Consider the following 114,161-nt stretch of genomic DNA (forward strand, 5'->3'; position numbering starts at 1 on the left):
GGCCGCTGCTGCCGCGCCAGCACCTGGCTGGTTCGACGCGGCAGCAGCGGCCGGTTCGCTCCCGGGCGGCGCGACCGCCGCTGGCGCCAACGGCGCTGATGCCGTCACGGCAGCGGCGGCAACCGCTGCATCCGGCCCTGCGCCATCCAGCGGGCTCTCCGGCAGCGGCGCTGGTGGCGGCGCGGCCGGTTGCTGGTGCTTTGCCGCCGGCGACACCGGCTTCTTGGCCGACTGCAGCATGGCATGCTCCAGCTCGGACATCCAGCGATCCTGGCGCGCATCGGTCTGCTGACGCTGGCGCACGGACGCCGGCGCCAGCGCGCCGTAACCTTCAATATTCATCGCCATCTGTGCTCCTTACTGTCTGTAATACATTCCATTGATCGTCAGCCTGCTTGAATTCGCTGCTGAGCCGGGCCTTGAAAAAAACTGCGCGCGCCTGGTCCTTGTGCGCCAGGACCGCATCCACCGCGCGCTGCGCCGCGCCGATCTGCGCGATAATCTGTTCGCGCTGCTGCGCCAGTGCATCGCAAGCCTGCGCCAGCGCCGCCGCAGTGCGCTGGCGCTGTTCCAGGTACCCCGCCAGACGGCGCTGGCGGTCGACCTGCAGCAATTGGCCGGGCGCACTCATGGCCAGCCAGTCGGCGCGGCCTTCTGCCAGCTGGGCCAGTACCTGCCCGTGCTCGTCGTGACGCTGGCGCAGCGCGACATTGCATTCGCTGAGTTCAAGCAGCAGCGCATCTAGCGTCCACTGGCGCTGCAGTGCCGCCGGTTCCAGCGCATAACGGAAGCGGGCGGGCGCCATCAGCCACTCCCGTCCAGTGCGGCGCGCAGGCGCTGCAAGGCCACCGCGCGCGGGCTCGACTCCAGCACTGACTGGCGCAGCACTTCGCGCAGCGCCGGCGCCACCGCGATTGCGCGGTCAATGTCGGCATTGCTGCCGGCGCGGTAGGCCCCCATGTCCACCATCTGACGGTTGCGCTCAAACGTGGCCAGCAGGTCGACCACCTCCGCCATGAGCTGCCGCTCGTCCGCACTGGCCAGTTCGGAGGCCAGCCGGCTGGCGCTTTGCAGCACGTCAATGGCCGGAAAGTGGCCGGCATGCGCCAGTTCGCGTGACAGCATGATGTGGCCATCCAGCGTGGCCCGCACAATGTCGGAGATCGGCTCGTTGAAGTCGTCCCCTTCGACCAGCACCGTGTACAGCGCCGTAATGGCGCCGCCGCTGGCGGCCGTGCCGCAGCGCTCGCACAGCGCCGGAAGGTCTGCAAACACCGATGGCGTATAGCCGCGCGCCGTGGGCGGTTCGCCGGCCGCCAGGCCGATCTCGCGGCGCGCCATGGCAAAGCGCGTAATCGAATCCATCATCAGCAACACTTGCCGGCCCTGGTCGCGGAAGTATTCCGCCACCGCCGTGGCCGCATGGGCTGCACGCGTGCGTACCAGCGCCGGCTGGTCGGACGTCGCCACGATCACGACGCTGCGTTTCAGGCCGTCCGCGCCCAGGCTTTTTTCCACAAAATCCCGTACCTCGCGGCCGCGCTCGCCGATCAGGGCGATCACATTGACGTCAGCCTTGACGTCGCGCGCCAGCATGCCGAGCAAGGTGCTTTTGCCAACGCCGCTACCGGCAAAAATGCCCACGCGCTGGCCCTGCCCCAGCGGCAGCAGGGTATCGATGGCGCGCACCCCCGTCTCCAGCACGTGCGCGATGCGCGGCCGCGTCAATGGATTGATCGGCGGCGCGAATAAGCTGCGCTCTTCTGCCGTGAACGGCATGGCGCCGCCGTCCAGCGCCGCCCCAAAGGCGTCGATGACCCGTCCCAGCAGGCCACTGCCGACGCGCATGCCGGGCGGCTGGCCGCTGGCCTGGATATGGTTGCCGGCGCCGATGCCGCGCGTATCGCCGTAGGGCATCAGTATGATCCGGCCGGGCTTGACGCCGACCACCTCGGCCAGCAAGGTGGTGCCGCCCTCCTGCTGCACTTCGCACAGTTCGCCGATGGCGGCGTCCGGCCCCAGTGCTTCGATGCTGTTGCCGGAAATCCCCAGGACCCGGCCAGTGCGGCAGGTCAGCACGGCGTGCTGTACGGCGTTCAGATACGCTTGCATCAAACGGCTGCCTCCCGCTGGCTGCGGGCCAGCACCAGTGCGGCGCGCAGCTGCTGTATTTGCAGCTCCAGGCGCGCATCCAGCGTGCCGCGCGGGCCGTCGATCAGGCAGCCGCCCAGGCCAATGCTGTGGTCCGCTTCGAGCTGCAGGCGCGCATCAAGCTCGCCACGGTCGGCTGCCAGCAGTTGCAGATCCTGCGGATGCAGACGCACCCTGAGCTGCTCCAGCGCCCGCTCGCCTGCAACCAGGCTGCGCACCTGTGACGCCAAGCCGGCCCGGCTGGCCGCCTGCGCGCCGAGGATGCGGCAGATCGCGGCAAAGCTGATCTCGACCAGCATGTCCTCGTGCTGTTCCAGCCACGCCTGGCGTCCGTGCTCCAGGGCCTGTACCAGGGTGTTCAGGCGAACGCGCTGGGCGGCGGCCGCTTCGTGCGCCGCGTCCTCGCCCCGCTGCAAGCCCTGGGCATGACCGCGCTGCTCGGCTTGCTCGCAGATGGCAGCAGACTCGTCCTGCAACTGCTGCTGCGCCGCGTTCAGCTGCTGCGCTTGCTGTGCCAACGCTTGCTGTTGCTGCTGCAGCGCCGTTTCTGCGTGGGCCAGAGCCTGTGCGCGCGCTTCCAGCTGCGCCGCCTGCTCACGCAGGCGGCGGGCGTCCTCTTGCAGTGCCGACGGTGCCGGCAGCAAGGGTTCGGCATCTGCTGGCGCCGCCACAGGACCGGCGACGGGCATGACTGCTGCAGCGGCTGCCACGGGGGTGCCGGGGACGGACGCCGGGCCGGCAGCGGCCACCATGCCGGGGCGCCGCAACTGGCGCCCGGCAGCAGCGACCGTCGGCGCGTGGATTATTGCCGCCATGATTTCACCCAGCGCAGCAGAGGCGTCAGTGGCGTGACGCGGCGTGGCGCCACCGGCGCAGCATCCGCCAGCCGGCTACGCAGTGACTCCAGCAGGAAACGGCGAAGGACTGGGGCAGCCGTCACTTGCACCGCCCCAATCGCTGCGCGGCGGGCTGGCGAGCATAACGCCAACAGCTCATCGCGCCAGCGCCAAGGCTGTGCCGCCAGCACCTGCGCGACCAGCGTGGCTGGCTCGTGTTCGAGCAGACTGTAGATTGCCAATGCCGACGCCGTGGCCAGCTCGGCCGACGGTGCCGGCATGATGGCGGCCAGCGGCGCTGCCTCAAAGCCCAGCGCGCTGAGTTCGTCCAGATAGGAACGCAGTGTCGCCTGGTCCGCAGGCGGCAACTGATCCAAGATCAGGCTGCGGTCGCGCTCGTCCAGACCATGCAGTGCAGCGGCTGCCTGACGGTGGCCGCTCATGCCCGCCGCCCCGGATCGGCGGCGGACGGCGTGGCGATCCACGCGCGTACCTGGCCCAGCATCTGTTCACGTTCGGCGTCGCTCAGGCGCGGCGACGCCGCTGCACGGCGCCGTGTGCCCAGCGCATACGCCAGCGCTGCCAGCAGTACCAGCACCGCGATGCCGCCCAGCACGACCGCAGTGACGCGGCCGTCCGTGACAGTCCTTGCCGCTGGGGCCTGCGCTGCGGCCGTGGGCGTGCCGGTAGCGTCAGCGTCAGCCTCAGGCGTCAAGCCCGGCGTGAGCGGCGGATTTGCCAGTGCCTGCATCGAATACACCACCACCGCGTCGCCACGCTGCGGATTGACGCCGACCGCCAGCCCGACCACTTCCTTGAGCTTGTCCTGCTGTGCTTGGTCCATGCCCTGCTTGACCAGCACGGCCACCGTCATGCGCTTGATGCCGCCGCTCCCCGACACGGTCTGTTCAACGCGGCGGCCAACTTGGTAGTCGAATTCACTGGTGCTACTGGCGGGCGTGCCAGGCTTGCCGGCGCCCGCCAGCGTGTTGCCGGCAGCAGCGGCCTCGTGCGCCGAACTGCGCTCGCGCACCACCACGCCCGTCAGACTGGCCGCAGGATCGGAATTTTTCGCTGGCAGAATTTCCTCGGTGGTCACCTTGCTCTGGTCCAGGTCGAGCGCCACATCGACGCTGGCCACCGCCTGGCCCGCGCCATAGGTGCGCTCCAGTACTTGCGTGACTTTGCGCAGCAAATAGTCTTCCGTGCTGCGCTTGCCATCCAGCTGGTTGATGCCGGCATCGCTGCCATCAGCCGGCGCCAGCCGCGTCAGCGCCACGCCATGCTGGTTAAGTACAGTCACGTCGCCACTGACGATGTCGGGCACCGATGCCGCCACCAGGCGCTGGATGCCAGCGATCTGCTCCGGCGCCAGCGTCTGGCCATTTTTCATGGTCAGCGTCACCGAGGCCTTGGGCTTGGCTTGCGCTTTCTTGAACAAGCCCTGCTCGGGCAGCGCCAGGTGCACGCGCGCCGCCTGTATTTCTTCAATCGCCAGGATGGTGCGGGTCAGCTCGCCCTGAATCGCGCGCTGGTAATTCACTTTCTGCACAAACTCGGTCATGCCGAAGTCGGCATTGTTGAACACCTCGAAGCCCACCGCGCCATGCAGCGGCAGCTCCTTGCCCATGAGTTTGAGGCGTGTCTTGTAGACCAGGTCGCGCGGCACCAGGATGGTGGCGCCGCCATCGGCCAGTTGATATGGCGTTTTCAACTTCTCCAGTTCGGCCGTCATCGCGGCCGCGTCGGCCGGCGCAACCTCCGAGAACAGCACCTGGTAATCGGTGCGGTATGCCCAAAAGCCGAGACCAGCCATCAACGTCACGATCAGTACGGCGCCGGCGATCAGGCCAACCCGGGCCTGTGGCGCCAGGCGTTTCCATGTTTCTCTCATTGCTGCTGCTTCCTATTCCTAAACCTGCATCCGCATGACTTCCTGGTATGCCTCAAGCACGCGATTTCTCACCTGCGCCAGCAACTGGAACGACAGCTTGGCTTCTTCCATGTGTATCATGACTTCGTGCAGATTGCCGGCCTGGCCCAGCGCCAGCTGCTGCACTTCCTGATCCGAGCGCAGCAGATGGGTATTGACCGCCTGCAGTTCGCTGGCAAACCAGTCGCCAAAGCCGGCCGGCGACGCGGCGACGCCCGGCACCTGCGGTTCCATGATGGCCGCCGCCTCGGCCACTGCACCGATGGCCTCGACCGTCATTGCTGGCCTCCAATGTCCAGCGCGCGCGACGCCATGGTGCGGGCCGCGTTCATGGCGGCCACATTGGCTTCATAGGCGCGCAGCGCGGTGTTCAGATTGACCATTTCGGCCGTGTGATTGACGGCCGGATAAGCCACCATGCCCTTGGCGTCCGCATACGGATGGCCCGGCTCATAGACCATGCGCGGCGCAACCGCCTCGGCGTCCACCGCCAGCACCTCGACGCCGGCGCCATACAGCTGGCTGAACTGCGCGCCAAACCCGACCGGGGCCGCCTGGCTGATCACGCGCAGCGGGCGGTAGGCCTGGGCCACGCTGGCAGCGGCGTTGTTCATATTGGCCAGGTTGGCGGCAGTGACATCCAGGCGCAGTTTTTCCACCGCCATGCCACTGGCGCTGATTTGAAAAGCGGCGTTGTAATCCATTAGCGTTTGCCTTCCGCGATGGCAGTGCCGATCAGCGAGAAATGTTTATTGAGCGCCTTCAGCAAGGCCTGGTGATGCAGCGTGTTTTCCGACAGCGCCGCCATTTCCATCTCCAGCGCCACCGGCTCCCCTGCCTCGCCTACCGGCGTCAGCGCGGGGCGGTAGGCGGCCAGGCTGGCCAGCGTGGGGCGCTGGTCCTGCGCCAGCACCTGCTGCAACGCAGCCACCTGTTCTTCAAAACGCACGCCAACCCGCTGGTAACCCGGCGTATTGGCGTTGGCGATGTTGCGGGCGATCGCCTGCTGGCGCAGGCCGGCCGCATCAAGCGCCAGGCTCAGCAAGCTCACCGTACTGCTGTCTATCATCGGAACCACTGCTCTCTCTCCTGAAAAATTACTGCACAACCAGTTCAGCATGCAGTGCACCTGCCGCTTTCACTGCGCGCAAAATCGAAATGATGTCGCGGGTATTGGTCTTCACGCGCGTCAGTGACTGCACCAGGTCGGCCACCGTGTTGCTGCCGGCCGCAACAAAGCCGGTCTCGTCCTGCTCATCGACATCGACCCGGCTGTTGGCCACGCGGACCGAGCGCACGCCGGCTCCCGTCTGACTGACCAGCAGCGGCTGCGACACCGTGTTGTCGGTCACAATGCTGACCTTGAGATCGCCCTGCGACACCGCCACCTTGGAAATCCGTACATCGCCGCCCGCCACCACGGTGCCGGTGCGCTCGTTGATGACCACCTTGGCACGCCGGTCCGGCTCGACATAGACGTTTTCCACCGCCGTTAGGAAGTCGGTGAGCCGCGCGCGGCGTGCTTCAGGAATGCTGATCTCAATCCCGGAGGCGTCCTGCGCCAGCGCCAGGTTGACGCCCAAGGTGCTGTTGATGGCGGCCGCGACGCGGCTGGCCGTGGTGTAATCAGGCTCGGCCAGCACAAAAGTGACGCTCTGGCCGTTGTTGCTGACATCGTTGGCCACGCCCTGCTCCACGGTGGCGCCGCCCGGTATTGCGGCCACCGTCGGATGGTTTTTCTGCACCACGTTGCCATTCATGTCGTATTTGTAGCCGCCCACCGACAGCGGCCCCTGGGCCAGCGCATACACCTGGCCGTTGGCGGCCTTGAGCGGCGCCAGGATCAGTGTGCCGCCCACCAGGCTGCGCGCATCGCCCACCGAGGTGACGGTAACGTCGAGCGCATCGCCGGGCCGTGCAAACGGCGACAAGCTGGCCGTCACCATCACGGCCGCGGCGTTGCGGCTCTGGACGTCGTCCGCCACCACCGTCATGTCAAAGCGCGACAGCATATTGGCGATCGACTGGCGGGTCGCCTTGTTGCGGCTGGAATCGCCCGTGCCGGCCAGGCCGGTCACCAGGCCGTAACCGGTCAGCGCATTTTCGCGCCAGCCGGCGATCTTGCCGATGTCCTTGATGCGGATGGCATCCGCAGCGCCGGCCAGGCCGGCAACGGCCATGCAGGCCCCCAGTAACAGTGCGCGCAGCATGATCACAACCCGAACAAGGTCAGGAAACGCTGCCACCACGCGGGGCGCTGCACTTCGGACAGGTCGCCCTGGCCCGCATAGCTGATGCGGGCGCCGGCGATGCGCGTCGACAGCACCACATTGGCGTCGGAGACGTCCTGCGGACGGATGCGGCCTTCCACATGGATTTGCTGCTTTTCATTGTTCACTTCGAGCAGCTGGTCGCCGGCGATCACCAGGTCGCCCTGCTCCGTGATTTCCTTGATGGCCACGGTGATCTGGGCCAGCACGCGACCTTCGCGCTCGGTGCGGCCGCGGCCATCGAGCTGGTTGTCTGATTTCACGCCCAGGTTGTAGCGCTTGCCCGGTGCGTGCAGGTCGACACCGACGCCGGCATCCCGGCCGGCGCTGGTGCGCGCCGTGCTGCTGGCACTCGAGCTCTCATACACCATCACAGTGATCAGGTCGCCCACGCGGCGCGGCCGCAGGTCGGAGGTCAGTGCCTGGTAGGCACCTGGCTGGTACAAGCTGGTTGCGTGCGCGCCAGCTGCCAGCAGCAGCCAGGCCAGCAGCCCGTAGTTAAGTCTTGTGCGCAACATTATTCCTATCTTCCTTCAATACTGACCAGACCGGATGCAAGCACCCGCGCCTCTACTGTTTCATTACTGCGCTCGGGCCTGACCCGCACGCGCTGCCCCACCACTGCATCGGCCTGCACATACGCGCTGGTCTCGATCGCGATGCCGGCGCTGTTGCTGACCAGGCGCACGCGCTCGCCCCGCAGCACCATGTCATCGCCTGCCATGTCGCGCACCCCGGCCACCTGGCCGGGAGCCAGGCCCTGGCGCACCCGCAGGCCGGCGTCCAGCGCGCCGGCCACCAGCGCCGGGGCTGCCAGTCCGGCCACATCTTCGCGCCGCAGCGCAAAGTCCGCCGCCGTGGCCAGCGTACCGGCCGGCAGCGCGCGCCGCGCCACGTACACTTCGCGGTAGGCCTGCACCGCCAGCGGCACCAGCACCGAACGGTACAGCGTGCCCTGCGCGGTCACATCGATCCACACTGCCATGCGCGCACGCAGGCGCGAAGCGTCCGCAAGCCGGGCCTGGTACTGCAGGTCGCCGGCGGGCGCCAGCAGCGGCACCAGCGGCGCCGCCAGCCGGATCTCCAGCGCCAGGTCCGGCGCGGCAAAGACCTGCCGCACCTGCTGTTGCGCCAGTTCCAGCAACCGCTCGCCCTCCAGCATCTGGCTGGCGCGCTGCAAGCGTACGCTGCTGGCGCCGCGCCAGACGATGGTGTTTCCCGGCGCCAGCGCCTGCGCGTGCAGCACCAGGTCCAGTTCGGCGCGGCCGCGCTGTTCCAGCTGTCCGGCCAATGGCGCCAAGCCCAGCGGCAATTGGCGCCAGGCTTGCTGCTGGGCCGCGTCCGCAGTGCTCACCTCGGCAATGTCGCCCAGCCTCAGCTGCGCCTGCGTCAGCAGTACCTCGGACCGCAGCGTCAGCACAATCTCGCTGGCCTGCGCCGTACCGCCGAGCAAGCAGACCGCCGCTCCCAATGCACGCCAGCTGACTGCCACCGCCGCCCTTATTTGCGCAGGTTGTTACTCATGCCCAGCATTTCATCGGCTGCCTGGATCACCTTGACACTGCTCTCATAGGCACGCTGGGCCGCCATCAAATCCACCATTTCGCTGACCAGGTTGACATTGGACGCTTCCAGGTACCCCTGTGCCAGCGTGCCGGCGCCCTCCTCGCCAGCCTTGCTGTACACGGCGTCGCCCGAGCGCGCCGAAGGCAGGTACAGATTGCTGCCCAACGAGACCAGGCCGGTGGTGTCGTTGAAGTGGCTCAGCTCGATGCGGCCGGCCTCGCTCGCGGCCGACTGGTCCCGGCTTTGCACCAGCACCTGGCCGTCCGCGCGCACCTGCACACTCTTGACATCCAGGCCGACATGAATTGCCGGCTTGAGCTGATGGCCGTCGGCGGTGGCCAGGAACCCGTCGCGGTCCACCATCAGCGCGCCGCCACGGCTATACGCAGCGCTACCGTCAGGCATCAGCACTTCCAGGAAGCCGTCGCCCTGGATGGCGAGATCCAGCGGGCTATCGGTTTTGCGCAATTCGCCCGGGGTGAAGGTTTTAGCCAGCGAAAACATGCCCACCCCGCCGCCGTGCCACAAGCTGCGCGCCGGCTGGCCCTCGTCGGCCGCGCCCGCGCGGTTCAGTTCACGGTACACCAGGTCCTCAAACGTCACCCGCGATTTCTTGAAGCCGGTGGTGCTGAGGTTGGCCAGGTTGTTGGCGATGGTGTCCACACTTTTCTGCTGCATCTGCATGCCGGTGGCGGCAATGTAAAGCGCGTCGTTCATGGTTTAAAACTCTCCCAGCTTGCGTATGGTTTTTTCCAGGCTGTCGTCATAGCCCTGGATCACACGTTGCAGCGCCTCGAAGTGGCGCATGGTGTCGCTCAGGCGCACCATCTCCTGCGACGTGTTGACATTGGAATTTTCCTGGTAGCCGCTGCGCACCGAAGGCGCGACATCCAGCTCGGCCACGCGCGCGCCGCCTTGCGCGTAAGCGCCGCCGCCCAGCGGCAGCAAGGCCTCCGGATTGGCAAAACTCACCAGCTTCAGCCGGGTCAGCACGCGCTCGCCCTGGCGCACGTCGCCATTGGCATCGACGGCAAATGGACCTTTCACAACGATGTCGCCGCCTGCGCCCATCACGGCGGCGCCGGCCGCCGTCACCAGCCGGCCGCGCGCATCCGTGTGCAGACTGCCCTGGCGCGTGTAGGCCGGCCCCTCGGGGGTCGCAATTTCAAAAAAAGCCATGCCGTCGATCGCCAGGTCCTGCGGATTGCCGGTATAGCGCAAGGTGCCGGCGCTGGCGTCAATGCTGAGCTGGGTTGCTGAACCCGGCGCAATGCCGGCGGCCGGCAAGGCAGTCACCGCTGCCAGTCCCTGCTGGACTTGCTGACTGAAATCCTTGCTCATAAGAACTTGGCGTTTATAGCCCGGCGTCAAAACATTGGCCATGTTCTGGCTAATGCTGTCAATTCGCCGTAAATCCTGCTGCATTCCGCTTGCTGCGATCGCTGTCACATCCATGAGTTACTGCCTTGCAAAGTGCAATCAATTGCCAAAAAACTTACATAATAACACCACACAATAATGATTTTCAAGATAAATTTCTAAATAGAAATTGGCTTATATGAATTCATGATTTGAAACACCTCTGACAATAGTGTTAATTTCATTGTCTTTTCGCTACCCCGCTACCATTTCCCAAAAGGAAAATTATCACTTAAAAATTTTTTCTAAAAAGCACTAAACTTTCCTCAAAAACCAAGGATACATTGCTTGATAAGGCAGATAAATTGCCTGTAGATAACACAAACCGATGGCCAGGGTGCCATCGCATTGCAAGGAAAGTCATAAAATGGTCGCGATTGTTGGCGGTAATGGTCTGGGTATTCTGAACACCTCCGGTGCTATCCTTGGACAGCAGGGAACGTTTGGCAACGCAGCCACGGGCAGCAACCAGGAAAAAGCCTATCTGAATATTTTCAATGGCAATCTCTCGCTGCAGGACAGCGATGATTTCCTGGCGGCGCACGGCGTCAACGTCGAGTTGACCCGCATGTACAACTCGCAAGGCAAGATCAGCAACGATTTCGGCGCCAGCAACAACGGCAACAGTGGCGCCAGCTGGAAGTATGGCCTGAACCGCAGCGTGGTCATGCTCAACAACGGCGCCCCGAATGCGGCCGGGACTCAGGTCGCGCGCACCGCCGCGGATGGCAACGTCACCATCTTCACTTACAACCCGACGCTGCAGATGTACCAGTCGACGGATGGCGCCGGCCCCTACCAGCGCATCAGCTATCTGGCCGCGACCAAAGAATGGGTTTACCGCGAAGACAATCCACTGGCGGTCAATTTCTACGAGGTGTATGACAGTACGGCTGGCAACAATGGCCGCTTACTGCGCATTTTTGAACGGGATGCACAGAACAACGAAATCGTGCGCCAACGCTTTGTCTACGATGGCCAGGGCCGCCTGATTCAGGTCACCGACGCCGCCGGCGCGTCCGGCCTGGCCGGCACCTCGACCGCCGATGCGACCGGCGCCAAGAACGCGCAGAACCAGTACACCGGCAACGACCAGACCCACTTTGACTATGATCCGGTCACGGGCGACCTGCAGCAGATCCGCTCGGTGCTATCGGATGGCAGCACGTTCATCCGCACGCACTACACCTATGACAGCGAACACCGCATCAAGAGCGTGCTGGTTGACTTGACGCCGGAAGACGGCACGATTGCTGACGGCAACGTCTACACCACCAACTACGAGTACGATCCTGCCAGCAAAGGCGTATCCAAGATTACCCAGTCCGATGGGAGCGTGCTCAGTTTTTCCTACACGCTGGTCGGTGCGAGCTACCGCGTCGACAGTTTTACCGACGCGCTCAACCACAAGACCAGCATTGACTACACGGTCGCCAACAAGCCGGTGGTAACCGACCCGCTCGGCGTCAAGACCACCTACACCTTTGACGCCAACGGCAACCTGACCCAGGTCGATGTGCGCGCGCCCGGCAGCACGGCGCCGCTCACCACCAAATACATCTACGACCCCAGTGGCAACCTGATCCAAAGCATCGACGTCAACAACCGCAGCATCCTGTACGGGATTGTGGCCGCCACCGGCACCACGCGCCCCGTCATCGACCAGCTCAACAGTCCGCACGAATACGACTACGACACCGATTTCAAGCTCAATACCTACAACAAGAAAATCGTCGAAATGGCCTGGAGCGCACCGGACTCCAACGGTCTGGAGGCGGGCGGCGTCAGCGGCCAGCAGGTCAGCACCCACTGGGTCTACGAAGATTCCGGCCGCCTGCACTACGTGGTGGCGTTTGACGGCGGCCTGACCGAATACCTGTACAACAGCACCGGCGAGCTGGCGGCGGAGCTGCGCTACGCCGCTGGCACGATTACCATTCCGGCAGCCGACCCCAAGAAAATGGTGGAAGCCACCATCGTTGCCGCGCTGGCCACCAAGCCGTTTGATAAAACCAGTGTCAGCCGCACCGACTACCAGTATGACGCGCGCGGCCTGATGGTCAAATCGATCCGCTACGCCCAGACCGATGCCAATGGCAGCGGCGTTCTGGACGGCGCCGAAGGCGTCACAGTCTACAGCTACAGCCCGTCGGGCCAGTTGCTGTTCAAGAAAGACGGCAACGGCAACCAGACCACCTACACCTATGACGGCCTGGGCCGCACGGTGAGCGTCACCGACGCCAAAAACACGGTGCTCAAAACGGTTTACGACAAGGCCAGCGTGACCGTCACCACCACGGCAGCCGGCGCCGACAAGCCGCTCAGCACGGTAACCTCTGTGCGCGATGCAGCGGGTCAGCTGCTGAGCCTGCGACAGCAATCTGGCCAGCAGGACGGCACCACCACCAATGTGTACGACAACGCCGGCCTGCTGCGCATGAGCACCGACGCCGCCGGCTTGCGCACCTTCTGGCTGTATGACAATCTGGGCCGCAAATCGGCGCAGGTCGAACCGAACGGCCTGCTCACCGAATACAGCTACAACAAAGCCGGCCTGCTGACCCGCACGCTGCGCTACGCCACCGCCATCGATACCGCCCAGTTGTACGATGCCCAGGGCAAGCCGGTCGATATCGACCTGGCCACGTTGCGGCCCGATCCGGCCAGTGCCGACCGCACGGCCGACCGCGGCAGTTGGATCGAATATGACGCCATCGGCGAAGTGATTGCCACGATTGACGCCAACGGCTACCTGACGCGCTTTACTTACGACAATCTGCACCGCCTGACGCAGACCATCTACCGTGCCAACCCGGTCGATACCAGCAAGCTCGACGGCCTGACCATTCCAGCCCTGTTTGCCAACGAAGCCAATCCCGCGCAGGACCGCATCGTGCGCAAGATGTACTTTGGCAGTGAACTGATCGGCGAACTCGATGCCCTAGGCTATCTGACCGAATACAAGTACGACAGCAACGGCCGCGTGATCGACACCATCAGCTACGACACCATGAGTCCGGCAGCGGCCTGGGCCAGCTTCGACATGAATGCGCTGCGCACGACGCCGCCCAACGTCGTCAATCCGCGTGACCGCCATGTGCGCAGTTTTTACAATGGCCGCGACCAGCTGGCCGGCGTGATTGACGCCGAAGGCTACCTGACCACCTACAGCTACGACGGCGCCGGCAACCGTAGCGGCAGCCGCAGCTATGCGACCGCCGTCACGGTGCGCGCCATGACGCCGCAAAAGACCTTGAACGACCTGACGCTCAAGTTGTCCGACCTGGTGATCAAGAGCGACGCTACGCAGGACCGCGGCAGTAGCTTGACCTACACCGCACTCAACCAGCTGCGCCAGGAAACCCGCCTGGACGGCAGCTACACGCGTTACACCTACGACGATGGCGGCAACCTCGCCACGGTGGAACGCGGCACGCTGAACGGCGCAGAAATGCTGAGCGCCTCGCGCTACGACAACGCCGGCCATCTGATTGCCCAGCTCAGCGACGTCGGCGCCGGCCTGCTGGCCGCGCTGGGTCCGGCGCCGCGGCCAGCCGACGTCGCGGCACTCTGGGCCAGCTACGGTCTGAGCTACAACTACAACAAGCTGGGCCAGCGTGTCAGCATGACCGATGCGCAGCAGCACACCACCATGTACTTCTATGACCGCCTGGGGCGTCTGAACTACACCATCAGCGCGAGCGGCGAGGTGCAGGAACAGCGCTACAACCTGTTTGGCCAGGTGGTCAAGAGCATCCAGTACGGCAACAAACTGGATGTCGCTTCGACTAACGGCCTGCTCCCCGGCACCCTGACCTGGGGACTGGTCAGCGCGGTACGCAATCTCAGCGATGTCAGCCAGGACCGTCAGGCTAGCTTCTACTACGACGACAACGGCAGGCTTGCATACAGCGTCGATGCGGGCGGCAATGTCAAGAGCACCACTTACAACGCCTTTGACCAGGTCAAGCTCAGCGTGCAGTACGCCGGCCAGCTGGGCGCCGCCGCCCGCGCCGCGCTGACCGGCGGCTCGGCCGACGATGGCGCGCGCGCACTGGACAGCATCCTGGCCCAGAGCGCCAACAGCCAGCGCAATGTGTTCTACTACGACGCCGGTGGCCACCTGATCTACTCGGTGGATACCCAGGGCAATGTCAGCGGCCAGCAATACAATGTTGGCAACAGCCTGAGCGCATCGACCACGACGCAGTACTACAACCAGCTGGCGCCGGACGCGCTGACGGGCGCCCAGACCGAAATCACCTCATTCGGCACGGCCAACGCCAACGTGGCCACTAACCACGTTCAGCAGCTCCAGTACAACCGCCGTGGCCAGGTGGTCGACGTGGCGGACGCCAAGACCGGCGGCAACCACACGCTGACGGCGTACAACGGTTTCGGCGACATCATCCGCAAGACCCAGCTGTCCACCGCAGCCGCCATCACGGCGGCACCAGCGACCGACATCACGCTGCAAACCGTCTACGACAGCAACGGCCGCGTGCGCGCCAGCATTGATGCGATGGGCGCCGTCACCGCCTATCTGTACGACAGCATGGGCAATGTCACGGACCGCTACACGTACGCCAATCTGCTGAGCGGCTATGCCACTTCGAGCAATATTGCCGACACCTTTAACACCGCCCTGGCAACCGGCACGCTCAGCGACCCGACCCGCGACCTGCATACGCGCTATCTGTACGCCAACGGCAAGCTCAGCGCGACGCTGGTAGCGCAGCGCGTGACCGCATCGCTGAACGCGCAGAACCAGGTGGTGTACAACAGCAGCTGGGGCGTCAGCAGCCAGACCTACGATGCCAATGGCCGCCTGCAGGCAAGCACCGCTTATGCCAGCCTCATGAACGCCAGTGCGCTGGTGCCGCAGGACACCGATGTGCGCAACTGGATCGCGGCCGCAGTGGCGCTCAACGCCAGTCAGCCCGAGCATGACAGCATCGCCCACGACAGCAGCGTGCGGATGGTGTACGGCGCCGATGGCCGCCTGCTGGCCACCGCCACCGCCCAGCGCCACAGCAATGGCAGCATCGAATGGGCCATCGTACGCCAGCAATACGATGGCGTCGGCAATGTGGTGAGCCGTACCGCCTATGCCACCGTGCTGCGCGCACTGGAGCCAACCGAAACGGCGATTCTGAACCTGGCGACATCCAACGCCGACGCCGTCACCAGCTACCGCTACGATACGCTGGGCCGCGTGGTCATGACCGCCACCGCCATGGGGCCATCGCCCGAGCAGCCGACGTTGCAGCGCTGGGCCATTGCCAGCCAGAGCTACGACAACGCCGGCAATATCGTGCGCCGCACGCAGTACGCGACGCCATACCTGGGCACCACCTTGCCGGACAAGCTGGCCGGCGCCGTACAGGCCAATCCCGCGCTGGACCGCAGCAGCTACACCGACTACGACGTGCTCAACCGTCCGGTGGTCACGGTCGACGCCTCCGGCGGTGTGAGCAAGGTGGTCTACGACAATTTCGGCAATGTGGTGCAGCGCATCGCCTATGCTGCCCCGGTCGACGATCCCAGCAAGGTGGACCTCAGCTACGCGCCGCCGCTGACAGCGCTGGACCGCGTCAGCCGCACCGTCTACGATGCGCTGAACCGCCCGGTGTACCAGATCGATGCGCTGGGCCAGGTCACCGAAAACCGCTACGACGTGCTTGGCAACCTGATCACCGTGGTGCGTTACGACACGCCAATCAAACCTGCGACCCTGGCCACCATCACGGCCGCCACCACGCCGGTCCAGCTGAAGGCAATGGTCACGCTCAAAGCCGGCGTCGACCGCCTGCAGCGCTATGTGTATGACCAGGACCGCCGTCTGCGCTACACCGTGGATGCCGGCGGCTTTATCAAGGAAACCACCTACAATGCGCTGGGCAAGGTTGCTGCCAGCCGCAACTACCTGCGGCCATCCGCGTTCAGCGAACCGCTGGTGGCGGGCTCGGTGGAAAAAGAGGCGGCCGACCAGCTCAAGGCGGGCCTGGCCAACAGCATCAGCTATAGCTATGACGCTGGCGGCAATCTGGCCGCAGTCACCGACGACCAGCCAGCCACCGAGTACTATGGCTACGATGGCCTCGGCCGCAAGACCAGCTTTACCAACAAGGCCGGCAGTGTCTGGACCTATGCCTACGATGCCGCCGGCCGCATGACACTGGAAACCAGTCCGGCGGTGGCCGCGTTTGGGCCCAATTTCGGCATCGCCATGGGCAACTGGACCGACGGCGACCTGCTGTCCATGCTGACCCGCATGGAATACGATGCGTTCGGCAACCTCACCAAGCGCAGCATCGGCGCCATCGACGGCACGCAGCACGTGACCGAATACCGCTACGACAATCTGGGCCGCCAGATCCAGACCATCCTGGCGTCGATTGCCATCTACGACGACAGTCAGGATCCCAAGCTCAGCGACGGCAGCGCGCCGGCCTATGAGAAGGCCAGCGGCCCGCGCATCACCACGGTCACCTACAATGTGTTTGGCGATGCCGTGGCCAACCAGGACGCCAACCAGCAGCGCAGCTACAAGATTTATGACCAGCTGGGCCAGCTCAGCTACGACATCGATGCGCTGGGCTATGTCACGCGCTATGACCGCGACCGTTTTGGCAACGTCAACACGCTGACCCGCTACAGCAACACTGTCAATGAGCGCCTGAACGGCAAAACCCCGGCCCAGTTCAGCGAAGCCGAATTCGACACCGTGGCCGCCGGCATGGCCGATCCGATGCGCGACCGCGCCATCCGTACCGAATACGACCTGCTGAACCGCAGCACCAAGGTCAGCGAACCGGTGGTCTCGGTCTATGACACCCACAGCCTGGGGGCCGCGCCGGCCATGCTGGCCGGCCGCACCAGCGAGACTTTCTATACCACCTTTGGCGATGTGCGCGAACAGCAGGTGTATGGCGCCGACGCCGGTGGCAAGCGCGTCACCGACGCCGCAACCACGCGCTACTACTACGATGCCCTGAGCCGCAAGGTGCAGCAGCAGTCGCTGCTGAGCGCCACCACCGGCTATGTCACCACCTTCAGCTACGACGTCAACGTCAGCACCAAGACCACCTCGGTCACCCAGACCGACTACTACAATCAGGCCACCATCGGCAACGGCCTGGTGGTGCCTGGCAGTGCCGACCTGCTCGTCAAAAACAACGTTGCCGGCAGCAGCGGCAACGCCGACCGCAAAACCGTCCAGACCTACGATAAATACCAGCAACTGATCAGCGAGACGCGCGTCAATCTCGGCTATGTGCGCGACGGTGTGCAGAAAGTGGGCGACGCGGTGACCAGCTACGGCTACGACGTGTTGGGCCGCCGTAATGCCGTCACTGATGCGCTGGGCGGCACCATCTATACCTACTACGACGCACTGGGCCGCACCACCGGCGTGGCCAAAGTCCAGACCATCGCGTACTTCGAGGCGCCGGACGCCGGTTCGCAGCTGACCGAATTCAAGCTCGATATCTTTGGCAACACGGTGCTGCAAGTGACCTATGCCGCGGGCGCCGATGGCACGCCAACGGCAGCGGGCGCCAAGGCCAAGGACCGCTACAACACCGACAACCGCGTGGTCACCACCCAGTATGACGCCGACGGCCACGCCGTGCTGGTGCGCGATGCCGAGCAGTTCGCCAAGGGCACGCAAATGCTGACCCAGACCTCGTACGACATCTACGGCCGCGCCGCCAAGCAATGGCGCACGGTGACCACTGCCAGCGGCCCGCAAACCGCCTACCAGATCACGCGCTACGATGCGCTGGGCCGTGTCAGCGAAGTGGAGACGCCAGGCAACGCCAACCTGGTCACGCCCGGCGCTGCCGTGCTGCGCAACCACAAGACCAATGTCTACAATGCCTTCGGCGAAGTCACGGAGACCTATTATGTTGCCAGCAACGACAGGCTGAGCGGACCGGTGGTGGGCCAGCGGACCAGCTATACCCGCTACGACCAGTCCGGCCGCGCCTGGCTGACCAACAGCGGCGACGGCATCGACAAGGCCATGTTGTACGACGTGCAGGGCAATCTGACCGCCCAGTTCGTCAGCAACAGCACCAATGATCAGCACCAGCTGGCCAAACTGCAGAACCTCAGCGAGCTCGATGAGATGACCACCTTGCAGCGTACCGACATGCGCTACGACCTGCTGGGCCATATGATCGACAACAGCGGACCGCGCGACATCGTCAAGGGTGCGCTATACGTGCTGCGCCAGACTGCGAACGGCTGGCAGAAATCGCCGCTGGCAGCCGACGAGACGCTGGAGGGCTTGCCTATCCTGCTCGGCAACGCCTCGGAAAGCGTCAATCAGCTGACGATCCAGATCCTGCAGCCAGGCAAAGCGCCGTTGACGCTGCCAGCCGGCGCCGTGCAAACCTATGGCGACTACCTGGGCTTCGTCTTCCCGGCGGATATCGGCCCGTGCGACTACCAGGTGTTTGCCAATCCGCCAGGCGAGCCGTCCTACCAGGTGGCAGCGGGCAAAGTCAGCGCCTCTGGCCTGGCGATGACCAGCATCAACCGCAAGCTGATCCAGCTGTTCCTGATGGTGGCCAACCGCGCCCCGACCTTGAACGAACTCAACGGCCTGGCCGACAAAGTCACGGCGGGCGCCAGCCTGGCGTCGATTGCGCTGGACTTGCTGAACCGCCCGGATGGTGTCGCCGCTTTGCAAAATGGCAGCATGGCCTTCCTGACGCGCCTGCATGACGAAACGCTCAAGCTGTCGCTGGACGGCGCCACCATCGCCGACTGGCAGCGCCAGTTCACGGCCGGGCCGGACGACCAGCGCGGCAACGCCCTGCTGGCGATCCTGCGCAGCGACGGCAACAAGCTGACGCAGCGCGCCAACGCCCTGCTCAACTACCTGACCACCAACGGCGGCAGCAATGCCGCCAGCGCAGCAGCTGTGCTGGCGCACGCCGACAGCAGCCCCGACGGCGCGATCGCGGAAGGCAACTCGCTGGCCAAACTGGAAAAGCAGCAGGCGCAAGTCATCAAGCTGTATGTGGCCATCCTGGGCCGCCTGCCGGAACCGGCCGGCGTCGAGTTCTGGACCAATGCGCTGCGCAACGGCATGTCGCCCGACGATCTGGCCGACAACATCATGAACAGCGAGGAAGGCCAGAGCCTGCTACCGCCGCCGGCGCCGCTGACCGCCGTCGATACCACCATCACGGCCTCGCTGCAGTTATTCCTGGGTACGGTTTACAGCAATATGTTCGGCCGCCCGGCGCCTGATGTCGAAATCAAGCGCGCAAATCTGATGATGTACATGGGCTCGAAAATCAGCCGCGGCGCCTATCTGAACATGCTGCTGGAAGGCGAATCCAATGGCTGGCTGTCGGCCGCGGACGGCCTGGCCATGCGCGACAAGGTTGCCCTGGGCTTTGCCTACATGGCAATGCCGGCCACCGGTGCCGATCCGGCGGCGCGCCAGGAAGCGGAACGCGACATCATTGCGGCCATCAACGTTGCACCTAACCGCAGCGACGCCATCGCCCAGGCGCTGGCCCTGCTGCGCACGCGCGCAGCCACCCCGGCGGCCAACCCCGCGCTGATTGATGGCCGCAGCAGCACCCCGATGGAAGACATGCGCCTGACCGTGACGCGCCTGTACGTGGCACTACTGGGCCGCGCACCGGACAAGATCGGCTTTGACTTCCAGATGGGCATGCTGCTGGCCACGCCGCCCAAGACCATGGAGCAGATTGCCAACGGCGTGCTCAACAGCCCGGAAGCGACCAGCAATCCCGCGCTGTTCCCGCCGGGCCTGTCGAACGAAGCATATCTCCGCCGCGTGTACAGCATTGCCTTTGGCATTGCGCCCGATTCCACGGTGATGAATTACTACTTGCAGGCGCTGGCCAGCAAGAGCCGTGGCCAGGTCGCGCTGGACATGATCAATGCCGTGGTGGTCGGCGCCCACGCGGCCGGCGCTGGCGCGCTGGCGCTGTTCAACAACAAGGTCGCGGTCGGCCTGACGTATGCGCAGATCTTTGGCGCCAACACGGACGGCGCCAAGGTCCTGAGCCTGGTCACGTCCACCGATACCACGGCCGCGATCAACTACGCCATGGGCATGGCCGCCTCGCTGGCATCCGCCAATTCGACGGCGCTCGCAGGCAACCTTGGCGACGCCTACGCGCTGAACAACAATGCCACCACCGCGCAGCAAAGCACGGCCAGCGCGGCCACGGCCGCCACCAATGCCGCCAACGCCAGCAACGCCAGTCCGCTGGCGCAGGCCACCTTGCGCGCAGCGCGCCTGTATGCGGCCGTTCTCAACCACGGCCGCACCGGCAAACCGATGGCGCTGGACATCAATGAAGTGGCCATCATGGCACGCGCCATGGTGGCCGGCACCAGCGACGCCGCCGCAGTCGCCATGCTGCTTGGCACCACCGAGGGTCAGTTGCTGTACCCGGCCGGCGTCGATGCAGCTGCTTTCGTGCGCCGCATGTACCAGCAAGTCCTGGGCACCACACCTACCTCGGCGCAGCTGGCATACTGGAGCGCCCAGGTGGCGCAGGGGCCGCAGAGCGCCGCCACCGCCGCCCTGGTCAACGAATTGTTGAACGGTGCGGTGGACAACGCCGATCAGTCGGCGGCAGATGCGACCTGGAGCGGCCGCGCCGCCTTCGACAAGGACGTCAACACGGCGCTGGGCGCCATGACGGCCGCCGCCGCCGCCGCCATCACCACCGCCACGGCGGCCCAGGCGGCGTACAACAACGCTGGGGTCCCGGCCAAGACCGACACCGCCGCCAAGTCGGCGCTGGCGGTACAAACCGCGCTCAACACAGCCGCCCCCAACACGCTGGCCGTGATCGAAGTCACGCGCCTCTACGTCGGCATCTTGAACCGCGGTCCCGGCGCCGACCAGGGGCCTATGGACATCGGCGGTCTCAACCTGTTTGTGTCCAAGCGCGTACAGGGCATGGACTTGCGCACCATGGCGCAGTTCATGATGCTCTCGCCCGAAGGCAAAGGCCTGTACGGCAGCCTCAAGGACGTCGACTTCATCAACAAGCTGTTCAGCCAGGTCTACGGCCGGGCGCCGCTGGCCTCCGAATCCTCGTGGCTCGAGCGCCTGCGCACCAGCAGCCGCGGCGACGTTGCCGCTGACCTGATCAGCACGCTGACCACCAAGGATTTGCCAACTGCGGCCGACTACACCGCCAAGTCGGCATTCAACCAGAAGGTCGCCACAGCGCTGGCGCCAATGGTCAACCTGGCTGCCACCGCTGCGGCCAACGCGCAGAAGGCCGTCAACGATGCGCAGACCCTCAAGGATCTCGCCGAGACGACACTGCAGCAGAAGAAAGATGCGCTGCAAGCCGCCAGCCAGCTGACGCCGGAAACTGAAGCGGCGGTGCTGGCGGCAGCTGCCGCGCAAAAACCGGCGCTGATCTATAACGGCGCCGCCGCCGATCTGGTCGCCCAGCTCAATGAAATGATGGTCGGCTTCAACCAGCCGACCACGCTGGCCAACTTGAGCGCCCGTCTGGCCAGCCTGCTGGACGGCAGCGCCACGCTGAGCAGTCTGGCAGGCCAATTCATGCAGGTGACGCCGCAGACCCTGAACGATCCAGCCAAGTTTGTCCGCAACCTGTACCTGACCATTCTGCAGCGCGAGCCTGAGCCAGGCGCGGTCGAGTTCTGGGTCGGAAAGATTCCGTCGTTTGGCGACGCCGCCAACTTCGCCAAGCAATTCTTCTTTGCCGGCTGCCATCGCGAGCTGTATGAGCCTTACACCGGCAGCGGTACCGACTATCTGAAACGCGCGCACTTCCCCGACGAGGTCGCCGCAGCAACAGCTGCCACGCTGGCCGAGGTGCAGGCGCTGACCAGCGCCTACACTGCCGCACTGCAAGGCGCCCCGGACCGCATCAGCGCACGCCAGGCGCAAGCGCAGCAGGAACTGGCGAGCGCCCAGACCGACCGCGACAACAAGGCATTCGACCTCGACAACACACGCAGCATCCTGACCGTGGCGCCGCAAACGCCGGCCGCCGTGAGCGCAGCCATCGCCGTGCAGAACAAGGCCGTGATCGCCGACAAGGACCTGTCGACACTGACCGCCGCCAAAGCCACCGCCGCCGCAGCAGCAGCAACGGTCGGCTTGGCCGCCAACGCCGTGGCCAGCGACTATGCGGCCGTGGTGGCCAACGCCACCGCCTTCAAGCCCGCCCTGGCGCTGGAAGTGACGCAATCGGGCGCCCTGGTCAACGTTGAGCTGGCAGCGGCCGCCACTGCGCGCGCCAACGCCGCCTATGCCGCCGCAACCCAGCGCACGCTCAATAGCCTGGGGCTGGCGCAAATGTACATCATGCTGCTGGGCCGCGCCCCGACCCTGATCGAACTGAACCAGGGCCTGGGTATGTTCAATAACGGCCGCGACCTGGCCAACCAGGCCGCCCAGCTGATGGCGGCCAATCCGACGCTGTACCCGGCCGGCATGACCAACGACGCCTTCGTCACCAAGCTCATCACCAACGCCACCGGCCACGCGCCGACCGCGGCCGTGCTGCGCCAGTGGAGCGACCAGCTGACCCAGGCGGGCGCACCAAGCCGTGGCCAGCTGATGGCAGCGTTGATCACCGACATGACGCGCACCAACCTCTCCGCTGACACGCTGATCTTCAACGGCAAAATCAATCTGACCCTGATCAACGCGCGCAACCAGGCCACCGCCGACGCAACCACACCGTCGGTCGCCAACTACCTCAACGCCAATGCCTACGTCGCCCGCGACGGCGCCTTGTTTGTCGACGCCGCCGCAGTGGCCGCACAGACCAGCAACTCGCTGTATGCGAACGAAGTGGTGCAGCTGTACGTGGCCCTGCTGGGCCGGGCGCCGGACACTGCCGCCCTGCTCGACTACATCAAGCAACGTGCGGCCGGCACGCCACTGGCCACCATCGCCCAAACCCTGCTGGGCACGCTGCCTGGCCAGGCGCGTTTCCCGACCGCCCTCAACAACACCGATTTCGTCAAGGTGGTCTACCAGCAGGCACTGGGGCGCCCAGCTGACGCGGCCGAAATTGCTGCCTGGGTGGCCAAGCTCAACGCCAACACCCCGCGTGGCGCGGTGGCTGTGGGCATCATCGCCGAGCTGTACGCCTATGCCGGAACCGACGGCGTCAAGCTGGCCGCACGCGTCAACTTCATGGGCCGCGTGGGCGTGGCGCTAACCCACCCGGACAGCGATAGCCGCGGCGCCGCCAATGCGGTGGGAGTGATGGATCAGTTAGTCAACAGCACGCCAGTCCGCAACTACACCACCAAAGTTTCGGTGGCCAAGTCCACCGGCCTGAGCGGCACCTCGACACCGTTCAGCAGCCCAACGCGCATGACCGTGGACCGCTGGGGCAATCTGCTCAGCATCAGCGACCTGCGTGATCCGAACTGGAAGATCAGCTACACCTACAACGCCAACAACCAGCAACTGAGCCAGACGCTCAACGCGCTGGCCGGCAGCAGCAACGTACCAACCAATCTGCACGACTACGATGTGCTTGGCCGCATGGTGCTTGAAGGCGACTTCGTCAACACCCCGCTGGGCAAACTCAACCGCTACGGCTACGACAGCAATGGCAATGTACGCCTGGAAGTGCATGCCGACGGCGGCAAGGTCACCTCCAACTACAACCTGTTTGGCGAACGGACCAGCGTCAAGCGCTGGGCCACCGACACCACCGGCGTCCAGACCAGCTATGCCTATGACCACCTGGGCCACCTGACCAGCACCAAAACCGAGGCGGTCTATGTTGCCTACGCCGACGATACCGAGCTAGGTATGATCGAGCGCGACAAGACCTTCCATCAGCTGGAAGAGCGCTCTGAATACGACGAGCTGGGCCGTAAGGTGCGCAATATCGACGGCGCCGGTGTCAGCACCTATACCGAGTACGACCTGGACGGCAACATCATCGCCACCATGACGCAAGGAAATCTGTACCGTGCGGTAACCGCTTATGACGCGTTCCACCACCGTACCGCCACCTTGGATGCCAATGATAAAAAAATGCGCTGGGTCGTGGACAACTTCGGCCAGATCAGCAAGTTCACGGACATGAGCAACACCGACACCTACTATGGTTATGATGGTGTCGGTCGCCGTACCATGACCACCCTCAACGGCAAGTGGATCAGCCAGACTTACGAGAATGGCATGCTGGTGCGTGTGGTCAACAACGAAAGCGGCTTGACCACCAACTACACCTATGACGTGGTCGGCAACCGCCTGAGCGAAAAGCAAAGCTATGCGCCCAACACCGCATCGCTACCAACGCGGGTGCAGAACAACACCCTCAAATACGACAAGCAGAACCGTCTGACGGATGTGTACGACGGTGTGTACACGCTGAACTACACCTACGACAACAACGGCAACCGTACCAGTGTCACCACCACGTACACGGGGATGGGATCGTTCACCAAATACAACGCCTACGACGAGATGAACCGCCAGATCATCGTCAATGCCGATACGCCATGGGATGCGGTGCTCAAGAAAGCGGACCTGGGTGACACCGGGCACCAGATCAGCTACGACAAGGCCGGCAACCGTCTCAGCGATACGTACAAGGGCGTGTTCATTAACAAAGACACGTATGCCACCACAGCGGGCGCCTGGACCACCGAAACCTATTCCTACGATGAAGCCGGCCGTCTGCAATATAGCTACCGCGACGGCGTGCTGTACGACACCCGCGTCTACGACGGCGCGGGACGCCTCACCTACGCAGGCGAGCGCGTGAAACCGTCCGATCCATCGCGCAACGCCACCCTGGCTGCAGGCATCCTGTCGCAGCGCCGTACCTACAGCTACGACGTCGGCGGCCACGTCACGCGGCAAGAGCTGTATAACTATGATCTGCCCGACCAGAATATTTATTTCGTCAAAGGTCATGGCAACGATCTGGGTGGTTACGACGCCATGGGCAACCTGACCGGCTATACCGTGGCGGCGACCAATATCGACAACAACGACTTCGGCAGGTACACCATCCAGTACCTGTGGACCGACGGCGCGCACGAGCAATTTACCAAGCAGATCAAGGACCAGACCGCCGTCGAGAGCGTCTACGACACGTTTGGCAACCGGATCCAGGTGATCGATGAGAAAAAACAGGTCAAGCGCCAATTCTGGTACGACGCCGACGGCCACGTGCAAAGCAAGCTCGATGGCGACACCAGGAGCTTCTCGCTGATCGTCAACGGTCAGGTGCTCGGTGACGAGAACTCCAGCAAGACCAACATCCTCGGTTCGCCGTACCAGTCGGCCACCGCTCAGTCGCTGTCGGCACCACCGAGCGTCTACAGTGTGCAAAGCCCGAACGAGACACTGCAAAGCATCGCCCAGGCGATCTGGGGCGACGCCAAGCTGTGGTACCTGATTGCCGACGCCAACGGCCTAGCCGGCGACGCCGCGCTGAAGGTCAACGACATCCTGCGCATTCCCACCCGCATCAACACCGCGCACAACGACTACGCCACCGTCAAGCCATACTACGTTGCCGAAGACATCGGCGACACCGCCCCCGCCATGCCGACGCCAAGCCAGCATCGCGGCGGTTGCGGCCCGCTTGGCAGCGTGATCATGGCGGCAGTGGGCGCAGCCGTGATGTACTTCACCGGCGGACTGGGTGCGCCGCTGGCCGCAGCACTGGGTTCGATCGCCAGCCAGGTAGTGGGCATCGCGATCGGCGCGCAGGATGGCTTCAGCTGGAAAGGCGTGGGACTTGCCGCTCTGAGCGCCGGCGTAGCCCAGGGCGTAGGTTCATTGAGCACGCAAGGAGGCCTGTTAAGTGCAATAAGTGGCGAAGGCTGGCAAGCAGCGGCGGCGCAGGCTGCCGTGTCCAACATCGCGACCCAAGGCATCGCCAACCTGACCGGCCTGCAGCACGGCTTCAGTTGGGCCAGCGTGGCCGGCGCCTCAGTGGGTGCTGCGGTTGGCAGCGCTTTGCGCAAAGACAGCGATTTCACGACATTTATGGGGAGTTATACCAACCTCGCCGCCGCTACTGCTGCAGGTATCAGCGGAGGCCTGACGACGGCAGTGGCGCGTGGTGGTAAAATTCAGGCGGCGTACATTGCTACAGACGCGTTTGGTAATGCGCTGGGCAGCAGCTTGGCTGACAGCATGCGACCGACGGCCAGTTCCACATCTTCTGGCAATGGAGCGGGCAGCAACAGTGGGCCAGGTGACGTCGAAGACTTTGACACGTTCCGTGCAAGGCAAGCTGTCAGCCGCGCCTTTGCAAAACCGGATGCGACATATCTTGCGATGGCCGATGGTCCTGACTATGCAGGTATGCTGCTGTCGTCCGCTAGTGCCGGAGGCAGCGGAACGTCATCGGGATTTGGCGCTGTCTCAAACTATGCCGGCGGCTCTCTGGACACCGGATGGGGTGCATTTAGCACTCAATTCACCTTTAAAGACCAACGTGGAGCGCAGGTCGATTACCTTGGCGTGATCGGTAATTCGGTTGGCAAGAGAATGACGGCTGACCAGGCCCGTGCTTACGATCTCGACCAGTATTACAGCGCTATGCGCAACGGCGACCTTCCTACCGTTCAATCCAACAGTCCCGGCATCGCTCGCAACATTGGCCCTGTCGAAGGCTTCTTCACGTTCAACAGTGTCGGCAGAGTCCTCAAAGGATATGGTGAAGGTGCGTATAACCTCGTCAGCGCACCTTTCGTTGGGACCGCGAACCTCGCCAAGGATGGTTACGGCTTCGCTAAGCAGCGGATATTCGGGCCTGAAGTTGGTGTAATGGGTGACACGCGACCTTACGATCCACAAAGTGGACTAGTGCGCTCACTCATGACGAAAGGCGGACTTGCGACAGCCGGAGACATTCTTCACGGTGCTGTGATGTCTACGCCAATCGGCACGCTCAATGCGCTCTATCATGGAAACCCTGAAGAGATAGGGGCCTCTTTGCCGGGTACATTTATGGCGTTATCAGGGATAGGAGGGGCTGGAGCCACGGAGAGTTTAGCGAGCAGAAATGTGTGGAAGACATTTAATAATCGTGGAGTTGATTTAGGCGGAGGGGCCTATGGACCTAACACTGAAATGGTTGCACAAGTATTGGAATCTGGAAGGGGCCGTTATCAAACGGTGGCAGACGCACTACGCTCAGGCGAATTAGCGTTGGGTTATGGTAACTTGCCAGACGGTGTTAGCGGCAGATATTTCCCCGGGAGCGGTGAATTAACCTTAAATAGAAATATGAACTGGTCTGGCAAGAACGGGCTATATGATGCTGCCGTCACCACTGCACATGAAGGACAGCACTGGTTAGATGATGTGGCAGGAATTGCTAGCCGGGGCATGAAAAATAACGAAATGTATTTCGAAGCTAGAGCCTTCTTGAGTGAGCAAAAATTAGCTAACAGCCTAGGCCGTCCAAGTTTAGGCACATTGGGCCGTCTTGAGGGGCAACTAGGGTCGCGGGCTGCCGCTTGGGAATTCATCAAAGGACAATATGGATATGGAAACTAAACACGTCATAGAGGAAGAACGTTCTCTCATTGAAAATTATTTTCAAGAACCCGCCGAGTTGATTTCTGAACGAGATATCAATTTTGGCAAGCTGATCATTTGGAAGAATTCAAATTCACTTCCTTCTCGACGGGCTTGTACATTTCGGGACGAGAAATGCCACGTAGTGATACCTAACCTCGATGAGAGGACGTTTGGCGCGATGCTGGAAATCATTGTAAGGGACAGTAGTAATGTTGAAGACGTGTGTAATTTGTTGCCTTTGATATCACCGGGGTTACGCAAGGTGATAAAGGAGTTGCGTCCTTACATGAAAGACATCAATGAAATCTGGCGCCCCCCGACTCTTATGCACGAGCGATTTTCTGTGTTTGTAGAAAACCTTACCTTGGGAACCCTTGAGCAGATCGTTATAAATCAGGAGTGTGGAATGAAACTGGAAACCGTTGGCGGAGGAATTCAAATGCATCTGAAGTGATTGCTACAGATGCGTTCGGCAATGCACTGGGTAGCAGCCCGGCCGAACAAGTCAACGACAGTCGAACGGCTGCCCGGATCAACGCCGACCAGATGCGCTCCGGTCAAGAAGAAGCCGCATTTGAGAAAGATGCCTGGTCTGCAAGGAGCGCACAAGACGTACCGACCGCTGGCAATATCATGACCGCCGATGAAGTCAAGCGGCGCGTCATGCTCGACATCTTAGGCGAACAAGCACGGGATGACTCCTTAATCACACCTGAAATGCTGCCAACCGGCGGTCCTGCTCGCGGAGTAGCTCGTTACCGCCCTGGCAGCTTTGAGATGGTTCGCAATAACAACTGGGACAACGCCTTGAATCTGGCGGCGGACCCGTTTGGATGGCTTGGTGAAGTGCCCAGCATCGTTGATGAACTAGGCAGGATGTCGCAGACACAAGCGAAGGTTCAGGTAGATGCCATGCGCGAAGCGATGACCAAGCTCGGCGTAAAAAACGTGCCAACAGACTACGAGTACTACATCAACAACTCAGGCACTGGCATCGACTTCAAAGGAACCGCCGAACACCTAGGAAATGTATATGAGGGCTATGTTCGGGACCAACGCCTGCGCGAAACGTGGGGCGATGGTTATGAGTCGATCCGGGTCGGCAAGTCACAGATGACAGTGTTGGAATTCGAGAAGAAAGTTCTCGACGTCCACCTGCAAGCGACAGATCGAGCCTATGCAAAAGGCGTTGATCTAATTGCCAGCGGCGAATTGGCTGTCAAAGATGGCCAATATGCCCGCACATTGGGCAGTTTTGTCGACGATCAGGTGCGACTCCGTCTTCGTGATATGGCAAAAGCCGAAGATATCAACAACAGCTCGATGTCGAACATATGGGCTATCAACCGCCGCATCAAAAACGATATAGTCGATGGCTATGGCATCTCTGACGGCAGGATCGGCTTTAACATTTTCCACGACACGACGCTGGCGCGGAAGGATGGCTACACACCTCAGTTGAGCAAGTGGAACACCATCCGGCCGGGCAACTTCCTTATCATTCGCTCGACAGAACTGGGCGGACCGTACGTGGTTCCCCGTCAATCGATTCAGCCCTACGCACCGATGCCAAAACTGCCTGGCCGGAAGTTTTAAATTGAAGGATTCATGATGTCTTTGACCGAAAAATTACGTGATTTTGCTGGAGCCTTGGCTGTTGCATCAACGGACGCCCCTGACGACTACCCGGAGTGGGGCTATACGACGTACGAAAGCAACATGACTAATCTCAAGGAACTGTGGACAGAAATCCTCCCCAAGTTGACGAAAGAATTGGAGAAAGCGGAATTCATTGACGGCAAGCTCCAGGAGGCGTTTGCCGCGTTCGAAGCCAAGGAGAAGGATAAGGGACGCAAGGCGATCCTAGCGATCTATAACCTTGATGTGAAAAAGCTGAGTTAGCTATATCCTCTCAGGTTATGTGTAGTGGTCACGACTTGATCTGACAGTTAGGCGGCATAGTGGATCAGCTCCTTGAGGCGGTTGGGACTGGGTGTGGCCGTGTAGACGAACTTGAACTCGACCGGCTCGAACATCGGCAAGAACTCCTGGTACGTCTTGCTGCCGTAGCCGCGCAGCACGCTGACCTCGTCCAGGCCGGACGCCTGCCACTTCGTGACGTCGACCTTGGGCTCGCGCACAGATTCGTAGTTCGTCAGGTAGATCGTTGCCGGGTCGTCAATCTCGGCGTCCGAACGGATGAACCGCAGGTCGACTGCCTGGTCGCCGGTGAAGCGCTTCGCCACCTCGCGCGCGAACTGTACCCTCCTTCACCCACTTGCGTTCGCGGCCCTTTTCGATAACGCGCGCAGTCCAGATGCGCAGCAGCTGCGCCAAGTTGGCTCAGCCGGATTCGAGCAGCTTTTGCTGCGTGCCGTCGGCGTATTTGACGCGAGAGAGCAGCCCACCGATGCCTGCGCTGGCGGTGTCGGCCAGCACGGCGGCGCATAGTGCATCGGTAGCGTGGTGATGCTCGTCGTCGCGCAGGTCAGACGAATTGACGGCGTGAAGGTATCGGTCGGCAAAGCCCATTGTCGTGCTCCAAGGTGTGTGACTGGACGTTAACACAGTAATTTCCTCAGCGCTACTATCGATGTACCAACGTCGCTATCTGGGCCGCCCTGCTTACCGGCGTACGACGCGGAGAACTCTTCCAGATCGAGGCAGCGCACATTGGCAGTGACACGATCACTTTTCCGGCGAGCAATACCAAAACACTACGGATGCGAGTGATTCCGATTATTCCCGCCCTGCGGCCTTGGTTGAAGTACTTCCCATTGAATATGACACTGTACGGCGTTCAGTCGTCATGGCGCCGCGCGCGTGAAGGCTGGTATGCCTCATGTGAACTTCCACGACCTGCGGCATTCTTCCGCGAGCATCATGCTCAGCCTGGGAGTGGATTTATACACCATTAGCAAGATCTTGGGCCACGCCAATGTGCAAACGACGCAGCGCTACGCATATCTCCAGGTTGACACGCAACGCGCCGCGCTGGACAAGTGTGGGGGAGTGACCGTTTTGACACCCGAATCCTGGGCGGCTTTCGGCCACAAACCCAGCAACCACGCGGCCGCCGCGCCAATTTCCTCACTTAACGCATTTTGAAACTTTCTGCTCAGGATTGAGTGGATCGTGCGAACGTTTGCGATTTTTTTGGAACTCTTTCGGTAATTTCTGTGCATTGGCTGGCGATGCGAGTAACACGCCTCATTTGCGCTGGTGCCGCGCTGGATGCCCGACAGCCAGGTCATGCAGGTCGAGCGGACGGCTTCTGTACCGAAACTAACGGCCTCATCCATCAGGCCAATCAAATCATCCAGTAAACTTCTCTCATTAAATGTCTTCATTGCAACTAGTGTTTATTCAAAGTAACGATTGTAACAATTCGGCTATCTTCAAATTCTCACCAATTGTCACACTAGCCGAGCGCGCGCAGTACGACGTCCATAGCATCTTCCTGGCCGTTGGACTTAACCAGGAACTGGTATAGCACCGAGATTACCGCAGGCCGACGCTCAGCGCTTATGGTCGCATTACGCGTGCGCTCCCATTCGTCCACGGCTCTGATTGCTAATTCCAATTTGCGAATGTCTACGTCATTGGAACCACCCGCGACTACGCCTGCAACAGAAGGGGCGTTTTCGGGCGCTGGCTCCGCAGATACGTCTTCTACACCAGTCTGCCACCATTTCACGCTCTTTCCCGATGCGCGCGCCAGTTTCTCCAACGTCCGCTTAATAGGTTGGTAGTCCTCTGCCCCCCTTTGCACTGCTGTTACTAAATCCTTGGGCAACCCCATAGCTGCGGCCCAAGCATACGGACGATCACCCGCCTCGCGTAGAAATCGCTGTCGAAAACTCTCTGGCATTTGGAAACAACCCTCATAGCTAAGTTGCTTCCTCAAAAACGGGAAACAACACAAAGAAACAACCACAAAACAACTCAATAGAATCAATAGCTTAAAGCATTAACGCAAACTTTAGTTGTTTCTTTGGTTGTTTCTCTATTGCAGGAAACAACTTTACAACCTAGAATACACCTACTTACTTACCGCGAAAGGTTAGCAAATGAGTGTAGTCATACGTCCAAAAAAAACCGCTCCGGTCAACTGGCACCGGGCGGACATCATTGCAGCGCTCCACAAAAACGGCTGGTCTATGCGAGGTCTCTCGGTGGCCAATGGCCTCAGCGAACATACCCTTAAGACGGCGATGACCTCGCCATACCCGAAGGCAGAAAAGATCATCGCTGCGGCGATAGGCGTTGAAGCTGAGGCTATCTGGCCGGAGCGTTATGCAAAGCGCAATTTTACGCCTGTTTTAACGCTTGTCACCAATTTTCCCCGCACGTTAGCAACTGAAATGCAACTCGACGCACCAACTAGCAACTAAGCAACCACATGAGCAACTTAGTCCCATTAAAACCGCATTATGACGCTGAAACCTTAGCGTCGATGGCAATTCCAGGTCTCCCGACCACGCGTGCAGCGATGTTCAAGCGCGCGAAGGCGGAAGGATGGAAGTTTGTCGAGGTGCCGGGCAAAGGCGGACCTGGTGGTGTTCGTAAAGAATACGTACCGCCGGCCCATGTAATGGAAATCATTCGCCTGCGTGCCGCCGGTGCATTTCTGGCCGTTCATGAGCAAACTGTACCAGCGACCGTTAAAACGACGGTTCTTCCAGAGGCCGCGACGTTTGCGCAATCCATCGTGGCTGACTCCCGCAAGGGCGTGCTGGCAGCGTTAAACGGTCTGATGTCCCAAGGTTACGCTACGAAAAAAGCCGCCCGCATACTGCTCGAAATGGCAGAGCGTGATGATGCGCCTGCGCACTTGGTGAACATGCTCCGCGCTGCGCGCGATGGACGTGGCCGTCCGAGCGCTACTGGCCTGCCATCGGTCAGCAGTCTACTGCGCTTCGTGGAGTACGACCGCGCCGGGTCGCTGGCACCAAGGTTCCAGCAACGCGACATGAGCGTGCCAGCCTGGGCGCCGCTGTTCATGGAGTGCTACCAAAAGCCCGAAAAGCCAACGGTCAACCACGCCTACGAAGCTTTCTACACGCTCGCAGCATCGCGCGGTATCGACAAACTGCCGAGCATCTGGCAGGTGCGGCGCTTCTTGGACAAGGTGGGCAAGGTCTCCGTTGAAATGGGCCGGATGGGCGACCGCGAGTTGAAGACCATTCGGCCATTTATCCGCCGCAGCTTCAAAGACCTGCTGCCAACGGATGTTTATAGCGCCGACGGCCACACCTTCGACGCGGAGGTTCAGCATCCATTGCACGGCCGGCCATTCCGTCCCGAAATCACCAGCGTGGTTGACATTGCGACTCGTCGCCTGGTTGGCTGGTCGGTTGGTCTCGCCGAAAGCGCTTTCGCGGTGCTTGATGCACTCCGCGACGCGAGCGTTAAATCGGGCATTCCGGCGATCTTCTACGTCGACAACGGATCGGGCTACAAGAATCAGCTTATGACTGACACCGCCACCGGCCTGCTTGGCCGACTTGGAACGGAGATGCATAACAGCATTCCGTACAACTCCCAGGCGCGCGGCGTCATCGAGCGCTTGCATCAGACCATCTGGGTTAAAGCGGCGAAGGAAGTACCGGGCTACATGGGGCGCGACATGGACCGCCAAGCAGCGCAGGTGATCCACAAGCTCTCTCGTCAGGCCATCGCGCGAACCGCATCCGGCGGCGCCGTGGCAATGCCACTGATGGCCTGGGCAAGCTTCCTGGAGTTCTGCGCCAGCAAAGCCGGTGAGTACAACAGCCGGCCCCACCGTTCGCTGCCGAAAATTGCCGATCCGATCAACGGCCGCAAGCGCCACATGACGCCCGACGAAGCCTGGCAACTGGCGGTCGACAAGGGATTCCAGGCATCCGTGGTGACGGACGACGAAGCACGCCCACTGTTCAGACCGCAGCTGCTGCGCACCGTGCGCCGCGCTGAAATCGAACTGTTTGGCAACCGCTATTTCGCGCGCAGCTTAGAAGAGTTCCACGGCGAGCAACTGTCCGTTGGCTACGACATACACGACGGATCGAAAGTGTGGGTCTACGACGCAGATGGACGGTTCATCTGCACCGCAGAGCATAACGCAAACGAACGTGCATACATGCCGGCATCTGCGGTGGACAAAGCGCGTGACAAGCGCGCGGCCGGCCGAGAGCGCCGCCTGGAGACGAAGCTGGAAGAGGTGCAGCTGGAGCGCCGTGGCGCACCAGCGCTGGAGAACATGGAGAGCGTCCACATTCCTGGATTCATAAACATCGACCGCGACCAGCTGGCGCAGCGTGCGCGTGATCTGGTGTTCAGCCCAGCGGCTGTACACGCGGACGTCGAGGTCGTCGAAGTACGGGAAGTATTAGCCGCGCCGGAGTGGTCGGCGCCAACCGAACCTCAGCACCGCTATGCCGAATGGCTGCGCATTTCAAAACTGGAGGAAGGAGAACTATCTGAGCGTCAAAAAAACTGGAGGCAGTCATACACGACCACCTCCGAGTTCCGAGTCTTTAGCAAGAAAACTGCCTAACAATCCGCGCTGCCGCCAGCAGCGCGAATAACAAGAAAGCATGAAATTATGACGAACATCAATCCGATGGTCAATCGCGTAGCACAAATCTCAAATCTCGACCTGGTCGCAATCGCGGCCGACAAGCTGCTAAATCGCGTCGACGGCCTGCCAGGCATGGGCGTGATCTACGGTGAGGCCGGCCGGGGCAAGACCTTCGCTTGCTCTGCCCTGGCCAACCAGGCGCGCGGCTACTACGTCCAGCTGAAGAGTGCATGGAACCGTAAAGCGATGCTCGAAAAGATTCTTTTTGAAATGGGCATCAAGCCGATGTCCACCATCGCCGGCATGCTGGATCAGATTTGCGAGCAGCTGGCCGCCAGCCGGCGTCCGCTGATTATCGACGAATTCGACTTCTGTCTGCGGTCCGACAGCATGGTCGAACTGGTGCGCGACATCTACGAAGGGAGCCAAGGAACGCTGATCCTGGTTGGCGAAGAAATGCTGCCCCACAAGCTCAAGAAGTGGGAGCGTTTTCACAGCCGCGTGATGGCATGGATTCCTGCAATGCCGGTCTCGGTCGACGATGCCGCGAAGCTGGCGCCGATCTACTGCCCTGGTATTGAAATCGCCCATGACTTGCTCACGCATATCGTCGCACAAGCGAATGGCTCGGTCCGCCGAGTCTGCGTGAATTTAACGCTGGTTCACGAGCAAGCAAACCTCAACGCAGATTCCAGTATGACGCTCAAAAGCTGGGGTGATCGGGAACTGTACACCGGCGAGGCGCCTAAACGCCGCGCTGCATAAGGAACTAGAAACAAATGGCAGCAACCTATAAAAAACGCGCACCGGCACACGTAGAGATGACCGGTGGCAAAGGCTCCCGCCAACGAGCATGGGAGCAAGTCCGAAAATTTGGGATCAACAAAGGCTTTACTACCGAGCAGCTGAGCATCAAGACGAACATCGAGGCCGGCACACTGCAAACCTATTTGCACGCTTTGACGATGGGCGGCTTCCTGGAGGCTAAGGACATTTCGACAGGCGCCGTACCGCGCAAGCATGAATGGAAGCTTATTCGCGACAACGGCGTCGAAGCGCCGCGCCTCACCAGAGAGGGCAAGCCGCTGCAGCAAGGCATGGGGACCGAGGCCATGTGGCGCTCCATGCGGATCATTGGCGACTTCAATTACCGGGAGCTGGCTGCCCACGCCAGCACCTCCGGCCAAGAGGTCAAGGATGGCACGGCAAAAGCGTACGTGATCATGCTGTATGCGGCAGGCTACCTCAGCCTGACAAAGCCAGCCAAGAACATGGTCAACGGCGCCGCCCGTTACCGCCTGGCGCCAGGCAAGTACACCGGGCCGCGTCCGCCAATGATCCAGCGTACCAAAAGCGTCTACGACCCGAACCTTAACGAAGTGGTATGGCAGCAGACGGAGAAGAACCATGATGACCTCTGATCCACGCTGGCTTAGGCTGCTGCGCGCCGAAGCAGACAAGACCAGCATCGGCCGCGCCGCGATTCGCGTCGGCTATTCCAGGACCGCTGTTAGCCAAGCCCTCTCTGGAAAGTATCCAGGTGACATGGCCAAGTTGGAGCGCATGGTGTTAAACGCACTCGAACTGCCGATGGCAGTTGCCTGCCCACACCTCTTACTCAACCTGCCGACGACAATGTGCCACGGCTTCTCGTCCAAAGCGGCGCCAACACACAACCCCGTTCAGATGATGCATTGGCGCGCTTGCCAGATCTGTCCGAATAAGAGTGATGCCACATCCAGCAGTCAAGACTAACAGCAGCACGTAGGAAGCACCTGATGAAGATTTGCGAGTACATGAAGGAACCCTGGTTTGCTTCTCTGACGCGAGAAGTCCAGGCCAGCAACAAGACGCGTGTAGCGGATCAAATGGGCGTCAATCGCTCAACGCTGTCCGCAGTATTTAACGGCCTAGGTGAATATGGAAAGGGCAAGGCCAGTACCAAGAAGTTTGAACGCCAGTTCTTAGGCGCATTCAATTTGCTCGTTTGCCCGTACAACAGCGCCAATGTTGGCGATGCGATTTGCCGCGAGCGTGCATTGATCCCGGCACCGATTCACAACCCAGGCGCGATGCGCCATTGGAAGGCGTGCCAGCAGTGTGCCTTCAAGCCACGACCAATCCCAGAACCCGCGCCTGCAGCGCCTAAAGCAGTTTCCTTGCCGCTCGCACCGCGCTTTAACGGCGGAAAGGCCGCCAGCGGAGAGGAAGCATATCAGGAAGGCTGGGACTGCATCGGTGGACCGAACGATAACCCCTACACCGTCGAGGATTCGCGAAGCGACTATTGGGACTTGGGCTATGCGCAACGCCGGGACTTCGACCGCAAGCATCGCGCTCGCCTCAATGCGCCTGCAGCCACAGCCTCACCCGAAAAGCCACAGCAAGCAGGCGTTATCGACAAGGTCACCCTTGCCTTGCCAGAAGTCGGCGCACCGCAAGCGGCGGCGCTCGGTGAAGTCATTACGAAGTTTAAAGAATAGGAGCAGACGTGAAGGTACTCAAGATCATCCAGACGTTACGGATCGCATTCATTAACTGGGAACTCCGTCGGCTGGAGGCACATCGCCGCCGTACGGTCGCTGAATTCATGCTCGCGGTCGACGACGGCCGGCGCGCCGCGCAGGACTTGTACTTCCAGCGCGGCCACTACATCGCGAATCGGAGGGCAGAGTTGGAATCCAAATTACGCGAACTTAAAAAGGAACTGAAAGCATGAGCTGACGTCGCTGGCGTTGTAACGCCAGCATAGACCATATATTTTTTAACGCAAGGGAAAGGCAACACATGAATGCACCAGTAAAAAGTATCGATGTGCCGGAAGGCTTTCGCAAAAACGCACAGGGCCACTTGGTTCCAGTCGATGCCATCAAGCCGATTGACGCGGCGCGTGACGAATTGGTGATGGAATTAATCGACGCTGCCAAGGCGCAGCACGAAGCGCTACGCATCTTCAAGGAGCGTGTATTTTCCGACGTGAAGGCATTCGTCGTGCTCTCTGCTGAGCAGTACGGGGCATCCGTCGGCGGCAAGAAAGGCAACATCACTCTCATGTCCTTTGATGGTCGCTACAAGGTCAACGTGGCGACTGCGGACAACATCACTTTTGACGAACGTCTGCAAGCCGCGAAAGCACTGATCGACGAATGCGTTCTGGACTGGAGTAAAGACAGCAATCCGCAAATCAAGGCACTCGTCCAACAAGCCTTTGACACCGACCGCGAGGGCAAGATTAGCACCGGTCGCGTGTTAGCTCTGCGTCGCCTGGACTTCGATGATCCGCGCTGGCAACGCGCGATGCAAGCCATCGGCGAATCGGTCCAAGTTGTAGGCACCAGCGAGTACGCACGTTTTTACGAACGCGTCGGTAGCTCCGATGAATACAAAGCCATTTCCTTGGATGTGGCAAAGGTATGACCACTCATCTGCAACCACAGGCGGCGTGGTGCTGGGCGTCCGGCGTGATCGAGTTCGGCGCAGAAACCGAAGTGCCGGAGGACAGCATCCTCATCGCCTACGGTCCGAAAGCGCATCTCTTCAATGAGGTATCAATAATGGCACGGCGCGGTCGGGGTGCCAGCGAGGGACTGTTGCTGGTTCCCGGCGTGCCCGAAGCTGCAAACCAGCGTGCGGGTGCAGATGCCTTGGCGAAATGGCTTGAATGGTGCGCAAAGGGGAACGGCCGTGCCAGTCGGCATGGCGTTAAGTTCATGACCGAACGAGCAGCACATCCGGTCTGATCCATGCGAAACCGGCCAACACGGCCGGTCTGCCAGACGTGGTTGTCTGGTACTGATGAGCAGCCAAGAGGAATGAATGAAACTTAGCAAAGAAGAGAAAGAAAAACTCATATCGGAGCTGTCCATGCCATGGGGTAGCGCCGACCTGAAGTGCGACGGTAACTTGATATCGTTGCGGGTGCGTCGCTACACGGAATTGACCTTCCGCGTCATGGCCTACATTAACGGTTACATGAAAGGTTCGTGGGTGAGTGGCCGCACTCCGGTGCCTGAGCAAAAATTCCTTCGCAAGTGCGTCCGCGCGAACGTGAGTGCTGCAAAGAAAGCACAGTTGGTGAAAGAGTTCGGCAAACGCATGATTGCGAAAAGCGAATATGTGAACGGGAGCTTTACCTACTACACAAACGATTGGAGCAGCGGAAAGGCGGTGATTAATCACCTCTTTAAGGTGTGCGATTCGATATCAATCGCGGCCGAGGCGGAGGTCGAGGCAATGCGCGCAGCGACGATTGAGGACGAAGTCAAAGGAGAGAAAGATGAGCGTAGCGTCAGCCTCCAAGCGGCGTCTGTCTGACCTGCGGCTTATTCACATCGCCAAAAAGCAGTTGAATCTGGAGGACGACGAATACCGCGCAATCCTTCAAGACGTGACCGGTAGCCGTAGCGCTGGCGATCTAAACGCGGAGCAGCGTCAAGCTCTACTCGACCGTTTTAAGAAAATCGGATTCAAGGTACAGAGCAAAGGAGCCGGACGCGTTAAACCGAAAGGAGGACAGGATCGGGCGCTGCTCATTTCCAAGATCGAAGCGCAGTTGGCGGAAGCCAAGCGTCCGTGGAGCTATACGGATTCAATGGCAAAGCGAATGTTCAAAATTGACCGCATTGATTTCTGCGAGCCGAAGGATCTGGAGAAAATCATCGCCGCTTTAAGTTATGACGCCAAGCGGAATGGACGAAAGGAGGCGTAGTGAATCATTTACAGCCGGATCAGGTTACGCTTGCCGATCTGCCACAGCAGCTACGACACATTACCGAAGTCGTTGGGCTGGCAGCAGCACTAACGCTGGTTAAACACTTTGGTGGCGTCCGGCTCTACGTACCCCTCGGTATGACGCAAGATCATACCCTGACTAGACTGATCGGGTACGAAGCAGCATGCAAGCTCTCCGCAGAGTTTGGCGGCATGAATCACTTCGATATTCCGCGTGCGGCTAAGGCACTTCGCGTCGTACGAAACCGAGAGATTATCGAGAAGTTCATCAGCGGAAATTCGTTGCGAACCCTTGCCTTCGACTACGTCATGACAGAAAGGCAGATACAAAAAATCTTAACGGAATCAGGAGTAAATAACGAAACGCGGCAAGCCGCACTTTTCTAAATCAGGGCGCCAATGGCGCCCTTTCTTTTTATTCGCAGCGACAATAGCCGCGCTTTCCTCTACCTGATTCGACCAACATGCCCACTATAAATCGCTCGCCACATCTTTGCCGTTCACACGTGAGTGCATCCTTTCAAACTCTGAAATTTCGAGTTTGGCGGCGTTATCATAGCTCGATTTTCCGTAGAAAAGATCAATCGATTGCCCGGTGAGTTTGTCGCTGCCGACAACTATACGGCAGAGTAGCGCCACTTTTGCAATCCGGGCGACCATGTCGGTCATTGTCCCCGAACGGATCGTGCCGGAAGAATCAAACTCAATAAGCAATGCGCCCATCGAATTAGATAGTCCTTTTACCTCGAGCCATAGCTCGACGGGCAGAATGACAGCTCCCTTTTCCTCCGCCTCGCAAAACTGCTTGACGTATTCTGCAATGTCTTCGCGCGCTTGTTCTATGTGCTCTTCAATATCAGACGACAGGATTGTCGCCAACACACGAACTCGCGATTGAAGATTGGCGATCTCCATAACTAACTCTAGCTGCTTTGCGAAGAGCGACTGCCTCAATGGGGCCGTCCTAGCTTTTGCTGTGAAGTAGTGACCAATGCTTCCGACGACTGCTGTTGCTATTATGCCGGTTAAGCCAACTATCAGTGTTACAGTGGCTTGCTCCATACATTCTCCTCATTATTGGATTATGCTACCTTGACTTGACATCCTCGACTCGCCAGCTCTCATCCGGTCAAGTCCAAGCTAGTTTGGCTTGTGCCACATCATATCTGGGAAGCCAAGAACTTAATCATTTTGACGATCGAAGCAGTAAAGGCGACATACCGCCCCGAACCACAATCCGGGGTTGGGTGCATTCTTTGTTCTTGACCAAACGGCAGAGGCAATGTACACATTGCGTTCCTACACTTTGGAGCGGAAAATGGAAGACTCATTTCAACGCAGCCGTGAGCACGCCGAAAAAATCAACGCCGAGGTTCAAAAATCGATAGCAGAACGCGCTTTGCAATCACTCAGAGAAGCGGCCAAAACAGTTGTGACGATTAACGGCGCGGCGGCTGTTGCCATTCTGGGATTCATCGGGGCCGTGGTAGGTAAGCTTTCGTCCACCGTTCCTTTGCAGATTCCTCGCCTTCAGGCCCCCCTGCTAATTTTTTCCTGCGGCGTCGCCTTGGGTGCGATAGCGCTCGTGTTCCAGCATTTGTACGAAGACAAAGACCTGTCGATTTATCAGCTTTCAATGAAGCAGCGCGATTACAAAGCCCGCAATGAATACCGAACCGCCGCGCTCGTGATGATCGGTCTCAGCGTTGTAGCCTTCGTGGCGGGTTGCATCGTCACGGCAATTCGCCTGTAGAATGTGCGGCCTTCGATAGTTGAGAGCGGGTTCCCCCCGAAGTAACTCAGCCTTAATTTGCATCTAGCGCGCGCGTAAGCTGCGAACGTGTTCTGTAAAGAGCCGTTCCACTTATTCAGCGCTAGGAGCATTATGAAATTCCTTCCTTGGTTTTGCCTCTGCCTGACGGTCTGTCTGGCCTGGCACTTCCGCAACCTCGTCGCCGCCGTGCGCGGCTTTATCACCGACCGTCTGCCTCGCATGTTTGAATGGCTGCTCGTCGCCATTTTGACCTGCGCGCTGGCTTTCCTGCTGTCGCCGCAACAGCTGCCAGTCAGCGTGTACAAGATTAGCCTGATCGCCGTCGCTGGCTGCATGGGCTACTGGCTGGACCGCAGCTTGTTCCCCTACGCGCGGCCCGATGCTTTCCTCGGCAGCGAAATCGAGCGCGAGTCCGGTGTCGGTGAACCTCTTTGCTTTGAACTGGACTATGAGCCGCCAAATGACTTGGTGTTCTGCGTCTCCATGCTTCGCCGTGCTGTGATCGTCGCCGCTGCCATGATAGCGGTTGGTCTGGGGGCCTAAGATGCGGCGCTCCCTCCGACGCTATGCCGCTGCACTGGTGACCACTTGTCTGTGTCTGGCTATTGCGCCTGGCGCCGCAGCGGCCGTCGCAGTACCCCGCAGCGCTCATGCCTATCGCGCCGAACTGACCCGGATCGCGCACAGCACTTGGGGCATGGACGCGCCAGTTCCAGTGTTTGCCGCGCAGATCCATCAGGAGAGCGGTTGGAACCCCGACGCCATCTCCAAGGTCGGTGCGCGCGGCATGGGCCAGTTCATGCCGGCGACGGCTTCCTGGTGGTGCAAGCTCGTCGGCCTGGCCGCCGGCGACTGCCAGCCGAGCAATCCCACCTGGGCGATGCGCTCGCTGGTCGGCTATGACCGCTGGCTGTTCGACCGCGTAGGCGGTACGTCGCTGTATGACCGCCTCTGGGCAATGCTGCGAGCCTACAACGGCGGCCTGGGGCATTGGCAGAAGGAAGCCAGTACCTCAGCCAATTTAACGCACAGCGCCGTCGACGCGCAATGTGGCCAGGCGAGTCGCGCGGCGGTGCATTGTGCCGAAAACGTCGGCTATCCACAGCGCATCCTGGAGAAGCTGCAAGCGGCATATGCCGGTTGGGGCACGGTTGTCACGGAGGATGCATGAGCGAAGCCCCCGTCGTCTCCCTCGGAATTCCCGGTCTGATGGGGATCGTAGTAGCCACCGCATTGCTCGTGGGCTGTGTGGTGGGCTACGCCGCCCACACCTGGACCCATGAATCCGTGAAGGACCAGCTGGCGACGCATCAGGTCAATGATGCCCGCGCCGATGCCGCCACCGCCGAAGCCGGCCGCGTTCGCCTGAAAGAAGCCGTCGCCCGCGCAAACAAGCTGGAGAAGGCGCTGGCCGACTCCGAAATCCAATACCGCAAACTCGCACAGGAGCAACGCAATGCCGTTAAACCGCATACCACTGGCCGCGTTTGTCTGGATGCTGGCGCTGTCCGCGTGCTCAACGCCACCGTCGCCACGCCAGGAGACGCATCTCATGGACTGCCCGGCGCCGACGTCGATGCTGCTGCAACCAGTGCCGCCGCTGCCACCGATCCCGACGTCGAAGAGTCGAGCGGCGAAGCCACCGACGACGACGTCGCCGGCTGGGCCATCAACGTCAAAGAGCAATACGGCGTCTGCCGTAGCCGGCTCCAGCGGCTGATCGACTGGTTTGCACCAGTCAATCAAGAACCACCAACAACGAACGCGAATACCCATGACTGATATTTCCGATACTGCCACTGCGCAGGAAGAACACGCGCGCGCCGTCGCCCTGGCCGCTCAACAGGCTCGCGCGAAGCTGGTCGGCAAATCGGCGGCCGACAGTGCCACCGAATGTGAGGATTGCGACGATGCGATCCCTCAAGCCCGCCGCGAGGCCGTCCCTGGCTGCACGCTCTGTGTCGGTTGCCAGACACAACGCGAGAAGTCGTTCTATGAGCGTTGACGTCAGCATCAGCCAGATGCTAACCGGCTGCTTCGGACTCATCTTGCTTTGCCTGGGCTTCTTTGTTCGGCAGTGGATGAGCCGGCTGCAGGCCGACCTGGACAGCGCGAAGAAGGCCCACAGCGAACTGGCGTCGCATTTCCATGACTACCAGCTGCAGTGCGCGCGCGACTTTGCCGCGAAAGCGGACGTCGCCAACGGCCGCCAGGAGATGGTCGAAGCAATGCACGAGGTCAGCCGCAAGGTCGACCGCCTATTTGACAAACTTGATATGAAAGCTGACAAGCAATGAGCGATACCAACATCACCAAGCAGCCAGAGATCAGCGAAGAACTTCAGCTGCTGCGCACTATCGCTAAGAAGGTGGACGGCATCGATGCCAGCATGGACAACATGAAGAAGCAGGCGGCCGCATACGGTGCCGCCGCCGGTGGTGTCTCCGGCGCTATCGCTGCGGTTGGCGTGATGATCGCCAAGGCGAAGCTGGGTTTTTAACGCATGGCGCATCCACCAGAAACCCGCGATAAGGTACGCCGCGCCTACGTCTTCGACCGCCTGTCGCTGGAGGTGGCTGCGATGAAATGCGGCGTCTCCTATGGCACGGCAAGCCGCTGGAAGTCCAATGCGGCACAGAGCGGCGACGACTGGGACAAGGCGCAGGCCGCCCAGCTGATGGCCGGGGGCAGTATTGAGGACATCGGCCGCCAAATGTTGGCCGGCCTGGTTACCCAATATCAGTCGAGCATGGACGAGATCAGCCGCAATACCGACCTCAAGCCGGCCGACAAGGTACACATGCTGTCCAGCCTGGCCGATGCCTTCAACAAGACCGTCTCGGCCTCCAAGCGCATCCTGCCTGAGACGTCGGAGCTGGCAACCGCCATGGAGGTGGTGCAGAAGTTGGCGGCCTTTGTGCAGCAGCGCTACCCGAAACACGCTCAGGCATTTGCGGAGCTGCTGGAACCGTTCGGCGACGAGCTGGCCCGCACTTACGGATAAATATGACTGAACAGCAAATTGTTCTGCTTGCAATTAAAGGCAGCATCGCGGACGTGCCACCGGACGTACAAGACCAAGTCTTTGGAGCATTGGCGGCGATTCGCGGCGCCATCGCTGCCTATCCTGGCGGCGCCGGCCAAATGGCCGTCGCCTTGGTTGCCGCAGAAATCGCCGCGCAATAGACCATGAAAAAGCCGAAACAGAAACTAAGCAAGAAAGACTTCCTGGCCAGCGTAACGGAGCTGGCCAGCGGCCTGCGCATGGCCATCGAAGCCCAATGCGATGGCTTTGATCCTAGCCCGGCAGCGATGCAGGAGCGACGCTTGGGCGCGTTCGCGTCGTTCAGGAAGTTTGCTCAGACTTACTTCCCGCACTACATCAAGCACGATCCGGCTACCCTCCACGATTATCTATTCGACCGCTTCCAGGAAGTCGTCGACAACGAGATCGGCGATCACGAAGCAGTCGCGGCGCCGCGCGGTCACGCCAAGTCCACCATCATCACGCAGATCGGGACGCTCTGGTGCATTTGCACCGGCCGCAAGCGATACCCCCTGATCGTCATGGATGCGCTTGACCAGGCGTTGCCTATGCTGGAGGCGATCAAGGCCGAGCTGGAATTCAATCCACGGCTGCTGCTGGACTTCCCTGACGCCACTGGCCAGGGCCGTGTCTGGCAGGTCGGCGTTATCGTCACGAAGAATGACGTCAAGGTCGAGGTGTTCGGTTCGGGTAAGAAAATCCGTGGCCGGCGCCATGGTCCGTACCGTCCAGACCTGATCATTGGCGACGATCTGGAGAACGATGAGAACGTCCGCAGCCCTGAGCAACGCGATAAGTTGTTGTCCTGGGTGAACAAGAGCTTGCTGTCCTTGGGCGCAGCTGATGACAGCATGGACGTGTTTATCATCGGCACGATCTTGCACTATGACTCAGTGCTGGCGCGCTTGATCGGCAACAGGCTATGGCGCGGCGTTAAGTTCCGCGCCGTTGAGCAGTGGCCGGATCGCATGGACTTGTGGGACACCTGGGCCGAGCTGCTGCTTAACGCAGAGCCAGGCGAAGCAGAAGCGTTCTATGCCGCGAACAAAGCGCTGATGGAACGAGGTGCCAGGATCTGCTGGCCGAGCGGAACGACTTTCTACAAGCTGATGGTCAAGCGTACCCGCGACGGCAAGTCGGCATTCGACTCCGAACAGCAGAATGATCCGGTCAGCGGCGAGGATGCTCCCTTTGCCAACTGCATTCAGTTCTGGGTGAACCGCCTCAATGAATGGGTTTTCTACGGCGCCTGCGATCCGTCCCTGGGCAAGAAAGGCAAGTCGCGCGACCCCTCGGCGCTGCTCATTGGTGGTGGCAATCGGGTGACGGGCGTGCTGGACGTAGTCGAGGCCAAGATCGCCAAGCGCGTGCCCGACAAGATTATTTCCGACATCATCACGCTGCAGCGCGAGTACCACTGCGTCGCGTGGGCCTTTGAGGTTGTCCAGTTCCAGGAGTTCCTGCGCACAGAGCTGGTCAAGCGCAGTGCCGCCCAAGGCATGCCAGTGCCGGCGATTCCTGTCACCCCGCACGAAGACAAGATTCTGCGGATTGAGGCGCTGCAGCCGCACGTGGCGAACGGCTTGATCCGCCTCCACCCTTCGCAGAACACGTTGATGGAGCAGCTAAAGCACTTCCCGATGGCAGACCACGACGACGGTCCTGATGCGCTGCAGATGCTATGGGCGATCTTCCTGGCCCGCATAGGCGGCATGCGCGGCCGCTCCAGCGGCCGGCGCCGCTCGTCGTCGAATACATCGGATTACGTGAACGCCTAAGCCGGCAAACACACCGTTAAAAAATAACAGGACTGACCATGACCCAACCAGACAAAGCGGCGCTGACGACCGTCATCGCCACCAGCCAGCGCGACATTACCATCCCTCAGTTTGCGGGCATTTTGACACCACAAGATGACACGCTGCTGCAGCGAGGTAACGGCAAGGGCTTGAAGATTTACGACGACATCGAGCGTGACGCGAAGGTGTTCTCGTCGCTGCAGAAGCGCAAGCTAGCTGTCATCGGCCGGCCATGGCAAGTGGACCCGGCGTCTAAGAGTGCGCGCGACGTCGCCGCCGCCCAGATGGTGAAGCGCAATCTGATGCGCATCAACTTCGATACCGTTTCGCTCAATAGCCTGGACGCCATTCTTAAAGGCTTCTCGGTGGGTGAAATTGTTTGGGCTGTCGAGGGCAACGAATACATCATTAAGAAAATCCTGCCGCGCAACCAGCGTCGCTTTACCTTCGACATGGAATTCAACCTGCGGATGCTCACCTGGGGCAACATGATGACCGGCGAGGCGCTGCCGGAGCGCAAGTTTATCGTCCACACATACGGCGGCAAAGACGGTAGTCCTTTCGGCCTCGGTTTGGGCACACGCCTGTTCTGGCCGGCCTTCTTCAAGCGCCAGGATATCGCAGCATGGCTTGTGTTCCTGGATAAATTCGCTTCCCCGACCGCAGTTGGTCACCATGCGCAAGGCGCATCGAACAAGGAGATCGACGACCTGCTGGCCTCGCTGGACGCGATTGCTCAGGAAACTTCCATCGCAATCCCTGACAACATGAAGGTGGAGTTTCTGGAGGCGGCGCGATCCGGCGGCAGCGACGCTTACGAGCGCATGGCGCGTTACATGGATGAGCAGATCGAAGAGATTGTCTTGGGTGACAGCGGCGGCAAGAGCGGCGGTGGCGCCCTGGCCGCTGCCGCAATCACCAAGAAGGAAGTCCGTATCGAGCTGGTCAAGGCCGATGCGGATCTGCTGTCCGACAGTCTTAACGCGACGGTCGCGCAGTGGCTAGTCGACCTCAATATGCCAGGCGCGGGAGTGCCGCGCATCTCGCGGATCGTCGAGGAGCCGGCGGACTTGAAGGAACGTTCCGAGCGCGACCTCAATATCTCAAGGGTTGGATACCGGCCGACGTTAAAGTCGATCCATGAGACCTATGGTGGCGAATGGGAAGTTGTTCCTGGTAAGAATGCAGCATCGGCTGGCGCCCCCAGCTCGGCGCCGACTGAAACGGAATTCGCCGAGAGCGACCTCACGCGCCTGGCCGGCCAGATCGCGCTGGAGAAGGCGCTCACCGATACGGTCGACGGCCGCGCACAGAAACTGCAGCCACTGGCCAGCGCCTTGCTGGCGCCCCTGATTGAAGCACTGCGAGGGGCAAGCTCGTTTGAGGATGCATTTAACGCTGTGGCCGAGGCATTCCCGATGATGGACAGTGACCAGCTGCAGCAGCTGCTGGGCCAGGCAGAGTTTGTTTCGCAGCTGGTCGGCCAGGCAGATGTGCCTGGTCAAGACGACTGATGAAGGCCACCGATATCCGGGTGGCGTTCAACTTGCCGCCGGAGCGCGCCATCTCGTTCCTTGGCGCCAAAGGTCTTGTCACCAGCGGCGGATGGCAGGAAGTGTGGCAGGAAGCCCACGCCCGCGCGTTCACGGTTGCCAACTGCACAAAGCTGGACGTGCTGCAGGACATCCATGATGCACTGATGGACGCCCAGAAGAACGGGACCACGTTCTCGACGTTTCAGGACCGCCTCACGCCGCTCCTGCAGAAGAAAGGCTGGTGGGGGAAAGCCATCGATCCGACCACCGGCGAAGTGACCGCCACCTATCCAAACTCGCTGCGGCCAGTGCAATACGGCTCGCCGCGCCGGCTAAAGACGATCTTCGATACGAACATCCGTACGTCTTATATGGCGGGCAAGTTTAACGCTTTCACCGAGTCAGCCGACACGCACCCGTTCTGGATGTATACCGCCATCCTGGACAACCATACCCGCCCCAGGCACCGCGCACTGCACGGTCGCGTGTTCAGCGCCGACGACCCGATCTGGCGCTATATCTGGCCTCCCAACGGGTTTGGTTGCCGCTGCACGGTCATCAATATGCGCAAGTCGACCATGGAAGCCCAAGGCTACAAGCTGTCGGATTCGCGGGAATACACCGAACAGGTCGAGGTTCCAATCTCCAAGCGCGACCCTAGCGCTGGCATGACGACTGTCACTCGGATCAAGCTACCTGGCATGGACAAGTCGTTCCAGACCGATCCGGGCTGGAACGCGAACCAGGCAATGGCGGCGTACCAACCGAAGCTGGATAGCTACAACTACCAGGTAGCGCGGCAGTACATCCGTGGGACGATCAAGGGACCGGACTTCCAGCGCTTCTTCGCCGGCAAGTCTCAGGAGGATTTCCCTGTCGCGGTGCTGAAGCCGAGCGATGTCGCCGCCATCGGCGCGCTGAGCCAGACCGTGTATCTGTCTCAAACGTCATTGGCTGAACACCTGGCTAAGCACCCGGAGATTGGCCTGGAGGACTACCAGAAGATCCCGGAGATCCTGGATCGTGGCGCTGTATATAAGCAGGGGGAAGATCGCCTGGTGGTGCTGCAGCTGGACGGTGTCCTGTACCGCGCCGGCCTCAAGCGAACGAAAAGTGGCCTAAAGAACTACTTTTTAACGCTGTACCGCACCAACGATAAGGCGGCAGAGCGATCAGTAACAAGCAAGTTTGAGCGCCTGCGCTAGAGGGAATGAGGGCCAGTCGCGGGGGCGCAATCCCGCAAGGTCTCATCAACCACACGATCAACTGTGCAGAAGGACTCGGAAGCATTCCGAAGACTGGCAATCCCATTATAGGGCAACTCGATGACCTTTGAAATAAATGTGGACATTGGCGCAGCCGACGCCGTGCTGCGGGAAGCGGCGGCCAAGCTGCAGAGGCCGGCGCCGCTCATGCGAGCCATTGCCACGGAGCTGGCCAGCATCACGGCGCTCAACTTCCTGGCGCAAGGGCGGCCGCACTGGCTGGGCCTGAAACATCCGTCCGCCAGGCGCACGAATGGGATGATCCTGCAAGACACCGGCCGGCTCCGTGACTCCGTCACCCCCTTTCATACCGACGACTCGGCGGGCGTGGGCAGCAACCTGGTGTACGCCGCTATTCAACACCTGGGCGGCCAAACTCGGCCCCACACGATCCTGCCCAAGAACAAGCGCGCGCTGGCATTTAACGGTCGCGTTGTGAAGAAGGTGAATCACCCCGGTTCCAAGCTCCCAGCCCGTCCGTTTTTACCGATGGGTGCGAACGGAGAGTTGCAATTTGAGGCCGAAGTAGAGCTTAGATCGATGGCGCAAGAATACCTCCGCAGCGCTTTGGAGACTTAGCCCCCGGCTGTAGGCGGCTCGATAGGAGCAAGCGGATGTGCTGTTACGTAATCCGTCAAACTGTAATAATCAACCGCTTCAGGCCGGCGATATTTCCGATTCTCCTTGTAGTATTCATAGTCTATGACAAATGGCTCCAGCCACATCAATTGGTTATTCTGTAGGCCCGCCAGCGCGTCACGGACTTTTGTCACGGTGGGCGGCACGTAACCAATGCGGCCTGTAGTTAGTGCTGCCAGCCGTTCCTTTACGACTTCGTTTTTTATGTGGGCGCGGTCCATTGCGTCAGCAATAAATCTTATGTGATCGACATACTGGTAGTTGTAGTAGTCTTTGAATTGATCGTTGATTTCGTCGTCGTCAATCTCTAGCGACTTTGCAAGAGCCTCCAACTGGCTTATTAGCTTGTGTTCCTTTTCCCTACCGATCCCATGCCATCTGCCCGATTGAGCAATGTTCGCGGCATTAGTCAGCAGCAAAGGTCGGGCGAGGTTCTGCAAAGAATGCAGAGTCGCATTGGCTTCATCTAATACGTCACGCATCTTTGCTTCGAACCCTGCTCCTTTGAAGCTTTCCAGTTTATCTATATGGGCAAACGCAAGTGCGATTGCGCAAGCAACGGTCGCAATGGTCATTTCCGTCGGTTTGCCTAAGTATCCGAATACAGCCGGCACGCCGATCAGTGCGGCTGTTAATACAAAATTAGTCACGCCAGCTTTCGGCGACTTCGAACTCATTTTCTTCTCCTAACGTGGCAGGTTCTATCATGGATGGTATATTTGCAACTGAGCTTATCTGAAACGACGGCTGCCGTGCAAAAAAAGATGCGAGGGCTTGCCACGCTACCTAAAATCTTTGGGCGAAGCTCTTAACGGGCATTTAACGGGGCTGGTACGGATTTTTTTCCGGACATCAGACTGCGGTGGACGCAAATTAGTCTGCCTTGTCATCAGACGGTGTATTCCGGTATCCTAAAAAAGTAGATCGCAGCACCTCCCCCCGAACCCCATCCGCCTTAACCGGATGCTGCCGCCAACCCACAATGGCGGCATGAACACTATCCAAATCTTCAAACCCGGCAAGCACGTCGCTGCGAGCGGTGGCTCTTTCAACTTCTCCGAATCCGATGTGACGGCGACGGTCGCGGCGTACGATCCGTCCCTGCACGAAGCCCCAGTCGTCGTCGGCCACCCGCGCCACGACTTGCCTGCCTATGGCTGGATCAAGTCGCTGTCGTTCGCCGAGGGCGTCCTGAGCGCCGAGCCGCAGCAGGTCGACCCGGCATTCGCCGAGCTGGTCGATGCTGGCCGCTACAAGAAGATTTCGGCCAGCTTCTATCACCCGGACTCCCCAAGCAACCCAGTGCCCGGCGTCTACTACCTGCGTCACGTTGGCTTCCTGGGCGCCCAGCCGCCTGCGGTCAAAGGCTTGCGCAATCCCGAATTCAACGAATCGGAGGAGCAGATCGTCGAGGTCGAATTCAGCGAACAGGGCTACGCATGGTCGGCCATCGCCGGCCTGTTCCGGTCGCTGCGCGAATACGTCATCGGCAAGGACGGCGCTGAAAAGGCGGATCAGATGATCCCGAACTGGACGATCGATCAGATCCAACGCACTGCCACGGAGGTACAGGAAGCCGAAGCCAGCGCGGGCGCCCCAGTCCCAGCATTTAACGAACCCACCACCACCCCGAACGAAGGAGAAGTAATGTCCCTGACTCCCCAGCAGGTTGCTGATATGCAGGCCGAGAACGAACGCCTGCGCAATCAAGTTGCCCAGGCGGGCGCCCGCGAACAAAGCCTGGCGGCCCGCGAAGCCGACCAAGTGCGCCGTGAAAACGTCGCTTTCTGCGAATCCTTGGTCGCCAGCGCCCAGCTGCACCCGAACCTCAAAGATAACGCCGCCGCGCTGCTGACTGCGTTGGCCAGCGCGCCGGCCGGCGCCGGCCAGGAGGCCGTAGTCGAGTTTTCCGAAGGCGGCCAGTTGCAACAACTGCCGGTGGCCGGCGCCCTGAAAGCGCTGCTGCAGGCGCAGCCCAAAATCGTGGAGTTCCAGGAAGTAGGCAACGAACGCGGCCGCGTGCCGATTGCTGAAGACCCCAATGCGATTGCCAACGCTGCTGTCCAGTTCCAGGAATCGGAGCGCGTGGCCGGCCGCATTATCACCACCGCGCAGGCGGTCAACCACGTCCTGGGCAAGTAAAAGCGGCCTCGGCCGTTCGCCCCCCCTCATATATATATAGGAGCAACGATGAATCTCCAGTTGGCAAAAAACTACCAGGCGGAGGCGGTGATCCCTCCCTACCGCCTCGTCAAGTTCGGTTCCCTCGATGACCGCGTTGTGCCAGGTGCGGCTGCGACCGACCTGCTGATCGGCGTGACCACCGACATTGGCGCCGCCATCGGTGAGCGCTGCGACGTCCAGTTCGCGGAAATCGCCATGGTGGAAGCCGGCGCGGCTATCACTCGCGGCACCATGATCACCTCGGACGCAGTCGGCCGTGCAGTCGCAGCGGCGCCTGCCGCTGGCGTCAATAACCGCGTCGTCGGCTTTGCGCTGGAAAGTGCCACCGCAGCAGGCGACGTCATCCGCTTCATGCAGTCCATCGGCCAGATCCAGGGCTAATCACGTTGCTGGCGCGCGGGCGCCAGCTTAACTCCACTTCTATATAACAGGAGCATCAATGAGCACCACTGCATTTCCGATTAACCCGGAGTTGACCGCGATTGCAATCGCCTGGCGCAATTCGGCCGACTCCCTGATCGCTGACCGCGTGCTGCCGCGCGTACCAACCGCGATGCGCTTCAAGTACACCAAATACGACATCGCGCAGGCGTTCACGCTGCCAGGCACGAAGGTCGGCCGTAAGTCGGAGCCGAACATGGTCGACTTCGGCGGCACCGACGTTACCGATGAGTGCGTGGACTACGGCCTGGACGATATGATCCCGCACCAGGAACTGGTGGCGTGGGAACAGATGGAAAAGCCAGCGTCGGGCGGTCCAATCGATCCGCGCCAAATCAGCACCATGTTCCTGACCAACCTGGTGCTGCTGGACCGCGAAGTGCGCGCGGCCAATCTGATCTTCAATCCGGCCAACTACAACGCTGCCCTGCAGCAGACGCTGTCGGGCACGTCGCAGTGGAGCGACTACGCAAACAGCAATCCGATCAGCGCCATCCTGTACGCACTGGACCAGCCTATCGTTCGCCCTAACAAAATGACCATCGGGCGCGCCGGCTTCACGGCGCTGCGCCAACACCCGAAAGTTGTGCAGTCGGTCTATAAGTCCGCGCAAAATGCCGGCACGGTGTCGATTGACCAGCTGAAGGATGTGCTGGAGCTCGATGAGATTTGCGTCGGCGGTGCATTCGTCAATACGGCGCGTAAAGGTCAGGCACCGCAGATGCAGCGCACCTGGGGCAAACACTGCTCCTTCACCTACACCGACATTCAGGCAGCGCAGACCGGCCAGCCCACCTTCGGCTTTACCGCGCAGTTCGGCGGCCGTGTCGCAGGCAACATCGCAGCGCCGACTGTGGGCCTGCGCGGATCGGAGCGCATCCGTGCCGGTGAGTCGGTCAAAGAAGTGATCTGCGCGCCAGAAGCTGGCTACTTCTTTGGCAACATCGTCGCCTAAACCATAGCAGCGCGGGTGGTCAGCCGCCACCCGCACGCCATCGACAACTACAGAAAGGAATTGCTACTCATGGCAAAAGCAAAGGCCGGCACCGCGACCTACACCGTTAAATTCATCGTTACCCACGACGATAAAACCTACCCGCCAGGCGAACCGATCACCTTGACTGACGAGCAGGCTGAGCCACTGGTCAAACTGGGTTCCATCGAAGCCGGCGCTCCAGCGGTCGACGCCGAGCAGTAATCGACCATGTTCGCCACCCAAGACGATATGGTGCGCCGGTTCGGCTTGCGGGAGGTGATCCAGATCACCGACCGCGAAATGACCGGCGTCATTGACGCCCAGGTGCTGCAAGGCGGCCTGGCCGACGCGGACGCGGAAATATCTGGCTACCTCGCCAGCCGCTATACGCTGCCGCTGGCCGCCACGCCGCTCCTGCTGGTGGGCTACGCATGCGACATCGCCCGGTATCGTCTGACCGGCACTGACGTTGTGTGCACCCCAGACATCGAGGCGCGCTACAACCAGGCGATCAAGTATCTGGGCCAAGTGGCCAACGGCAGCATTTCCCTGGGAACCGATGCGAATGGCGCTTCTGTCGATGCTGGAGACACCACCAACGCGACTGTCAAGGCTCGCGCGGGCCGGCGCCGGTTTGACGGCCGCTCATTGTCGGGCTACTGATGATCGGCCAGATCGAAGACGCCATGATCGCACGGCTCAAGACGCTGCAGGTCGCCAGGTCGGTCGAAAGCTACGGCGGCCAGTTCGACGATGAAGCGTTCGATGTGGCGCGGGTGCTACCGGCCATCTGGGTGACTTTCGCTGGCGCCGGCAAACCAGAGCAGCGTGCGAGCGGTAAGTTTTTAACGCCCCTGACTTTCGCCGTCATGTGCGCCGCCAGAAGTGTCCGCAGCGAGCGCGCCAGCCGTCACGGTGGCCCAGCTGGGGAGATCGGCGCCTATCAAATGGTGGAAGCACTGATGCCGCTGTTTGCCATGGAAGACCTCGGTCTGCCAATCGACCACTTCCGCCCTGGCGCAATCCGCACGCTCTACAACACAAAGCTGCGCAGCATCGGCCTAGCCGTCTTCGCGCAGGAATGGCACACGAAGTACGAACACGTCAAACAACCTGGCGATGACGGGGAGATCCTGCGGATCAGCCTGGAGTACCGATTGAAGCCCGGCGACGACAAGACCGACGCATCAGACCTGGTGGAGCTGCCGCGTTAAATCAATCAACCTACCTCACCGGAGAAACTATGAGCACCATTGAAGTCATCGCCACGTCGGGCGTTAAAGTCCCGATGGAGGACAAGCCCAACAGCTACATCACCGACGAAGGGCCGGTTACGGTCGAGGATTCGACCTATTACCAGCGCCGCATCGGCGATGGCGATCTGAAGCCCTACAACGCAATTAGCAAAAAGGCCGCTGCCCGCGCTGCGGCCGATAACGCCAACGGAGGCTAAGCATGGCAAGTCCCAACATTTCGTTCAGTGCCATCCCTGCGAGTATTCGCAAGCCTGGCAAATATTTTGAATTTAACACCGCGCTGGCGGTTCGGACGCTGGCCGCGAACAGCCAGAAGGTGCTACTCCTCGGCCAACGTGTCGCCACCGGCCAGGTCAATGCCGGCGTGCTGGTCGATATCTTCACCGATATGGAAGCGGCCAAATACTTCGGCTACGGTTCCCAGCTGCACCTGATGGCCTCGGCCGCAATCAGCACGAACCCCAACATGGCGCTGCAGGCGGTGGCGGTCGACGATGCAGGCGGCGCCACGGCGGCAACCGGCACCATCACCATTGCTGGCGCCGCGACTGCGGCAGGCAGTGTCACGCTGAACGTGGCCAACGACGTCCTGACCGTTGCCGTGGCCTCGGCGGACACTCCGACAGTCATCGCCGCATCCATCGTTGCTGGTGTCACAGCACGTCCTGATCTGCCAGTATCGGCTGCAGCAGCAGGTGGCGTGGTCACACTGACAGCAAAAAACAAGGGTTCCCTGGGCAACCAGATCAAGGTCTCGACGGTGCTGACCGGCGTCACCGGCATCACTTCCACCGTGGTGGCCATGGCCGGCGGCGCGACAGACCCGACAATCGCGTCCACGCTGGCCACCGTGGCCGGCGCCGGCCACACCATCATCGCCACGGCATTTAACGATGCCACCAACCTCGCGGCGCTGCGCAGTCACCTGGACAGCGTCTCGTCGCCGATGGAGCAGCGTGGTGCGATTGGCGCCGCCGGCCACACAGGCACGCTGGCGCAGTCCACCACGCTGGGGACCGGCGTGAACGCCGGTCGTGTGTCGCTCGGCCTGGTGCCAGGCACGCTGTCGCTGCCTTATGAGGTGGCGGCCGCCTACGCCGGCCTGATTGCCTCGGAAGAAGACCCGGCGCGCCCGCTGAACGGCCTCGCGCTGGCCGGTATCGGCGTTATCCCCCTGGCCAACCGCTTGCTGCGCCAGGAGCAAGAAACCGCACTGGCCAACGGTGTGACGCCGTTTGAAGTTGGGCCTGGCGGTCTGGTACAGATTGTGCGCGCTGTGTCGACCTATGTCCTGGACCCGAACGGCATACCGGACATTTCGCTGCTGGACATCACCACGATCCGCACGCTGGACTACGTCCGCAAGACCATGCGGGAACGTATCGCGCTGCGCTTCCCGCGCGACAAGCTGTCGATGCGAACGCCGGACCGCGTCCGCTCCGAGCTGCTGGACGTGATGTACAAGCTGGAGGAGCTGGAGATCATCGAGAACGTCGAGCTGTACAAGCCAGGCTTGATAGTGGAGCGCGACATTCAAGACCCGAACCGCCTGGATGCCAAGATTCCGACCGACGTGGTCAACGGCCTGCATGTGTTCGGTGGCCGCATCGATCTGATCCTGTAATTTCACGGCGCGGCGGTGGCCTGCCGCCGCGTCGGCTAACCTCAATCTGGAGTAAATATGGCACTAACCGAATACGAGGGCGCAATCGTCCTGGAAGTCGACGGCGTGGAAATCGAGTGCGATTCCTTCGAGCCGACCATCAAGACTGGCCGCAAGCCGGTTAAAACTATGAACAGCACCGGCCGCTCCAAGGGCTTCTCGCGCGGCATCGAAGAAATCACCCTGAAGGTTTCGGTGCTGATCCCGCTGACCGGCGACATCAACTGGGAAGATATCGAAGGTGCAAAACTGACCCGCTACCCGCAAGGCGGTGGCGGCAAACGCGTCAGCTTCCTGGACTGCTATACCGTCGAGGTGGGCGAAAAATACAAGGTCGATAACGAAGCCATGCGCGACTTGACCATGAACTCCACCCGCAAGATCGAAGAATAACCCTCACCCTGGGAATTATTGAAAATGGAATTCTCCTCCACCAAAATCCTGCCGATTGGCTTCACGCACAACGGCCAGAAAATTACCCAAGTTACTGCGCGACCGGTCAAGGTGCGTCATAGCATTGAAGCTGTTGAAGAGCTGGGCGCCAACGTCTCCCAGGCGCGCCTGCAAATCGGCATCGAAGCACGCCAAGTACGCTTTGAAGGCGTTCCCGAAGAGGAATACAAAATCGACATGCTGCTCAATCTCGCCGATGCGGATTATGCGGTCGTCGTCGCTGCCATCGACGAGGCTGAAAAAAAGCAGAAGGCGCCGAAGCCCGCCTAAAGTGGTTGCGCCAGGTTCAGATCGTACTCGGACGAGTAGGGTTTGATCCTGGCGCCGTGCTGGGAATGACGCATGCCGAGCTAGTCTCCCACCTCTCCAATCTGGCGCCGAAAGGCCAAGGCCAGACTCCCGAAGGCAGCGGCAAGGTCATCAACCAGGCGCGTCGGCGCCGACAACAAAGACAGCAGGCCGGCTAAGCCGGCCCATCCTCCTAACTTCTAATCCTGCACGATGGCCACGAATTTAGAACTTGCAATGATTCTGCGCTGGCGCGCAGGCGAGGTGCGCACCGGCATCACCGGTCTGCGTACCGACGTCAATCGCCTGGGCGACAGCGGGCGCGCAGCCACAGATCGTCTAATCGACGGAACGCGCCGACTCACCACTTCAACCAGCGTACTCGGCCGCACTCACAGCCAGGTGGCGGGCGCGTCGCTCACCGCAAACGGCCGGTTGCTGACCTGGACGCAGCGGCTGGAAACAGCAAACCGCGCGCTGCAGCGCCAAGCCGCGCAGACGGGCCAGGTCGGCGCTGCAGCAGCTGATCGCATCACCGACCACAACAGGACCGCTGAGCGGGCCACGTCGCTTCTTGGGCGGGCATACGACGCCGTTATGCGCCGGATTTGGGAGCTGGGGCGCCAACGCCCTGGCGACCAGCTTGCGGCCAGCATGCGCGGCGCCCGTACCGAGGCGGAGCGAACCGCCGGAGTGCTGGCCCGGCTGCAGCGCGCTGGTCAGGCCGGTGGGAGTATGCTGGCCGGTGCGGCGGCGGCGAAGTTCATTCTGGCCAAACCCGTCAATGCCACCATGGATTACGGCATGCGCCTGGCTGGCATGGCCAACACCGCGTATAGCGACCGAGACGTAGCGGGCCGCATTGCGGGTAAGACCGAACTTAACACCGCCATCGAAAAGGCGGTGCGGCTGGGTGGCGGTACGCGCGAGAGCGCGGCCACTACGCTGGACACCCTGATTGCCGCCGGCACGCTGAGCGTGGACGATTCCAAAGCTGTTCTGCCAACGCTGACAAAAGCGTCCACGGCATCTGGCGCCGATCCCACCGAGCTGGCAAACATCGCTCTGCGCTCCATGGCCACCTTCAAGATCAAGGCCAGCGAGATTCCCAAAGTCATGGATATGGCGATCACCGCCGGCCAGGCTGGCGGCTTTGAGCTGAAAGATATGGCCAAGTGGTTGCCGCAGCAGATGGCTGCTGCACGGCTGTCTGGTATGTCGGGGATGGGCGGTCTGGCCAAACTGCTGGCCGCAAACCAAGCGTCGGTCATCACCGCCGGTTCCAAGGATGAAGCCGGCAACAACCTGGTGAACTTCCTGGCGAAGATCAACAGCCAGGACACGGCGCAGGACGCTAAGAAGCTGGGCATCGACCTTTCCGGTACGCTGTCGGCGGCCCGCGCAAAAGGGATTGACTCCCTTCAGGCGTTCACCTTGCTCACCGAAAGAACTGTCTCCCAGGACAAGCGCTACACCACCCTCAAGGATAAAGCGGCCAAGACCAAGGACGGCGACGAGAAGAAGGCGACCTACGAGGCGCAGGCGGATATCATCGAAGGTTCGGCCATCGGCAAGCTCATTCAGGACCGCCAAGCGCTGATGTACCTAGTTGCCGCACTCAACAACAAGGACTACCTCAAGGACGTTGAGGCGAAAGTCAACGCGGCGAAAGACACCACGGAGACAAACTACGCCGTTATCGCCAATGAAGCCGGCTTCAAAAAGGAACAGGCAGTTCAGGAAGGCGACATTGCCACCTACAAGGGCATGACCCAGCTGGACGGACCGCTGAAGAAGACCCTTGACCTGATGACCGAGACGGCGCGGGAGTACCCGAATTTAACGGCCGGCGCCAAGCTGTCCGCAACGGCGCTGTCGGCCCTGGCGGCGGCGGCAGGCGCGTCCGGTCTCATGAAGCTCTTGACCGGTGCCGGCGGCGCAGCGGCTAGCGGAGCAGCAGCTGGTGCGGCAGGCACTGCAGCCGGAGCTGCGGCGACCGGAGTCGGTGCGGCCGCCGCTGGCGCCACAGCACCGAGCTTGCTGGCTCGCTTGAGTGGCGCTGTTGGCAGTGGCGCGCGCGGCCTGATGACGACCGGCGCTTTCGCAGCTACGATGCCGGCCGCTAGTTTTGCGGCAGCTGCGCCAGCGGCGACGGCCGGCGCGGTGGTTGCTGCTGGCGCAGCGGGCTATGGTATCGGAAGCGTCATCAATAAGGCAACGGAAGGAACGGCGTTTGACCGTTTTCTGACACGCGCTGTCAACGCCGTATATGACGCTGTCACTGGGGAGAAACAGCACGAAGCTGTGAAACTCGTGCCCCGCGAACCAGTGGAGGTGAATGTCAAAATCACCACCGATAGCCACTTCATCACCGCTGAGGTAAGCCGCGAGCAGCAGCGCCAAGCGACTCGCAAGTAGTATTTCCCTACCGGTTCGGGCATCCCCCCGAACCCCATCCGCCTTATCTGGCCTCTTGCGCGCGCGTAAGCTGCGGGCATGTCTTGGGCCGAAAAACTTTTACCTGCTAGCTTCCGCGATATCGAATTCGACGTACAGTCGTTGAGCGATGAGACGCCACGTTCACTTGCGCGGCATTCTTATCCATATACTGATGGTACCGATATCGAGGATATGGGCCGCGACGAGCGCAAGTTCTCGGTGAAGGCTGTTCTCTGGGGCGATGACTATGAAGAGCGCCTGCAGGCGTTGATAGCCGCGCTGGATACGCGCGGCGCCGGCCGGCTGATCCATCCTATCTATGGCGTTATCGAAAGCGCACAGGTTAGAAACCATCGCGTCCACCACGATGCAGACAATGTCGACTACTGCACCATCGATATCGAGTTTGAAGAGTCCGTCAGTGGCGCGCCATTCTTCACCCGTCAGCTGAGTAGCCAAGCCGCCGACGCCATGGACGATGCGGCAGATGACGCGGAAAACGCAAGCGGCGGCGTTCTGATCGACGAGTGTGAGGAGCTGATCGGCCAGGCCGACCGCAACCTCAGTGTCATGAGTCGCATTAGCGCCATGCGTCAGAAAGCTGTCACGTTCCTGGTGGACGTGAACAATGAGGCGCATGAGATTCTGACCTCCATTACCGACCCGATCCGCAATGCCATGGGCTTCGTGCAGGACGTGACGGCGCTGGCGCAGACGCTCATCAGCCAAGTCCCTAACCAACTGGATGCGCTGCAGCGCCAGGCCGACATCACCCGCAATTCGGTCAACCGGCTCTTGCCGGCTGGATCGTCTACGGCCGTCGCGCCGCAGCCAGTCGCTGCTGGCAGCGACAGCGCCGCAGTGGCCGGCGAAGCATTTGCGCAAATTGACCGACTGTTCTCGTCCGCAGCCGTGCTGTCCACGCCAGTCGGCCAGGATTACGCACCTGGCAGTTATGACGCTTGGGTGGCCGCAGTAGCAGCTAGCGCTCAGACCGCAGCTGCCGGCGTCGTTCCGGCGTCCTCCCTCTATCCAGTCGCCCAGTCTCAGCTGGATGCTGACACCCAGGTGCTGCTTGTGCATATCGCCACGGTTCGCGCCACCACGAAGGCGCGCGTGGCCGCCGACGTCATGGCCGCAGAGAGCATCACGCCACTGTCCGCTCCCAGCCAGATCGAGCAGGTGGTGACGGCCGTCCGCGACTCTATCGAGGAAGCGATTGTCCAGGTGCGCGCGCGCTATGGCATCGAGCAGGCTCGCGCCATTACCGAACCGTTAAAGTCCCTCGCGATGTCCGTCCAAGAGGCAGGTCGCGCCGTGATCAACGCTCGCCCGGCCCTTGTTTCTCGCACGGTGGCGTCGCCGGCACCGCTGCGTCTCCTGGCGCACCGCTGGTATGGCGATCACTCCCGCGCGGTAGAGCTGCAGCGCCTGAACAATCTTCGACTGCCAAACGCCACGAACACAGGAGACAAGCTCAATGCCTATGCAAAATGATTTCTCCGCACAGGACAACGAAGCGCTGTTCCTGCTGGTAGGCGGCCAGGCGCACGCAGCCTGGGAGGCATACACGATTGACTCGGACTTGCTGACGCCGGCCGACGCCTGGCAGTTCGCGGTTTCCGGTCAAGGCAGGACACTGCCGTCCTATGTAATGGCGGGCGCCGATATGCAGGTCCGCGTGGGCAATGACCTGGTACTGACCGGCCGCATTGACCGAGTGCGCCGCGTGCTCAAGAAAGGTGTGCGCACCTATCAGATTTCCGGCAGGGACAATGCCGCGCAACTGGTGGACTGCTCCGCGCCTGTATTCGTCCGCAAGATGAGCACGCTGAAAGAGATCGTGACCAACATCGTTCGACCACTCGGCATCGCCAAGGTACGCATGCAGACGACGACCGAGACCACGCAGCGCGAGAAGATCAACGTTGAGCCAGGTGATACCGCTTGGGAGGTATTGCGCAACGCTGCCGAGGCGGAAGGTTTATGGCCGTGGTTCGACCCGGACGGCACGCTCGTGATCGGCGGCCCGGACTACACGACGCCGCCGGTCGCCGTGCTATCGGCCAATCCAGACGACTGCAACATCGAGAGCTTGGAGATCGATGACGATATCGTCGACCGTTTCTCGGAAATTACCGTGCTGGGCCAGACCCACGCGACCAAGGCCGAGGGCGGCAAACACAACCTCAAGGGTGTGGCGAAGGATACCGGCATCACCTGGTCGCGTCCGAAGATCGTGGTCGACCACGAAACCGACACTACCGAGCTGTGCAAGGACCGCGCCGCCAAGCTGATGGGCGACTCGCGCCTGCGCGCCTTCGAGATGCAGATCACCGTCAAAGGGCATCGGATCAACGCGCCTGGCCAGCCGGGCGACGGCATGCTGTGGCAGCCTGGCCAGCGCGTACGCGTCGTGTCCGATGCTGATGGCATTGACGCCATCTACTTCCTCATGGCCCGCAAGTTTCAACGCAGCCGGGGTTACGGGACCTCAACCGATTTAACGCTGAAGGAAGATGGTGTATGGATAGTTGAAGCTCACCCGCACAAGGGCAAGCACCGCAAAGGCAAAAACGCCCTAACCGGCGAGGTCATCATTCTGGACGACGTGAAATGAGCGTCGATACTGCAATGCGCGCGGTCAACCGCGCCCTGGGCAAGATTCGCCAGGCATTCCGCGCTGTGCTGACCACGGTCGACAGCACCACCCCAATCCAGCTGATTCAGGGCGATGCGTTGGCCGGCGAGCAGTTGCAGGACAACGAGCTGATGCAGCATTACGGCTTCACCTCCGTCCCGCTGCCTGGCACCCAGTTGGCGGTGCTGCCCATTGGCGGCAAGACCGCGCACGGCATTGTCATCGCCTGCGAGCATACCCAATACCGCCTGAAAGGTCTGCAGGGCGGCGAGGTGGCGATTTATGACGACCTCGGCCAGTTCGTGCACCTGACCCGCGAGGGCATCGTGGTCAACGGCGGCGGCCTGAAAGTCACCGTCACCAATACGCCGGAGATCGAACTGGATGCGCCGCTCGTCACCGCCACGAAAGACCTGAAGGTGGCCAGGAACATCAGCGCTGGCGGCAACGTCAATGCGACCGGTGCAATGGGTGCAGGCGGCAGCATCACCGCAGGCGCCGATATCAAGGACAAGGCCGGCACGATGGCCGGCATTCGGGACACCTACAACAGCCACAAACACGGCAATACGCCGACGCCAGACAAGAACATGTAATGGATATTTTCGTCAACCCTACAACCAGCGACTACCAGCTCGTCGACGGCGCTCCCTCACGCGATCCGATGGCCGGCCTGGCAAACGCGGCGTACTTCCGTCTGATGACACCGCTGGGCAGCTACTGGGCCGACCCTACGCTGGGTAGCCGGCTACACGAGCTGGAGCGCCAGAAGGATTTGGGACGTCACTCCGTCCTGGCCAAGCAATACGCGCAGGCCGCGTTAAAGCCGCTGATGGATGACGGTCGCGCATCGAGCATCGATGTCAGCGTCGCGCATGAGAAGGATGGGACCGGCGCTGGCCGCATCTACTTGGCCATTGTCCTGACGGCGGTGTCCGGCGAACAAACAACGTTCCGTCTCCCGTTAAAGGTCATCTAAGGGACTACTAGAAAATGACATTTCCAACACTGTCTTTTGAGCAGATCCGCGACGGGATGCTCCGCGACATTCTCAATCAGAATCCGCAGGCTGCGGTCGGCGCCGACTCCGATTTCCGATTGCGCGCAAACTCGACTGCCGGCGCAATTGAGGGACTTTACCAGGCGCTCGGATGGACCGCGCGCCAAATCTTTCCCGACACGGCAGATGAAGACCAGATGCTGCAGCATGCCGCGAAATACGGCATCTACAAGAAGGCGGCTACTGCGGCCACCGGCACCCTGAAATTCAGCGGCGTACCTGGTAGCACGATCAATGCCGGCGTGGAAGGAAAGGCGCTTGACGGAAACTCGTATGTAACCACGGCGGCCGGCATCATTGGCATCGGCGGCACGCTGGTCCTGGACGCTACCGCAGCCACGCTAGGCTTCGCCGGCAATCAGGCTGGAGGGACCAGTTTAACGCTGACGCAGACGCCGGCCGGTGTTTCGTCCACAGCGACAATCGTTGCAATGGCGTCCGGTACTGATATCGAGTCCAGCAGCGCGATCCTGGCGCGACTACTCGACCGCCTGCGCCATCCACCTGCAGGCGGCAACAAATACGACTACCGGCGCTGGGCGCTTGAGGTGCCCGGCGTGACGTCCGCCTGGTGCTACCCGTTGCGCCGTGGCATGGGCAAGGTCGACGTGGCCATCCTGTCGAACGGCCTGCCGGCCACGCGCGTGCTGCAGAACACCGTGCAGGCTTATCTGGAAACCGTCAACCCGGCCGGCGGCGACTGCCAAGTGTCGACGCCGGCTCTGGTGGTCGTCGACGTCGTGGCGCAGGTGACGCTCGCGGCCGGCGTGAGCCTGGCCGCCGTGATCGAGGCGGTACGCAGCGTCGTCAGCGCCTATATCGCTGGGCTGGCGCCAGGCGCTACGGTATTGCGTGGGCGCATCCTCGCCGCGATCACCGATGTTCCAGGTGTAACGGACGTCACTCTTTTATCGCCTACCGCTAGCGTCGTGACGCGGGTGGATGCGGCGAGCATCGAAATGGCAGCGCTTGGCGTGGTAAATCTTTATGTATAAGCATGCCGACTATCTGAAGCTGCTGCTGCCGGCGGTTTCCTACGATCCAGCTGCGCCGCAATTGTCGGCTGAGCTGGCCGCCGAGGGCCGCCAACTGGATGCTGTGCAGGCCAGTGCTGCCGCGCTGCTGCTGGAAATGGACCCGCGTACCACGGTGGTGCTGCTGGACGATTGGGAGCGCGTCTATGGCCTTCCAGACGAAGGTTTGATGGCTGCGACGACGGTCGAAGAGCGCCAGGCCCGGCTGGTCACGAAGGTGAATCAGACCGGTGGCCTGTCCAAAGCCTACTTCCAGACTCTGCTGGAACAGGCCGGCTATCAAGTAGTGATCGATGAGCCACGCGGGTTTTTCGCTGGTGTGAATGCGTGTGGGGACCGGCTGTACGACCCGACGAAGGTTACTTGGTACTGGCGCGTACGGCTGCGACGCAACGGCCAGGTTGTATCCCAGGCCGACCGCGGCCAGGTAACAGCTTGGCTGGATAGCGTTAAAGCAGCCTATTCATTTGTGGACTTAGAAGATTAAACAATGCAAAGAATCCAATCTCAAGACCAGCGATTCCATAACGGCGATCCGTTTAACGGGGTGCAAGGAACAGCGGTCACCGCAGAATTTCTCAATGCCTTACAAGAAGAAGTGTCGGGAGTAATTGAAAGCGCCGGCATTGCGCTGGACGTGACGAAGACCAACCAACTGCGGCAAGCCATTGCGACCATCGCAGGCGTGTCTACAACGCGTAAGGCTGGCGATTCAACCACCGCTGTCGCCACGGATGAATTTGTTCAGATTGCTACTGGTGGCATCGCCACGGTGGATTTGACCGGTGGTGGAGATGTCTCGCTTCTGCAGGAAGCCTGGGGACAAGCAATCATCGTTTTCACTGGCGTACTGGCCAACAACATCAATGTAATCGTTCCTGCGAAAGCTGATCAATGGGTGATCGTGAACCAGATGACAGGCGCATTTTCTCTTGGCGTTAAAACGTTAGCCGGTGCTCCATTCTACGCACTGCAAGGTCAGTCCTATCATTTGATTTGCGACGGCACCAACATACTTCCGGCCAATTCAGACCCCCGGATCATGCCAGGCTCGAATAGTTCTGCCTACGTCAACTCGCCCATCGTGCTGGTGGCGGGCACCTACGATATCGATACTGCAGCTGGCGCGTTTCCGATTGATCTGCCTCCAAATCCCAAACGCGGCACGTGCATCACATTGGTGGATACGAGCTGCACTTGGGGGACGCAGAGCCCGACGCTGCGCCGCAACGGCAAAACGATTATGAACATAGATGAGGACATGCTTATCAACGTTGAAGACATCACTTTTTCTATCTGGTTTAACGGTTCCACCTGGAGACTTAAATGACGCGTATCGCTGACTTCATGACGAATAACTTGTCCAATGCGGGCAATATTTCGAGTGGTCTTTCTTCGATTTTCACGACCCTGACCGCTGGCGAAGATATCGCGCAGGGAGATTTGGTCAATGTTGGCTCTGATGGCTTGGCCTACTATGCGGTGGACCCATCCGGGACTGCCACTGCAGCTGCGAAGAAGCTGCGGCCGCTCTCTAGCGCAGCCGTTACAAACGGTGTGTTATCGACCACGTATGCCGAGGTGGTACAGCCTGCCGCCGCAAATCAATTTGCGTTCATCCCATTGGCGGTTGGCTTCGCTTTGATCTGGGTACGGCCCACTGCCAGTGGAGGCAATCCGTATTTCGCCATTTACGGCGCCGATGCTGTGAGAACTAAGGCGCCCACCAGCTTGGAGAATGTTGACGCCAGCTATGGTGGTGTCAACCTCCGCGCCGTCAAACTTCAAAATGGGAACATCGTCGTTTGCTACGGGGCAGCGGGGGCCAATCCTCGCTACACAATCTTGGCGCCCAACGGAAACGTTTTAGTCGCTCCAACTGTCATTGAAACCGTGGCCGGCTACGCTGGGGGTAGCCTGACTACACTGGCAGATGGCGGCTTTGCCTTCGCGTATTTTTCAGGCAAGCTGCCGAAGTTCGCCCGTTATAACGCGAGCGGCGTTTTGCAAGGGGCGCTCACGCAGATCGATACCATTACGTCAAACCAAAGTGGCCTGTATGACGCCATTACTATTGCAGGACTGACTGGCGGCGGGTTTGTGGTGGCCTATCCGTTCTACGACGGCTCGACATCAACTTGCAAGTTCGGCCGCTACAACGCGGCTGGCGTGCTGCAAGGCGCCCTTGTGCAGTACGGCACCAGTGTCAATGCCACGGGATTGGCGGGTTTGGTGTGCGCGACAAGCGACGGCGGATTTTTGGTCACGCAGTCTTCCAATTCCACATTCACGCTGCAATATTCGCTGTACAACGCCGCTGGGCAAATACAAGGCGTTGCGACAACGCTCGATGCAAGCTGCGCACCTGGTACAAACAATGGTGTTGCTCTGATGCCGTTGAGCATCGGCGGCGTGATCATTGCCTGGGGAACTGGTTCGTCCGTCAACGTAAAGACTGCCGCAGTCAATTCAAGCGGCAATATCACTGGCACTGTTTCTACTATCGGACCGGGTTCTGGGCCATTGCAGATCACACCTGATGCCACCGGATCGAGTGGCTATCTCACCTACTCGGGTAATACACAGATCGCCAGCGTCGCATCGGTCACCTACGGCGGCGGCGGTGTCCCTTTGTACACAGTCGCAAATAGCAACGGCCTGGTAGGTGGATATTTCGCAGCGTATTCAGATTCGAGCAAGCCGAGCGTGAATTGCTTCCTGTTCGCTCATGCGGGTGCTGGCGCGCTGTACGTGGGATTCGATATCTACTACACGCTGCAGAGTCTCACTCTCACGGGCGTGGCATCAGCGGCCGCAGCAAAAGGCAACGCCGTTACTGTGCAATTTGTCGGCGCGGCTCAGCTCAAAGCGCAATTCAAGTCCCCACTCTTGATCAACGACCAGGCGAAAGCGCCACCAGGCCAAGCGATGTCCATTCTCGGCAACACTGCAATTATGAAAGGTATTTACGCGTGAATTATTTTTTGACGAACGGTAGTGAGCGCATCAACTGCGCCGATGCTGAGCCTTTTTTTGATGCCGAAGCGTCGTGCTGGCGTGCCGGTCACCTGACAATCTACGTGGCGAATATTGATGAGATGCGTGTGGAGCGACAGACGGCGCCAGTCGTTCCACCCGCTGTGACCCCCATCCAGTTCAAGCTGTTGTGGAATAGCGCGGAGCGTGTGGGTATTGCGGTTGTCAGGAAAGACAATATGGCGGTCGACGATTTTATGAATTTGGTCGATCACCCGAAGCTCACGGAGGTGGATATGGCGCTGCAGTCCGTGCAGGACGCGATTGCTTACACCCTCGGCTGCTTGGCTGCAGGCGGCTTCATCTCTCCAGGAGACATCGAGAAGCGCACCGCGCAGATTCTGACTGGAGTGCTGCGGTGAGGCGCGTCATTGCTCTGCTCCTTATCTGGCTGGTCTGCATCATCGCAAGCTGCGTCTCAGCGTTATGGATGCTGGTGGCGATACTCGGCGGCAGCAAGCGAGCTTGGCGCATCGCCATCGCTTTCGACCAACTCGCCAATGCGGCCACCGGCGGCAGCGAAGACGAAACGATCAGCAGTCGGGCGTATCGCGGCTCCGTCGAAAAGCGGCGCGTATGGTGTGTGCTATGTCGTCTGCTGGATCTGATCGAAAAGGATCATTGTAAGAAATCGCAAGGCGTTTGAAATGAACGAAGCGGCCGGCCTGGTGCGGGAACACCTGGCCAGCCATTCGATTGCAGCATGACCTGCGCACAAACCGAGGCTCCGCCACTCTGCAGAGGGCCGGAATCTTAGCACAGGGCGTTAAATGAAAGAAATACGATGTGGCAGCTGCCACAAGAAGCTGGGCCAAGGCGAATACACCTGGCTCAGCATTAAGTGTCCACGATGCGGGACGCTGAATCATCTGAGGACCGAGAGTCCCGAACCAGAGCGCCAACGAGCGCCAACGGTAGATGAACGTAGTGACTAATCCAATTATTCCTTGGCTCGGAGGCAAACGCCGCCTTGCCGATAAACTGATCCCTTTGTTTCCTAAGCATGAGTGCTACGTCGAGGTGTTCTGCGGCGGCGCGGCGCTGTATTTTTTACGGCCATTTCCCGCTCCTACCGAAGTCATCAACGACATCAACGGCGAGCTTGTGAACTTGTACCGCGTTGTGCAGCATCATCTGGAAGAGTTCGTGCGTCAGTTCAAGTGGGCGCTCAGCAGTCGCCAGATATTCAAATGGCAGCAGGATACACCGCCAGAGACGCAAACCGATATCCAGCGTGCAGCACGTTTCTACTACCTTCAGCAGCATGCGTTTGGCGGCAAAGTCACTGGCCAGCATTTCGGCACCGCTACTACCGGCTCCCCGATCAACCTGTGCCGCATTGAAGAAGCCCTAAGCGCTGCGCATCTACGGTTGGCGGGCACGTATGTGGAACACTTGAAATGGCATGAATGCGTCAAGAAATATGATCGGGCGCATACGTTTTTCTACTGCGATCCGCCATATTGGAAGACGGAAGGCTACGGCGTGGATTTCCCGTTTGAGAACTACCTGCAGATGGCTGAATTCATGCGAACGAGTAAGGGGAAGGTTATGGTGTCGATCAACGATCACCCTGACATCCGCGAAGCGTTTAACGGTCTGCACATGCTGGGCCTAGACATCAAGTACTGCGTCGCGAACACCGACGGGCCACAGGATGTCAGCAAGGAACTGGTGATTACAAATTGGGATACGACCGCCACGGGCAGTCTGTTCTAAAACAATGAGTCGGACTGGGGTAAGGGTAACGCCAGCCCTGGTCCATCATTGCGCACATTCCCCACTGCCTTGCTGACCTCGTACCACAAGAATTTGTCGGCCCCCAAGGCCATGGATCGGGCCAACTCGGCGGCCTGTTCTCCAGAGATGTCGGGATCGAGCCATGTGGCTGCGTCCTCTGCAGTAAAGACAACTGGCCGCCTGTCGTGGACGTCGACCATGCCTCCCTCGGCATCCGAAGTAACGATAGCGAAGCCGCGCTCGTGGGCAAACTCACGCGGCGCACCCCACGAAGTGATTCCGGCCATGTACAGCAGCTCACCGTCTGCCCGATGGATGTGCCAAGGCTGTTTGTTAGGCTTTTCTCCGGTCCATTCGTACCAACCGTTTGCAGGCACGATGATGCGCCGGCCGCGCGTTAAACGTCCCCAATAAGGGCCAAGAATTTTATCGAGGCGTGCATTAGGGACCGGTCTTGCAGTCGGCCTGTAATTGCGCGATTTATAGCCCCACCAACGATCGTCCAGCACAAGGTTGCCGTCCTCGATGTATAGGACAGGCCGCGCTGTGCCTGGCGCCACATTGAATTTCCGCTCAGCGCGGTCGCGCCGGACGACGTCCTCAGCCCAACTGAAGTCGTTGAGAAGCCTATCAATGTCGTTTTGGTCGAGTCGTCCACACATTCCAAAAGTTTAACGCATAATTCCCAGATGCTATACTGTATGCACGTACAGTATTATTGTGGGGAAAATGATGTTGGTCTGGCTAGTTAAGCGGCGTAGCATCGGTGCGATTGTTCCGGCGCCGACATACTCCTTCCTAAACGAAGGGGAGCCACAGGCTGTAGAACTCATCGTTAAATCCGGTTCCGAGCAAGGCACCCGCCAGCCGGGAAAGATCGCCCGCGTTTACGCTGCTGGTTCGCAGCGGATACTGGCTGAAATCGATAGCCCCAGGCTCCTGCTCATGCGTAGAACGGGTTTAGTGTTAATGGGAATAGAGCGGCATAGGGACCATCAGGCCCTGGTCGGATGCGTCCAGACGTGGGTATGCACCTTTGCGCCTCCTTTTGATGCCTTGGAACAGCGCGTTTCTCCGCAAATGGCAGTTGGCGTGGCCATCCATCGAAGCCGCGTGCTGGAAACTGGCAATACAGGCTATATCGAGGTCAATCAAATGCATGTGCCAGAGCTACGACGCTACGCCACGGTCGCCTCTTTCATTGCTGATAGTAGCGGCTGTGAGGCTATGCGGCTGTTAGACGCTGATCTCAGCTGGATGGGTAAAGACAGATTTGCCTTGGAAGGCATTTATAGGAAAAGTGCTTATCGTGAGCAGCCCGAGGCGCTATACGAAGGCGGATGGCTAAGCTTCTACCAAGAGAAGCGGGAGGCGATGGATAACCGTCGCTATGCCTCGTCTAAATCGCAGCGCTAGCGTTTCAAAAAGCCTGCAAATCGTTACTTGGGCTAACATTTAGGGAATTTCAAAACCCGCGCAAATGAGTGTCAAAACGCGCGCGCCGCTACAACAAGCTCTCGCAATTGGTGGGGAAAAAGTAAATTACACTGGAAAATTACACTCAACAAAAAAGCCGATCTGTTTAAAGATCGGCTTCGCTTGTAAGTGATTGATTTCACTTAGAATTCTTGGTGGGAAGTGCAAGTTTCGAACTTGCGACCCCTGCAGTGTGAATGCAGTGCTCTACCCCTGAGCTAACCTCCCGTTGAGTGCGAGCATTATAGTGCTTGCGCCCTGGGAGCACAAGTCCGATTACGCGGCAGCGGGCGGATGCATGGAGGCGGTCCAGATGCACTGACCTTTGACCGCCTTGTCCAGACCGGCCAGCGTGTCGGCGTGGGCCGCCAGCTCTTGCTCCGATGCGGGCACGAAGATGATCTCGGCCATGGCCACCGGCTCCAGCGTTTCGCTGGCGCTGACCACCACCTCTTCCACATCCATGCCCAGGCTGTTCTGGCCACGCGTCATCGCCAGGTAGACGTCGGCCAGCAACTCCGCATCCAGCAGCGCGCCATGCAGCTTGCGGTGGGCGTTGGAGATGCCGTAGCGGTCGCATAGCGCATCCAGCGAGTTGCGCTTGCCCGGATGGAGTTCCTTGGCCTGCACCAGCGTATCGATTACACCGCCAATGTGACTGCTGAAATCCGGCAGGCTCAGCAACTTGAATTCGTGGTTCAGGAAGCCCAGGTCAAACGGCGCGTTATGGATGATGACTTCCGCACCCTGGATGTAGCTGCGCAGTTGCTCAACAATCTCATGGAACTTGGGCTTGTCGCGCAGGAATTCGGTGGTCAGGCCGTGGACGTTCAGCGCGCCCTCTTCCGATTCGCGTTCCGGATTGATGTAGAAGTGCAGATTGTTGCCGGTCAGCTTGCGGTTGAACAGCTCCACGCAGCCGATTTCCAGAATGCGGTTGCCCAGCTTGGGGTTGATACCGGTGGTTTCGGTATCGAGTACGATTTGACGCATAGTAATCCGTAATTAGTTCCAGCGCAGAGTATAACTCAGCGGCCGCGCGCGACTTCCACGCCCTTGTTGGCCAGCATGTCGGCGCGCTCGTTGCCCGGATGGCCGTTGTGGCCACGCACCCAGCGCCATTCGACGGTGTGCATGGTCTGCGCCGCATCCAGCGCCTTCCACAGGTCTTCGTTCTTGACCGGTTCCTTGGTCGAGGTTTTCCAGCCGCGTGCCTTCCAGCCGTGTATCCATTCGCTGATGCCTTTTTGCACATACTGGCTATCCGTATGCAGCACCACAAAGCACGGCCGTTTCAATGCGCTCAGCGCTTCGATCACGGCCTGCAACTCCATGCGGTTGTTGGTGGTGTCGCGTGTGCCGCCGAAGATTTCCTTCTCGGCCTCGCCTGCCACCAGCAACGCGCCCCAGCCGCCCAGGCCGGGATTGCCCTTGCATGCGCCGTCGGTAAAAATTTCAACCTTATCCATCCTGCTGCTCTCTTCTTTTGTTTGTTGCCGGCACGGCCGAAGGGGCCGCTGCCGTTTTTCTGCTCCATGCCGGACCAATCAGGCGCATGCCTTTGACGCGCTTGATCGCCTGCACCACGTAGACGCCGCCCAGATACGGCCACCAGCGCGACCCGGCATTATCCATGAAGGCGTAGCGGTGCAGCCATTTTTCTGTGCGGCAGGCTGGCGCATAACAGCCAAAGCGGCTTTGCGTGGCGCCCATATTCAATAATTTTAACCAGTCTTTCATGCGCGGCATAGAGATCAGCTCTTCGGTCCGCGGCAGGAAAGAGGTGCCGCCGACGCGCCGCAGCACGTGGCGCGCGCCCCACAGGCTGGCGGGATTGAAACCGCAGATGATGACCTGCCCTTCCGGAATCAGCACCCGTTCGACCTCGCGCAGCACCTGGTGCGGATCGGTGGAAAATTCCAGCACGTGCGGCAACACCACCAGATCGATGCTTTGCGATGCGAACGGCAGTTCGGTGTAGTCCAGCGTCAGGTTCACCGCGCGCTGCTGCTCGCGCGCCGCGCGCGGCTTGCGGTCGGCCAGCAGTTTGTAAGGCATGCGGCTGGCGGCGAGTGCATCAATTTCAGGCATGCCGATCTGCACCGCGTTGTAGCCGAAGATGTCAGCTGTCAAATTATCGAGACAGCTTTGTTCCCACGCACGCATGTACACACCTGCGGGCGTTTGTAGCCAGCCTTCCAGCGCTATAATGGATTTCTCCGACCCCGCCTTATCCATGCCTGGCCTTTAGCGACTTTTGCGATCCGATGACCATATCTTCTACTCAAGCTTTCAGTGTTTTAACGGTACCTGCGTTCCGCGACAATTATTTGTGGTTGATACATGATGGCACACATGCCGCGGTGGTCGACCCGGGCGATGCCAAACCCATCCTGGCAGCGCTGAAAGCAAACGGACTCAAGCTCACCGCCATTCTACTCACCCATCACCACGCTGACCATATCGGCGGCGTTCCCGAATTATTACAGCATTATCAGGTTCCCGTTTTTGGTCCGCGCAACGAGACCATCGATGCCGTCACGCTGCCGGTCGGTGAAGGCAAGGTCATCGATGTGCCGGGTCTGGCGCTGAAGTTGTCGGTGCTGGATGTGCCGGGCCACACCATGGGCCACATCGCCTACGTGCGCGAGGCCGAAGGTACGGAGCCGAGTTGGCTGTTCTGTGGCGATACGCTGTTTGCCGGCGGTTGCGGCCGTCTGTTTGAAGGCACGCCGGCGCAGATGATCAGCTCGCTCGGCAAGCTTGCTGCACTGCCAGATGACACGCGCGTGTATTGCGCGCATGAATACACGCTGTCCAACCTGCGTTTCGCACGCGTGGTCGAACCGGACAATGTGGCGCTGCAAGAGCGCGTAAAGGTGGAAACCGACAAACGCGAGCACGATGTGCCAACCGTGCCCAGCACCATCGGCCTCGAGAAGGCCACCAATCCCTTCCTGCGCTACCGCGAGCCGGCGATTGCCGAGCAGCTCGTCAAGGCTGGACGTCTCGACCGCATCGATACGCCGCTGGCCACCTTCACCGCGCTGCGGTTATGGAAGAACGACTTCTAAGAAAAACGGCCCTTGCGGGCCGTTTTTGTTTTTAGATCGCTGTTTTTAGATCTCTTCGTACAGCGGCAGCGTCAGGAACTCTTCAAACGCTTCAGAGGTCGACATCTGCTCGAAAATCTGCGCCGCGCGCGGATAGGTCGGGCCGTCGCCGCCCGGGGCGGACGCCTGCACCTTGGCCAGCTCTTCCGGGATCATGGCGCGCACCATGTCGGCGGTGACTTTGCGGCCATCTTCCAGCACGCCCTTGTCGGAACGAATCCACTGCCAGACTTGCGAACGGCTGATCTCGGCGGTGGCCGCATCTTCCATCAGGTTGTGAATTGGCACGCAGCCGTTACCGGTCAGCCAGGCGCCCAGGTAGTGGATGCCGACATTGATGTTGTAGCGCAGGCCGGCTTCAGTGATCGGCGCTTCCGGCTTAAAGTCCAGCAGCTGCTCGGCATGCACTTCCACGTCCAGACGCTGTTTCTCGATCTGGTTCGGCTTATCGCCCAGCACTTTCTTGAACTCGGCCATGGCCAGGTCCACCAGACCCGGGTGGGCTACCCAGCCGCCGTCGTAGCCGTCGGTGGCATCGCGCGCCTTGTCGTTGCGCACGCCGCCCATGGCGACTTCGTTTTTCTCTGGGTCGTTCTTGATTGGAATCAGCGCCGCCATGCCGCCGATTGCTGGCGCATTGCGCTTGTGGCAGGTCTTCAGCAGCAGCAGTGCGTAAGCGCGCATGAACGGCGAGGTCATGGTGACCTTGGCGCGGTCGGCCAGGCAGAATTCCTTGTCCAGCTTGAACTTCTTGATGCACGAGAAAATGTAGTCCCAGCGGCCGGCGTTCAGGCCCGAGCTGTGTTCGCGCAGTTCGTACAGGATCTCGTCCATTTCGAAGGCAGCCAGGACGGTTTCGATCAGCACGGTGGCTTTGATGGTGCCCTGTGGCAGGCCCACTTCCTTCTGTGCCAACACGAAGATGTCGTTCCACAGACGCGCTTCCAGGTGCGATTCCATCTTCGGCAGGTAGAAGAACGGGCCGGCGCCGCGGGCGATCTGCTCTTTGGCGTTGTGGAACAGGAACAGCGCGAAGTCAAAGATGCCGCCCGAGATGCGCTTGCCGTCTACCAGCACGTGCTTCTCGTCCAGGTGCCAGCCGCGTGGACGCACCACCAGCGTGGCCACTTTGTCGTTCAGCTTGTAGGACTTGCCGTTCTGTTCCAGCGAAATGGTGCCGCGGACGGCATCTTTCATATTGATCTGGCCCGTGATCTGGTTGTCCCAGTTTGGCGTGTTGGAATCTTCGAAGTCGGTCATGTAGCTGTCGGCGCCCGAGTTCAGGGCGTTGATGACCATTTTGCGCTCGACCGGACCGGTGATTTCCACGCGGCGGCACTCCAGCGCTTTCGGGATCGGCGCGATGCGCCAGTCACCATTGCGGATGTGCGCGGTATCGGCCAGGAAATCTGGACGCTCGCCCGCATCCAGGCGCTTGGCGCGCTCGACGCGCACGGCCAGCAGTTGCTGGCGACGGGATTCAAACTCGCGGCTCAGCTTGGCCACCAGTGCCAACGCGTCGGGCGTCAGGATTGCTTCGTAACCGGGCTTGATCTCGCCCGTGATTTCCATGCCTGCTGGCAAAGTGAGGGTGGACTGCGTCATGAGGTGATCTCCGTAAAAAAATAACAACGAATCAGGACATTATATGCTTGTTGCACTGCGATGTTTTTAGTGTACAAACTCAGTTACAACATGAATTGTTTTACAGTATATTCACTCGTTAGTTATGCAAACAAGACTAAAAATCATTTCATCTATGCGTTTTTGTACAAAATGACGGGGACAGGCGGGTATGGGGCAATTCAGACAGATTTCCACTTTCGTTGAAGTGGTTGCCAGAGGCAGCCTTTCCGCCGCCGCACGCGCGGAAGGCATTGCGCCCGCCATGATAGGCCGCCGGCTGGACGCGCTGGAGACCCGCCTGGGGGTCAAGCTGCTGCAACGCACCACGCGCAAGCTGGCGCTGACCGATGAAGGCGCGGCGTTCCTGGAGGACTGCCAGCGCATCCTGGCGGAGCTGGAAGAAGCGGAATCCGCCGTTACCGAACGTAGCGCCAATGCCACAGGCCACCTCATGATCTCGGCGCCAGCCGGTTTTGGCCGCCAGCACGTGGCGCCGCTGCTGCCGTCCTTCCTGGCCGAACACCGCGATGTGACGGTGACGCTGAACATGAGCGACCGCGTGGTCGATATCGTGGGCGAAAGCATCGATGTGGCGATCCGCATTGCCAGCCTGTCGGATTCCAGCCTGGTCAGCGTCAAGCTGGCCGATAACGAGCGCGTGGTGGTCGGCGCGCCGGCCTACCTCAAACGCCATGGCGAACCCAAAGCCCTGGCCGATCTCAGCAAACATAATTGCCTGGCCATCAGCAGTGAAGGCAGCCAGCGCGGCTGGACCTTCCGTGAAGGCGGCAAGAACGTGGTATTGAAGGTCAACGGCAATATGGCGTGCAACGACGGCCAGGTGCTGCACGAATGGGCGCTGGCCGGCAAGGGCCTGGCGTGGCGGTCGATGTGGGAAGTGGGCAGTGCGATTGAGGCAGGCAAGCTGCAAACCGTGCTGGACGGCTACTCAGCGCCGGGCAATGACATCTATGCGGTGTTCGCCCAGCGCCGCCATCTGCCGCTGCGGATACGGGCCTTTGTGGACTTCCTGCGCCATACCTACGCGCAGCCGGACTACTGGCGCAAGTCGGGAAAGTAAACCGTACAGATAAAAAAAAATCCTCGGGTACCGAGGATTTCTTGATCGTTAGATCCAGCGTATTACAGCGGCTGAATGTTCGAAGCTTGCTTGCCTTTAGGGCCAGCAGTTACTTCGAAAGAAACGCGTTGGTTCTCTTGCAGCGACTTGAAGCCAGCCGACTGAATCGCCGAGAAGTGAGCGAACAGATCTTCGCCGCCTTCGTCAGGGGTGATAAAGCCGAAACCCTTCGAGTCATTGAACCATTTTACGATACCAGTTGCCATTACAATTCCTATTTCAGTTAATTTGGGCTTGCGCCCGTGATATCGTTTTTGAGGCAAGAAAGACAAACTGTACTACTCTTGAATCTAAACGATGCCGCATTATACCCATTTACGAGAGAAAAGCACGTTTTCACGCAAATAAATGCACAGCGTCGCATTTTTTGGTAGAAAACCCTCGCGTCGGGCCGTAAAAGTCACTATAGACGACTTAATCGTATCGGGTTTGAGCTGCATCAAGCGCACGCTTGATCGCGGATCAAGCGTACTGGCTGGCTTTGGGATCGCGGCCGGCCCAGGCCAGCAGTTTTTCCACCTCCGCCGGCACCGGCGACCAGCCGGTGTGGGTGGTCAGCACGCCACGCACCATCTGTTCAATCCGGCGCGCTTCCGCGCCCAGCGTGGGAAAACCAAAGGTGGCCGCCGATCCAGCCCAGCCGTGCAACAGCTCGTGCAGCTGGTGCAGTGCCGCTTCCGGTGGCGACTCGCCGCCCGCCACGCAGTCCGCCAGCGCGGCGCGGATTTTTTCGATGGTCAGCGGCACGGTGGCGGCGAATTTTTCGTTCAGGGCTGCCAGGCGGGCGCGGAAATCTGGATCGACAGGAGTGGCCATAGGAATTATTTGGTGCCGAAGATACGGTCGCCAGCGTCGCCCAGGCCAGGCACGATGTAAGCGTGGTCGTTCAGGTGCGAGTCCAGCGAGGCGCAGTAGATCTTTACGCCCGGGTGGGATTTCTGGAACACTTCGATGCCTTCCGGTGCGGCGACCAGCGACAGGAAGATGATCTGGTCATCGCTGACGCCGCGCTTCTTCAGCACGTCCACCGCGTGCACCGCAGAATTGCCGGTGGCAACCATCGGGTCGCACAGGATGAAGGTGCGCTCGACCAGATCCGGCAGACGCACCAAGTATTCCACCGGCTGGTGGGTTTCCGGGTCGCGGAACACGCCGATGTGGCCGACGCGGGCCGATGGCACCAGGTCCAGCAGGCCGTCGCTCATGCCGATACCGGCGCGCAGGATAGGAACGATGGCCAGTTTGCGGCCGGCGATGACCGGCGCTTCAATCGTCATCAGCGGCGTTTCGACGGTGCGGGTGGTCAGCGGCAGGTCGCGGGTGATTTCGTAACCCATCAGCAGCGTGATTTCCTTGAGCAGATCGCGGAAGGTACGGGTCGACGTGTCCTTGGCGCGCATGTGGCTCAGCTTGTGCTGGATCAGCGGGTGATCGGTGATGAACAGGTTCGGAAAACGCGGGTCTTGTTTCATTGGATGTGCTCTTGTCTAGGCAGTTGTAAGCCGCATTATACTAGGCCTCCGGGCCTAAAAACATGGCCACCGCCTCGGCCGCGATCTGGTCCAGGCCCGATCCCTGCCCCGGCTTGTACCACAAGACCGTGTAATTAACGGCGCCCATCAGCAGCAGCCGGGCCACCGCGCTATCGCTTTTCAGCAGGCCGGCGGCGGACAATTCATTGACCACATCCTGCCACAGCTGGTCGTAGCGGTCACGCAGCACTTGCACGCGCTCGCGCAGCTCAGGCGTCAGACGGCGCCAGTCGTACAGCAGCACCGGGATGAAGTCATGACCCTCGCCCAGCACGATCTCCAGGTGGGCGCGCACCAGCGCCTGAAACTTGGCGCGCGGCGCCAGCGCGCCCGCCGCAATCGCTTCGGCGGCCGGCAGCCCGGCCACCAGTCCCTCCTCCATCACCGCCGCCAGGATCTCCTGCTTGCTCTTGAAATGATAGAACGGGCTGCCCGAACGCATGCCGACGGCATCGGCGATGTCGCGCGTGGTGGTGCCGTCAAAGCCACGTTCGCGGAACAGGCGTGCGGCCACGCGCACCAGGTCGGCGCGCCGGTTGTCGATCGCAACGGCGACCGTCATTCGACCAGTGCCCGCGCCAGAATCGCCGCGCAATCGACGCCCGGCGGCAAGCGGCCGTAGGCGCCGCCCGGTTCGCGCTTGAGGCGCGAGGCCATGAACGCCGCCGACACATAGCCCGGCGCATGGCGCAGCAGCAGCGCCGCCTGCACTGCCAGCACCACCCGCTCCGCCAGCACACGCGCGGTGAATTCGTCCGGCTGCTGTTGCGTCAGATCGGCCATCAGCGTGGAGCGGTAGGCGACAAAGAAGGTGTCGCCGTTGCCTGCCAGGGCCAGTTCGGCGGCCAGCGCTTCGCGTGCTTCCGGCGACTTGCTCAGGGCACGCAGCAGGTCCAGGCACATGACGTTGCCCGAACCTTCCCAGATCGAGTTGACCGGCAATTCCCGGTACAGCCGCGCCAGCGGACTCTCTTCCACGTAACCGCTGCCGCCAATGACTTCCATCGCTTCCGCGCCGAAGCCGGGACCACGCTTGCAGACCCAGTACTTGCCGGCCGGCGTCAGCACGCGTGCCAGCATGGCCTGGAGCGGATCGCTGATCTCGTCGAAGCAGCGCGCCAGCCGCATCGCAAACACGGTCGCGGCCTCCGACTCCAGCGCCAGGTCGGCCAGCACGTTCTGCATCAGCGGCTGTTCGGCCAGCGAGCGGCCAAACGCCACGCGGCGGCGCGCGTGATGCAGCGCGTGCGTCAACGCGGCACGCATCGCGCCGGCGCTGCCCAGCACGCAATCCAGCCGCGTGTGGCTACCCATCTCCAGAATGGTGGGAATGCCGCGTCCCTGCTTGCCAATCAGCCAGCCGTAGGCGCCAGTGAATTCCACTTCCGACGAGGCGTTGGAGCGGTTACCCACCTTGTCTTTGAGACGCTGCACGCGGATCGCATTGCGCTCGCCGTTCGGCAGATAGCGTGGCAGGAAGAAGCACGACAGCCCCGCACTGCCGTCCGTATCGGTCTGCGCCAGGATCAGGTGCGCGTCGCTTTGCGGCGCCGAAAAGAACCACTTGTGGCCGACGATGCGGAACACGTCTTCGCCCTCCTCGCCAAACAGCGCGCGCGCTTCCGAAGGCAGCACAGGCTCGGCGCGCGTGGTGTTGGCGCGCACGTCGGAACCGCCCTGCTTTTCGGTCATGCCCATGCCGATAATGGCGCCGCGCTTTTGCTCGATCGGCAGCGAGCGTGGATCGTAGTCGTTGGAGAGTATCTTGGGCAGCCACCTGGCGGCGATGCGTGGCGCTTGCCTCAACGCCGGCACCGACGCGTAAGTCATCGTCACCGGGCACTGCGAACCGTTCTCCAGTTGGCCGAACAGCAGATAGCGCGCGGCGCGCGCCACCTGTGCACCGGGGCCGCCCTGCCATGGCGACGAATGCGTGCCGTGGCCGATCAGCAGCGCCATCAAGCCATGCCAGGAGGGATGGAACTCCACCTCGTCAATGCGCTGGCCTTGCCGGTCAAAATTATGCAGCGTGGGCGTGTACAGATTGGCGAGGCGCGCCAGGTCCAGCGTCTCTGCGCGTCCCAGCTCCGCGCCCAGCGCATGCAGCGAGGCGGCGGCATCGGCAGCGCCTTCGCGCAGCAGCGCTTCCCGCAAGGCCGGATCGGCCGCGTACAGGTTGACGTTTTCAAACGGCGCAACAGTATTGCGCACCTCATGGGTATCGAAAGCCTGCATCTTGTCTCCGTTCAAAACGATGGTGTTGGTTTTATTGAACAATGCCCAGACTAGCCCAATCCACGGGACGAAGCAAGCAGTTGCTTTGTTGCATAAACAACCATATGATGAGCGCACAACCGGGACGGAAAGCACATGAGCGACGCTTACATTTATGAGGCCATCCGCACGCCGCGCGGCAGAGGAAAGAAGGACGGCAGCCTGCACAGCGTCAAGCCCATCACGCTGCTGACCGGCCTGCTCAGCGAACTGCAGAGCCGCCATCAGCTGGACACGGCGCTGGTCGACGATGTGGTGCTTGGCTGCGTGACGCCGGTCGGCGAGCAAGGCGCCAACCTCGCCAAGATCGCCGCGCTGGCCGCCGGCTGGGACTGGAAAGTCGCCGGCATGCAGCTGAACCGCTTTTGCGCGTCGGGGCTGGAAGCGGTCAATCTGGCGGCGCAAAAAGTGCGTTCCGGCTGGGAAGACCTGGTGGTAGCGGGCGGCCTCGAGTCGATGTCGCGCGTGCCGATGGGCTCCGATGGCGGCGCCTGGTCGCTGGACCCTGAAACTAGTTTAAAAACCGACTTCGTCCCGCAAGGCATCGGCGCGGATCTGATCGCCACGCTGGACGGCTATCACCGCGAACAGCTGGACGCGTTTGCACTGCGCTCGCAGCAGAAAGCCGCAGCCGCCCGCGCCGACGGCCGCTTCCGCTCCATCGTGCCGGTGTGCGACCAGAACGGCGTGATGATTCTGGCACAAGACGAATGCATCAAACCCAGTACCACCATGGCGATACTTGAAAGCCTGAAGCCTTGCTTTGAAGCGCAGGGCCGCATGGGTTTCGACAGCACCGCCCTGCGCAAGTATCCGCAATTGCAGCGCATCGACCATCAACACACGGCAGGCAATTCCTCCGGCATTGTGGATGGCGCGGCGCTCGCACTGATCGGCAGCCAGGCGGCGGGTGCGCGCATCGGCCTGCAGCCGCGCGCGCGCATCATCGCGGCGGCGCTCAGCGGCAGCGAGCCCACCATCATGCTGACCGGGCCTGCTCCCGCCGCGCGCAAGGCCTTGCAGAAAGTCGGCCTGTCGATCAACGACATCGACCTGTTTGAAATCAACGAAGCCTTTGCTGCCGTGGTCTTGCGTTTCATGCGCGAACTGGACGTCCCCGAAGACAAGGTCAACGTCAATGGCGGCGCCATCGCCCTCGGCCATCCTCTGGGCGCCACCGGCTGCATGCTGCTCGGGACCTTGCTGGATGAACTGGAAGCGCGCCGGCTGTGGCGCGGCATGGTGACCATGTGCGTGGGCGGCGGCATGGGCATCGCCACCATCATCGAACGGGTTTGAGCGGAGCGCGCATGATCACCACGCATCAAACCGGCGCTGCTCTCAACGTGCTGCTGGCCGCGCGCGCGATCAATCCGCTGAGCCGCCTGTTCCAGCGCGAACTGGCGGCGTTGCTGGATCGGCTGGAACAGCGCCGCACGCCGCTCGGCGCCATCATTATCAGTTTTGACGCCGAAGCCAGTGTCAACCACCACGAGCGCGAGCATCTGATGGCGCTGACGCCCGCGCAAGCCGGCGACTGCATGCAAATGCTGAGCACCTACAACGCGCTGCTACGCCGGCTGGAAACGCTGGACGTGGCGGTGGTCGCGGTGCTCAGTGGCGATATCAGCGGCCATGCGTTTGCCTTTGCGCTGGCCTGCCACCACCGCCTCGCCTTGCGTCAAACGCGTTTCAGCCAACCACAAGCCGGACAGGGACTGACGCCGGTCGCTGGCGGCATCGCCCGCACCGTGCGGCTGGCCGGCCTGCAGGCCGCCCTGCCCCTGCTGCTGGAAGGCGCCACACTGAGTGCGGACCAGGCGCAGCGCGCGGGGCTGCTGCATGCGGTGGCCGACAGTCAGGCCCAACTCGCCGCGCTGGCGATCAGTGTCCAGCACAGCATCCGGACCGTCCAGCCATGGGACGCCAAACAGGCGACTTTGCCCCGCGGTGTCCTGGACAGCGCACCGCTACGCCCGCTGCTGCAAACCACGCCAGCCATGCTGCGCGAACGCGCGGGCGGGCCGTCCCCCGCAGCGGAAGCGGCACTGTGCGCGATGGTCGAAGGACTGTTGGTGGACTTTGAAAATGCACTGCTCATCGAGAGCCGATATTTTTGTCAAACCGCCATTACTTCGCCCCTCCGCAAGAGTGGTTTTTCACTCTGAAAAGCGGTTTTTCGAACTATCTCAAGAGATTTCTCAAAAAGTCGCTGTAATGTTGTCTTTTTTCATGCAATTTGACTCTCATCAGTGATACATTTCGTTATGGTTTTGCAAGATTCAAGCAGCCCAATAGTTACACGCATAATTTGAAAGAATAGATCTTCGCGATGCCAACCAGTGTTCTGCCCCAGCTCCGTCATGAATTGGATAACCTCATGGAAGAGGCTGGCGATGTTGTATTCCGTTTGAACCAGCAGGGTCAGCTGTTGTTCGCCAGCCGGCGTGCCATCGCACGCATCGGCAGTGCCACGCCGCTGCTCGGCTGCACGATGGCCACGCTGCTGGCCGATGGCGACCAGGCCCAGCTGGCCGGCGCGCTCATCGATGTCGCCGCATCCCACACCACCCGCCTGCTTGAAGCGCGCCTGAAAACGCTGGACATCGAGCCGTGGCACGAATTCCGCATTTCCGCTTACAACAATGCCGACGGCATCACCGAACTGCTGGTGGTCGGCCGCGACATGACCGTGCAGCACGCCACCGAAGAACGCCTGCGCCACATGGCCACGCACGACGCTTTGACAGAACTGCCAAACCGCCTGCTGCTGTCGGACCGCATGCGCATGGTGATCGCCAACGCGCGCCGCTCCGGCCAAGGCTTCTCGGTCGCCAACATCGGCCTGGACGGCTTCAAGAAAGTCAACGATGGCCTGGGCCATCCGATCGGCGACGCCATGCTGCGCATGGCCGCCCAGCGCCTGCGCAAGACACTGCGCGACAGCGACACCCTGGCCCGCGTCGGCGGCGACGAATTTGTTGCGATCTTGCCGGGTACCGCTACCGAAGCGCAGATCAAGCTGGTCACCGGCCGCCTGATCGCCACGCTGCAGTCGCCGTTTGAAATCGAAGGCCACACCATCTACATCGGCGCCTCGGTGGGCGTCTCGGTCTATCCGCAGCACGCCGAAGATGAGATCCGCCTGCTGGCGCTGGCCGACGCCGCCATGTCGCGCGCCAAGGAAACCGGCAAGGCCCGCGCGCTGGTCTACAGCCCTGCCCTCGCCGGTCCGCCGCAGCACGACATCTCGCTGGAAGCGGCGATGTTCCAGGCAGTGCGCGAAGGCGAATTCCTGCTGTACTACCAGCCCATCGTCGATGCCCACACACGCGAAATCCAGGGCTTTGAAACGCTGATGCGCTGGAAGCATCCAACGCTGGGCATGGTGCCGCCGGCACGCTTCATTCCGATTGCCGAGACCAACGGCCTGATTAATCTGCTCGGCGCCTGGGCCCTGAAAGCCGCCTGCGTGCAGCTCAAGCAGTTTGAAGAGGTGGCCAAGCGCAGCTTGTACATCTCTGTTAATATCAGCCCCCGACAGTTCCGCAACGATAAATTTTTAGATGTGCTGGATGATGCGATCGCCTTCTCCGGCCTACTTGGTGAGCAATTGGTTTTAGAAATCACAGAAGGCACACTGATGATCGATCCAGTGCATGCCGAGTCCATCCTGTCCAAAATGGCCGAGCGCAAAGCCCGCATCGCCATCGACGATTTCGGCACCGGCTACTCCTCGCTGGCCTACCTCAAACGCTTCCCGATCTCGGTACTCAAAATCGACCGCACCTTCATTCGCGACCTGCCAGGTTCGGCCAAGGACGGCGCCATCTGCAATGCAGTGCTGGATCTGGCCAAGCACCTGGACCTGTCGGTGGTCGCAGAAGGCGTGGAAACCGAAGAACAGCTGCAGTACCTGGAAGAACGCGGCTGCCAGTACATCCAGGGCTACCTGACCGGTAAGCCAATGGCCGCCAACGTCGCGCTGGCAGCGCTCAAGGAAAGCATTCACGCCAAACTGGTGCCGGCAGAATTGCGACAGGTGGCGCAATGATCAACAGCTACAAGGCCAGCACGCCCCTGGGCAACAAGACGCTGACCGAGCTGGGAGACTGCACGCGCCGGCGCGGCGACATGCCGGGCTTCGCCAAAGCTATCACCGCCATCCTTGGCGCCATGCGCGGCGAGGATGAACAGGAATTCAACATGACGCGCACGGTGCTGTCCGATCCCGTGCTGACGCAGAAGGTCCTGCGGCTGGCCAACAGCGGCATGTATTCCGCTTTCGGCCAGCACGTCAACACCGTCTCGAAAGCCGTGCTGGTGCTCGGCACGGAAGCCATCGGCCATCTGGCGCTGGGCCTGAAGCTGATTGAAGAACTGGCCGCCACCTCCACCGACACCACGGTCGCCCATATCGAGATGGAAAAAGCGGTGCTGGCCGGGATCGTGGCGCAGCAGATCGCCTACACCGCCGAAAGCCGTCACGGCGAAGAAGCCGTGGTGTGCTCCATGCTGCACACGCTGGGCCGCATGATGCTGACCTTCTACATGCCGGACCGCTGGCACGAGCTGCAACGCCTGGCCGACCAGGACGGCCGCTCGGTGGAAGACGCCGCGCCGGAATTCCTCGGCCTGAGCCTGGAGGAAGTGGGCCATGCAGCCGCGCTGCACTGGGGCCTGCCCGCGTCGCTGGTGAACGGCATGCGTACGGTGATGCCGCCGCCGGAACCGCAAGCGGAAATTTCGGCCGCCGACTGGATCGCCGGCCTGTCCACCATGTCCGCCATGTGTGCGGAATCGCTGTGGCATGACGACGCGGTGGGCGCCGAGAAAGTCAAACAGCTGACCGAAAGCTATGCCGGCATGCTGGGCGTGGAAGCGCCCAATCTGATTCACGCCATCGAGCAGGCCAAAGTCATCGCCGCCAACGACCTCACCATCGCTCCGCTGTCGCGCCCTGCCGAACGCCGCGCCAAGGCGCTGGCCAAGACGCGCCAGCGCGCCGCCGGCAACAAGATCCTGCTCAGCGGCCTGTCCGACATGCGCGACGTGCTGGATACCGCCAGCCCTGGCCAGATGGTGCAGATCGCGCTGGAGACGGTGTACAAGGGTCTGGACTTCTCGCGCGCCGTGGCCTTCGTCCGCAACCGCAAGGACAACACCTATTCGGCCAAGATCAGCTTTGGCGAAGGCACGCGCGAACTGCTGGCCGGGATGACCTTCGACGACGCCTACGAACCCAATGTGTTCCACGCCGCCCTGAACAGCGACCGCGTGATCTTCATTGAAAACGCGCGTGACGCCAAGTTCGCCGCCAAGCTGCCGCTGTGGTGGAAATCATCGTTATCGGAAGCGCGCAGCTTCGTGATCCTGCCACTGTCCGCCAATGGCCAGCCGGCCGGCTTCCTGTATGGCGACTGGGACGATTCCTTCCCGCCGATCTCGCTGAGCCAGACCGAGTTCTCGCTGCTGAATGACATGCGCGCCATGGTCGTGCGTGCGGTCGAACGCCGTCACGGCATCACGCCGGAACCAGTGGTGCGTTAATACCGGTCGCGCTGCTGCCAGCGGAAGGACAGCATGGCAGCCAGCGCGGACAACACCACCAGCACCGACGCCACGTAGTACACCGACTCGGCGCCCGCCCGCTCCCACCACTGCGCCAGGAACAAGCCGCCCAGCGATCCGCCGATGCCGTAAGAGATGCTCATGTACAGCGCCTGCCCGCGCGCCTGCAATGGCCCCGAGAACCAGCGCTGCAGCGACATCACGGAGGACGAGTGATGCAGCGCGAAGGTGGCGGCATGCATCAGCTGCGCCAACACCAGCAGCCACAAGATGTGCGAGCCCAGACCAATCATCAGGAAACGCAGCACCCCGACAGCCAGCGTCAGATACATCATGCGCTGCGCGCCCCAGCGCCTGAACAGCGGCGCCTGGAAGTAGAACAGCAGCACCTCCGCCAGCACCCCGAGCGACCACATGGCGCCTATCACCGTCTTGCTGTAGCCATTGCGCTCCAGGTACAGCGAGTAGAAGGTGTACAGCGAAGTATGCGCCGACACCATCAGCGCGGTTGACGCAAAGAAGGCAATCACCTCGCGCCGGCGCAGCAGCGACAGCAACGGCGGTGGCGGCGTCTTGTGCGTGCGGCGCGGCACGTCGCGCAGGCGGAACGCGGCAAGGATGGTCGCCACCAGCAGCGCCACCGCCACCCACGGCAGCGTAACGATGCCATAGTGCTCGAGCGCGATCGAAGCCAGCGTCACCGACACGATAAAGCCGATCGAGCCCCACATGCGGATACGGCCATAGTAGGTAAGATCGCCCTTCATCTCGGACAGCATCAGCGCTTCGCAGATGGGCGCCTGGCCGCTTGTGAACAGGTTGAGTATCACCATGGCCAGCATGAAGTGGCCAAAGGTGCTGCCGATGAAGAAGCCCGAGAAGCCGACCAGCGCGGCAAAGCCGGCCAGGCGCAGCACCAGCACCCGGCGGTCGTAATGATCGGCGACATAGCCCCAGACGTTGGGGCCGACGATGCGCAACACCTGGATCATCGACATCAGCACGCCGATCTGCGCGACCGTCATGCCTTTATCGGCAAAGAACAGCGTCGCGTAGGTGCTCCAGGTGCCAGCGTGCGCGTAGTAGCAGAAGAGGAATAAGGCGAAACTCAGTGCTTGCGCGGGCACCGCTTACAGCTCGATGTTGGGTGTGGCCACCTTGACGTCGCCGCACTGGGCGCGGTGCATCAGCGCATGGTCGATGAGCACCAGTGCCAGCATGGCTTCCGCAATCGGCGTCGCGCGGATGCCCACGCAGGGATCGTGGCGGCCGAAGGTCTCCACCATCACCGGGTTGCCCGCCTTGTCAATTGACGGACGCGGCGTGCGGATCGAGGACGTCGGCTTGATCGCGATTGACACCGTGATGTCCTGCCCCGTCGACAGGCCACCCAGTACGCCGCCGGCATTGTTGCCCACGAAGCCTTGTGGCGTCAGCGGATCACCGTGCTCGGTGCCCTTCTGCGCAACCGACTTGAAGCCGGCGCCGATTTCCACGCCCTTGACGGCGTTAATCCCCATCATAGCGTACGCGATGTCGGCATCCAGCTTGTCGTAAATCGGCTGGCCCAGGCCGACCGGGATATTCTGCGCAATCACGTCGATGCGCGCGCCGATCGAATCGCCGGCCTTGCGCAGGTCGTCCATATAGGCTTCCATGCGTTCGATCACGGCGCTGTCGCCGGTGGCGGCAAAGAACGGGTTGTCCGGCACGTGTTTCCAGTCCTGGAACGGCACTTCGATTTCGCCCAGTTGGCTCATGCAGCCTTTGAACACGGTGCCGTACTGCTGGTACAGCCACTTCTTGGCAATCGCCGCTGCGCCCACCACCGGCGCGGTCAGGCGTGCCGACGAACGGCCGCCGCCGCGCGGATCGCGAACGCCGTATTTATGCCAGTAGGTGTAGTCTGCGTGGCCAGGGCGGAAGCTGTCGGCGATATTGCCGTAATCCTTGCTGCGCTGGTCTTCGTTGCGGATCAGCAGCGCGATCGGCGTGCCGGTGGTTACGCCCTCGTACACGCCGGACAGAATCTCCACCGTATCCGACTCCTGGCGCTGCGTCACATGGCGCGACGTGCCCGGTTTGCGACGGTCCAGTTCCGGCTGAATGTCAGCTTCCGACAACGGTAATCCGGGTGGGCAGCCATCGATCACACAACCAATCGCGGGACCGTGCGACTCACCAAAGGTAGTAACGGAGAACAATTTGCCAAAAGTATTACCGGACATAGGAAAAGAATCTTCGGGAAAAAGTGGAAAGTTCCTTATTCTACCAGTCCGCGCACTGTGGCGTCCTGTCTGCGAAATAATTTCCACAAAGCAAGTTTCGCTTGGTAAAATTTCATTCTTTTGATACAAGTATGGTGTAACTTGCACATCGGCGCACAAGCTTCCGCTGAAAGCCATGGAAAACTGCATTCTTTTTGACAATTCGCTATATACTTGAACGCAAGAGCACCGAGTAATCCTGGAGAAGCTACACATGCCCCCACCGGTCACACCCCTTGAGCAATCCAAGGATGATCAAGACGATTTGGTATTCTTAGAAGAGCATCCGGCCCCCGTTACGGCGGGTGTCCGCAATGTCTGGCGGGTCATGATTATCGACGACGACGAAGACGTCCACTCGACCACCACCTTTGCGCTGGGTAATCTCGACATGCAGCATCGCCCGCTGGAATTCGTCCATGCGTATTCGGCCGGACAGGCGCGCGAAATGCTCAAGCATGAGCCGGAAATCGCCGTCATTCTGCTGGACGTCGTTATGGAACAGGACGACGCCGGTCTGCATTTGGTGCGCTACATCCGCGAAACGCTGAAGCTGCAGGACGTCCGCATCATCCTGCGCACCGGCCAGCCCGGCTACGCGCCAGAAATCGACGCTATCCGCGATTTCGACATCAACGACTACAAGACCAAGTCGGAACTCACCCGCATCAAGCTGTTCACCACGGTGACTGCAGCGATCCGCTCTTACGAACAAATCCGCAAGATCAACGACAGCCGCCGCGGCCTGAACCAGATCGTCCAGGCCAGCACCCAGCTCATGACGCTGCACGGCGTGCAGAACTTCGCGGCCGGCGTACTGGCGCAGGTGGGCGACCTGCTGGGCATGGAAGCCAACGGCGTGCTATGCGTGCAGGAATGCCCGGAAGACGGCTGCCATGAGCTGATGGTGATGGCCACGGCCGGCACCTTCCGCCATCTGGACAACATCACGCTGACCGTGCGCGAAGACCAGCGTATCCACGAAGCACTGGAGCTGGCGCTGGCGCAACGCCGCAATGTCTACGGCCCCGACTACATCACGCTGTACTTCGCCGGCAAGGCCAGCCGCGACTTCGTGGCCTTTATGGAAATCAAGCGCGGCCTCACTGAAATTGACGAGCGCTTGCTGGAAGTTTTCTGCAGCAACGTCGCTGTCGGCCTCGACAACGTCGAGCTGGTGACGCATTTACACAACGCGGCATTTTACGACCAGCTGTCGAAGCTGCCCAACCGCACGCGCCTGGTTGAAATCCTGGACGCCGCCCTGGCCGGCCCGGCGCGCGACGACGCCACGCTGTCGCTGGTCGATCTCGACCACTTTGCCGAAACCAACGACGCGCTCGGCCACCAGTTTGGCGACATGCTGCTGATTGCCGTTGCCGGCCGTCTGCAGACCGAACTGGGCGGGCAACTGACCGTGGCCCGCATCGGCGGCGACATTTTCTGCGTGCTGGGCGACTCCTCGCAAGTCAATCCGGGCAACATCCTGGGCCTGTTCCAGCGTCCGTTCAGCATTGATGGCCAGGACGTGCAGCTGTCCGCCACGCTGGGCCTGGTGCGCCTGGGCGAACACGAAGGCACCGGCGCCGATGCGCTCAAGGACGCCGACATCGCGCTGAAACGCGCCAAGTCGCAGCAGCGCGCCGGCCATTTCTACTTCTCGCGCTCGATGGGCGTCGAGATCCGCGAACGCGTGCGGATGATGCACGCGCTGCGCACCGCGTTTGGCCAGAACCAGCTGTTTGTGGTGTACCAGCCGCAGATCGACCTGGTGACGCGCCGCCCGGTGGGCGCCGAAGCCCTGCTGCGCTGGCAGACGCCGGACGGCAAGTTCATCTCGCCTGACCGCTTCATCCCGATTGCCGAGTATTCTGGCCTGATTATCGATCTGGGCGAGTGGGTGATGCGGACCGCCTGCCGCGAGCTGGTCGACCTGCGCAAGGCCGGCCACCGCGATTTCATGATGTCGATTAACGTGTCGCAGGTGCAGTTCCGCCATCCGCACTTCCTCGACATGCTCAGGAAAGCGCTGGACGACACCGGCGCGCCGCCGGAACACATCGAACTGGAAATCACCGAATCGATGGCCATGGAAGAGCCGGACCTGCTCATCAAGATGCTAGGCCAGATCAAGCAGACCGGCGTCAGCATCGCGATCGATGACTTTGGCACCGGCTTTTCCTCGCTGTCCTACCTGCAGCGCCTTCAGATCGACCGCCTGAAGATCGACCGCGCCTTCGTCACCGAGATCACCGGCTCGGCGCGCGGCAGCAGCATTGCGGAAATGGTGATTCAGCTTGGCCGCAACCTGGGGCTGGCCGTGATTGCAGAAGGTGTGGAAGACGAGCGCCAGGCGCAGATCCTGCAATCGCTGGGCTGCCCGCTGGCCCAGGGCTTCCTGTTCGCCCGCCCGATGACCGCCACTGCCCTCAACGGCTGGCTCAGCAACGACGCCCTCGAAGGCGCCGCATAAAAAAAAGCCACGTGCGCAGGCGGCGTTCAGGAACGCCGTACTGCCACGTGGCTTTTTTTGATATCGGCTTAGTCGGCGGCTTGTTCGGCCTCGGCCGGCCAGTCGCGGATATAGGCCTTGAGCATGCGGTTCTCAAAGCTCTGCGCTTCCAGCACGGCGCGCGCGACGTCGTAGAACGAGATCACGCCCAGGATCGTCTTGGCATTCATGACCGGCAGATAGCGCGCGTGTTTTTCCAGCATGATGCGGCGCACCTCGTTGACTTCGGTATCGGGAGTAACGGTAATCGGATGGTCGTCCATATGCTTGCGCACCGTGCCGCCGCCGACGTTGCCCTGGTTGTCGTGCAGCGCACGCAGGACTTCGCGGAAGGTCAGCATACCGACCAGATCGCCAAACTCCATCACCACCAGCGAACCGATATCCTTCTCGGCCATGGTGTTGGCCGCGTCGGCCAGAGGTTGATCGGGGGAGATGGTGTAAAGGATGGAGCCTTTAACTTGAAGAATTTCGGAGACTTTCATTTGGGGCCGTCCTGTCCGCTGATATATGCTCTGTGAATGGGAGTTCTAATTGTTCTAACCTTGTAACGAATGTAGCCTATGCCCGGCAAAAAAGCCAGTGCTACGGATAAGCAAAACATAACATTGTTGTCGAAAGGAGCCTTATGCAGAAGCCTACTGTGGTTTTCATCCATGGCGCGCTGAATGACCATACCGTGTGGGCGGCGCAAAGCCGTCACTTCACCGACCACGGCTACCATGTGCTGGCGCCGGACCTGCCCGGCCACGGCCACACGCCCGGCCCCGCGCTGACCAGCGTGGCCGCCATGGCCGACTGGCTGCTGGCGATGCTGGAGGCGGCCCACATCCACCATGCCGCGCTGATCGGCCACAGCATGGGCTCGCTGATCGCGCTGGAAGCTGCGGCCAAAGCGCCGCAGCGCGTGACGCACCTGGGCCTGGTTGGCACGGCCTATCCGATGACAGTTGCGGACACGCTGCTGGAAACCGCCCGCACCGATGAGCCGCGCGCAATCAGCATGGTGGCCAAGTGGTCGCATGTGCAGGGCCATCCGGCCATCGACGACCTCAAGCTGTTGATGCAGCGTCTGGCGCGGCAAAATCCCGACCAGTTGCTGCATACCGACCTTGCCGCCTGCAATGCCTACGACCAGGGCCTGACCGCCGCCGCCAGCGTGCGCTGCCCTGCTCTGCTGGTGTGCGGCGCCAGTGACGTGATGACGCCGCCCAAGGCCGCACGCGGCCTGGCAGAAGCCATCGCCCACGCGCAGACCGTCACGCTGGAAGCGGGCCACGCCATGATGACGGAGCAGCCGGACGCGCTCAGCGACGCCCTGCTCAGCTTTATCGGCAGTCGATAGGACCGAAATGGTCGGCCAGGGTTTTGCCCAGGCCGGCTTCCACGGCGGACTCCACCTCGCGCGCCAGTTGGGCCGCTTCGCGCGCGGCCTGGCGGTCGCGTTCATCGTCGCCGTCCGCGATCACGCCGGCGTTGACCGGCATGCCGGAGAACACAAACAGGCGATAGACTTCGGCCAACGTGAGCTTTTCCAGGTTGGCCAGGATCACCCAGTTGTCCGCCCCTTCGCTGACGCGCTTGCCCCACTGCACCCGCGGCGGCGCGGCCACAGGCACCCGGCCCACCCAGCCTTCCGCCATCATGCGTTCCAGCAGATTGTCCATCTCATCAAAGCCCAGCCGCGTGCGGGCGCGGATCTGGCCCGCGCTGACCAGGGCCGTATCGCCGCATTTGCACGCCACGTGCAGCACCTTGAGGATGGCCATGGCGTCGACAAACTCCCCGCCCGGCTGCGCCTCATGCCACCAGCGTTCGTACTTCACCACCGGCAGCGCGGCTGCCAGCAAGGCGCCGAACAGCGTAATCATCCACGACACGTACACCCACAACAGGAACAGCGGCACGGCCGCCAGCGCGCCATAAATCTTCGAGTAGGTCGGAAACTGCGTGATGAAAATGGCGAAGCCGCGCTTGGCCAGTTCAAACGCCAGGCCCGCGACCAGGCCGCCCCAGGCCGCGTCGTACCAGTCCACATCGCGGTTGGGCACCATCACGTACAGCATGGTGAAGAACGCCGTCGTCAGCGCCAGCGACAGCACGGTGTAAATCACCGCGCCCACTATCGGCACATGGCCCACCAGGTCGCTGGTGGCCATGAACACCTGCGACGACAGCGTGATCGATACGCCGATCAGCAATGGCCCCAGTGTCAGCAGCGCCCAATAGACCAGGATGCGCTTGGTCCATGCGCGCTCATCGCGCACGCGCCAGATGCGGTTGAAGACGCGCTCGATCAGATTCATCATCGTAATCGAGGTGAAGATCAGCGCTACCGCGCCCACCGCCGACAGCCGCGTGGCCTTGGAAGCGAACATGGTCAGGTAATTCAGGATGGTGCTGGAAATCGACTTCGGCATCACGCTTTGCACAAAGTACGCTTCCAGCGAAGTTTGCAGCGTTTTGAACAGCGGGAAGGTGGTGAAGATCGCCAGCGCAATCGTCAGCAGGGGCACCAGCGCAAACACCGTGGTGAAGGTCAGGCTGCCGGCCACCTGCGGCAAACTCTCTTCGCGCAGCCGGCGCCGGGCAAACAGGATCAGGTCACGGATTTCAGGCCAGGACAGGGAACGCGCCGTCTCCCAGCTGTTTTTGCAGCTGCGATAGACATATTGGAAGAACCATTGGAGATATTTTTCGTACATGGGCGGTATCGTATTACAACAACGGCAATGATGCCACTCGCTAAAGCGCCCTATAATAGCGGCGATGAACTCTTCCAACCTGACCATTCTTGTTTTGTTTTACTCCCGCCACGGCGCAACCCGCAAGCTGGCAGAGCTGATCGCCCAAGGGATTGAAAGCGTGCCGGGCTGCGATGCGCGCCTGCGCACGGTGCCTGCCGTGTCCACCGTGGCCGAGGCCACCGAGCCGGAAGTGCCGGCCGATGGCGCACCGTATGTGGAACTGGATGACCTGACCGAATGCGCCGGCATCGCCGTTGGTTCGCCCACGCGGTTCGGCAATATGGCCTCGGCCATGAAGTATTTCTGGGACGGCACCGCCAGCCAGTGGCTGTCCGGCGCCCTGGCAGGCAAGCCGGCCTGCGTGTTCACCTCGACCGGCAGCCTGCACGGCGGCCAGGAATCGACACTGCTGTCGATGATGATACCGCTGTTCCATCACGGCCTGATGGTGCTGGGCCTGCCCTACACGCAGCCGGAACTGATGACCACCGCCAGCGGCGGCACGCCGTATGGCGCCAGCCACTGGTCTGGCCTCGACGGCAAAAAAGTGATCACCGACGATGAAAAACGCCTCGCCATCGCGTTGGGCAAGCGGTTGGCGGAAACAGCGGTCAAACTGAACGGATAAGCACCATGGAAACCACAATGCAGAAATATTTTCACTGGGGCGCAATCGGCAGCCTGGTTGTGTTGATTATCTGGTGTGTATTGTGGGAGATGGTGCTGGCGCCGCTGAAACCGGGCGGCTCGTGGCTGGTACTGAAAGCCTTGCCGCTGCTGCTGCCCTTGTACGGCGTATTCAAGCGCGATATCTACACGCTGCAGTGGACCTCGATGATGATACTGCTGTACTTCACCGAAGGCGTAGTGCGCGGCTGGAGCGACAAGGGCAATCTGTCGGCGTGGCTGGGCTGGGGCGAAGCGCTGGTGGTGTGCGTCTACTTTGTCTGCGCCGTGCTGTACCTGCGCCCCTACAAGCGCGCGGCGAAAAAGCTGGCCAAGGAACTGCTCGACAAGGTAAAGGTCAACACGGTTAAATGATGGACTTTCTCGCGCAATGCCGTGCCATTGCCGGCGATGCCTATGTGGTTGACGCGCCGGCCGATATGGCCGCCTTCCTCACCGAGCAGCGTGGACGCTTTACCGGCAAGGCCCTGGCCGTGCTGCGCCCTGGCACGGTGGAACAGGTCGCCGCGCTGGTGCGCGTTTGCGCCGAACACCGCATCGGCATCGTGCCGCAAGGCGGCAATACCGGGCTGGTACTGGGCAGCATACCGGATGCCAGCGGCCGTCAGGTGCTGCTGTCGCTGGCGCGGCTGAACCGCATCCGCAAAGTCGATGCAGTTAACCGCACCATGACCGTGGATGCGGGCTGCATCCTTGAGCACATCCAGCAGGCCGCCGCCGCTGAGGGTTGTCTGTTCCCGTTGTCACTGGCGGCGGAAGGCAGTTGCACCATCGGCGGCAACCTGGCCACCAACGCGGGCGGCACCGCCGTTCTGCGCTACGGGAATACGCGGGAGCTGTGTCTTGGGCTGGAAGTGGTGACGCCGCAAGGCGAGATCTGGAGCGGCTTGCGCGGCCTGCGCAAGGACAATACCGGCTACGACTTGCGTGATTTATTCATCGGCGCCGAAGGCACGCTGGGCATCATCACCGGCGCGGTGCTCAAGCTGTATCCGCAGCCCAAAGCCAGCATCACAGCACTGGCCGCGCTGCCCTCGCCTGCCGATGCCCTGCGCCTGCTGGTACTGATGCAGGACCACTGCGGCGCCAGCCTCACGGGCTTTGAGCTCATGTCGCGCTACTGCCTCGATCTGGTGGCGCAGCAGTTCCCGGCGCTGCCCCGGCCTTTCGCCGAAGCGCACCCGCAATATGTGCTGCTGGAGTTGTCGAGCAGCGAATCGGAGCAGCATGCGGTCGGCTTGCTGGAGCATGCCATCGGCGCGGCGCTGGATGGCGGCGTTATCCACGACGCAGTGGTGGCGTCATCGGTCGCGCAATCGGCCGGGCTGTGGCAGCTGCGCGAGCACATCCCGCTGGCGCAGGCCAAAGCCGGCAAGAATATCAAGCACGATATTTCGCTGCCCGTATCGCTGATTGCCGACTTCATCGCCGCCACCGGCCCGCTGCTGGATGCGGCCTTCCCCGGTTGCCAGCTGGTGTGCTTCGGCCATCTGGGCGACGGCAACCTGCACTACAACGTCGCGCCGCCGCCCGGAATATCCAACGACGACTTCCTCGCCAATCAGGACAAGGTGAACCGCGTGGTGTACGACAGCGTGATGGCGTTTGGCGGCTCGATCTCGGCCGAACACGGCATCGGCGCGTTGAAGCGCGAAGAACTGGCGCACTACAAATCCGCCGTTGAACTCAACATGATGCGAGCCATCAAAGCCGCACTGGACCCGCTGGGTATCATGAATCCCGGTAAAGTCCTTTGAGCGAGGTTGAGATGAAAATGCTGATGATGGCCGTGATGTGGGCCGCCACCGTGGCTGCGTATGCCCAGACAGTCTACAAATGCACCGCCGATGGCAAGGTCAGTTACGGCGACACGCCCTGTCCTGCCCATGCCAGCGCCGCAACGCTGGACACCCCGGCGGCGCGGGGCGCAGATCCCGCCGCCGCAGCGCTCCTGCGCCGCCAGCAAAAGCAGGCCGACGCGCTGACGCAGGCGCGTATCAAACGCGAACAGCACGACGATCGCGAAGCCACCCACGCCGCGCAAGCCGCCGCCGTCCAGCGCAAGAAGTGCGACAAGCTGAAACTCAACCAACGCTGGGCCGATGAAGACGCACGCCGCGCCACCGGCCAGGCCGCAGAAGCCGCCCGTCTGCGCGCCAGACGCGCTGGCGATGCGACGGCACTGGAGTGTCCTCACTGATGTCTGACCAGCCATCCGCCACCATCCCCACCGCGCCGCCGGCCTCGATGCGCCGCCTGTCACGCTGGCTGCTGCTCGGCGAATGGCGCGCGCACCCCGTGCGGGCGCTGGTGGCGATTGCAGCGATTGCCGTCGGCATCTCGCTCGGCTTCGCCATCCACCTAATTAACGCTGCGGCATTCAATGAATTCTCCGCCGCCGTCAAAGGCCTGTCCGGCGTGGCGGACATCCAGGTACGCGGCACCGAGCCATTCTTCGACGAAGCCATTTATCCGCTGCTGGCGGAGCGCGACGGCGTGGTGGTCGCATCGCCGGTGCTGGAATTTGAAGCATCCGTGCCGGGCCAACGCACCGCCCTCAGGATCATCGGCATCGACGCCTTCCGTATCGGTTTCATCACCCCGGACCTGATTGGCATACCAGCGCCCGACAAAATAGCGGACACCATCGCCGACGACGCCCTGTTCCTGTCGCCCGCCGCCCAGCAGTGGCTGCAACCCAGGGCCGGCACGGTCACGCTGCAGGTCGGCACCAATCAGTTGCAGCTGCGCGTGGCCGGCCCGTTGCCCGGCGCCCGCGCGGGCCAGCGCATCGCCACCATGGACATCGGCGCCGCCCAGTGGCGTTTCGAGAAGCTGGGCCAGCTCTCGCGCATCGACCTCAAACTGCGCGATGGCATCAACCGCGACAGCTTCAAGGCGCAGCTGGAACAGGACCTGCAGCGCCAGTATCCGGGCCGCTTCCGCGTCAACCAGCCGAATGACCAGGAACAGAACAGCCGCAACGAAGGCATGAGCCGCGCCTACCGCGTCAACCTCACGGTACTGGCCTTGGTGGCGCTGTTCACAGGTGCCTTCCTGGTCTTCTCGACGCAGGCACTGTCCGTGATCCGCCGCCGCAGCCAGTTCGCGCTGCTGCGCGTGCTGGGCATGGACCGCCGGCGCCTGCTACGGCAAATCCTCATCGAAGGCCTGTGCCTCGGCATTGCCGGTTCCGCCATCGGCATCGCTGCGGGTTACGGCATGGCCGCCACCGCGCTGCACCTCATGGGCGCGGACCTTGGCGCCGGCTTCTTCTCCGGTGTGCGGCCGCAAGTCCACTTCACGCCGGTCGCCGCCGCCATCTATTTTGCGCTGGGTGTCGCCGTCGCGCTGCTCGGCTGCGCCGCGCCAGCCATCGATGCAGCGCGCGCCAAACCCGCCGTCGCGCTGAAATCCGGCACCGAGGAAGCGGCCATGTCGCGGCTGGCACGCGCCTGGCCTTCGCTGGCGTGCATGGCGCTCGCGGCGCTGCTGTCGCAACTGCCGCCCGTGTTCGAGCTGCCACTGTTCGGCTATCTGTCAATTGCATTGCTGCTGATCGGCGCCATCGGCCTGATGCCGCGCCTGGCCGCCATCGTCTTCCGCGCTGCCTATCGGCGCTGGAGCGCCGCCACCGCCAACCAACCCGGTGCTTCCGCCGTCATGACGCTGACCTTGTCGCGCCTGGCGAACGCCTCCGGCCAGGCCGGCATCGCGCTGGGCGGTGTGCTGTCCAGCTTTAGCCTGATGGTGGCAATGGCCATCATGGTTGCCAGCTTCCGCGTCTCGCTGGACGACTGGCTGCGCCAGGTGCTGCCTTCCGATATCTACATCAGCAGCGCCAGCGGCGGCGCCACTGCCGGCATGCGCCCACAGGAACAAGAGGCATTGGCCGCCTTGCCCGGCGTGGAACATGCCGACTTCCTGCGCTTGCACGCACTGTCGTTGGCGCCGGACCGTCCCGCAGTGGCGCTCATGGCGCGCCACATCGACGCCGCCAATCCGGGCCGCTCGCTGGCCATCGTCGGCCCCACGCAGGTGCCAGCCAGCGATACGCTGCCGGTATGGGTGTCGGAAGCCATGGTCGATCTGTACGGCATGAAGCTGGGCCAGCGCGTGGAATTGCCGCTCAACGGCAAGCTGCATACCTTCCAGGTGGCGGGCGTGTGGCGCGATTATGCGCGGCCGACGGGCACCGTCCAGATCCGCCTGAGCGATTACCGCGCCATGACGGGCGACCTGAATGCCAGCGGCTCCGCGCTGACACTGAAAAAAGGCGCCAGGGCCGAGACCACGCTGGCCGCCCTGAAACGCCTGCCATTCGCGGCGTCGCTGGAGGCCACCGAGCCATCGGAAATCCGCACCATGAGCATGAAGGTATTCGACCGCAGCTTCGCCATCACCTACCTGCTGGAAGCCATCGCCATCGTCATCGGCCTGTTTGGCGTGGCCGCCACCTTCTCCGCGCAAACGCTGGCGCGCGCCAAGGAATTCGGCATGCTGCGCCATGTGGGCGTCACGCGCAGGCAGGTACTGTCCATACTGGCGATTGAGGGCGGCGCACTGACCGCGCTCGGCATCCTGACCGGCTTTGTGCTGGGCTGGGTCATCAGCCTGATACTGGTTTTTGTCGTCAATCCGCAATCCTTCCACTGGACCATGGAGCTGCACCTGCCTTGGCCGCTGCTGGGCGCCGTGGCTGCCGTGCTGCTGGCCGCCTCCGCGCTCACGGCGCTGCTGTCGGGCCGCCAGTCGCTGTCCGGAGGACCGATACGCGCAGTCAGGGAGGACTGGTAATGCTGCACCGTTTATACCATCGGCTGGCGCGCGCCGCTGCCCTGCTTGTGCTGGCGGCGTCCGCCCATGCCGCCACGCCGGCGTTCCCCGCCGTAGTTCCGCTGCCGGCCGGCGCCACGCTGACCTTCCCCAAGGATTATGGCGCGCACCCCGAATACAAAACCGAATGGTGGTACGTGACCGGCTGGCTCAATACGCCGGACGGCAAGCCGCTCGGCTTCCAGGTCACCTTCTTCCGCAGCGCCAGCCCGCATGACCGCGCCAATCCCAGCCAGTTCGCGCCGCGGCAGCTCATCATCGGCCATGCCGCGCTGTCCGATCCGGCCAACGGCAAACTGCTGCACGACCAGCGCAGCGCGCGCGAAGGCTTTGGCCTGTCTTTCGCCAGAACCGGCGACACCCACATCAAGCTGGAGGACTGGCATATGCAGCGCGGCGCCGACGGCAGCTATCGCGTGCATGTCGATGCGCCGCAATTTGCCTACGACCTGCAGCTGACGCCATCGCAACCGGTACTGCTACAGGGTGAGCGCGGCTATTCACGCAAAGGCCCCAATCCCGCCCAAAGCAGCTATTACTACAGCGCGCCGCAGCTGCGGGTCAGCGGCAGCATCACGCGCGCCGGCAAACCGGCCACTGTCACCGGCGCCGCCTGGCTCGATCATGAATGGTCCAGCCAGGCCGTGGGCGAGGACGCCAGCGGCTGGGATTGGGTCGGCGCCAACCTGGCCGATGGCGGCGCGCTCATGGCTTTCCAGGTCCGTAGCACGACAGGTGCTAAACTATGGTCGCACGCGACATGGCGCGATGCTTCCGGTAAGATCACGCAGTTCTCGCCGGAACAGGTCACTTTTACCCCGCAAAGGCGGTGGCGTTCGCCCCGCACCAATGCCGAGTATCCCGTTGCGACCCAGCTCACCACAGGCAGCACTGTGTGGGACATCGTGCCCTTACAGGACGATCAGGAGCTGGATTCGCGCCGGTCGACCGGTGCCGTGTACTGGGAAGGTGCGGTCACGCTGAACCGCGACGGCAAGCCGGCCGGCCGCGCCTACCTGGAGCTCACTGGCTATGTCAGTCCGATGAAACTGTAAGCACAATATAAATCCATACCAAACGTCTCAATCAGCATATTTACGCCACTGTAGCCACACGATGACCAACAGCACCACCGCCAGCACGCCGTCCGCCGCCGCTCCGACAGCCACCCGCGAACTCAAGAAAGGCAGCCTTGCCACGCTGCGCCAGCTGACGCCCTTCCTGGCGCCGTACACGCGCCGCTTCATCGTGGCCGGGATTGCGCTGGCGGTCGCCGCCGGCGCCACGCTGGCGATTCCCGCCGCGTTCAAACAGATGATCGACATGGGCTTCGGCGGTTCGGGCACGCGCAGCATCCAGCATGTGGACCTGGTGTTCCTGGCGCTGTTTGGCCTTGCCACCGTCCTGGCGCTGGCCACCGCCGCGCGCTTTTACAGCGTTTCGTGGCTCGGGGAGCGCGTCACGGCGGACATCCGCGCCGCCGTCTACAACCACGTCGTCACGCAAAGCCCGGAATTCTTCGAGACCACGCAGACCGGCGAGGTCCTGTCGCGCATCACCACCGATACCACGCTGATCCAGTCGGTGGTCGGCACCAGCATCTCCATGGCCTTGCGTAACGCCTTACTGTTTATCGGCGGCCTGGTGATGCTGTTTGTGACCAGCCCCAAACTGTCGGCCATCATCGTCGGCCTGCTGATCCTGACCGTGCTGCCGATTGTGATATTTGGCCGCCGCGTACGCACGCTGTCGCGCGATTCGCAGGACCGCGTGGCCGATGCCTCCGCCATGGCGGGCGAAATCCTCAACGCCATGCCGACCGTGCAGGCGTTCACGCATGAGAAGATCGAGTCGTCACGCTTTGGCGGTTCGGTCGAAGGCGCGTTCCAGACCGCGATGCGCCGCATCAAGGCCCGCGCCTTCCTGACCATGCTGGCGATTGTGCTGGTGTTCGGCGCCATCGTGTTCGTGCTGTGGCTGGGCGCGCACGCCGTGCTGTCGGGCGAAATGACGGGCGGCGATCTGGGCCAGTTTATCCTGTACGCCTCCATCACGGCAGGCGCCATCGGTGCGCTGTCCGAAGTGATGGGCGAGGCGCAGCGCGCCGCCGGCGCCACCGAGCGCTTGCTGGAGCTGATGTCGGTGAAATCGAAGATCCAGTCGCCGGCCCAGCCATTGCCGCTGCCGCCGCGCGCCGCCAATGGCGCGGCGCTGTCGCTGAACGATGTAATGTTCTCGTATCCATCGCGTACCGAAACCAATTCGCTGGACCACGTCACGCTGGACATCAAGCCGGGGGAGACTGTGGCCGTGGTGGGGCCATCGGGCGCCGGCAAGACCACCCTGTTCCAGCTGTTCCTGCGCTTCTACGATCCGCAAAGCGGCAGCATCAAGCTGGATGGCGTCGATATCCGCCAGCTGGAGCTGCACACGCTGCGCGACGCCATCGGCATCGTGCCGCAGGATACGGTGATCTTCTCGGCCAACGCCATGGAAAATATCCGCTACGGCCGCGCCGATGCCAGCGATGAAGAAGTGATCGCCGTCGCCCGGCTGGCCGCAGCTCACGAATTTATCGAACGCCTGCCGCAAGGCTACCACTCCTTCCTCGGCGAGCGTGGTGTGCGTCTGTCGGGCGGCCAGCGTCAGCGCATTGCGATTGCACGCGCCCTGCTGAAAAATCCGCCCTTGCTGCTGCTGGACGAAGCCACCAGCGCGCTGGATGCCGAATCCGAGCGCCTGGTGCAATCGGCGCTGGAAGCGGCCATGGTTGGCCGTACCACCGTCATCATCGCCCATCGCCTGGCCACGGTACAACGCGCGGACCGCATCATCGTCATGGAAGACGGTAAAATTGTCGAAACCGGCACCCATGCATCGCTGGTGGCACTGGGCGGCATCTACGCCAATCTGGCGGCGCTGCAGTTCCATCACGTGCACGTGGAGCATTGAGCGTATCTTCCTGGAGCACGCCATGACTGACGCTGAACTGAAACAAAGCTGCCGCAACCACTTGCCCGGCCATCGCCAGCCGCTGCCCGCTGAATTATTTGCGGCGATGGGCGACTGGTGCCAGGCGCGCGATGTCACGCATGACGTCTATGGCAGCGGCGCGCTGATACAGGATTTCGAACAAAAAGTCGCGCGCCTGCTGGGCTTTGAGGCGGCGGTGTTCTGCATCACGGGCACCATGACGCAAGCCACGGCGCTGCGCATCGCCTGCATGGAGCGCGGCAGCAAGCTGGTCGCGCTGCATCCGACTTCACATATCCTCAAGCACGAGCGTGGCAATCATCAGCTGTTCGATCATTTCCACGCGCTGCAAATCGGCGACCCGCATCGTCCGTGGACGCTGGGGGAATTGCAGGGCATACCCGACAAGCTGGGCGCCGTGTCGCTGGAACTGCCCGCGCGTGAAATCGGCGGCCAGTGTCCCGGCTGGGACGAACTGTCCGCCATCAAGGACTACTGCCGCGAACAGGGCGTCCATCTGCACATGGATGGCGCGCGCCTGTGGGAGACGGCGGCGGCGTACGCACGCCCTGTCAACGAGATTGCAGCGGGTTTCGACAGCGTCTACGTGTCGCTGTACAAGGGCATCGGCGGCATGGCCGGCGCCATGCTGGCCGGCAGCGCGGACTTTGTCGCCAAGGCGCAGGAATGGTTCCGCCGCCAGGGCGGCAATGTGTATCAGCGCACGCCCTATGTCGTCGCGGCCGCGATGCAGTTCGATGCACGTCTGGCGGCGATGCCGGACTACTTCAAACGTACGCAGTGGTTGTATGACGTGCTGCGGGACTATCCGCTGCTGGCGCCGAATCCGGCCAGGCCACATGCGAATATGCTGCACATCCACCTGCCGGTGAGCCGCGAGCGGGCGCTGGAGGTACGCAACCGTATCGCCGAGCAGCACAGTGTCTGGCTGTTCAACGGCGCCAGTCATGCGCCGCTGCCGCAGCGCTGCGCCGTTGAACTCTATGTCGGCGACAACCTGCTTAATCTGCCGGACCAGCGCGTACGCGAGATTCTGACCTTGTGGTCAGAGGCCTTGGCCAACTAATTCCGCGCAAGCCGGGCAAACCGGCTACACTGCGCCCTCTTTTCGTTTTACTGCATACACCATGACCTTCCACGCACTTGGCCTGATCGATCCTTTACTGCGCACGCTGGACACGCTGGGCTACAAGCAGCCTACGCCGGTCCAGAAGCAAGCCATTCCCGCCGTGCTGGCAGGCCGTGATGTCATGGCTGCTGCGCAGACCGGCACCGGCAAGACCGCCGGCTTCGCGCTGCCGATCCTGCAGCGACTGACGCTGGACGGCGTGACGGAGCCACAAGCCGTGCGCGCATTGGTGCTGGTGCCGACGCGTGAGCTGGCGGAACAGGTGTTCGAGAGCTTCCGCAGCTACGGCGGCAACCTGCCCTTGCGCAGCGCCGTGGCCTATGGCGGCGTCGATATCGCGCCGCAGATCGCCAAGCTGCGCAAGGGCCTGGACGTGCTGGTGGCCACGCCGGGCCGCCTGATCGACCTGCACGACCAGGGCGCGATCAGTTTCGCGCTGCTGCAAACGCTGGTGCTGGACGAAGCGGACCGCATGCTGGATCTGGGCTTTGAGCGCGATCTGGATATTCTGCTGGAAGCCCTGCCGAAGCAGCGTCAGACCTTGCTGTTCTCGGCCACGTTCTCCGATGAGGTACGCAAGCTGACCAAGGGCATGCTGATTGATCCGGTGTCAATTCAGGTGGCGGCGCCCAACACCGCCACGCGCACCGTCAAGCAGTGGCTGGTGACAACCGACAAGCGCCGCAAGCCGGAGCTGTTCCTGCATCTGCTGAATAAGCTGGGCTGGTCGCAGGCGCTGGTGTTCGTCAAGACGCGCAAAGGTGCGGAGGCGCTGGTCAAGGAGTTGCAACAGCATGGCCTTGCAGCAGATGCCATTCACGGCGACAAGACGCAGCCAGCGCGTTTGCGCGCGCTGGACCGCTTCAAGCGCAAAGAGGTGCAGTTGTTGATCGCGACCGACGTTGCGGCACGTGGCCTGGATATTGAAGCGCTGCCGTTGGTGGTCAATTTCGATTTGCCGACGGTGGCGGAAGACTACATCCACCGTATTGGCCGTACTGGCCGTGCGGGCATGACGGGTGAAGCGATGTCGCTGGTGTGTGCAGACGAAGTGGATATGCTCAAGGCCATCGAGACGCTGACGCGCCAGGTGATTCAACGTTTTCAGGAAGCTGGCTTCGAGGCAGATCACCGCGTGCCGGAGACAGCGCCAAAAGGCAGCGCCACGCCGGCGCAAAAACTCGCCGCGCCCCGTGGGGGCAAAGCGGGCAGCAAGCCGGCTGGCGCAGCCAAGCGCCCCGCTACGACAACCGCAGGCAGCAAAACGCCGGCCAAAGCTGAGGCGCGGCCAGCGGGCGGCAGCGAATCGCTGGGCACCTACATCGCGCCGCCGAAACCATTGAAATCGTCGGGTGGCGACCGTGCAGCAGGCGGTAAATCGTCCGGTGGCGCGCGCAGCGACGGCGCATACGGTGGCGGGCCGCGCGGCGGCTATAGCGGTAGCCGGCGTGGCGACAGCGGCTCCGCATCGCCCAAGGGCGCAGTGGTGGTGGCTGGTGGCCGTGGCGCCAAGTCGCAGGCGCGCGTTGAAGGCCGTGCGGCCTCGCAGCCGGGTGGCCGCAAATCCAAACCGGGCAGCCGCTGAGCGCCGGCCGGCCGCCTGTTAAAATAGCCGTCTTTGCACCACCGAACACGTTGGAGAACTGAATGCAGCAATACCTGGAACTCATCCAAACCGTCATCGACACCGGCAGCTGGCAAGACAACCGCACCGGCATCCGCACGCTGAGCGTGCCGGGCGCGATGATGCGCTTCGACTTGAAAAAAGGTTTTCCTGCAGTGACGACCAAGAAGCTCGCGTTTAAATCCGTGGTCGGCGAGTTGTGCGCCTTCCTGCGCGCCTCGCGCAGCGCTGCGGATTTCCGCGCGCTGGGCTGCAAGGTCTGGGACCAGAACGCCAACGAAAACCAGCAATGGCTGGACAATCCCTATCGCCTCGGCACCGACGACCTGGGGCCGGTCTACGGCGTGCAGTGGCGGCAGTGGCCAGGCTACAAAGTGCTGGACGCCGCCAACCAGGCGCAAATCGCCAACGCGCAGAAGAACGGCTTCACCGTCGTCGCGCCGCTGGAAGAAGACGGCGTGCAGAAAGTCCTGCTGTACAAGGCCATCGACCAGCTGCGCGAATGCCTGGACACCATCGTCAACAATCCGGGCAGCCGCCGCATCCTGTTCCATGGCTGGAATCCCGCCGTGCTGGACGCGGTCGCCCTGCCCGCCTGCCACCTGCTGTACCAGTTCATTCCCAACCCGACCACCAAAGAGCTGTCGATGTGCCTCTACGTGCGTTCGAACGACCTTGGTCTGGGCACGCCGTTCAACCTGGCGGAAGGCGCGGCACTGATGCACCTGGTAGGCCGCCTGACCGGCTACACGCCGCGCTGGTTTACCTACTTCATTGGCGACGCCCACATCTACGAGAACCACATGGACATGGTGCAGGAACAGCTGAAGCGCGAACCGCTGCCGCTGCCGGAGCTCATCATCTCCGACCGCGTGCCCGACTTCAGCAAAACCGGCAAATACGAGCCGGAGTGGCTGGAAAAAATCGAACCATCGGACTTCGCACTGGAAGGCTACCAGCACCACGCGCCCATCACCGCCCCGATGGCCGTATGACGCGTCTGGATTTGGTCCCTGGCACCCTGTGCGATGAACGCATATGGGGCCGCCTGCTGCCGCTATTGGGCGACGGCTTTGAATTCCACCACGTCCCGCTGCACAAGGCCCGCTCACGCGCGCAAATGCAAGAGCTGATCGGCGCGCATACGGCGCCGAAAGCCAATCTGGTGGCGTTCTCGCTGGGCGCCTACCTGGCAGTCGAATACGCGCTGACGAATCCGGAACGCGTCAACTCGCTGGTCATCATCGCCAGTTCCGCGCGTGGCCTGCAGGAGAAGGAGAAAGCCACCCGCCTGCGCATCATCCCGCTACTGGAAAAGAACCACTATACCGGCATGACGCAGATGCGCCTGCGCGAGATTCTGGCGCCCGAGCACATGGATGATCCCGCGATTGTGGACGTCATCCAGGCCATGGCGGTGGAACTGGGCAAGGACGTGCTGCTGACGCAGTTCCGCACCACCATCGAGCGCCCGGATTTGATGAGCCGCACCGGCGAGCTGCGTTGTCCCGTGCTCGCGATCGCCTCGGAACAGGATAAACTGGTGGCGGCCGACGATGTCCGCGAATTCAGCCGCTACAATCCGGCCATCGAGCTGCATGTGCTGCAGGAAGGCACCGGCCACATGATCCCGCTGGAGGCGCCGCAGGCGCTGGCCAGCCACCTGTTGAACTTCTACCGCGCCCCATGAAAATTCTGGCCCTGGCAGCCATCAGCTTTTACCAGCGCTACCTGTCGCCATTGAAGGGCTTTAACTGCGCCTTCCGCCGCCACACGGGCCGCGACAGCTGCTCCGCCTACGGCAAGCGCGTGATCGCGCGTCGCGGCCTGCCGGTCGGCCTGGAACTGCTGCGGCGCCGGCTGGACGACTGCCACGAGATACACCAGCACTATCATCCGGCAGCGCCGGCCATGAGCAAGCATCACCGCGCACAGGCCGGCAATTGCGACCTGTCCTGCGATGCCAGCGATGTCGCCGATGTCCTGGGCTGCGCCAACAACTGTACGTGTTTCAGCATCCCGAGTTGCCGCGACTGGCTGGAGGAGCGCCGTTTGCAGCGCAAGCGTGAAAACCGGCGCAGCAAGAAAGCGCGCACGCCAGCGCCTCCGAAACCGTAATTTCAACGATAATCACGCCTCTTTATCGCACCTGGAATCATGAGCAAACTTACTATCATCGTCGCCACCGACGCCCAGCGCGGCATCGGCATCAACAATACCCTGCCGTGGAAGCTGCCGGAGGACCTGGCGCACTTCAAGCGCATCACCACCGGCCATCCAATCATCATGGGCCGCAAGACGTTCGACTCCATCGGCCGTCCGCTGCCCAGCCGCCGCAACATCGTCGTCACGCGCAACCAGCAATGGTCGCATGAGGGCGTGGAAACCGTCGGCTCCATCGAAGCGGCCATCGCACTGCTGGACGGCGCCGAAGGCTTCGTCATTGGCGGCGCCGAGATCTACAAGCAATCGATGCAGCTGGCCGACCAGTTGATCGTGACCCGGATCGCCCAGACCTTCGACTGCGACGCCTTCTTCCCGGAGATCGACGCCGACGCGTGGCAGGAAACCGCGCGCGAAGAACACACCTCGGAGAAATCCGGTCTGCACTACGCTTTTGTTACCCTGCGCCGCAAGGCTTGATTAAGGATACCCCTATGTCTTCTGAAGGCTTCCACGTCCACGGCCCGCACGACCACGCGGTGGAACACGCCAGCCATGGCGGCGATGGCTTTTCCAACAACATTGCCGTCATGACCGCAATCCTCGCTACCGTGGGCGCCGCATTCGGCTACCTTGGCGGCGCCACCCAGAACGATGCCGCCCTGTTCAAGAACAATGCCGCCATCGACAAGACCCAGGCCGCCAATAGCTGGAACTATTACCAGGCCAAGTCTGCCAAGCAGAACCTGGCGGAACTGGCCATGACACTGCCCGGTGTCGATCCCAAGCGCTACGAGGCCGAAGTGGCCCGCTACAAGCACGAGAAGGAAGACATCAAGAAGGAAGCCGAAAAGTGGGAAGAATCCTCGAAAGAGTGGAACCACAAATCGGATGAAGCCATGCACAAGCACCACCAGTGGGCGCTGGCCACCACGGCCGAGCAGATCGCCATTTCGCTGGCCGCCATCACCCTGCTGACCCGCAAGAAGTGGATGATGGGCCTGGCCTATGGCGTGGCCGGGATCGGCGTGGCGATGGGCGCCCTCGCCTGGTTCGCTGGTCACTAAGCAACATTAGTTGATCGGCATGACAGCTATGTAACAAAGGCGTCATGCCGATACGGCATTCTGGTACGATAATTTTTCCCGCAGCAGCGCTGTTTTCTGCGAGAATCCCGTTCTTATTTTTTTGCGGCCATCGTGGTCGCGCCCTGTCCGCCCCTCAACATCCTGTCAGGGGCGGCTTGCTTTTTTGGAGACATGCATGAAATTTCGTTTCCCCATCGTCATCATTGACGAGGATTTCCGTTCTGAGAACACGTCCGGCTTAGGCATCCGCGCCCTCGCCGATGCGATGGAAAAAGAAGGCATGGAAGTGGTGGGCGTGACCAGCTACGGCGACCTGTCCCAGTTCGCCCAGCAGCAGTCGCGCGCCTCGGCCTTCGTGCTGTCGATCGACGATGAAGAATTTGGTTCCGGCTCGGTGGAAGATACCGACACCGCACTGAAGTCGCTGCGCGCCTTCGTTGAAGAGATCCGCTACAAGAACGCTGACATCCCGATCTACCTGTACGGCGAAACCCGCACCTCGCGCCACATCCCCAACGACATCCTGCGCGAATTGCATGGCTTCATCCACATGTTTGAAGACACGCCAGAATTCGTCGCGCGCCACATTATCCGCGAAGCCAAGTCCTATCTGGACGGCCTGGCGCCGCCATTCTTCCGCGCGTTGGTGGAATACGCCAACGACGGTTCGTACTCGTGGCACTGCCCTGGCCACTCGGGCGGCGTGGCGTTCCTGAAATCGCCGATCGGCCAGATGTTCCACCAGTTCTTTGGCGAGAACATGCTGCGCGCCGACGTCTGCAATGCCGTGGAAGAGCTGGGCCAGCTGCTGGACCACACCGGCCCGGTCGCCAAGTCCGAACGCAACGCCGCGCGCATCTTCAACGCCGACCACTGCTACTTCGTCACCAACGGCACCTCGACCTCGAACAAGATGGTGTGGCACTCGACCGTGGCGCCTGGCGACATCGTGGTGGTTGACCGTAACTGCCACAAGTCGATCCTGCACTCGATCATCATGTGCGGCGCGATTCCGGTATTCCTGATGCCAACCCGTAACCACCTGGGCATCATTGGCCCGATCCCGCTGGAAGAGTTCTCGATGGAGAGCATCATGCGCAAGATCGAAGCCAACCCATTCGCGCGCGAAGCCGTGAACAAGAAGCCGCGCATCCTGACCATCACCCAGTCGACCTACGACGGCGTGGTGTACAACGTGGAAACCCTGCGCGAACTGCTGGACGGCCAGATCGACACGCTGCACTTCGACGAAGCCTGGCTGCCGCACGCCACTTTCCACGACTTCTACAAGAACATGCATGCGATCGGCAAGGACCGCCCGCGCGCCAAGGAGTCGATGATCTTCTCGACCCAGTCGACCCACAAGCTGCTGGCCGGCCTGTCGCAGGCCTCGCAGGTGCTGGTGCGTGAATCGGAAAGCGTCAAGCTGGACCAGGACGCCTTCAACGAAGCCTACCTGATGCACACCTCGACCTCGCCGCAGTACTCGATCATCGCCTCGTGCGACGTCGCTGCAGCCATGATGGAAGCGCCAGGCGGCACTGCGCTGGTGGAAGAGTCCATCCTGGAAGCGCTGGACTTCCGACGCGCCATGAAGAAGATCGACGCCGAGTGGGGCAAGGACTGGTGGTTCAAGGTCTGGGGTCCGAACGAATTCGCCGAAGAAGGCATCGGTTCGCGCGAAGACTGGATCATCAAGGCCGAGGACGACTGGCACGGCTTCGGCAAGCTGGCGCCGGGCTTCAACATGCTGGATCCGATCAAAGCCACCATCGTCAACCCTGGCCTGTCGCTGGACGGCAAGTTCGACGAGACCGGCATCCCGGCGTCGATCGTGACCAAGTACCTGGCCGAGCACGGCGTGATCATCGAGAAATGCGGCCTGTACTCGTTCTTCATCATGTTCACCATCGGCATTACCAAAGGCCGCTGGAACACGTTGCTGACCGCACTGCAACAATTCAAGGATGACTACGACAAGAATCAGCCGATGTGGCGCATCCTGCCGGAATTTGCGGCCGCCAATCCGACCTACGAAAAAATGGGCCTGCGCGACCTGTGCCAGCAGATCCACGACTTCTACAAAGCCTACGACGTGGCCCGCCTGACCACCGAGATGTATCTGTCGGACATGGTGCCGGCGATGAAACCGTCGGAAGCATTTGCCAAGATGGCGCACCGCGAGATCGAGCGCGTCGCCATTGATGAGCTGGAAGGCCGCATCACCTCCATCCTGCTGACGCCTTACCCACCGGGCATCCCGCTGCTGATCCCAGGCGAGCGCTTCAACAAGACCATTGTGGATTACCTGCGCTTTGCTCGCGACTTCAATGAACGCTTCCCAGGCTTCGAAACCGATGTCCACGGTTTGGTCAAGCGTGAAGTGGATGGCAAACGCGGTTACTTTGTGGATTGCGTCAAGCAATAAGCACACAAATCTCATAAAAAGGCAGCTTCGGCTGCTTTTTTTGTTGGAGTGTTAAAATTTCGTTGCGTGGAATTGACATTTGCAGAAAGAAATTGTTTTTATCGGCCTAATAAGTTCCTCTAACTCGCCCTCAAAACCACCTTAACGTCGCCTAACTTTTTACAATAATTTAAATAGTTACATTTCACAAATAAACTTTATGTGTTGCATGGGAGCGAGCTCTTCTACAATCGAGCCCATTACATTTTAGGGTAGTGAAATGATAGGCAAACGTTTACAACTCGTCGCCAGCCTGCTAAGTACCGTGCTCCTAGCGTCCTGCGGGGGAGGCAGCTCCAGCGGTGAACAAACTTCCAGTGGCCTGCTGCTTGGCGCCAGCGTCTCATCCGGCAGCGCCGCTCCCGACAACACCAGCACGCCGCTATCGTCAAACGCCACTCCGGTGCGCAAGACCATGGGCGCCACCGCTGCGGCGTCAGCAGCACTGACGCCGCAGGCTGCAGCACAATTTCTGAACCAGGCAACGTTTGGCGCGACCGCAGCCAGCATCAGCGAGGTGAGCAGCTCGGGCAAAGCCGCGTGGATCACCGCCCAATTCAGCAAGTCACAAGTGCGCCACCGCGACTATATCCAGTCCATCTCGGGCGCGACGCCGCTGCAATTCAACGAATCGTTCTTCAAGCAGGCGGTGACCGGCAGCGATCAACTGCGCCAGCGCATGGCGTATGCCCTGTCGCAGATTTTCGTGATTTCCTTTATCGGCACCGGCATGTACGACCGTCCTGAAGGCGCCGCCGACTACTATGACATGCTCGGCCGCTATGCCTTTGGCAATTTCCGCGACCTGCTGCAGGCCGTGGCGCTGCATCCCATGATGGGGCTGTACCTCAGCCATTTGCACAACCAGAAGGAAAGCGGCCCGCGCGTGCCAGATGAGAATTTTGCGCGCGAGATCATGCAGCTGATGTCTATCGGCCTCTATCAGCTGGAACAGGATGGCAGCATCAGGACCCATAATGGCGGCATTCCGCGCGAAACCTATACGCACGACGATGTCGCCGGCCTGGCCAAGGTATTCACCGGCTGGAGCTGGGGCGGCCCGGACAAGAGCAAGCAACGCTTCCACGGTACGGATGCCGACCCGGCGCGCGACTGGCTGCCGATGCAAATGTATCCGGACTTCCACTCCACCTCGTCCAAAACGTTCCTGGGCGTGAGCACCAACGGCAGCGGCGAAGCGGATCTGAAGGTGGCGCTGGATACGCTGTTCAACCATCCTAACGTCGGTCCGTTTATCGGCCGCCAGCTCATCCAGCGCCTGGTTACCAGCAACCCCAGCGCAGCCTATATCAGCCGCGTCTCTGCTGCGTTCGCCAATAACGGCGCCGGCGTGCGCGGCGACATGCGCGCTGTGATCATGGCGATCCTGACAGATCCTGAGGCCAGCGATAACGGCCGTCCGAAGAAGCTGCGCGAGCCGGTGCTGCGCATGACTAACTGGATGCGTGCTTTTAACGCCAAATCGGCCAGCGGCAACTTCCTGCTGAATACCATGGACGATCCGCTGACGAACATCGGCCAGACGCCGCTGCGTTCGCCGTCGGTATTCAACTTCTACCGGCCGACGTACACGCCGCCAAATACCTCGCTGTCGGCGGCAAAGATGGTCGCGCCGGAAATGCAGATCACCGGCGAGCCCAGCGTCAGCGGCTACCTGACGTATATGCAAACCACGGTCGCCTACGGCGCCGGACGCAATTACGACATTCAGCCCAACTACGTGACCGAGGTGTCGCTGGCGCCCAAGCCTGCCGACTTGCTGGACCGGGTGTCGCTACTGCTGATGGGCGGCGGCATGTCGACCACGCTGCGTAACCAGATTCTGACCGCGCTCAATGCCATTAGCGTGCCGGAGTCCAATGGCAGCAACGCGCTCACGATCGACAACGCGCGGAAAAACCGCGTTTATATGGCGGTTCTGCTCACCATGGCTTCGCCTGAATATCTCGCGCAACGATAAGGATCAGCATGTCTCAATATAATCAGTCACGTCGTAAATTCGTCTCCAGCATGCTGGCCATGGCTGGCGGCAGCGCCCTGCCATTCTCGCTGAACCTGGCGGCAATGGGCAGCGCGGCCGCACAAAACGCCAGCGACTACAAGGCACTGGTATGCCTGTTCCTCAACGGCGGCAACGATCACTTCAATACCGTGCTGCCTACCGACCCGGAGTCGTGGCGAGCCTATCAGCAGCTGCGCACCACGGCCGACGGCGGCTCGATCGCCCTGCCTGGCGTTGGCGCCTCCGGTGGCGTGCTGCCGATCTCGCCCACCAATGCAGCGGCAGGCCGCAGCTTCGCGCTGCACCCGTCAATGGCCGCAATGAAGACCCTGTTTGACGGCGGCCGCGCAGCCATCGTTGCCAACGTCGGCACGCTGGTTGGCCCGCTGACGCTGGCACAGTACAAGGCCGGCAGCGCGGCGGTGCCGCCACGGCTGTTCTCTCACAACGACCAGCAAGCCCTGTGGCAATCGGTGCAAGCCAATGGCGCCGGCGACTTTGGCTGGGGTGGCCGCATTGCCGACCTGATCGCCGCCAACACCAATTCAGCCTTTACCGCCATTTCCACAGCTGGCACCGCCCTGCTCCTGAGCGGCCAAAAAGTACGCCAGTATCAGGTCAGCGGTAGCGGTCCGAAGCCGATTGCCAATCTCGACGACAAACTGTTCGGCGTGCCCGCCGCAGCCAACCCGCTGCGCCAGATCGTCACGGCGGATTCGTCCGAACCGTTGTTCAAGGAGCATGCCGCGGTCACCGCACGTGCCATCAGCTCCAACGCGACCCTGAGCAGCGCCTTGCCGCCGGCCGGCGCCGGTGGCGTGCCTGACCCGGCGCCATATATCAACCCCAACACCGGTGTCGCCAGCGTGAATCCATTGGCGCTGCAACTGCAAACCGTGGCCCGTATCATCGCTGCGCGGGGCACGCTGGGCCTGAAACGCCAGGTGTTCTATGTCAGCCTGGGGGGCTTTGACACCCACGACTTCCAACGCGCCAATCAGGCCGACCTGCTGGCCAAGGTGGCCCACGCGGTCGCCTATTTCGATAGCACGATGGCCAGCCTGCAAGGCGCCGACATGCGCAAACAGGTGACGCTGTTTACCGCATCGGACTTCGGCCGCACCTTCACCAGCAATGGCGATGGCACCGACCATGGCTGGGGCTCGCATCACTTCGTCGTCGGCGGCGCCGTCAAGGGCCGCAACATCTACGGCACCATGCCGGTCACCGGCGTAGGCCACAATCTGGACGTCAGTTCGGGCTCGCTGCTGCCGACCATGTCGGTGGACCAGTACGGCGCCACATTGGCAATCTGGTTCGGTTTGTCGTGGACGCAAACTGCGGATATTTTCCCGAATATCGTCAACTTTGATGGCCGGAACCAGGCCTTCATGAACCCCGCCTAAGCAGAAACCGCCACCGTCAGCGTCGCGACATAGCCATCGACGGGATTGCCGCTGATGGTGGCCATCTGCAGCGCGTAGCCGTCGCTGAAGACGTTATCGGTGGCAAAGCTGATCGCCGCCAGGTTGCGCACACTGGCGGTGTAGCCGCTGCTGGCATAGACCTCGTTGCTGGTCGCCACCGGGAAGGTGAACTGCGAGGTCTTGATGCGGCTCGAGGCCGCCGTCGCCTGGGCCAGCGACGGGTACACTTCAAAGTGCACGTGCGGCACACGGCCCGCATAGCAGCCCGGATAAATCGTGCTGAACGTGAGGTTGCCACTGCTATCGGTCTGCTGCACGCCGCGCAGGTAATTCTGGTTTGTCACACCAGTCGAATACAGTGAATAATTGCCGTCGCGGTCGCAATGCCACAGGTAGATGGCGGCATTGGCCAGCGGTGCGCAATTATTGTTGGCATTGACGATCTGCAGCTTGATAGTCAACGGTACACCGGCCGCCGTGCCGCTGGCGCTGCCGAAGCTGCTGCGGATGTCGCTGCGCACTACACCCGATTGCGTGAGCACGTTGACGACGCCGCTGCCGTTGCTGTTGGTGCCATCGGCCGGGTACGGGCCGCCGGTTTCTTCCGGTATCACCGAACACGAACCGTTGGTGCCTGGGGTGGTGGTGGTGGTGGTCGTGGTTGTGGTGGTCGGCGCGGTCGTCGTTGCCGCCGCCGAGGTGGTTGTGCTCTCGCTGCCGCTGGTGCCACCGCCACAGCCAAGCACGGGTAGTGCCGAAGCCCCGGCCAGCAGCCAGCGCATTGTCTGACGACGGTCGCTATTCAAGTTGAGCATGGCGACCAGATCGTTTGCCAGGCTGTGTTCGTGCTTATCGTCGTGAAATTCCATACCTGCTCCTGCCTGGGTTAAAAAACTGCCGCAGCGCGCATGCGCCGCAGCCGGTAAAACAGAGGTTACACCGTGGTGTTCACCATATTGCCGCTAGTGCCGTTGCCGCCGACCTTGGTGGACAGCGCTTGCAGGAAGGCAGCCAGCTTGGTCGCCGCGTCATTGCTGGTGCTGTCACTGCTGGCCGTGCTGCTCGTGCCCAGCTTGTCCAGCAAATTGGCAAACGCGCTTTCCAGCTGATCGACCGCATCGCCGCTATCCGCGCCATCGGTACTGGCGCTGTCGCTAC

General features: G+C 61.3%; 112 protein-coding genes, 1 tRNA gene, 1 other RNA gene and 2 pseudogenes (1 of these 116 running past the window's edge). 80 read left to right on the forward strand and 36 right to left on the reverse strand.

Going from position 1 to position 114,161, the window contains the following annotated elements; genetic code table 11:
• The 14 genes and pseudogenes from GTP58_RS28135 to GTP58_RS28200 form a co-directional block, all read right to left on the reverse strand.
• Positions 1-348, reverse strand: a pseudogene (locus GTP58_RS28135) (hypothetical protein); the annotation flags it as partial.
• The gene (locus GTP58_RS28140; protein ID WP_161080281.1) at positions 332-805 is read right to left on the reverse strand and encodes a hypothetical protein; all 474 of its coding nucleotides are present in this window, start codon (positions 803-805) and stop codon (positions 332-334) included. The pseudogene GTP58_RS28135 and the gene GTP58_RS28140, both read right to left, overlap by 17 nt.
• A complete protein-coding gene (locus GTP58_RS28145; protein WP_161080282.1) occupies positions 805-2,112 on the reverse strand; it encodes a FliI/YscN family ATPase in 1,308 nt (435 codons plus the stop codon). Before GTP58_RS28145 ends, GTP58_RS28140 begins: the two co-directional genes overlap by 1 nt.
• Positions 2,112-2,966: a FliH/SctL family protein gene (locus GTP58_RS28150; protein WP_161080283.1), complete on the reverse strand. Its 855-nt coding sequence runs from the start codon at positions 2,964-2,966 to the stop codon at positions 2,112-2,114. Before GTP58_RS28150 ends, GTP58_RS28145 begins: the two co-directional genes overlap by 1 nt.
• Positions 2,954-3,430 carry a hypothetical protein gene (locus GTP58_RS28155; RefSeq protein ID WP_161080284.1) on the reverse strand — a complete coding sequence of 159 codons (477 nt, stop codon included), beginning with the start codon at positions 3,428-3,430 and terminating at the stop codon, positions 2,954-2,956. Before GTP58_RS28155 ends, GTP58_RS28150 begins: the two co-directional genes overlap by 13 nt.
• Entirely contained in the window at positions 3,427-4,881 is a 1,455-nt protein-coding gene (gene fliF / locus GTP58_RS28160; RefSeq protein WP_161080285.1) for a flagellar basal-body MS-ring/collar protein FliF, read from the reverse strand. The genes GTP58_RS28155 and fliF overlap by 4 nt, the downstream gene beginning before the upstream one ends.
• Before the next feature lie 18 nt (positions 4,882-4,899).
• Positions 4,900-5,199, reverse strand: a complete 300-nt coding sequence (fliE, locus tag GTP58_RS28165) for a flagellar hook-basal body complex protein FliE (protein ID WP_161080286.1) — start codon at positions 5,197-5,199, stop codon at positions 4,900-4,902.
• Positions 5,196-5,624, reverse strand: a complete 429-nt coding sequence (gene flgC / locus GTP58_RS28170) for a flagellar basal body rod protein FlgC (RefSeq protein WP_161080287.1) — start codon at positions 5,622-5,624, stop codon at positions 5,196-5,198. The genes fliE and flgC overlap by 4 nt, the downstream gene beginning before the upstream one ends.
• A complete protein-coding gene (gene flgB, locus GTP58_RS28175) occupies positions 5,624-5,989 on the reverse strand; it encodes a flagellar basal body rod protein FlgB (RefSeq protein ID WP_161080288.1) in 366 nt (121 codons plus the stop codon). The genes flgC and flgB overlap by 1 nt, the downstream gene beginning before the upstream one ends.
• A 28-nt stretch (positions 5,990-6,017) precedes the next feature.
• On the reverse strand, positions 6,018-7,130 hold the full coding sequence (locus tag GTP58_RS28180) for a flagellar basal body P-ring protein FlgI (protein ID WP_161080289.1): 1,113 nt from the start codon (positions 7,128-7,130) through the stop codon (positions 6,018-6,020).
• Positions 7,131-7,132: 2 nt separating this feature from the next.
• On the reverse strand, positions 7,133-7,708 hold the full coding sequence (locus GTP58_RS28185) for a flagellar basal body L-ring protein FlgH (protein ID WP_161080290.1): 576 nt from the start codon (positions 7,706-7,708) through the stop codon (positions 7,133-7,135).
• 5 nt (positions 7,709-7,713) lie between these two features.
• On the reverse strand, positions 7,714-8,682 hold the full coding sequence (gene flgA, locus GTP58_RS31535; RefSeq protein WP_161080291.1) for a flagellar basal body P-ring formation chaperone FlgA: 969 nt from the start codon (positions 8,680-8,682) through the stop codon (positions 7,714-7,716).
• Positions 8,683-8,690: 8 nt separating this feature from the next.
• Entirely contained in the window at positions 8,691-9,473 is a 783-nt protein-coding gene (gene flgG, locus GTP58_RS28195) for a flagellar basal-body rod protein FlgG (protein ID WP_161080292.1), read from the reverse strand.
• A 3-nt stretch (positions 9,474-9,476) separates the two neighbouring features.
• Positions 9,477-10,211, reverse strand: coding sequence for a flagellar hook-basal body protein (locus GTP58_RS28200; protein WP_255490795.1), 735 nt, complete (start codon positions 10,209-10,211; stop codon positions 9,477-9,479).
• A 331-nt stretch (positions 10,212-10,542) separates the two neighbouring features.
• Between GTP58_RS28200 and GTP58_RS28205 the strand changes: the two genes are divergently transcribed.
• From GTP58_RS28205 to GTP58_RS31170, 4 genes are read left to right on the forward strand one after another with little or no spacing between them, the layout of a single operon-like run.
• Entirely contained in the window at positions 10,543-27,720 is a 17,178-nt protein-coding gene (locus GTP58_RS28205) for a DUF4214 domain-containing protein (protein ID WP_161080294.1), read from the forward strand.
• Complete coding sequence (locus tag GTP58_RS28210; RefSeq protein WP_161080295.1) at positions 27,710-28,198, forward strand: hypothetical protein; 489 nt, start codon at positions 27,710-27,712, stop codon at positions 28,196-28,198. Before GTP58_RS28205 ends, GTP58_RS28210 begins: the two co-directional genes overlap by 11 nt.
• Positions 28,195-29,340 carry a hypothetical protein gene (locus tag GTP58_RS28215; RefSeq protein WP_161080296.1) on the forward strand — a complete coding sequence of 382 codons (1,146 nt, stop codon included), beginning with the start codon at positions 28,195-28,197 and terminating at the stop codon, positions 29,338-29,340. Before GTP58_RS28210 ends, GTP58_RS28215 begins: the two co-directional genes overlap by 4 nt.
• 12 nt (positions 29,341-29,352) lie before the next feature.
• Positions 29,353-29,646, forward strand: coding sequence for a hypothetical protein (locus GTP58_RS31170; protein ID WP_202413893.1), 294 nt, complete (start codon positions 29,353-29,355; stop codon positions 29,644-29,646).
• A gap of 47 nt (positions 29,647-29,693) precedes the next feature.
• On the opposite strand, the gene GTP58_RS28225 is transcribed toward GTP58_RS31170, so the two are convergent.
• Positions 29,694-29,990, reverse strand: a complete 297-nt coding sequence (locus GTP58_RS28225) for a hypothetical protein (protein WP_202413894.1) — start codon at positions 29,988-29,990, stop codon at positions 29,694-29,696.
• A gap of 97 nt (positions 29,991-30,087) precedes the next feature.
• On the reverse strand, positions 30,088-30,312 hold the full coding sequence (locus GTP58_RS28230) for a hypothetical protein (protein WP_161080297.1): 225 nt from the start codon (positions 30,310-30,312) through the stop codon (positions 30,088-30,090).
• 267 nt (positions 30,313-30,579) lie between these two features.
• On the opposite strand from GTP58_RS28230, the pseudogene GTP58_RS31540 reads away from it, so the two are divergent.
• A pseudogene (locus GTP58_RS31540) lies at positions 30,580-30,654 on the forward strand (hypothetical protein); the annotation flags it as partial.
• 47 nt (positions 30,655-30,701) lie between these two features.
• Here the strand turns inward: GTP58_RS31540 and GTP58_RS31545 are convergent.
• Positions 30,702-31,094 carry a hypothetical protein gene (locus GTP58_RS31545; protein WP_229215797.1) on the reverse strand — a complete coding sequence of 131 codons (393 nt, stop codon included), beginning with the start codon at positions 31,092-31,094 and terminating at the stop codon, positions 30,702-30,704.
• Between the two features lie 720 nt (positions 31,095-31,814).
• Here GTP58_RS31545 and GTP58_RS28240 point away from each other — a divergent pair.
• The 13 genes from GTP58_RS28240 to GTP58_RS31550 all read left to right on the forward strand — a co-directional run bounded on the left by GTP58_RS28240 (position 31,815) and on the right by GTP58_RS31550 (position 39,424).
• Complete coding sequence (locus GTP58_RS28240; protein ID WP_161080298.1) at positions 31,815-32,138, forward strand: helix-turn-helix transcriptional regulator; 324 nt, start codon at positions 31,815-31,817, stop codon at positions 32,136-32,138.
• An 8-nt stretch (positions 32,139-32,146) separates the two neighbouring features.
• Positions 32,147-34,282, forward strand: a complete 2,136-nt coding sequence (locus GTP58_RS28245; RefSeq protein ID WP_161080299.1) for a Mu transposase C-terminal domain-containing protein — start codon at positions 32,147-32,149, stop codon at positions 34,280-34,282.
• Positions 34,283-34,330: 48 nt separating this feature from the next.
• Complete coding sequence (locus GTP58_RS28250; RefSeq protein WP_161080300.1) at positions 34,331-35,071, forward strand: AAA family ATPase; 741 nt, start codon at positions 34,331-34,333, stop codon at positions 35,069-35,071.
• Positions 35,072-35,085: 14 nt separating this feature from the next.
• Entirely contained in the window at positions 35,086-35,727 is a 642-nt protein-coding gene (locus GTP58_RS28255) for a hypothetical protein (RefSeq protein ID WP_161080301.1), read from the forward strand.
• Entirely contained in the window at positions 35,714-36,061 is a 348-nt protein-coding gene (locus GTP58_RS28260) for a LysR family transcriptional regulator (RefSeq protein ID WP_161080302.1), read from the forward strand. Before GTP58_RS28255 ends, GTP58_RS28260 begins: the two co-directional genes overlap by 14 nt.
• Before the next feature lie 23 nt (positions 36,062-36,084).
• Positions 36,085-36,789, forward strand: a complete 705-nt coding sequence (locus GTP58_RS28265; protein WP_161080303.1) for a hypothetical protein — start codon at positions 36,085-36,087, stop codon at positions 36,787-36,789.
• Positions 36,790-36,797: 8 nt separating this feature from the next.
• Positions 36,798-37,025, forward strand: a complete 228-nt coding sequence (locus GTP58_RS28270) for a hypothetical protein (protein ID WP_161080304.1) — start codon at positions 36,798-36,800, stop codon at positions 37,023-37,025.
• Positions 37,026-37,093: 68 nt separating this feature from the next.
• Positions 37,094-37,723: a DUF3164 family protein gene (locus GTP58_RS28275; RefSeq protein WP_161080305.1), complete on the forward strand. Its 630-nt coding sequence runs from the start codon at positions 37,094-37,096 to the stop codon at positions 37,721-37,723.
• Positions 37,720-38,046, forward strand: coding sequence for a host nuclease inhibitor protein (locus GTP58_RS28280; RefSeq protein WP_161080306.1), 327 nt, complete (start codon positions 37,720-37,722; stop codon positions 38,044-38,046). The genes GTP58_RS28275 and GTP58_RS28280 overlap by 4 nt, the downstream gene beginning before the upstream one ends.
• A gap of 3 nt (positions 38,047-38,049) precedes the next feature.
• Positions 38,050-38,115: hammerhead ribozyme type II (locus tag GTP58_RS28285), an RNA gene on the forward strand.
• Positions 38,116-38,122: 7 nt separating this feature from the next.
• On the forward strand, positions 38,123-38,620 hold the full coding sequence (locus GTP58_RS28290) for a hypothetical protein (protein WP_161080307.1): 498 nt from the start codon (positions 38,123-38,125) through the stop codon (positions 38,618-38,620).
• On the forward strand, positions 38,583-39,014 hold the full coding sequence (locus tag GTP58_RS28295) for a gp16 family protein (RefSeq protein ID WP_161080308.1): 432 nt from the start codon (positions 38,583-38,585) through the stop codon (positions 39,012-39,014). Before GTP58_RS28290 ends, GTP58_RS28295 begins: the two co-directional genes overlap by 38 nt.
• Positions 39,014-39,424 (forward strand): Mor transcription activator family protein, encoded by a 411-nt coding sequence (locus GTP58_RS31550; RefSeq protein ID WP_161080309.1) that lies wholly within the window; start codon positions 39,014-39,016, stop codon positions 39,422-39,424. The genes GTP58_RS28295 and GTP58_RS31550 overlap by 1 nt, the downstream gene beginning before the upstream one ends.
• 84 nt (positions 39,425-39,508) lie before the next feature.
• On the opposite strand, the gene GTP58_RS28305 is transcribed toward GTP58_RS31550, so the two are convergent.
• Positions 39,509-40,099 (reverse strand): hypothetical protein, encoded by a 591-nt coding sequence (locus GTP58_RS28305; RefSeq protein WP_161080310.1) that lies wholly within the window; start codon positions 40,097-40,099, stop codon positions 39,509-39,511.
• Between the two features lie 256 nt (positions 40,100-40,355).
• Between GTP58_RS28305 and GTP58_RS28310 the strand changes: the two genes are divergently transcribed.
• From GTP58_RS28310 to GTP58_RS28370, 13 genes are all read left to right on the forward strand, one after another.
• Positions 40,356-40,790, forward strand: coding sequence for a hypothetical protein (locus GTP58_RS28310; RefSeq protein WP_161080311.1), 435 nt, complete (start codon positions 40,356-40,358; stop codon positions 40,788-40,790).
• A 132-nt stretch (positions 40,791-40,922) separates the two neighbouring features.
• Positions 40,923-41,354, forward strand: coding sequence for a putative holin (locus tag GTP58_RS28315; protein WP_202413895.1), 432 nt, complete (start codon positions 40,923-40,925; stop codon positions 41,352-41,354).
• 1 nt (position 41,355) lies between these two features.
• On the forward strand, positions 41,356-41,982 hold the full coding sequence (locus GTP58_RS28320) for a transglycosylase SLT domain-containing protein (RefSeq protein ID WP_161080312.1): 627 nt from the start codon (positions 41,356-41,358) through the stop codon (positions 41,980-41,982).
• A gap of 38 nt (positions 41,983-42,020) precedes the next feature.
• The gene (locus GTP58_RS28325; protein WP_161080313.1) at positions 42,021-42,593 is read left to right on the forward strand and encodes a hypothetical protein; all 573 of its coding nucleotides are present in this window, start codon (positions 42,021-42,023) and stop codon (positions 42,591-42,593) included.
• Positions 42,586-42,816: a TraR/DksA C4-type zinc finger protein gene (locus GTP58_RS28330; protein ID WP_161080314.1), complete on the forward strand. Its 231-nt coding sequence runs from the start codon at positions 42,586-42,588 to the stop codon at positions 42,814-42,816. Before GTP58_RS28325 ends, GTP58_RS28330 begins: the two co-directional genes overlap by 8 nt.
• Positions 42,806-43,108: a hypothetical protein gene (locus GTP58_RS28335; protein ID WP_161080315.1), complete on the forward strand. Its 303-nt coding sequence runs from the start codon at positions 42,806-42,808 to the stop codon at positions 43,106-43,108. The genes GTP58_RS28330 and GTP58_RS28335 overlap by 11 nt, the downstream gene beginning before the upstream one ends.
• On the forward strand, positions 43,105-43,311 hold the full coding sequence (locus GTP58_RS28340; RefSeq protein ID WP_161080316.1) for a hypothetical protein: 207 nt from the start codon (positions 43,105-43,107) through the stop codon (positions 43,309-43,311). The genes GTP58_RS28335 and GTP58_RS28340 overlap by 4 nt, the downstream gene beginning before the upstream one ends.
• Positions 43,312-43,314: 3 nt before the next feature.
• Entirely contained in the window at positions 43,315-43,815 is a 501-nt protein-coding gene (locus GTP58_RS28345) for a DUF1804 family protein (RefSeq protein WP_161080317.1), read from the forward strand.
• Positions 43,816-43,817: 2 nt separating this feature from the next.
• Complete coding sequence (locus GTP58_RS28350; RefSeq protein ID WP_161080318.1) at positions 43,818-43,997, forward strand: hypothetical protein; 180 nt, start codon at positions 43,818-43,820, stop codon at positions 43,995-43,997.
• A 3-nt stretch (positions 43,998-44,000) separates the two neighbouring features.
• Positions 44,001-45,635 (forward strand): phage terminase large subunit, encoded by a 1,635-nt coding sequence (terL, locus tag GTP58_RS28355; protein ID WP_161080319.1) that lies wholly within the window; start codon positions 44,001-44,003, stop codon positions 45,633-45,635.
• A gap of 38 nt (positions 45,636-45,673) precedes the next feature.
• Positions 45,674-47,170 (forward strand): DUF935 domain-containing protein, encoded by a 1,497-nt coding sequence (locus GTP58_RS28360; protein WP_161080320.1) that lies wholly within the window; start codon positions 45,674-45,676, stop codon positions 47,168-47,170.
• Positions 47,170-48,396, forward strand: a complete 1,227-nt coding sequence (locus tag GTP58_RS28365) for a phage minor head protein (protein ID WP_161080321.1) — start codon at positions 47,170-47,172, stop codon at positions 48,394-48,396. Before GTP58_RS28360 ends, GTP58_RS28365 begins: the two co-directional genes overlap by 1 nt.
• Before the next feature lie 120 nt (positions 48,397-48,516).
• On the forward strand, positions 48,517-49,035 hold the full coding sequence (locus GTP58_RS28370) for a phage virion morphogenesis protein (RefSeq protein ID WP_161080322.1): 519 nt from the start codon (positions 48,517-48,519) through the stop codon (positions 49,033-49,035).
• On the opposite strand, the gene GTP58_RS28375 is transcribed toward GTP58_RS28370, so the two are convergent.
• Entirely contained in the window at positions 49,032-49,772 is a 741-nt protein-coding gene (locus GTP58_RS28375; protein WP_161080323.1) for a hypothetical protein, read from the reverse strand. The two genes, GTP58_RS28370 and GTP58_RS28375, sit on opposite strands and share 4 nt — an antisense overlap.
• A 313-nt stretch (positions 49,773-50,085) precedes the next feature.
• Between GTP58_RS28375 and GTP58_RS28380 the strand changes: the two genes are divergently transcribed.
• From GTP58_RS28380 to GTP58_RS28490, 23 genes are all read left to right on the forward strand, one after another.
• Positions 50,086-51,237, forward strand: a complete 1,152-nt coding sequence (locus GTP58_RS28380; RefSeq protein ID WP_202413896.1) for a peptidase — start codon at positions 50,086-50,088, stop codon at positions 51,235-51,237.
• Positions 51,238-51,285: 48 nt separating this feature from the next.
• Positions 51,286-51,660, forward strand: coding sequence for a capsid cement protein (locus GTP58_RS28385; RefSeq protein ID WP_161080324.1), 375 nt, complete (start codon positions 51,286-51,288; stop codon positions 51,658-51,660).
• A gap of 58 nt (positions 51,661-51,718) precedes the next feature.
• Positions 51,719-52,675 carry a capsid protein gene (locus GTP58_RS28390; RefSeq protein ID WP_161080325.1) on the forward strand — a complete coding sequence of 319 codons (957 nt, stop codon included), beginning with the start codon at positions 51,719-51,721 and terminating at the stop codon, positions 52,673-52,675.
• 69 nt (positions 52,676-52,744) lie between these two features.
• Positions 52,745-52,918 (forward strand): hypothetical protein, encoded by a 174-nt coding sequence (locus GTP58_RS28395; RefSeq protein ID WP_161080326.1) that lies wholly within the window; start codon positions 52,745-52,747, stop codon positions 52,916-52,918.
• Positions 52,919-52,924: 6 nt separating this feature from the next.
• Positions 52,925-53,359: a gp436 family protein gene (locus GTP58_RS28400; protein ID WP_161080327.1), complete on the forward strand. Its 435-nt coding sequence runs from the start codon at positions 52,925-52,927 to the stop codon at positions 53,357-53,359.
• On the forward strand, positions 53,359-53,910 hold the full coding sequence (locus tag GTP58_RS28405; RefSeq protein WP_161080328.1) for a phage protein Gp37: 552 nt from the start codon (positions 53,359-53,361) through the stop codon (positions 53,908-53,910). Before GTP58_RS28400 ends, GTP58_RS28405 begins: the two co-directional genes overlap by 1 nt.
• 29 nt (positions 53,911-53,939) lie before the next feature.
• On the forward strand, positions 53,940-54,149 hold the full coding sequence (locus tag GTP58_RS31175) for a hypothetical protein (protein ID WP_202413897.1): 210 nt from the start codon (positions 53,940-53,942) through the stop codon (positions 54,147-54,149).
• A 2-nt stretch (positions 54,150-54,151) separates the two neighbouring features.
• Positions 54,152-55,576: a phage tail sheath C-terminal domain-containing protein gene (locus tag GTP58_RS28415; RefSeq protein ID WP_161080329.1), complete on the forward strand. Its 1,425-nt coding sequence runs from the start codon at positions 54,152-54,154 to the stop codon at positions 55,574-55,576.
• A gap of 57 nt (positions 55,577-55,633) precedes the next feature.
• Positions 55,634-56,008 (forward strand): phage tail protein, encoded by a 375-nt coding sequence (locus GTP58_RS28420; RefSeq protein WP_161080330.1) that lies wholly within the window; start codon positions 55,634-55,636, stop codon positions 56,006-56,008.
• Positions 56,009-56,032: 24 nt separating this feature from the next.
• Positions 56,033-56,338 carry a hypothetical protein gene (locus tag GTP58_RS28425; RefSeq protein ID WP_161080331.1) on the forward strand — a complete coding sequence of 102 codons (306 nt, stop codon included), beginning with the start codon at positions 56,033-56,035 and terminating at the stop codon, positions 56,336-56,338.
• Positions 56,339-56,593: 255 nt separating this feature from the next.
• Complete coding sequence (locus GTP58_RS28430; RefSeq protein ID WP_161080332.1) at positions 56,594-58,774, forward strand: phage tail tape measure protein; 2,181 nt, start codon at positions 56,594-56,596, stop codon at positions 58,772-58,774.
• A gap of 78 nt (positions 58,775-58,852) precedes the next feature.
• A complete protein-coding gene (locus tag GTP58_RS28435; protein ID WP_161080333.1) occupies positions 58,853-60,292 on the forward strand; it encodes a DNA circularization protein in 1,440 nt (479 codons plus the stop codon).
• Positions 60,276-61,415, forward strand: a complete 1,140-nt coding sequence (locus tag GTP58_RS28440; protein ID WP_229215782.1) for a phage baseplate assembly protein — start codon at positions 60,276-60,278, stop codon at positions 61,413-61,415. The genes GTP58_RS28435 and GTP58_RS28440 overlap by 17 nt, the downstream gene beginning before the upstream one ends.
• Complete coding sequence (locus tag GTP58_RS28445) at positions 61,412-62,032, forward strand: phage baseplate assembly protein V (RefSeq protein ID WP_229215783.1); 621 nt, start codon at positions 61,412-61,414, stop codon at positions 62,030-62,032. Before GTP58_RS28440 ends, GTP58_RS28445 begins: the two co-directional genes overlap by 4 nt.
• Entirely contained in the window at positions 62,032-62,415 is a 384-nt protein-coding gene (locus GTP58_RS28450; RefSeq protein WP_161080334.1) for a phage GP46 family protein, read from the forward strand. The genes GTP58_RS28445 and GTP58_RS28450 overlap by 1 nt, the downstream gene beginning before the upstream one ends.
• 14 nt (positions 62,416-62,429) lie before the next feature.
• Complete coding sequence (locus GTP58_RS28455; RefSeq protein WP_161080335.1) at positions 62,430-63,491, forward strand: baseplate J/gp47 family protein; 1,062 nt, start codon at positions 62,430-62,432, stop codon at positions 63,489-63,491.
• Positions 63,484-64,017, forward strand: a complete 534-nt coding sequence (locus tag GTP58_RS28460) for a putative phage tail protein (protein ID WP_161080336.1) — start codon at positions 63,484-63,486, stop codon at positions 64,015-64,017. Before GTP58_RS28455 ends, GTP58_RS28460 begins: the two co-directional genes overlap by 8 nt.
• A 3-nt stretch (positions 64,018-64,020) precedes the next feature.
• Entirely contained in the window at positions 64,021-64,860 is an 840-nt protein-coding gene (locus GTP58_RS28465; RefSeq protein ID WP_161080337.1) for a hypothetical protein, read from the forward strand.
• Positions 64,857-66,506 carry a hypothetical protein gene (locus GTP58_RS28470; protein ID WP_161080338.1) on the forward strand — a complete coding sequence of 550 codons (1,650 nt, stop codon included), beginning with the start codon at positions 64,857-64,859 and terminating at the stop codon, positions 66,504-66,506. Before GTP58_RS28465 ends, GTP58_RS28470 begins: the two co-directional genes overlap by 4 nt.
• Positions 66,503-66,928: a hypothetical protein gene (locus tag GTP58_RS28475; RefSeq protein WP_161080339.1), complete on the forward strand. Its 426-nt coding sequence runs from the start codon at positions 66,503-66,505 to the stop codon at positions 66,926-66,928. Before GTP58_RS28470 ends, GTP58_RS28475 begins: the two co-directional genes overlap by 4 nt.
• A complete protein-coding gene (locus GTP58_RS28480) occupies positions 66,925-67,212 on the forward strand; it encodes a hypothetical protein (protein ID WP_373924788.1) in 288 nt (95 codons plus the stop codon). The genes GTP58_RS28475 and GTP58_RS28480 overlap by 4 nt, the downstream gene beginning before the upstream one ends.
• Before the next feature lie 124 nt (positions 67,213-67,336).
• The gene (locus GTP58_RS28485; RefSeq protein WP_161080340.1) at positions 67,337-67,501 is read left to right on the forward strand and encodes a Com family DNA-binding transcriptional regulator; all 165 of its coding nucleotides are present in this window, start codon (positions 67,337-67,339) and stop codon (positions 67,499-67,501) included.
• Positions 67,494-68,285 (forward strand): DNA adenine methylase, encoded by a 792-nt coding sequence (locus tag GTP58_RS28490; protein ID WP_161080341.1) that lies wholly within the window; start codon positions 67,494-67,496, stop codon positions 68,283-68,285. Before GTP58_RS28485 ends, GTP58_RS28490 begins: the two co-directional genes overlap by 8 nt.
• On the opposite strand, the gene GTP58_RS28495 is transcribed toward GTP58_RS28490, so the two are convergent.
• Entirely contained in the window at positions 68,282-68,968 is a 687-nt protein-coding gene (locus GTP58_RS28495; RefSeq protein WP_161080342.1) for an SOS response-associated peptidase, read from the reverse strand. The genes GTP58_RS28490 and GTP58_RS28495 overlap by 4 nt on opposite strands.
• A 67-nt stretch (positions 68,969-69,035) precedes the next feature.
• Between GTP58_RS28495 and GTP58_RS28500 the strand changes: the two genes are divergently transcribed.
• Positions 69,036-69,722 (forward strand): hypothetical protein, encoded by a 687-nt coding sequence (locus GTP58_RS28500; protein WP_161080343.1) that lies wholly within the window; start codon positions 69,036-69,038, stop codon positions 69,720-69,722.
• A 213-nt stretch (positions 69,723-69,935) separates the two neighbouring features.
• Here GTP58_RS28500 and GTP58_RS28505 read toward each other — a convergent pair.
• The 4 genes from GTP58_RS28505 to GTP58_RS28520 form a co-directional block, all read right to left on the reverse strand.
• Positions 69,936-70,010 (reverse strand) — tRNA-Val (locus GTP58_RS28505).
• 48 nt (positions 70,011-70,058) lie between these two features.
• Positions 70,059-70,775 carry a DNA polymerase III subunit epsilon gene (gene dnaQ / locus GTP58_RS28510; RefSeq protein ID WP_161080344.1) on the reverse strand — a complete coding sequence of 239 codons (717 nt, stop codon included), beginning with the start codon at positions 70,773-70,775 and terminating at the stop codon, positions 70,059-70,061.
• Between the two features lie 35 nt (positions 70,776-70,810).
• On the reverse strand, positions 70,811-71,251 hold the full coding sequence (gene rnhA / locus GTP58_RS28515; RefSeq protein WP_072790187.1) for a ribonuclease HI: 441 nt from the start codon (positions 71,249-71,251) through the stop codon (positions 70,811-70,813).
• Positions 71,244-72,020 (reverse strand): class I SAM-dependent methyltransferase, encoded by a 777-nt coding sequence (locus GTP58_RS28520; RefSeq protein WP_072790184.1) that lies wholly within the window; start codon positions 72,018-72,020, stop codon positions 71,244-71,246. Before GTP58_RS28520 ends, rnhA begins: the two co-directional genes overlap by 8 nt.
• Positions 72,021-72,049: 29 nt before the next feature.
• Between GTP58_RS28520 and gloB the strand changes: the two genes are divergently transcribed.
• Entirely contained in the window at positions 72,050-72,856 is an 807-nt protein-coding gene (gene gloB, locus GTP58_RS28525; RefSeq protein WP_072790180.1) for a hydroxyacylglutathione hydrolase, read from the forward strand.
• Positions 72,857-72,901: 45 nt separating this feature from the next.
• Here gloB and aceB read toward each other — a convergent pair whose 3' ends face one another.
• Positions 72,902-74,500: a malate synthase A gene (gene aceB, locus GTP58_RS28530; protein ID WP_161080345.1), complete on the reverse strand. Its 1,599-nt coding sequence runs from the start codon at positions 74,498-74,500 to the stop codon at positions 72,902-72,904.
• 190 nt (positions 74,501-74,690) lie between these two features.
• Here aceB and GTP58_RS28535 point away from each other — a divergent pair, with 190 nt between their 5' ends.
• Positions 74,691-75,602 (forward strand): LysR family transcriptional regulator, encoded by a 912-nt coding sequence (locus GTP58_RS28535; protein ID WP_072790173.1) that lies wholly within the window; start codon positions 74,691-74,693, stop codon positions 75,600-75,602.
• A 62-nt stretch (positions 75,603-75,664) separates the two neighbouring features.
• On the opposite strand, the gene GTP58_RS28540 is transcribed toward GTP58_RS28535, so the two are convergent.
• The 5 genes from GTP58_RS28540 to GTP58_RS28560 form a co-directional block, all read right to left on the reverse strand.
• Entirely contained in the window at positions 75,665-75,868 is a 204-nt protein-coding gene (locus GTP58_RS28540; RefSeq protein WP_008448165.1) for a cold-shock protein, read from the reverse strand.
• A 256-nt stretch (positions 75,869-76,124) separates the two neighbouring features.
• Complete coding sequence (locus GTP58_RS28545; RefSeq protein WP_161080346.1) at positions 76,125-76,478, reverse strand: Hpt domain-containing protein; 354 nt, start codon at positions 76,476-76,478, stop codon at positions 76,125-76,127.
• 5 nt (positions 76,479-76,483) lie between these two features.
• Complete coding sequence (gene upp, locus GTP58_RS28550) at positions 76,484-77,134, reverse strand: uracil phosphoribosyltransferase (protein WP_161080347.1); 651 nt, start codon at positions 77,132-77,134, stop codon at positions 76,484-76,486.
• 40 nt (positions 77,135-77,174) lie between these two features.
• The gene (locus GTP58_RS28555; RefSeq protein WP_161080348.1) at positions 77,175-77,756 is read right to left on the reverse strand and encodes a TetR/AcrR family transcriptional regulator; all 582 of its coding nucleotides are present in this window, start codon (positions 77,754-77,756) and stop codon (positions 77,175-77,177) included.
• A complete protein-coding gene (locus GTP58_RS28560) occupies positions 77,753-79,429 on the reverse strand; it encodes an isovaleryl-CoA dehydrogenase (protein WP_161080349.1) in 1,677 nt (558 codons plus the stop codon). The genes GTP58_RS28555 and GTP58_RS28560 overlap by 4 nt, the downstream gene beginning before the upstream one ends.
• Before the next feature lie 135 nt (positions 79,430-79,564).
• On the opposite strand from GTP58_RS28560, the gene GTP58_RS28565 reads away from it, so the two are divergent.
• The 4 genes from GTP58_RS28565 (at position 79,565) to GTP58_RS28580 (ending at position 85,018) form a co-directional block, all read left to right on the forward strand.
• Entirely contained in the window at positions 79,565-80,767 is a 1,203-nt protein-coding gene (locus tag GTP58_RS28565) for an acetyl-CoA C-acetyltransferase (protein ID WP_161080350.1), read from the forward strand.
• A gap of 11 nt (positions 80,768-80,778) precedes the next feature.
• Positions 80,779-81,636: an enoyl-CoA hydratase/isomerase family protein gene (locus GTP58_RS28570; RefSeq protein ID WP_161080351.1), complete on the forward strand. Its 858-nt coding sequence runs from the start codon at positions 80,779-80,781 to the stop codon at positions 81,634-81,636.
• A gap of 212 nt (positions 81,637-81,848) precedes the next feature.
• Entirely contained in the window at positions 81,849-83,522 is a 1,674-nt protein-coding gene (locus GTP58_RS28575) for a bifunctional diguanylate cyclase/phosphodiesterase (protein WP_161080352.1), read from the forward strand.
• Positions 83,519-85,018, forward strand: a complete 1,500-nt coding sequence (locus GTP58_RS28580; RefSeq protein WP_161080353.1) for an HDOD domain-containing protein — start codon at positions 83,519-83,521, stop codon at positions 85,016-85,018. Before GTP58_RS28575 ends, GTP58_RS28580 begins: the two co-directional genes overlap by 4 nt.
• Here the strand turns inward: GTP58_RS28580 and GTP58_RS28585 are convergent.
• Both GTP58_RS28585 and aroC read right to left on the reverse strand, forming a co-directional pair.
• Entirely contained in the window at positions 85,015-86,166 is a 1,152-nt protein-coding gene (locus GTP58_RS28585) for an MFS transporter (RefSeq protein WP_161080354.1), read from the reverse strand. The genes GTP58_RS28580 and GTP58_RS28585 overlap by 4 nt on opposite strands.
• A 3-nt stretch (positions 86,167-86,169) precedes the next feature.
• Positions 86,170-87,267, reverse strand: coding sequence for a chorismate synthase (aroC, locus tag GTP58_RS28590; protein WP_161080355.1), 1,098 nt, complete (start codon positions 87,265-87,267; stop codon positions 86,170-86,172).
• Between the two features lie 253 nt (positions 87,268-87,520).
• Here aroC and GTP58_RS28595 point away from each other — a divergent pair, with 253 nt between their 5' ends.
• Positions 87,521-89,779: an EAL domain-containing protein gene (locus GTP58_RS28595; RefSeq protein ID WP_161080356.1), complete on the forward strand. Its 2,259-nt coding sequence runs from the start codon at positions 87,521-87,523 to the stop codon at positions 89,777-89,779.
• A gap of 68 nt (positions 89,780-89,847) precedes the next feature.
• On the opposite strand, the gene GTP58_RS28600 is transcribed toward GTP58_RS28595, so the two are convergent.
• Positions 89,848-90,303 (reverse strand): CBS domain-containing protein, encoded by a 456-nt coding sequence (locus GTP58_RS28600; protein ID WP_072790138.1) that lies wholly within the window; start codon positions 90,301-90,303, stop codon positions 89,848-89,850.
• A gap of 143 nt (positions 90,304-90,446) precedes the next feature.
• Here GTP58_RS28600 and GTP58_RS28605 point away from each other — a divergent pair, with 143 nt between their 5' ends.
• Positions 90,447-91,163, forward strand: a complete 717-nt coding sequence (locus GTP58_RS28605; protein ID WP_161080357.1) for an alpha/beta fold hydrolase — start codon at positions 90,447-90,449, stop codon at positions 91,161-91,163.
• Here GTP58_RS28605 and GTP58_RS28610 read toward each other — a convergent pair.
• Positions 91,147-92,523 (reverse strand): YihY family inner membrane protein, encoded by a 1,377-nt coding sequence (locus GTP58_RS28610; protein WP_072790132.1) that lies wholly within the window; start codon positions 92,521-92,523, stop codon positions 91,147-91,149. The two genes, GTP58_RS28605 and GTP58_RS28610, sit on opposite strands and share 17 nt — an antisense overlap.
• Positions 92,524-92,587: 64 nt before the next feature.
• On the opposite strand from GTP58_RS28610, the gene wrbA reads away from it, so the two are divergent.
• The 17 genes from wrbA to GTP58_RS28695 all read left to right on the forward strand — a co-directional run bounded on the left by wrbA (position 92,588) and on the right by GTP58_RS28695 (position 112,982).
• Entirely contained in the window at positions 92,588-93,193 is a 606-nt protein-coding gene (wrbA, locus tag GTP58_RS28615) for an NAD(P)H:quinone oxidoreductase (RefSeq protein WP_161080358.1), read from the forward strand.
• 5 nt (positions 93,194-93,198) lie between these two features.
• A complete protein-coding gene (locus GTP58_RS28620; RefSeq protein ID WP_072790127.1) occupies positions 93,199-93,606 on the forward strand; it encodes a DUF2069 domain-containing protein in 408 nt (135 codons plus the stop codon).
• A complete protein-coding gene (locus GTP58_RS28625) occupies positions 93,603-95,009 on the forward strand; it encodes an FAD-binding oxidoreductase (protein ID WP_161080359.1) in 1,407 nt (468 codons plus the stop codon). Before GTP58_RS28620 ends, GTP58_RS28625 begins: the two co-directional genes overlap by 4 nt.
• An 11-nt stretch (positions 95,010-95,020) precedes the next feature.
• A complete protein-coding gene (locus tag GTP58_RS28630) occupies positions 95,021-95,452 on the forward strand; it encodes a DUF4124 domain-containing protein (protein ID WP_161080360.1) in 432 nt (143 codons plus the stop codon).
• Positions 95,452-98,049: an FtsX-like permease family protein gene (locus tag GTP58_RS28635; RefSeq protein ID WP_373924789.1), complete on the forward strand. Its 2,598-nt coding sequence runs from the start codon at positions 95,452-95,454 to the stop codon at positions 98,047-98,049. Before GTP58_RS28630 ends, GTP58_RS28635 begins: the two co-directional genes overlap by 1 nt.
• Positions 98,049-99,143, forward strand: coding sequence for a lipocalin-like domain-containing protein (locus tag GTP58_RS28640; protein ID WP_161080361.1), 1,095 nt, complete (start codon positions 98,049-98,051; stop codon positions 99,141-99,143). Before GTP58_RS28635 ends, GTP58_RS28640 begins: the two co-directional genes overlap by 1 nt.
• A gap of 61 nt (positions 99,144-99,204) precedes the next feature.
• Complete coding sequence (locus tag GTP58_RS28645) at positions 99,205-101,040, forward strand: ABC transporter transmembrane domain-containing protein (RefSeq protein WP_161080362.1); 1,836 nt, start codon at positions 99,205-99,207, stop codon at positions 101,038-101,040.
• A gap of 22 nt (positions 101,041-101,062) precedes the next feature.
• The gene (locus GTP58_RS28650) at positions 101,063-102,148 is read left to right on the forward strand and encodes a low specificity L-threonine aldolase (RefSeq protein ID WP_161080363.1); all 1,086 of its coding nucleotides are present in this window, start codon (positions 101,063-101,065) and stop codon (positions 102,146-102,148) included.
• Positions 102,149-102,209: 61 nt separating this feature from the next.
• Entirely contained in the window at positions 102,210-103,796 is a 1,587-nt protein-coding gene (locus tag GTP58_RS28655) for a DEAD/DEAH box helicase (RefSeq protein ID WP_161080364.1), read from the forward strand.
• A gap of 62 nt (positions 103,797-103,858) precedes the next feature.
• Entirely contained in the window at positions 103,859-104,830 is a 972-nt protein-coding gene (locus tag GTP58_RS28660; RefSeq protein ID WP_161080365.1) for a thymidylate synthase, read from the forward strand.
• Positions 104,827-105,525 (forward strand): alpha/beta fold hydrolase, encoded by a 699-nt coding sequence (locus GTP58_RS28665; RefSeq protein ID WP_161080366.1) that lies wholly within the window; start codon positions 104,827-104,829, stop codon positions 105,523-105,525. Before GTP58_RS28660 ends, GTP58_RS28665 begins: the two co-directional genes overlap by 4 nt.
• Positions 105,522-105,953 (forward strand): membrane protein insertion efficiency factor YidD, encoded by a 432-nt coding sequence (yidD, locus tag GTP58_RS28670; protein ID WP_161080367.1) that lies wholly within the window; start codon positions 105,522-105,524, stop codon positions 105,951-105,953. The genes GTP58_RS28665 and yidD overlap by 4 nt, the downstream gene beginning before the upstream one ends.
• A 39-nt stretch (positions 105,954-105,992) precedes the next feature.
• Positions 105,993-106,478 carry a dihydrofolate reductase gene (locus GTP58_RS28675; RefSeq protein ID WP_161080368.1) on the forward strand — a complete coding sequence of 162 codons (486 nt, stop codon included), beginning with the start codon at positions 105,993-105,995 and terminating at the stop codon, positions 106,476-106,478.
• Positions 106,479-106,492: 14 nt separating this feature from the next.
• Complete coding sequence (locus tag GTP58_RS28680) at positions 106,493-107,065, forward strand: DUF4337 domain-containing protein (protein WP_161080369.1); 573 nt, start codon at positions 106,493-106,495, stop codon at positions 107,063-107,065.
• A gap of 196 nt (positions 107,066-107,261) precedes the next feature.
• Positions 107,262-109,514: an arginine/lysine/ornithine decarboxylase gene (locus GTP58_RS28685; RefSeq protein ID WP_161080370.1), complete on the forward strand. Its 2,253-nt coding sequence runs from the start codon at positions 107,262-107,264 to the stop codon at positions 109,512-109,514.
• A gap of 259 nt (positions 109,515-109,773) precedes the next feature.
• Complete coding sequence (locus tag GTP58_RS28690; RefSeq protein WP_161080371.1) at positions 109,774-111,534, forward strand: DUF1800 family protein; 1,761 nt, start codon at positions 109,774-109,776, stop codon at positions 111,532-111,534.
• 8 nt (positions 111,535-111,542) lie between these two features.
• Complete coding sequence (locus GTP58_RS28695) at positions 111,543-112,982, forward strand: DUF1501 domain-containing protein (protein ID WP_161080372.1); 1,440 nt, start codon at positions 111,543-111,545, stop codon at positions 112,980-112,982.
• Here GTP58_RS28695 and GTP58_RS28700 read toward each other — a convergent pair.
• A complete protein-coding gene (locus tag GTP58_RS28700) occupies positions 112,979-113,872 on the reverse strand; it encodes an intradiol ring-cleavage dioxygenase (RefSeq protein WP_161080373.1) in 894 nt (297 codons plus the stop codon). The two genes, GTP58_RS28695 and GTP58_RS28700, sit on opposite strands and share 4 nt — an antisense overlap.
• 65 nt (positions 113,873-113,937) lie before the next feature.
• Positions 113,938-114,161 carry the end of a hypothetical protein gene (locus GTP58_RS28705; RefSeq protein WP_161080374.1) on the reverse strand. Its footprint extends 436 nt past the window's final position, so the window shows 224 of its 660 coding nt (coding positions 437-660); its start codon lies off the right edge, out of view — the gene reads right to left on this strand; its stop codon occupies positions 113,938-113,940.

Source organism: Duganella sp. CY15W (genome assembly GCF_009857555.1).
Lineage (GTDB): Bacteria > Pseudomonadota > Gammaproteobacteria > Burkholderiales > Burkholderiaceae_D > Rugamonas > Rugamonas sacchari.

Bases quoted from the DNA above. Each gene is read 5' to 3' on its own strand.
- GTP58_RS28140 (WP_161080281.1), bottom strand. From the start codon at position 805: ATGGCGCCCGCCCGCTTCCGTTATGCGCTGGAACCGGCGGCACTGCAG.
- GTP58_RS28145 (WP_161080282.1), bottom strand. From the start codon at position 2,112: ATGCAAGCGTATCTGAACGCCGTACAGCACGCCGTGCTGACCTGCCGC.
- GTP58_RS28150 (WP_161080283.1), bottom strand. From the start codon at position 2,966: ATGGCGGCAATAATCCACGCGCCGACGGTCGCTGCTGCCGGGCGCCAG.
- GTP58_RS28155 (WP_161080284.1), bottom strand. From the start codon at position 3,430: ATGAGCGGCCACCGTCAGGCAGCCGCTGCACTGCATGGTCTGGACGAG.
- fliF (WP_161080285.1), bottom strand. From the start codon at position 4,881: ATGAGAGAAACATGGAAACGCCTGGCGCCACAGGCCCGGGTTGGCCTG.
- fliE (WP_161080286.1), bottom strand. From the start codon at position 5,199: ATGACGGTCGAGGCCATCGGTGCAGTGGCCGAGGCGGCGGCCATCATG.
- flgC (WP_161080287.1), bottom strand. From the start codon at position 5,624: ATGGATTACAACGCCGCTTTTCAAATCAGCGCCAGTGGCATGGCGGTG.
- flgB (WP_161080288.1), bottom strand. From the start codon at position 5,989: ATGATAGACAGCAGTACGGTGAGCTTGCTGAGCCTGGCGCTTGATGCG.
- GTP58_RS28180 (WP_161080289.1), bottom strand. From the start codon at position 7,130: ATGCTGCGCGCACTGTTACTGGGGGCCTGCATGGCCGTTGCCGGCCTG.
- GTP58_RS28185 (WP_161080290.1), bottom strand. From the start codon at position 7,708: ATGTTGCGCACAAGACTTAACTACGGGCTGCTGGCCTGGCTGCTGCTG.
- flgG (WP_161080292.1), bottom strand. From the start codon at position 9,473: ATGAACGACGCGCTTTACATTGCCGCCACCGGCATGCAGATGCAGCAG.
- GTP58_RS28200 (WP_255490795.1), bottom strand. From the start codon at position 10,211: ATGGATGTGACAGCGATCGCAGCAAGCGGAATGCAGCAGGATTTACGG.
- GTP58_RS28205 (WP_161080294.1), top strand. From the start codon at position 10,543: ATGGTCGCGATTGTTGGCGGTAATGGTCTGGGTATTCTGAACACCTCC.
- GTP58_RS28210 (WP_161080295.1), top strand. From the start codon at position 27,710: ATGGAAACTAAACACGTCATAGAGGAAGAACGTTCTCTCATTGAAAAT.
- GTP58_RS31170 (WP_202413893.1), top strand. From the start codon at position 29,353: ATGATGTCTTTGACCGAAAAATTACGTGATTTTGCTGGAGCCTTGGCT.
- GTP58_RS31545 (WP_229215797.1), bottom strand. From the start codon at position 31,094: ATGAAGACATTTAATGAGAGAAGTTTACTGGATGATTTGATTGGCCTG.
- GTP58_RS28240 (WP_161080298.1), top strand. From the start codon at position 31,815: ATGAGTGTAGTCATACGTCCAAAAAAAACCGCTCCGGTCAACTGGCAC.
- GTP58_RS28245 (WP_161080299.1), top strand. From the start codon at position 32,147: ATGAGCAACTTAGTCCCATTAAAACCGCATTATGACGCTGAAACCTTA.
- GTP58_RS28250 (WP_161080300.1), top strand. From the start codon at position 34,331: ATGACGAACATCAATCCGATGGTCAATCGCGTAGCACAAATCTCAAAT.
- GTP58_RS28255 (WP_161080301.1), top strand. From the start codon at position 35,086: ATGGCAGCAACCTATAAAAAACGCGCACCGGCACACGTAGAGATGACC.
- GTP58_RS28260 (WP_161080302.1), top strand. From the start codon at position 35,714: ATGATGACCTCTGATCCACGCTGGCTTAGGCTGCTGCGCGCCGAAGCA.
- GTP58_RS28265 (WP_161080303.1), top strand. From the start codon at position 36,085: ATGAAGATTTGCGAGTACATGAAGGAACCCTGGTTTGCTTCTCTGACG.
- GTP58_RS28275 (WP_161080305.1), top strand. From the start codon at position 37,094: ATGAATGCACCAGTAAAAAGTATCGATGTGCCGGAAGGCTTTCGCAAA.
- GTP58_RS28280 (WP_161080306.1), top strand. From the start codon at position 37,720: ATGACCACTCATCTGCAACCACAGGCGGCGTGGTGCTGGGCGTCCGGC.
- GTP58_RS28290 (WP_161080307.1), top strand. From the start codon at position 38,123: ATGAAACTTAGCAAAGAAGAGAAAGAAAAACTCATATCGGAGCTGTCC.
- GTP58_RS28295 (WP_161080308.1), top strand. From the start codon at position 38,583: ATGAGCGTAGCGTCAGCCTCCAAGCGGCGTCTGTCTGACCTGCGGCTT.
- GTP58_RS28305 (WP_161080310.1), bottom strand. From the start codon at position 40,099: ATGGAGCAAGCCACTGTAACACTGATAGTTGGCTTAACCGGCATAATA.
- GTP58_RS28310 (WP_161080311.1), top strand. From the start codon at position 40,356: ATGGAAGACTCATTTCAACGCAGCCGTGAGCACGCCGAAAAAATCAAC.
- GTP58_RS28315 (WP_202413895.1), top strand. From the start codon at position 40,923: ATGAAATTCCTTCCTTGGTTTTGCCTCTGCCTGACGGTCTGTCTGGCC.
- GTP58_RS28320 (WP_161080312.1), top strand. From the start codon at position 41,356: ATGCGGCGCTCCCTCCGACGCTATGCCGCTGCACTGGTGACCACTTGT.
- GTP58_RS28325 (WP_161080313.1), top strand. From the start codon at position 42,021: ATGGGGATCGTAGTAGCCACCGCATTGCTCGTGGGCTGTGTGGTGGGC.
- GTP58_RS28330 (WP_161080314.1), top strand. From the start codon at position 42,586: ATGACTGATATTTCCGATACTGCCACTGCGCAGGAAGAACACGCGCGC.
- GTP58_RS28335 (WP_161080315.1), top strand. From the start codon at position 42,806: ATGAGCGTTGACGTCAGCATCAGCCAGATGCTAACCGGCTGCTTCGGA.
- GTP58_RS28340 (WP_161080316.1), top strand. From the start codon at position 43,105: ATGAGCGATACCAACATCACCAAGCAGCCAGAGATCAGCGAAGAACTT.
- GTP58_RS28345 (WP_161080317.1), top strand. From the start codon at position 43,315: ATGGCGCATCCACCAGAAACCCGCGATAAGGTACGCCGCGCCTACGTC.
- GTP58_RS28350 (WP_161080318.1), top strand. From the start codon at position 43,818: ATGACTGAACAGCAAATTGTTCTGCTTGCAATTAAAGGCAGCATCGCG.
- terL (WP_161080319.1), top strand. From the start codon at position 44,001: ATGAAAAAGCCGAAACAGAAACTAAGCAAGAAAGACTTCCTGGCCAGC.
- GTP58_RS28360 (WP_161080320.1), top strand. From the start codon at position 45,674: ATGACCCAACCAGACAAAGCGGCGCTGACGACCGTCATCGCCACCAGC.
- GTP58_RS28365 (WP_161080321.1), top strand. From the start codon at position 47,170: ATGAAGGCCACCGATATCCGGGTGGCGTTCAACTTGCCGCCGGAGCGC.
- GTP58_RS28370 (WP_161080322.1), top strand. From the start codon at position 48,517: ATGACCTTTGAAATAAATGTGGACATTGGCGCAGCCGACGCCGTGCTG.
- GTP58_RS28375 (WP_161080323.1), bottom strand. From the start codon at position 49,772: ATGAGTTCGAAGTCGCCGAAAGCTGGCGTGACTAATTTTGTATTAACA.
- GTP58_RS28380 (WP_202413896.1), top strand. From the start codon at position 50,086: ATGAACACTATCCAAATCTTCAAACCCGGCAAGCACGTCGCTGCGAGC.
- GTP58_RS28385 (WP_161080324.1), top strand. From the start codon at position 51,286: ATGAATCTCCAGTTGGCAAAAAACTACCAGGCGGAGGCGGTGATCCCT.
- GTP58_RS28390 (WP_161080325.1), top strand. From the start codon at position 51,719: ATGAGCACCACTGCATTTCCGATTAACCCGGAGTTGACCGCGATTGCA.
- GTP58_RS28395 (WP_161080326.1), top strand. From the start codon at position 52,745: ATGGCAAAAGCAAAGGCCGGCACCGCGACCTACACCGTTAAATTCATC.
- GTP58_RS28400 (WP_161080327.1), top strand. From the start codon at position 52,925: ATGTTCGCCACCCAAGACGATATGGTGCGCCGGTTCGGCTTGCGGGAG.
- GTP58_RS28405 (WP_161080328.1), top strand. From the start codon at position 53,359: ATGATCGGCCAGATCGAAGACGCCATGATCGCACGGCTCAAGACGCTG.
- GTP58_RS31175 (WP_202413897.1), top strand. From the start codon at position 53,940: ATGAGCACCATTGAAGTCATCGCCACGTCGGGCGTTAAAGTCCCGATG.
- GTP58_RS28415 (WP_161080329.1), top strand. From the start codon at position 54,152: ATGGCAAGTCCCAACATTTCGTTCAGTGCCATCCCTGCGAGTATTCGC.
- GTP58_RS28420 (WP_161080330.1), top strand. From the start codon at position 55,634: ATGGCACTAACCGAATACGAGGGCGCAATCGTCCTGGAAGTCGACGGC.
- GTP58_RS28425 (WP_161080331.1), top strand. From the start codon at position 56,033: ATGGAATTCTCCTCCACCAAAATCCTGCCGATTGGCTTCACGCACAAC.
- GTP58_RS28430 (WP_161080332.1), top strand. From the start codon at position 56,594: ATGATTCTGCGCTGGCGCGCAGGCGAGGTGCGCACCGGCATCACCGGT.
- GTP58_RS28435 (WP_161080333.1), top strand. From the start codon at position 58,853: ATGTCTTGGGCCGAAAAACTTTTACCTGCTAGCTTCCGCGATATCGAA.
- GTP58_RS28440 (WP_229215782.1), top strand. From the start codon at position 60,276: ATGCCTATGCAAAATGATTTCTCCGCACAGGACAACGAAGCGCTGTTC.
- GTP58_RS28445 (WP_229215783.1), top strand. From the start codon at position 61,412: ATGAGCGTCGATACTGCAATGCGCGCGGTCAACCGCGCCCTGGGCAAG.
- GTP58_RS28450 (WP_161080334.1), top strand. From the start codon at position 62,032: ATGGATATTTTCGTCAACCCTACAACCAGCGACTACCAGCTCGTCGAC.
- GTP58_RS28455 (WP_161080335.1), top strand. From the start codon at position 62,430: ATGACATTTCCAACACTGTCTTTTGAGCAGATCCGCGACGGGATGCTC.
- GTP58_RS28460 (WP_161080336.1), top strand. From the start codon at position 63,484: ATGTATAAGCATGCCGACTATCTGAAGCTGCTGCTGCCGGCGGTTTCC.
- GTP58_RS28465 (WP_161080337.1), top strand. From the start codon at position 64,021: ATGCAAAGAATCCAATCTCAAGACCAGCGATTCCATAACGGCGATCCG.
- GTP58_RS28470 (WP_161080338.1), top strand. From the start codon at position 64,857: ATGACGCGTATCGCTGACTTCATGACGAATAACTTGTCCAATGCGGGC.
- GTP58_RS28485 (WP_161080340.1), top strand. From the start codon at position 67,337: ATGAAAGAAATACGATGTGGCAGCTGCCACAAGAAGCTGGGCCAAGGC.
- GTP58_RS28495 (WP_161080342.1), bottom strand. From the start codon at position 68,968: ATGTGTGGACGACTCGACCAAAACGACATTGATAGGCTTCTCAACGAC.
- GTP58_RS28500 (WP_161080343.1), top strand. From the start codon at position 69,036: ATGATGTTGGTCTGGCTAGTTAAGCGGCGTAGCATCGGTGCGATTGTT.
- dnaQ (WP_161080344.1), bottom strand. From the start codon at position 70,775: ATGCGTCAAATCGTACTCGATACCGAAACCACCGGTATCAACCCCAAG.
- rnhA (WP_072790187.1), bottom strand. From the start codon at position 71,251: ATGGATAAGGTTGAAATTTTTACCGACGGCGCATGCAAGGGCAATCCC.
- GTP58_RS28520 (WP_072790184.1), bottom strand. From the start codon at position 72,020: ATGGATAAGGCGGGGTCGGAGAAATCCATTATAGCGCTGGAAGGCTGG.
- gloB (WP_072790180.1), top strand. From the start codon at position 72,050: ATGACCATATCTTCTACTCAAGCTTTCAGTGTTTTAACGGTACCTGCG.
- aceB (WP_161080345.1), bottom strand. From the start codon at position 74,500: ATGACGCAGTCCACCCTCACTTTGCCAGCAGGCATGGAAATCACGGGC.
- GTP58_RS28535 (WP_072790173.1), top strand. From the start codon at position 74,691: ATGGGGCAATTCAGACAGATTTCCACTTTCGTTGAAGTGGTTGCCAGA.
- GTP58_RS28540 (WP_008448165.1), bottom strand. From the start codon at position 75,868: ATGGCAACTGGTATCGTAAAATGGTTCAATGACTCGAAGGGTTTCGGC.
- GTP58_RS28545 (WP_161080346.1), bottom strand. From the start codon at position 76,478: ATGGCCACTCCTGTCGATCCAGATTTCCGCGCCCGCCTGGCAGCCCTG.
- upp (WP_161080347.1), bottom strand. From the start codon at position 77,134: ATGAAACAAGACCCGCGTTTTCCGAACCTGTTCATCACCGATCACCCG.
- GTP58_RS28555 (WP_161080348.1), bottom strand. From the start codon at position 77,756: ATGACGGTCGCCGTTGCGATCGACAACCGGCGCGCCGACCTGGTGCGC.
- GTP58_RS28560 (WP_161080349.1), bottom strand. From the start codon at position 79,429: ATGCAGGCTTTCGATACCCATGAGGTGCGCAATACTGTTGCGCCGTTT.
- GTP58_RS28565 (WP_161080350.1), top strand. From the start codon at position 79,565: ATGAGCGACGCTTACATTTATGAGGCCATCCGCACGCCGCGCGGCAGA.
- GTP58_RS28570 (WP_161080351.1), top strand. From the start codon at position 80,779: ATGATCACCACGCATCAAACCGGCGCTGCTCTCAACGTGCTGCTGGCC.
- GTP58_RS28575 (WP_161080352.1), top strand. From the start codon at position 81,849: ATGGAAGAGGCTGGCGATGTTGTATTCCGTTTGAACCAGCAGGGTCAG.
- GTP58_RS28580 (WP_161080353.1), top strand. From the start codon at position 83,519: ATGATCAACAGCTACAAGGCCAGCACGCCCCTGGGCAACAAGACGCTG.
- aroC (WP_161080355.1), bottom strand. From the start codon at position 87,267: ATGTCCGGTAATACTTTTGGCAAATTGTTCTCCGTTACTACCTTTGGT.
- GTP58_RS28595 (WP_161080356.1), top strand. From the start codon at position 87,521: ATGCCCCCACCGGTCACACCCCTTGAGCAATCCAAGGATGATCAAGAC.
- GTP58_RS28600 (WP_072790138.1), bottom strand. From the start codon at position 90,303: ATGAAAGTCTCCGAAATTCTTCAAGTTAAAGGCTCCATCCTTTACACC.
- GTP58_RS28605 (WP_161080357.1), top strand. From the start codon at position 90,447: ATGCAGAAGCCTACTGTGGTTTTCATCCATGGCGCGCTGAATGACCAT.
- GTP58_RS28610 (WP_072790132.1), bottom strand. From the start codon at position 92,523: ATGTACGAAAAATATCTCCAATGGTTCTTCCAATATGTCTATCGCAGC.
- wrbA (WP_161080358.1), top strand. From the start codon at position 92,588: ATGAACTCTTCCAACCTGACCATTCTTGTTTTGTTTTACTCCCGCCAC.
- GTP58_RS28620 (WP_072790127.1), top strand. From the start codon at position 93,199: ATGGAAACCACAATGCAGAAATATTTTCACTGGGGCGCAATCGGCAGC.
- GTP58_RS28625 (WP_161080359.1), top strand. From the start codon at position 93,603: ATGATGGACTTTCTCGCGCAATGCCGTGCCATTGCCGGCGATGCCTAT.
- GTP58_RS28630 (WP_161080360.1), top strand. From the start codon at position 95,021: ATGAAAATGCTGATGATGGCCGTGATGTGGGCCGCCACCGTGGCTGCG.
- GTP58_RS28635 (WP_373924789.1), top strand. From the start codon at position 95,452: ATGTCTGACCAGCCATCCGCCACCATCCCCACCGCGCCGCCGGCCTCG.
- GTP58_RS28640 (WP_161080361.1), top strand. From the start codon at position 98,049: ATGCTGCACCGTTTATACCATCGGCTGGCGCGCGCCGCTGCCCTGCTT.
- GTP58_RS28645 (WP_161080362.1), top strand. From the start codon at position 99,205: ATGACCAACAGCACCACCGCCAGCACGCCGTCCGCCGCCGCTCCGACA.
- GTP58_RS28650 (WP_161080363.1), top strand. From the start codon at position 101,063: ATGACTGACGCTGAACTGAAACAAAGCTGCCGCAACCACTTGCCCGGC.
- GTP58_RS28655 (WP_161080364.1), top strand. From the start codon at position 102,210: ATGACCTTCCACGCACTTGGCCTGATCGATCCTTTACTGCGCACGCTG.
- GTP58_RS28660 (WP_161080365.1), top strand. From the start codon at position 103,859: ATGCAGCAATACCTGGAACTCATCCAAACCGTCATCGACACCGGCAGC.
- GTP58_RS28665 (WP_161080366.1), top strand. From the start codon at position 104,827: ATGACGCGTCTGGATTTGGTCCCTGGCACCCTGTGCGATGAACGCATA.
- yidD (WP_161080367.1), top strand. From the start codon at position 105,522: ATGAAAATTCTGGCCCTGGCAGCCATCAGCTTTTACCAGCGCTACCTG.
- GTP58_RS28675 (WP_161080368.1), top strand. From the start codon at position 105,993: ATGAGCAAACTTACTATCATCGTCGCCACCGACGCCCAGCGCGGCATC.
- GTP58_RS28680 (WP_161080369.1), top strand. From the start codon at position 106,493: ATGTCTTCTGAAGGCTTCCACGTCCACGGCCCGCACGACCACGCGGTG.
- GTP58_RS28685 (WP_161080370.1), top strand. From the start codon at position 107,262: ATGAAATTTCGTTTCCCCATCGTCATCATTGACGAGGATTTCCGTTCT.
- GTP58_RS28690 (WP_161080371.1), top strand. From the start codon at position 109,774: ATGATAGGCAAACGTTTACAACTCGTCGCCAGCCTGCTAAGTACCGTG.
- GTP58_RS28695 (WP_161080372.1), top strand. From the start codon at position 111,543: ATGTCTCAATATAATCAGTCACGTCGTAAATTCGTCTCCAGCATGCTG.
- GTP58_RS28700 (WP_161080373.1), bottom strand. From the start codon at position 113,872: ATGGAATTTCACGACGATAAGCACGAACACAGCCTGGCAAACGATCTG.